82 protein-coding genes, 2 tRNA genes and 4 pseudogenes are annotated in these 84730 nt (G+C 38.5%); 45 read left to right on the forward strand and 43 right to left on the reverse strand.

From position 1 onward, the window contains the following. Positions 1-869, forward strand: an 869-nt coding sequence (locus EAL44_RS06160; protein ID WP_121075894.1) for an ATP synthase subunit B family protein, incomplete at its 5' end; no start/stop codon positions are given. Between the two features lie 211 nt (positions 870-1080). Here the strand turns inward: EAL44_RS06160 and EAL44_RS06165 are convergent. From EAL44_RS06165 to EAL44_RS06180, 3 genes are all read right to left on the reverse strand, one after another. Next, the gene (locus EAL44_RS06165; protein ID WP_000462008.1) at positions 1081-2217 is read right to left on the reverse strand and encodes a potassium channel family protein; all 1137 of its coding nucleotides are present in this window, start codon (positions 2215-2217) and stop codon (positions 1081-1083) included. Positions 2218-2403: 186 nt separating this feature from the next. Further along, positions 2404-2592: a 50S ribosomal protein L28 gene (rpmB, locus tag EAL44_RS06175; RefSeq protein WP_001118998.1), complete on the reverse strand. Its 189-nt coding sequence runs from the start codon at positions 2590-2592 to the stop codon at positions 2404-2406. 99 nt (positions 2593-2691) lie between these two features. Continuing rightward, entirely contained in the window at positions 2692-3540 is an 849-nt protein-coding gene (locus EAL44_RS06180; protein ID WP_121075900.1) for an HpaA family protein, read from the reverse strand. 124 nt (positions 3541-3664) lie between these two features. Between EAL44_RS06180 and mraY the strand changes: the two genes are divergently transcribed. Further along, positions 3665-4726 carry a phospho-N-acetylmuramoyl-pentapeptide-transferase gene (gene mraY, locus EAL44_RS06185; RefSeq protein ID WP_121075903.1) on the forward strand — a complete coding sequence of 354 codons (1062 nt, stop codon included), beginning with the start codon at positions 3665-3667 and terminating at the stop codon, positions 4724-4726. A 1-nt stretch (position 4727) separates the two neighbouring features. Then, positions 4728-5996, forward strand: coding sequence for a UDP-N-acetylmuramoyl-L-alanine--D-glutamate ligase (murD, locus tag EAL44_RS06190; protein ID WP_121075906.1), 1269 nt, complete (start codon positions 4728-4730; stop codon positions 5994-5996). Here murD and EAL44_RS06195 read toward each other — a convergent pair. Next, a complete protein-coding gene (locus EAL44_RS06195) occupies positions 5993-6253 on the reverse strand; it encodes an HP0495 family protein (RefSeq protein ID WP_121075908.1) in 261 nt (86 codons plus the stop codon). The genes murD and EAL44_RS06195 overlap by 4 nt on opposite strands. After that, complete coding sequence (gene ybgC, locus EAL44_RS06200) at positions 6243-6644, reverse strand: acyl-CoA thioesterase YbgC (protein WP_001203798.1); 402 nt, start codon at positions 6642-6644, stop codon at positions 6243-6245. Before ybgC ends, EAL44_RS06195 begins: the two co-directional genes overlap by 11 nt. A 230-nt stretch (positions 6645-6874) precedes the next feature. On the opposite strand from ybgC, the gene EAL44_RS06205 reads away from it, so the two are divergent. The 13 genes and pseudogenes from EAL44_RS06205 to EAL44_RS06265 all read left to right on the forward strand — a co-directional run bounded on the left by EAL44_RS06205 (position 6875) and on the right by EAL44_RS06265 (position 22005). Continuing rightward, the gene (locus EAL44_RS06205; RefSeq protein ID WP_121075911.1) at positions 6875-8203 is read left to right on the forward strand and encodes a sodium-dependent transporter; all 1329 of its coding nucleotides are present in this window, start codon (positions 6875-6877) and stop codon (positions 8201-8203) included. Between the two features lie 10 nt (positions 8204-8213). Then, a complete protein-coding gene (locus tag EAL44_RS06210) occupies positions 8214-9542 on the forward strand; it encodes a sodium-dependent transporter (RefSeq protein WP_121075914.1) in 1329 nt (442 codons plus the stop codon). Between the two features lie 14 nt (positions 9543-9556). Then, on the forward strand, positions 9557-10624 hold the full coding sequence (locus EAL44_RS06215; protein WP_121075917.1) for a phospholipase A: 1068 nt from the start codon (positions 9557-9559) through the stop codon (positions 10622-10624). A 55-nt stretch (positions 10625-10679) separates the two neighbouring features. Continuing rightward, positions 10680-11804 carry a DNA polymerase III subunit beta gene (gene dnaN / locus EAL44_RS06220; RefSeq protein ID WP_121075920.1) on the forward strand — a complete coding sequence of 375 codons (1125 nt, stop codon included), beginning with the start codon at positions 10680-10682 and terminating at the stop codon, positions 11802-11804. Between the two features lie 11 nt (positions 11805-11815). Beyond that, entirely contained in the window at positions 11816-14137 is a 2322-nt protein-coding gene (gene gyrB, locus EAL44_RS06225) for a DNA topoisomerase (ATP-hydrolyzing) subunit B (protein ID WP_121075923.1), read from the forward strand. Positions 14138-14182: 45 nt separating this feature from the next. After that, positions 14183-15175: an adenine methyltransferase gene (locus tag EAL44_RS06230; protein ID WP_121076076.1), complete on the forward strand. Its 993-nt coding sequence runs from the start codon at positions 14183-14185 to the stop codon at positions 15173-15175. After that, positions 15162-15795 (forward strand): annotated as a pseudogene (locus tag EAL44_RS06235) (R.Pab1 family restriction endonuclease). The gene EAL44_RS06230 and the pseudogene EAL44_RS06235 overlap by 14 nt, the downstream one beginning before the upstream one ends. 208 nt (positions 15796-16003) lie before the next feature. Continuing rightward, on the forward strand, positions 16004-17224 hold the full coding sequence (gene csd3 / locus EAL44_RS06240; RefSeq protein ID WP_121075929.1) for a peptidoglycan DD-metalloendopeptidase Csd3: 1221 nt from the start codon (positions 16004-16006) through the stop codon (positions 17222-17224). Then, entirely contained in the window at positions 17224-17862 is a 639-nt protein-coding gene (locus EAL44_RS06245) for an NUDIX hydrolase (RefSeq protein ID WP_121075932.1), read from the forward strand. The genes csd3 and EAL44_RS06245 overlap by 1 nt, the downstream gene beginning before the upstream one ends. Before the next feature lie 10 nt (positions 17863-17872). Beyond that, a complete protein-coding gene (gene pgbA / locus EAL44_RS06250) occupies positions 17873-19225 on the forward strand; it encodes a plasminogen-binding protein PgbA (protein ID WP_121075935.1) in 1353 nt (450 codons plus the stop codon). 4 nt (positions 19226-19229) lie between these two features. Next, positions 19230-20609 carry a glycolate oxidase subunit GlcD gene (gene glcD, locus EAL44_RS06255; protein ID WP_121075938.1) on the forward strand — a complete coding sequence of 460 codons (1380 nt, stop codon included), beginning with the start codon at positions 19230-19232 and terminating at the stop codon, positions 20607-20609. A 22-nt stretch (positions 20610-20631) separates the two neighbouring features. Further along, complete coding sequence (dapB, locus tag EAL44_RS06260; protein WP_121075942.1) at positions 20632-21396, forward strand: 4-hydroxy-tetrahydrodipicolinate reductase; 765 nt, start codon at positions 20632-20634, stop codon at positions 21394-21396. A 428-nt stretch (positions 21397-21824) separates the two neighbouring features. Next, a pseudogene (locus tag EAL44_RS06265) lies at positions 21825-22005 on the forward strand (urease-enhancing factor). A 241-nt stretch (positions 22006-22246) separates the two neighbouring features. Here EAL44_RS06265 and glnA read toward each other — a convergent pair. After that, on the reverse strand, positions 22247-23692 hold the full coding sequence (gene glnA / locus EAL44_RS06270; protein ID WP_079299647.1) for a type I glutamate--ammonia ligase: 1446 nt from the start codon (positions 23690-23692) through the stop codon (positions 22247-22249). Positions 23693-23828: 136 nt separating this feature from the next. Here glnA and EAL44_RS06275 point away from each other — a divergent pair. From EAL44_RS06275 to csd6, 6 genes and pseudogenes are all read left to right on the forward strand, one after another. After that, a pseudogene (locus tag EAL44_RS06275) lies at positions 23829-25921 on the forward strand (GmrSD restriction endonuclease domain-containing protein). A 62-nt stretch (positions 25922-25983) separates the two neighbouring features. After that, entirely contained in the window at positions 25984-26433 is a 450-nt protein-coding gene (rplI, locus tag EAL44_RS06280; protein ID WP_162970388.1) for a 50S ribosomal protein L9, read from the forward strand. 3 nt (positions 26434-26436) lie between these two features. Beyond that, complete coding sequence (gene hslV, locus EAL44_RS06285; protein WP_121075948.1) at positions 26437-26979, forward strand: ATP-dependent protease subunit HslV; 543 nt, start codon at positions 26437-26439, stop codon at positions 26977-26979. Then, complete coding sequence (gene hslU / locus EAL44_RS06290) at positions 26979-28310, forward strand: ATP-dependent protease ATPase subunit HslU (RefSeq protein WP_121075951.1); 1332 nt, start codon at positions 26979-26981, stop codon at positions 28308-28310. Before hslV ends, hslU begins: the two co-directional genes overlap by 1 nt. Continuing rightward, the gene (gene era / locus EAL44_RS06295) at positions 28310-29215 is read left to right on the forward strand and encodes a GTPase Era (RefSeq protein ID WP_162970389.1); all 906 of its coding nucleotides are present in this window, start codon (positions 28310-28312) and stop codon (positions 29213-29215) included. The genes hslU and era overlap by 1 nt, the downstream gene beginning before the upstream one ends. Next, entirely contained in the window at positions 29212-30204 is a 993-nt protein-coding gene (gene csd6, locus EAL44_RS06300; protein ID WP_121075957.1) for a cell shape-determining L,D-carboxypeptidase Csd6, read from the forward strand. The genes era and csd6 overlap by 4 nt, the downstream gene beginning before the upstream one ends. Positions 30205-30287: 83 nt before the next feature. On the opposite strand, the gene EAL44_RS06305 is transcribed toward csd6, so the two are convergent. The 3 genes from EAL44_RS06305 to rho are packed head-to-tail and all read right to left on the reverse strand — an operon-like array spanning position 30288 to position 33268. Beyond that, a complete protein-coding gene (locus EAL44_RS06305; RefSeq protein ID WP_121075960.1) occupies positions 30288-31139 on the reverse strand; it encodes an SEL1-like repeat protein in 852 nt (283 codons plus the stop codon). Between the two features lie 11 nt (positions 31140-31150). Next, entirely contained in the window at positions 31151-31918 is a 768-nt protein-coding gene (murI, locus tag EAL44_RS06310; RefSeq protein WP_121075963.1) for a glutamate racemase, read from the reverse strand. Between the two features lie 33 nt (positions 31919-31951). Beyond that, positions 31952-33268, reverse strand: a complete 1317-nt coding sequence (rho, locus tag EAL44_RS06315) for a transcription termination factor Rho (protein WP_121075966.1) — start codon at positions 33266-33268, stop codon at positions 31952-31954. 264 nt (positions 33269-33532) lie between these two features. On the opposite strand from rho, the gene rpmE reads away from it, so the two are divergent. The 5 genes from rpmE to EAL44_RS06340 are packed head-to-tail and all read left to right on the forward strand — an operon-like array spanning position 33533 to position 37116. After that, the gene (gene rpmE, locus EAL44_RS06320) at positions 33533-33736 is read left to right on the forward strand and encodes a 50S ribosomal protein L31 (protein WP_000715278.1); all 204 of its coding nucleotides are present in this window, start codon (positions 33533-33535) and stop codon (positions 33734-33736) included. A 24-nt stretch (positions 33737-33760) separates the two neighbouring features. After that, positions 33761-34612, forward strand: coding sequence for a 16S rRNA (cytidine(1402)-2'-O)-methyltransferase (rsmI, locus tag EAL44_RS06325; RefSeq protein ID WP_121075969.1), 852 nt, complete (start codon positions 33761-33763; stop codon positions 34610-34612). A 24-nt stretch (positions 34613-34636) separates the two neighbouring features. Then, positions 34637-35320 carry a 23S rRNA (guanosine(2251)-2'-O)-methyltransferase RlmB gene (rlmB, locus tag EAL44_RS06330; RefSeq protein ID WP_121075972.1) on the forward strand — a complete coding sequence of 228 codons (684 nt, stop codon included), beginning with the start codon at positions 34637-34639 and terminating at the stop codon, positions 35318-35320. Between the two features lie 12 nt (positions 35321-35332). Further along, positions 35333-36298, forward strand: coding sequence for a sialidase (locus EAL44_RS06335; RefSeq protein WP_121075975.1), 966 nt, complete (start codon positions 35333-35335; stop codon positions 36296-36298). After that, positions 36295-37116 carry a hypothetical protein gene (locus EAL44_RS06340; protein ID WP_121075977.1) on the forward strand — a complete coding sequence of 274 codons (822 nt, stop codon included), beginning with the start codon at positions 36295-36297 and terminating at the stop codon, positions 37114-37116. Before EAL44_RS06335 ends, EAL44_RS06340 begins: the two co-directional genes overlap by 4 nt. Before the next feature lie 70 nt (positions 37117-37186). Here EAL44_RS06340 and EAL44_RS06345 read toward each other — a convergent pair. The 7 genes and pseudogenes from EAL44_RS06345 to EAL44_RS06375 form a co-directional block, all read right to left on the reverse strand. Continuing rightward, positions 37187-37624 (reverse strand): annotated as a pseudogene (locus tag EAL44_RS06345) (hypothetical protein). 467 nt (positions 37625-38091) lie between these two features. Continuing rightward, positions 38092-39030 (reverse strand): acetyl-CoA carboxylase carboxyl transferase subunit alpha, encoded by a 939-nt coding sequence (accA, locus tag EAL44_RS06350; RefSeq protein WP_000312020.1) that lies wholly within the window; start codon positions 39028-39030, stop codon positions 38092-38094. Positions 39031-39052: 22 nt separating this feature from the next. Further along, on the reverse strand, positions 39053-40291 hold the full coding sequence (locus EAL44_RS06355; protein ID WP_033741754.1) for a beta-ketoacyl-ACP synthase II: 1239 nt from the start codon (positions 40289-40291) through the stop codon (positions 39053-39055). Between the two features lie 103 nt (positions 40292-40394). Next, positions 40395-40631: an acyl carrier protein gene (acpP, locus tag EAL44_RS06360; protein ID WP_001163091.1), complete on the reverse strand. Its 237-nt coding sequence runs from the start codon at positions 40629-40631 to the stop codon at positions 40395-40397. A 229-nt stretch (positions 40632-40860) separates the two neighbouring features. Further along, the gene (gene fabG, locus EAL44_RS06365; RefSeq protein ID WP_121075981.1) at positions 40861-41604 is read right to left on the reverse strand and encodes a 3-oxoacyl-ACP reductase FabG; all 744 of its coding nucleotides are present in this window, start codon (positions 41602-41604) and stop codon (positions 40861-40863) included. A 38-nt stretch (positions 41605-41642) separates the two neighbouring features. Continuing rightward, entirely contained in the window at positions 41643-41855 is a 213-nt protein-coding gene (gene rpsU, locus EAL44_RS06370) for a 30S ribosomal protein S21 (RefSeq protein ID WP_078278984.1), read from the reverse strand. A 100-nt stretch (positions 41856-41955) separates the two neighbouring features. Further along, positions 41956-43206: a hypothetical protein gene (locus EAL44_RS06375; RefSeq protein WP_121075984.1), complete on the reverse strand. Its 1251-nt coding sequence runs from the start codon at positions 43204-43206 to the stop codon at positions 41956-41958. A 171-nt stretch (positions 43207-43377) separates the two neighbouring features. Between EAL44_RS06375 and EAL44_RS06380 the strand changes: the two genes are divergently transcribed. Then, positions 43378-43620: a ribbon-helix-helix domain-containing protein gene (locus EAL44_RS06380; protein ID WP_079363652.1), complete on the forward strand. Its 243-nt coding sequence runs from the start codon at positions 43378-43380 to the stop codon at positions 43618-43620. 22 nt (positions 43621-43642) lie between these two features. Here the strand turns inward: EAL44_RS06380 and EAL44_RS06385 are convergent, their stop codons facing one another. Both EAL44_RS06385 and dapF read right to left on the reverse strand, forming a co-directional pair. Continuing rightward, positions 43643-44290 carry a YkgB family protein gene (locus EAL44_RS06385; protein WP_001148296.1) on the reverse strand — a complete coding sequence of 216 codons (648 nt, stop codon included), beginning with the start codon at positions 44288-44290 and terminating at the stop codon, positions 43643-43645. A gap of 112 nt (positions 44291-44402) precedes the next feature. Next, positions 44403-45224: a diaminopimelate epimerase gene (dapF, locus tag EAL44_RS06390; RefSeq protein WP_121075987.1), complete on the reverse strand. Its 822-nt coding sequence runs from the start codon at positions 45222-45224 to the stop codon at positions 44403-44405. Positions 45225-45339: 115 nt separating this feature from the next. Here dapF and EAL44_RS06395 point away from each other — a divergent pair, with 115 nt between their 5' ends. After that, positions 45340-46386, forward strand: coding sequence for an AI-2E family transporter (locus tag EAL44_RS06395; protein WP_121075990.1), 1047 nt, complete (start codon positions 45340-45342; stop codon positions 46384-46386). Between the two features lie 132 nt (positions 46387-46518). Here EAL44_RS06395 and EAL44_RS06400 read toward each other — a convergent pair whose 3' ends face one another. The 20 genes from EAL44_RS06400 to EAL44_RS06495 all read right to left on the reverse strand — a co-directional run bounded on the left by EAL44_RS06400 (position 46519) and on the right by EAL44_RS06495 (position 65447). Then, positions 46519-47391 (reverse strand): radical SAM/SPASM domain-containing protein, encoded by an 873-nt coding sequence (locus EAL44_RS06400; protein ID WP_162970390.1) that lies wholly within the window; start codon positions 47389-47391, stop codon positions 46519-46521. A 29-nt stretch (positions 47392-47420) separates the two neighbouring features. Further along, positions 47421-48521: a redox-regulated ATPase YchF gene (gene ychF / locus EAL44_RS06405; RefSeq protein WP_121075993.1), complete on the reverse strand. Its 1101-nt coding sequence runs from the start codon at positions 48519-48521 to the stop codon at positions 47421-47423. 1 nt (position 48522) lies between these two features. After that, positions 48523-50013 carry a leucyl aminopeptidase gene (locus tag EAL44_RS06410; RefSeq protein WP_121075996.1) on the reverse strand — a complete coding sequence of 497 codons (1491 nt, stop codon included), beginning with the start codon at positions 50011-50013 and terminating at the stop codon, positions 48523-48525. Positions 50014-50060: 47 nt separating this feature from the next. Further along, positions 50061-50639, reverse strand: coding sequence for a DedA family protein (locus tag EAL44_RS06415; RefSeq protein ID WP_121075999.1), 579 nt, complete (start codon positions 50637-50639; stop codon positions 50061-50063). A 14-nt stretch (positions 50640-50653) separates the two neighbouring features. Then, on the reverse strand, positions 50654-51193 hold the full coding sequence (apt, locus tag EAL44_RS06420; protein ID WP_121076001.1) for an adenine phosphoribosyltransferase: 540 nt from the start codon (positions 51191-51193) through the stop codon (positions 50654-50656). Between the two features lie 57 nt (positions 51194-51250). Beyond that, positions 51251-51583, reverse strand: a complete 333-nt coding sequence (locus EAL44_RS06425) for a hypothetical protein (RefSeq protein ID WP_000495089.1) — start codon at positions 51581-51583, stop codon at positions 51251-51253. 44 nt (positions 51584-51627) lie between these two features. Further along, complete coding sequence (gene rpiB, locus EAL44_RS06430) at positions 51628-52089, reverse strand: ribose 5-phosphate isomerase B (protein ID WP_121076004.1); 462 nt, start codon at positions 52087-52089, stop codon at positions 51628-51630. A 20-nt stretch (positions 52090-52109) separates the two neighbouring features. After that, positions 52110-52808 carry a site-2 protease family protein gene (locus tag EAL44_RS06435; RefSeq protein ID WP_121076007.1) on the reverse strand — a complete coding sequence of 233 codons (699 nt, stop codon included), beginning with the start codon at positions 52806-52808 and terminating at the stop codon, positions 52110-52112. Positions 52809-52816: 8 nt separating this feature from the next. Beyond that, the gene (lepB, locus tag EAL44_RS06440; protein WP_121076010.1) at positions 52817-53689 is read right to left on the reverse strand and encodes a signal peptidase I; all 873 of its coding nucleotides are present in this window, start codon (positions 53687-53689) and stop codon (positions 52817-52819) included. Beyond that, positions 53689-54561, reverse strand: coding sequence for a bifunctional methylenetetrahydrofolate dehydrogenase/methenyltetrahydrofolate cyclohydrolase FolD (gene folD / locus EAL44_RS06445; protein WP_205585221.1), 873 nt, complete (start codon positions 54559-54561; stop codon positions 53689-53691). The genes lepB and folD overlap by 1 nt, the downstream gene beginning before the upstream one ends. Positions 54562-54640: 79 nt before the next feature. Then, complete coding sequence (locus tag EAL44_RS06450) at positions 54641-56686, reverse strand: LTA synthase family protein (protein WP_121076016.1); 2046 nt, start codon at positions 56684-56686, stop codon at positions 54641-54643. Between the two features lie 5 nt (positions 56687-56691). Further along, positions 56692-57246 (reverse strand): 3-deoxy-d-manno-octulosonic acid hydrolase subunit 1, encoded by a 555-nt coding sequence (locus EAL44_RS06455; RefSeq protein WP_121076019.1) that lies wholly within the window; start codon positions 57244-57246, stop codon positions 56692-56694. A gap of 6 nt (positions 57247-57252) precedes the next feature. Beyond that, positions 57253-58371 carry a 3-deoxy-d-manno-octulosonic acid hydrolase subunit 2 gene (locus EAL44_RS06460; protein WP_121076022.1) on the reverse strand — a complete coding sequence of 373 codons (1119 nt, stop codon included), beginning with the start codon at positions 58369-58371 and terminating at the stop codon, positions 57253-57255. Continuing rightward, a complete protein-coding gene (pyrC, locus tag EAL44_RS06465) occupies positions 58347-59366 on the reverse strand; it encodes a dihydroorotase (RefSeq protein ID WP_121076025.1) in 1020 nt (339 codons plus the stop codon). Before pyrC ends, EAL44_RS06460 begins: the two co-directional genes overlap by 25 nt. Positions 59367-59369: 3 nt before the next feature. After that, entirely contained in the window at positions 59370-60314 is a 945-nt protein-coding gene (locus EAL44_RS06470) for an energy transducer TonB (RefSeq protein ID WP_120868987.1), read from the reverse strand. Then, entirely contained in the window at positions 60298-61179 is an 882-nt protein-coding gene (locus tag EAL44_RS06475; protein ID WP_121076028.1) for a hypothetical protein, read from the reverse strand. The genes EAL44_RS06470 and EAL44_RS06475 overlap by 17 nt, the downstream gene beginning before the upstream one ends. After that, positions 61176-61547, reverse strand: coding sequence for a flagellar motor switch protein FliN (gene fliN / locus EAL44_RS06480; protein WP_001115284.1), 372 nt, complete (start codon positions 61545-61547; stop codon positions 61176-61178). Before fliN ends, EAL44_RS06475 begins: the two co-directional genes overlap by 4 nt. Positions 61548-61628: 81 nt before the next feature. Then, a complete protein-coding gene (gene nth, locus EAL44_RS06485; RefSeq protein WP_162970392.1) occupies positions 61629-62279 on the reverse strand; it encodes an endonuclease III in 651 nt (216 codons plus the stop codon). Positions 62280-62281: 2 nt separating this feature from the next. Then, on the reverse strand, positions 62282-62512 hold the full coding sequence (locus tag EAL44_RS06490; RefSeq protein WP_121076033.1) for a FeoA family protein: 231 nt from the start codon (positions 62510-62512) through the stop codon (positions 62282-62284). A 1-nt stretch (position 62513) separates the two neighbouring features. Continuing rightward, a complete protein-coding gene (locus tag EAL44_RS06495) occupies positions 62514-65447 on the reverse strand; it encodes a DUF3971 domain-containing protein (protein WP_121076036.1) in 2934 nt (977 codons plus the stop codon). On the opposite strand from EAL44_RS06495, the gene mltG reads away from it, so the two are divergent. The 6 genes from mltG to EAL44_RS06525 all read left to right on the forward strand — a co-directional run bounded on the left by mltG (position 65365) and on the right by EAL44_RS06525 (position 71267). After that, positions 65365-66360 carry an endolytic transglycosylase MltG gene (mltG, locus tag EAL44_RS06500; protein WP_121076039.1) on the forward strand — a complete coding sequence of 332 codons (996 nt, stop codon included), beginning with the start codon at positions 65365-65367 and terminating at the stop codon, positions 66358-66360. The two genes, EAL44_RS06495 and mltG, sit on opposite strands and share 83 nt — an antisense overlap. Positions 66361-66536: 176 nt before the next feature. Further along, a complete protein-coding gene (locus EAL44_RS06505) occupies positions 66537-66878 on the forward strand; it encodes a 4Fe-4S dicluster domain-containing protein (protein ID WP_001096896.1) in 342 nt (113 codons plus the stop codon). Then, positions 66878-68005 (forward strand): 2-oxoglutarate synthase subunit alpha, encoded by a 1128-nt coding sequence (locus tag EAL44_RS06510; RefSeq protein ID WP_121076042.1) that lies wholly within the window; start codon positions 66878-66880, stop codon positions 68003-68005. The genes EAL44_RS06505 and EAL44_RS06510 overlap by 1 nt, the downstream gene beginning before the upstream one ends. Before the next feature lies 1 nt (position 68006). Continuing rightward, positions 68007-68828, forward strand: a complete 822-nt coding sequence (locus tag EAL44_RS06515) for a 2-oxoglutarate ferredoxin oxidoreductase subunit beta (protein WP_000885307.1) — start codon at positions 68007-68009, stop codon at positions 68826-68828. After that, the gene (locus EAL44_RS06520; protein ID WP_121076045.1) at positions 68828-69382 is read left to right on the forward strand and encodes a 2-oxoglutarate:acceptor oxidoreductase subunit OorC; all 555 of its coding nucleotides are present in this window, start codon (positions 68828-68830) and stop codon (positions 69380-69382) included. Before EAL44_RS06515 ends, EAL44_RS06520 begins: the two co-directional genes overlap by 1 nt. Before the next feature lie 109 nt (positions 69383-69491). Further along, positions 69492-71267, forward strand: coding sequence for an HAD-IA family hydrolase (locus tag EAL44_RS06525; RefSeq protein ID WP_121076048.1), 1776 nt, complete (start codon positions 69492-69494; stop codon positions 71265-71267). Here the strand turns inward: EAL44_RS06525 and EAL44_RS06530 are convergent. From EAL44_RS06530 to fliK, 4 genes are read right to left on the reverse strand one after another with little or no spacing between them, the layout of a single operon-like run. Next, positions 71233-71877: a restriction endonuclease gene (locus tag EAL44_RS06530; protein ID WP_240448902.1), complete on the reverse strand. Its 645-nt coding sequence runs from the start codon at positions 71875-71877 to the stop codon at positions 71233-71235. The two genes, EAL44_RS06525 and EAL44_RS06530, sit on opposite strands and share 35 nt — an antisense overlap. A gap of 51 nt (positions 71878-71928) precedes the next feature. Then, positions 71929-73746: a flagellar hook protein FlgE gene (locus EAL44_RS06535; protein ID WP_121076052.1), complete on the reverse strand. Its 1818-nt coding sequence runs from the start codon at positions 73744-73746 to the stop codon at positions 71929-71931. Continuing rightward, positions 73743-74726 carry a flagellar hook assembly protein FlgD gene (gene flgD, locus EAL44_RS06540; protein ID WP_121076055.1) on the reverse strand — a complete coding sequence of 328 codons (984 nt, stop codon included), beginning with the start codon at positions 74724-74726 and terminating at the stop codon, positions 73743-73745. The genes EAL44_RS06535 and flgD overlap by 4 nt, the downstream gene beginning before the upstream one ends. 50 nt (positions 74727-74776) lie before the next feature. Continuing rightward, on the reverse strand, positions 74777-76312 hold the full coding sequence (gene fliK / locus EAL44_RS06545) for a flagellar hook-length control protein FliK (RefSeq protein WP_121076058.1): 1536 nt from the start codon (positions 76310-76312) through the stop codon (positions 74777-74779). Positions 76313-76492: 180 nt separating this feature from the next. On the opposite strand from fliK, the gene pta reads away from it, so the two are divergent. The 7 genes from pta to hypD all read left to right on the forward strand — a co-directional run bounded on the left by pta (position 76493) and on the right by hypD (position 81920). Then, positions 76493-78052: a phosphate acetyltransferase gene (gene pta, locus EAL44_RS06550; RefSeq protein WP_121076061.1), complete on the forward strand. Its 1560-nt coding sequence runs from the start codon at positions 76493-76495 to the stop codon at positions 78050-78052. 11 nt (positions 78053-78063) lie between these two features. Further along, complete coding sequence (locus tag EAL44_RS06555; RefSeq protein ID WP_121076064.1) at positions 78064-79275, forward strand: acetate kinase; 1212 nt, start codon at positions 78064-78066, stop codon at positions 79273-79275. Next, on the forward strand, positions 79275-79574 hold the full coding sequence (locus EAL44_RS06560) for a cupin domain-containing protein (RefSeq protein WP_121076067.1): 300 nt from the start codon (positions 79275-79277) through the stop codon (positions 79572-79574). The genes EAL44_RS06555 and EAL44_RS06560 overlap by 1 nt, the downstream gene beginning before the upstream one ends. Before the next feature lie 10 nt (positions 79575-79584). Then, on the forward strand, positions 79585-79713 hold the full coding sequence (locus EAL44_RS08070) for a hypothetical protein (RefSeq protein ID WP_000973851.1): 129 nt from the start codon (positions 79585-79587) through the stop codon (positions 79711-79713). A gap of 112 nt (positions 79714-79825) precedes the next feature. Further along, positions 79826-80554, forward strand: a complete 729-nt coding sequence (hypB, locus tag EAL44_RS06570) for a hydrogenase nickel incorporation protein HypB (protein ID WP_020972526.1) — start codon at positions 79826-79828, stop codon at positions 80552-80554. Further along, positions 80554-80790, forward strand: a complete 237-nt coding sequence (locus tag EAL44_RS06575) for a HypC/HybG/HupF family hydrogenase formation chaperone (RefSeq protein WP_000335444.1) — start codon at positions 80554-80556, stop codon at positions 80788-80790. The genes hypB and EAL44_RS06575 overlap by 1 nt, the downstream gene beginning before the upstream one ends. 17 nt (positions 80791-80807) lie before the next feature. Next, on the forward strand, positions 80808-81920 hold the full coding sequence (gene hypD, locus EAL44_RS06580) for a hydrogenase formation protein HypD (RefSeq protein ID WP_121076070.1): 1113 nt from the start codon (positions 80808-80810) through the stop codon (positions 81918-81920). Between the two features lie 84 nt (positions 81921-82004). Here the strand turns inward: hypD and EAL44_RS07980 are convergent, their stop codons facing one another. Then, a complete protein-coding gene (locus EAL44_RS07980; protein ID WP_340137416.1) occupies positions 82005-82535 on the reverse strand; it encodes a hypothetical protein in 531 nt (176 codons plus the stop codon). Between the two features lie 78 nt (positions 82536-82613). Here EAL44_RS07980 and EAL44_RS06590 point away from each other — a divergent pair. The 3 genes from EAL44_RS06590 to EAL44_RS06600 all read left to right on the forward strand — a co-directional run. Next, positions 82614-82688 (forward strand) — tRNA-Gln (locus EAL44_RS06590). Positions 82689-82702: 14 nt separating this feature from the next. Next, positions 82703-82779 (forward strand) — tRNA-Met (locus EAL44_RS06595). Positions 82780-83202: 423 nt separating this feature from the next. Next, a partial coding sequence (locus tag EAL44_RS06600) for a SabA family sialic acid-binding adhesin (RefSeq protein WP_121076073.1) occupies positions 83203-84730 on the forward strand: 1528 nt, incomplete at its 3' end.

Consider the following 84730-nt stretch of genomic DNA (forward strand, 5'->3'; position numbering starts at 1 on the left):
GCCTTGAATTACAAACTAAAATACGAGAATATGAAAACTATTTCACTGATTTCAATGCGAGCATGCGATCTAACGAGCAAGAAGTAACCGCTATACTAAACGCTAACGCCGAAAACATCAAAAGCGAGATTAAAAAACTAGAAAATCAAATGATAGAAACCACGACAAGGCTTTTAACGAGCTATCAAATCTTTTTGAACCAAGCCAGAGATAACGCTAATCATCAAATCACAGAGAACAAAACCGCAAGCCTTGAAGCGCTAACGCAGGCTAAAACGAACGCCAACAACGAAATAAGCAACAATAAAACGCAAGCGATAACTAACATTAACGAAGCCAAAGAAAGCGCTACAACGCAAATCAACGCTAACAAACAAGAAGCTTTAAACAATATCACGCAAGAAAAACAACAAGCTACAAATGAGATCACCGAAGCGAAGAAGAGCGCATTTAACGAACTTTTAGAAACCTTGAAGCCGAAGTTTAGCGGTTTATTCATGGGAGCTTATTATATTAGGAATGTTATTTATATCCAAGGCGGATGGGAGAGTAAAATCAAAGACTTGAGCGATTATGCGCTAGACAAAAGCAAAAAATACGAAATAGAAGTGTTTTTTAATTATATTACTTCGAAAGCTTTAGGAGATAACGCGTTTTTTGGGCTGAAAGCGCAAGAAGGCTTTTTAAAAGAAAGCATTCAAAAACTCACGCATAAGTATGTATCACAAACTTACCACACAAAGCTATTAGTGGAGAATGTGAGCGGTGTTTTAGGTTTGTATCATGGGTATTTTTTTGGCAATATCAATTATTTTAATGAAGCGGTTGTAACGATTATATCAACAAAGAGGGCTTTAAAAGGGTTATGACATTAACCTCATTGAGCGTATGGGTGTGAGAAAAATAAGCCCAAAATCCGTTTAAGTCTTGGATCTGTTCTCATCAAACATGAATGGCTAATTTTTTGACTAACGCCAAGCTCTTTGCTATGGATTGTAAAAAATGTTTTTAGCATTTTAGATTTTATGATCCGTATTTGATGAGAGTCAAGCCTTTTTTATTTAAAAAGGGCTGTATCAATCACAAGGAAATGTAATCCACTTCTTTGGGTTTTTGATGGTTGGCAATGAGTTGCTTACAGGTCGCAACGCCTTCTGAAGTGCCAACCATTAATAGTTTGGATTCGCTTGCAATAATCGTTTCTCCATCGGGCATAGGGATGTATTTGCCATCTTTTTGAGTGATACCAATCACAAAGGCTTTAGCGATCTCTCTAAAATGGGCTTCTTTTAATTTCCTTAACACAAGCCAGCTGGTTTTAGGGACAATCACTTCTTCTAAGTCTAAAAGCGTGTCTTTTTTATTGATAAAACGCTCTAAGATATTTTCCATATCCGGGCGCACCGCCATCGCACTCACTCTCTGTGCCATGAGCTTTGTGGGGGAAACCACCATATCAGCCCCTAATTTTTTTAATTTTTCTAAGCCTTCATCACTATGCGCGCTTGCAATGATGTAATAAGGTTTGCGCTTTAATTCCTTTTCAAACAAGCGCACGCTCACCATTAACGCCACATTCACCGGTAAAATCTTAGACAAAGCCACAACGCCCCTAGCACTGCTTAAGTGGGTTTTTAGCATGGCTAAATTGGTGTGCGGATCGCCTATGATGTAGTAGGGGTATTTGTGCTTAATGGCTTCTTCTTCAAAACTAGGGTCATTATCCACGACCACAAAGGGGATTTGAGCGGAGCGGAACTGCTTGCTCAATTCAATGGTGTATTCGTTGTGGTAACAAATCACATAATGATCCTTAAGGCGCGCGATTTTATAAATCATACCTTTCTCCTTAATCAATCTGGTAAGCGTGCCTTTATTGACCACGCTAACTAAAATAGCCACGCTAAAGGCAATGATTCCTGCCCCAAAAAACATTAAAATGGAAGTTAAAAAAATACTTATAGGCCCAAACTGGCTTTCATTTAAAGCGCCAAACCCTGTAGCTGTCATGGTGTAAGTCGTTTGGAAGAAAGCTTGCATAAGGCTATAATTTTCTAGGGCGAAGTATCCCAGAGTGCCTAAAAGCACAAGCAATTGGATTAAAATAAGCGGGAGTCTAAAGACCTTGAATTGCTCATAGATTTCAGAATTTAAATTGACTTCTGGCTGATTTTCATCATCTTTTTTGATTTTAAAAAATTTCAACTTTTCAAACAAAACCAATTCCTAGATCAAAATAAATTCTTTTGAAAGCGTTTACTTCTAAGTTTGATCAAAACGCTAAACCTAATTTAGGCTGTGTTTTAATCTCAAAAAGAAGTTTAGATCTAAGGGGAGTTTTAAAAAGGTTATCAAAAACATCAAAACCACCCCTACAATCAAAATGGATAGAAATTCTAAAAACTAAGCCCCTTTACGCATGGTTCTTAAAGTGGAAGCAGCCACTTTAATGCGTTTAGTCGTGCCGTCGTCTAATTGGATCTTAATCGATCGCAAGTTAGGGAGTAAGCGACGCTTATTTTTGTTGTTCGCATGACTGACATGATTGCCTATCATAGGCCCTTTGAAAGTTAAAGCGCATCTTTTTGCCATTGTGTATCCTTAATTATTGAAATAAACTTTGCATTATACTTAAAATAGCCTTTAAAAAGACTGATTTTAAGGCTAATTTTTAAATGGTTCGTTTAAGAACTAATTCTTTTGAGGTGCAGAACTTTTAAAACCTTTCATTCTATCAATAGCATCTCTGTATTTGGCGATATTTTCTTCTGTAAGTTCTGTTACAGCTTTTTTCATGGTAACTGCATACATTCTGTTTAAAATCTTGTGTATCGCATCTTCTTTATTCTTTTCTAAATCTTCATGGATAATGCTGTTTGAAGAATTAAACCCCCCAGAATTACTGTGTTTGTAAGTATAGGTCATTGCTTGAAAAGTCCCTACTTCCACAGCAAAATCATGGACGACACGATTGCTTTCTGGCTCATAAAAATTAAACCATACAGAGCCTGAGCTTTGATCCACTAGCGTGTCTAAATTGGGATTATTGGAGTCTTTTAAATTCATTTTCAAATCTTCTAAGATTCCTACCCACCCTTTCAGATCCAAAACGGAAAAAATCTTTCTCTTATCTTGCAAAGTTAAAGCTTTTTCATCTTGAAAACGCAACACCTGATAGCCTCTTTTTTCAAAAATAGTTTGGATTTGATTGACTAAAGCGTCTTGAAACTTATCAATATAGGGCTTTAGATTATCGCTCACTTGAATGTGTGGCGCTAAAATACCTACAACATGATGGTTTTGTGGGGCTTGAACAATATGTATTGGATAATTAAAATCTAGCGGCGTAACATGTTCAGAGCTTGTTTGTATTCTTTCATGAGTTTGAGCTTGAGCTTGCTTTTGATTTTTGGCGTCATTTGGTGTTTTTGTCTCAGCGCTTGGATTCATCGCACAACCGATTAACACGCTTGAAAGCCCTAAAGCCACCAACATTTTAGAATAAACCCTAACTTTTTTAAAAATAAACGAACGCTCCATAAAAGACTCCTAAAAATTAAAATGAACTCTTATCATACCCTATTCATGCTATTTTTAAGTAAACCAATTTGCGCTACAATTTTCTTTTTTCTAAATTTCAAGCATGGCGATTTTAGGGGATTTTATGCTCTATTCTTTACTATATGGCTATTTTAATATCAATCTTTTCCAGTATTTGACTTTTAGAGCAGGGTTAGGGTTTTTCATAGCCTTTTTCCTCACGCTTTTTTTAATGCCTAAATTCATTCTATGGGCCAAGGCTAAAAAGGCTAACCAGCCCATTTCTAGCTTCGTACCAAGCCACCAGAATAAAAAGGATACCCCTACGATGGGGGGGATTGTGTTTGTTTTTGCAACCATTGTTGCGAGCGTGTTGTGCGCGTCTTTGGGTAATCTTTATGTGTTGTTAGGGATAATCGTGTTAGTGGGCTTTAGTTTTGTGGGTTTTAGAGACGATTACACTAAAATCAACCAACAAAGCAACGCCGGTATGAGCGCCAAAATGAAATTTGGCATGCTTTTTATCCTTTCGCTTGTAGTGTCTGTTTTGTTGAGCCTTAAGGGGTTAGACACTTTTTTATACGCGCCGTTTTTGAAAAACCCCTTGTTTGAAATGCCAACGGTGTTAGCGGTTGGTTTTTGGGTGTTGGTTTTTTTATCCACGAGCAATGCGGTGAATTTAACCGACGGCTTAGACGGCTTAGCGAGCGTGCCTAGCATTTTCACCCTCTTAAGCCTTTCTATCTTTGTGTATGTGGCAGGGAATGCGGAATTTTCTAAATACTTGCTCTATCCTAAAGTCATAGATGTGGGGGAATTGTTTGTGATTTCGCTAGCGTTAGTGGGATCGCTCTTTGGCTTTTTGTGGTATAACTGCAACCCAGCAAGCGTGTTTATGGGCGATAGCGGGAGTTTGGCTTTGGGGGGGTTTATCGCTTATAACGCTATCGTTTCGCACAATGAAATCTTACTCGTTTTAATGGGATCTATTTTTGTGGTAGAAACTTTGTCGGTGATCTTGCAAGTAGGGAGCTATAAAACCCGTAAAAAACGCCTTTTTTTAATGGCGCCCATCCACCATCATTTTGAGCAAAAGGGCTGGGCAGAAAATAAAGTGATCGTGCGTTTTTGGATCATTTCTATGCTGAGTAATTTAGTCGCTCTTTTAAGCTTGAAAGTGCGTTAAAATGAAAATCTCTTTATTGGGGCATGGCAAAACCACTTTAGCCTTAGGGCGTTTTTTTAAAAAAAACCATAACGAAGTCAAATTTTTTGATGACAAATTCCCTTCATTTCATAAAGATAGCGAGGGTTTTCTTTGCTATCCCAGTAAGGATTTTAACCCTAATGATTCTCAATTAGAGATAGTCAGCCCTGGCATTAGTTTCACGCACCCTTTAGCGATAAAAGCCAAGCATTTAATGAGCGAATACGATTATATTGATAGTTTGTTTGATCATTCTTTCACGCCCACTATAATAAGTGTTAGCGGCACTAATGGTAAAACCACCACGACAGAAATGCTCACCATGCTTTTAGAAGATTTTAAGGCTGTGAGTGGGGGGAATATCGGCACGCCCTTGATTGAATTGTTTGAAAAGCAATCGCCCTTGTGGGTGTTGGAAACAAGCTCCTTTTCTTTGCATTACACTAATAAGGCTTACCCTTTAATCTACTTGCTCATCAATGTAGAAGCTGATCATTTGACTTGGCATTGCAATTTTGAAAATTATTTGAACGCTAAACTCAAGGTTTTATCGTTGATGCCTAAAACTTCGCTCGCTATCCTCCCTTTAAAATTCAAAGAACACCCCATTATCCAAAACTCGCAAGCGCAAAAAATCTTTTTTGATCACAGTGAAGAGATTTTAGAGTGTTTAGAAATCCCTTCTAACGCCCTTTTTTTTAAGGGAGCGTTTTTATTAGACGCTGCCTTAGCCCTTTTAGTTTATGAGCAATTTTTAAAAATAAAGAATTTAAAATGGCAAGATTATAGAGAAAACGCCCTTAAAAGGTTGAACGCTTTTAAAATCGGATCGCATAAAATGGAAGAATTTAGGGATAAAGAAGGGCGTTTGTGGGTAGATGACAGCAAGGCTACGAACATTGATGCCACCTTACAAGCCCTAAAAACCTTTAAAAAACAAAAAATCCATTTGATTGTAGGGGGCGATATTAAAGGGGTCAATTTAACCCCCCTTTTTGAAGAGTTTAAAAACTATAAAATTAGCCTTTATGCCATAGGATCAAGCGCTTCTATCATCCAAGCCTTAGCGTTAGAATTTAATGTTTCTTGTCAAGTTTGTTTAAAGTTAGAAAAAGCGGTTCAAGAAATTAAAAGCGTTTTATTACAAAATGAAGTCGCTTTGCTTTCACCCAGCGCGGCCAGTTTGGATCAATTTTCTTCGTATAAAGAAAGGGGTGAAAAATTCAAAGCGTTTGTTTTAAAAGATTAAAGCGCATGCGCCACGACTTCTAATTGTGAAATTTTTTGAAAAATCTCGTTCCGTTCTGCTTCGCTTGAAACTTCCATAGAAACATTAAAACTATAAAATCTAGCGTTTTTAGAAGTGTTTTTAAATTCCAATTTAAAGGGGCGTTGGTAGGTTTCTAAAAGCCCTTTTAACACGCTTGTATCTTTGGTGGTCATAATCACCCTATAATCCCAAAGGCAAGGGTAAATAATGGTGGGTTTTTCTGAATCAGACGGCATTGAGCAGCTCCTTGAATAATTTAGGAATGGCAATAGGGCTGTATGTAGAGCGGTTGACAAAGCCAAACTTGATTTCTGAAGCAAAGACTTTAAAAGGCTTCATAGGCTCTAAAGAAGCGTTTTGGATACAATAAATTTCTTGAAAAAGCACCACAAAAACCTTTCTTAATTCTTTAATTTGCGTTCTTATTTCTAAGACCTGGCCAAGGCTTGCGGGGGTGAAAAAATCCGCTTTGATAGAGCGGATGACAAACACGCCTTCTTCATTTTCGGGCAAGACATTTTGTTTAAAAAAAAACTCGCTCCTAGCCCTTTCGCAATATTTCAAATAATTCGCATGATAGACCACGCCTTCAGAGTCGGTATCTTCGTAATATACCCTACAGCGCATTAATTCCCCTTACTTAAATAATGAAATTTTCTTAAAATTATACAATATGTAACTTAACTATAGTATAATCTAGGGGCGTTGCTTTATAATTTTTAGGTATTTTTGAAGCGGGTTTTTCCTTAAATTTTAGGGTTCTTAAAGCTTTCAAAAAAACTAATCATAGCAATCAAAACGATTAAGGACATAGCTCTTTAATTTTAATCATTGACAAGGAGTTTGGTAGTTAGGATATGGGTAATCATTTTTCTAAATTAGGATTTGTTTTAGCGGCTTTAGGGAGCGCGATAGGTTTAGGGCATATTTGGCGTTTTCCTTACATGACTGGGGTGAGCGGTGGGGGTGCTTTTGTTTTATTGTTTTTATTTTTATCCTTAAGCGTTGGTGCGGCAATGTTTATCGCTGAAATGCTGTTAGGACAAAGCACTCAAAAAAATGTAATAGAGGCTTTTAAAGAGCTTGACCTTAACCCCAAAAAACGCTGGAAATACGCAGGGCTTTTGCTTATTTCTGGGCCTTTAATACTGACTTTTTATGGCACTATTTTAGGTTGGGTGCTTTATTATTTAGTGAGTATTAGTTTCAATTTGCCTAACAGTATCCAAGAATCTGAACAAATCTTTAATGATACCTTACAATCCATTAGGTTACAATCCATAGGGCTTTTTAGCGTTTTATTCATAACCGGATGGATTGTTTCTAGGGGGATTAAAGAAGGCATTGAAAAACTCAATTTGGTTTTAATGCCCTTACTCTTTGCCACTTTTTTTGGTTTGCTTTTCTATGCGATGAGCATGGATTCTTTTTCTAAAGCTTTCCATTTCATGTTTGATTTCAAGCCAAAAGATTTGACTTCTCAAGTGTTCACTTATTCCTTGGGGCAGGTTTTCTTTTCTTTAAGCATCGGATTAGGGATCAATATCACTTATGCTGCGGTTACGGATAAAACGCAGAATTTGCTTAAAAGCACCATTTGGGTGGTTTTATCAGGGATTTTAATTTCTCTTGTGGCAGGGCTTATGATTTTCACTTTTGTGTTTGAATACGGGGCTAATGTCTCACAAGGCACAGGGTTAATATTCACTTCTTTACCGGTGGTTTTTGGCCAAATGGGAGCGATAGGCGTTCTTGTTTCAATTCTTTTCTTGCTCGCACTCGCTTTTGCTGGCATCACTTCTACGGTGGCTTTATTAGAGCCAAGTGTGATGTATCTTACCGAAAAGTATCAATACTCTCGTTTTAAGGTTACTTGGGGTCTTGTAGCGCTAATTTTTGTGGTAGGCGTGGTGTTGATTTTCTCGCTCCATAAGGATTATAAAGACTATCTCACTTTCTTTGAAAAAAGTCTTTTTGATTGGTTGGATTTTGCCTCAAGCACCATTATCATGCCTTTAGGCGGGATGGCAACCTTTATTTTTATGGGCTGGGTTTTGAAAAAAGAAAAATTGCGTCTCTTTAGTGCGCACTTTTTAGGCCCTAAATTGTTTGCAACTTGGTATTTCTTGCTTAAATACATCACCCCTTTAATTGTGTTTTCCATTTGGTTGAGCAAGATTTATTAAAATATTTGGCATGGGAAAATTTTCTAAATTAGGCTTTATTTTAGCCACTTTGGGTAGCTCTATCGGTTTAGGGCATATTTGGCGCTTTCCTTATATGGTAGGTCATAATGGGGGGAGTGCGTTTGTGCTTTTATATCTGGTGCTAACCTTGAGTTTAGGCATTGCTATGCTTTTAGTGGAAATGCTGATTGGGAATTTGGGTAAAAAAGATGTTGTTTCTAATTATCAAATCTTAGATCCTAAAAGGAAAAAATATTACCCTTTCACTTCTTTTTTTATTTTAGGCGGCCCTCTCATTTTATCCTTTTATGCGGTGGTGTTAGGCTGGGTGCTTTACTATCTTTTTGTAGTAACTTTTGATTTGCCTAAAAATTTAGAGCAAGCTAAAATGCAATTTAGCATGCTCCAAAATGGCAGTTTGATCTGGCCTGTTATTGGCTTTAGCGCATGCTTGTTGCCGACAATATGGTTTGTTTCTAGAGGGATTGAAGAAGGGATTGAAAAATTAAATGTCGTGCTTATGCCCTTATTGTTTGTGATTTTCATAGGGCTTTTAATCTATGCGATGACTTTAGAAAGCATGCCTAAAGCTTTGCGCTTTTTATTTAATTTTGAGATTCAAAAGATTGATTTTAAGGTTGTTATGGACGCTTTAGGGCAGATGTTCTTTTCTTTGAGTTTAGGGGTAGGCACGATCATTACCTATTCAGCTTTTACGCCCAAAAAAGAAAACCTACTCAAAAGCTCTCTGTTTATTGTTTTACCGGGTATTTTAATCTCTCTCATTGCTGGGGTGATGATTTTTACCTTTGTGTTTGAATACCATGCGGATGTGTCTCAAGGGCCGGGGCTTGTTTTTATTTCCTTACCTTTGACTTTCGCTAAAATGGGAATCAGTGGGCAGATTGTATCGCTTTTTTTCTTTATAGCACTTGTTTTTGCCGGGATCACTTCCACGGTTTCTTTGATAGAGCCTTTAGTGCTTTATTTAATCAATCGTTTTAATTTCTCACGCCTTAAGGCGTCGCTATGGATAGGGGTTGTTGTGTATGTTTTAGGCGTTTTAGTCATTCTTTCTATGAATGAACGATACGCTAAGTTTTTAAGCTTCGCTCATAAGAGCGTGTTTGGGTGGCTGGATTTCATCACTTCTTCGTTTTTAATGCCTTTGGGAGGCTTGTTTTCAGTCTTATTTGTGGGGTGGATTTTAAATAAAAAGCGTTCTTTTTTAGCCACGAAGCATTTCTTTAATATAAACGCTTTCAAAGCGTGGCATTTTAGCGTTCGTTTTATCGCGCCTGTAGTGATTTTAGCGATTTTCATCTTGCAATTCAAGTGAAATAAGGATGCTTGATGAAAAGCATTTTGCTCTTTATGATTTTTGTAGTTTGTCAGTTAGAAGGCAAAAATTTTTCACAAGATAATTTTAAGGTGGATTATAACTACTATTTGCGCAAACAGGATTTGCACATCATTAAAACGCAAAACGATTTGTCCAATGCCTGGTATCTCCCTCCACAAAAAGCCCCCAAAGAACATTCTTGGGTGGATTTTGCTAAAAAATATTTAAACATGATGGATTATCTAGGCACTTATTTTTTGCCTTTTTATCATAGTTTCACCCCCATTTTTCAATGGTACCACCCTAATATCAACCCCTATCAACGCAATGAGTTTAAGTTCCAAATCAGTTTTAGAGTGCCTGTATTTAGGCATATTCTTTGGACTAAAGGCACGCTTTATTTGGCTTATACCCAAACTAACTGGTTTCAAATTTACAATGACCCCCAATCCGCTCCCATGCGAATGATGAATTTCATGCCTGAACTCATTTATGTTTATCCTATTAATTTTAAACCTTTTGGGGGTAAAATAGGGAATTTTTCTGAAATTTGGATAGGTTGGCAACACATTTCTAATGGCGTGGGGGGCGCGCAATGTTACCAGCCTTTCAATAAAGAGGGTAATCCTGAAAACCAATTCCCAGGAGGGCCTGTGATCGTTAAAGATTATAACGGACAAAAAGACGTGCGCTGGGGGGGGTGCCGCTCTGTGAGCGCGGGGCAACGCCCTGTGTTTCGTTTGGTTTGGGAAAAGGGAGGCTTGAAAATCATGGTCGCTTATTGGCCCTATGTCCCTTATGATCAATCCAACCCTAATTTGATTGATTATATGGGGTATGGTAACGCTAAAGTTGATTACAGGAGAGGGCGCCACCATTTTGAATTGCAACTTTATGATATTTTCACGCAATACTGGCGTTATGATCGCTGGCATGGAGCTTTCCGCTTAGGCTATACCTATCGCATTAACCCTTTTGTGGGGATTTATGTGCAGTGGTTTAACGGCTATGGCGATGGCTTGTATGAATACGATGTTTTTTCCAATCGTATAGGGGTAGGAATACGCTTAAACCCTTAAAAAAGCGTTCTTTTATGCTATAATAAGACTAAAAATTCAAGGGGATTATTCAGCTATGAAAATCAGTGTTAGTAAAAACGATTTAGAAAATGCTTTGCGCTATTTGCAAGCTTTTTTGGATAAAAAGGACGCTTCTTCTATCGCTTCACACATCCATTTAGAAGTCATTAAAGAAAAGCTTTTTTTAAAGGCTAGCGATTCCGATATTGGGCTAAAAAGCTATATTTCTACGCAATCCACCGATAAAGAGGGTGTAGGCACGATCAACGGGAAAAAGTTTTTGGATATTATCTCATGTTTAAAAGACTCTAATATTATTTTAGAAACTAAAGATGATAGCTTGGTGATCAAACAAAATAAAAGCTCTTTCAAACTCCCCATGTTTGACGCTGATGAGTTCCCTGAATTCCCTTTTATTGATCCCAAAGTGAGTATAGAAGTCAATACCCCCTTTTTGGTAGATGCGTTTAAAAAGATCGCTCCTGTGATTGAGCAAACCAGCCATAAAAGGGAATTAGCCGGTATTTTAATGCAATTCAATCAAAAACATCAAACCCTTTCGGTGGTAGGCACGGATACCAAGCGGCTTTCTTACACGCAGTTAGAAAAAGTCTCTATCCATTCCACTGAAGAAGACATCTCTTGCATTTTACCTAAAAGGGCTTTATTAGAAATCCTTAAGCTTTTTTATGAAAATTTCAGTTTTAAAAGCGATGGCATGCTAGCGGTGGTTGAAAACGAAACGCACACTTTTTTCACCAAGCTCATTGATGGGAATTACCCCGATTATCAAAAAATCCTCCCCAAAGAATATATTTCTTCTTTCACTTTAGGCAAGGAAGAATTTAAAGAGAGCATTAAGTTATGCAGTTCTTTAAGCTCCACCATCAAACTCACTTTAGAAAAAAATAACGCTTTGTTCGAATCTTTGGATTCTGAGCATAGCGAAACGGCTAAAACCTCTGTTGAGATTGAAAAAGGTTTGGATATTGAAAAAGCCTTTCATTTGGGCGTGAACGCTAAATTTTTCCTTGAAGCCTTAAACGCTTTAGGGACAACGCAATTCGTTTTAAAATGCAATGAACCTTCTTCGCCTTTTTTGATCCAAGAGCCTCTTGATGAAAAGCAAAGCCACTTGAACGCTAAAATTTCCACTTTGATGATGCCAATCACACTATAAAGGCTGATTGAATGCAAAATTACCAGAGCCATAGTATTAAGGTTTTAAAAGGCTTAGAGGGGGTTAGGAAACGCCCTGGAATGTATATTGGCGATACCAATGTGGGTGGGTTGCACCACATGGTGTATGAAGTCGTGGATAACGCTGTAGATGAGAGCATGGCGGGCTTTTGCGATAGGATTAATATCACTTTGACTAGTGAGGGGTCATGCATTGTAGAAGATAACGGGCGAGGCATTCCTGTAGACATTCACCCCACAGAAAAAATCCCCGCTTGCACCGTGGTTTTAACGATTTTGCATGCGGGGGGCAAGTTTGATAATGATACTTATAAAGTTTCAGGCGGTTTGCATGGCGTGGGCGTTTCGGTTGTGAACGCTTTGAGCAAACGCTTGATTATGACCATTAAAAAAGAGGGTCAAATCTATCGCCAAGAGTTTGAAAAGGGTATCCCCATTAGCGAGCTTGAAATCATTGGTAAAACCAAAAGCGCTAAAGAAAGCGGCACGACTATTGAATTTTTCCCTGATGGAAGCGTGATGGAAGTCGTTGAATTTCAAGCGGGTATTTTGCAAAAGCGTTTCAAAGAAATGGCGTATCTTAATGACGGCTTAAAAATTTCTTTCAAAGAGGAAAAAACCCAACTGCAAGAGACTTATTTCTATGAAGACGGCTTGAAACAATTCGTTAAAGACAGCGCTAAAAAAGAATTGCTCACCCCCATTGTTGCGTTTAAAAGCATGGATGAAGAAACGCGCACTTCTATAGAGGTCGCTTTAGCGTATGCTGACGATTACAATGAAAACACTTTAAGCTTTGTGAATAATATTAAAACTTCTGAGGGCGGCACGCATGAGACGGGCTTTAAAATGGGCTTGTCTAAAGCGATTTTGCAATATATTGACAATAACATTAAAACCAAAGAGTCGCGCCCCATTTCTGAAGACATTAAAGAGGGTTTAGTGGCTATTGTGAGCTTGAAAATGAGTGAGCCGTTATTTGAAGGGCAGACTAAATCCAAACTCGGTAGCTCGTATGCGCGCGCGTTGGTTTCAAAATTAGTCTATGATAAAATCCATCAATTTTTAGAAGAAAACCCTAACGAAGCTAAAATCATCGCCAATAAAGCCCTACTAGCTGCAAAGGCTAGAGAAGCCAGTAAGAAAGCCAGAGAGCTTACAAGGAAAAAAGACAATTTGAGTGTCGGCACCTTGCCTGGAAAATTAGCCGATTGCCAGAGTAAAGACCCCTTAGAGAGTGAGATCTTTTTAGTGGAGGGCGATAGTGCGGGCGGGAGCGCTAAACAAGGGCGCGATAGGGTTTTTCAAGCGATTTTGCCCTTAAAGGGTAAGATTTTAAATGTGGAAAAAAGCCATTTGTCAAAGATCCTAAAATCAGAAGAAATTAAAAACATGATCACGGCTTTTGGGTGTGGCATTCAAGAGAGTTTTGATATAGAAAGATTGCGCTATCATAAAATCATTATCATGACCGATGCTGATGTGGATGGGAGCCATATCCAAACCTTGCTGATGACTTTTTTCTATCGTTATTTACGCCCGCTGATTGAACAAGGGCATGTTTATATCGCTCAAGCCCCTCTTTATAAATACAAGAAAGGCAAAACAGAAATTTATCTTAAAGACAGCGTCGCTTTGGATCATTTTTTAATTGAGCATGGCATCAATTCGGTGGATATTGAAGGGATTGGCAAGAACGATTTGATGAATTTGTTAAAAGTGGCGCGCCATTACCGCTATGTGCTTTTGGAATTAGAAAAACGCTACAACTTGCTAGAAATTTTACGCTTTCTCATTGAAACTAAGGACGCTTTAAGCCTTGATATGAAAGTTTTAGAAAAAAGTATTTTGGAAAAATTAGAGGGCTTGAATTATCAGATCTTACGCTCTTTTGCTACTGAAGAAAGTTTAAATTTGCATGCGCAAACCCCTAAAGGCTTGGTGGAATTTAATTTAGATGACAACCTCTTTAAAGAAGTGTTGTTTGAAGAAGCGCATTACACCTACCAAAAACTTATGGAATATAATTTAGATTTCTTGGAAAATAAGGATATTTTGGCGTTTTTAGAAGAAGTGGAAAACCACGCTAAAAAGGGAGCGAATATCCAACGCTATAAGGGGTTAGGCGAGATGAACCCTAATGACTTGTGGGAAACGACCATGCATAAAGAAAACCGCAGTCTCATCAAACTCAAAATTGAAGATTTAGAAAAAACCGATGCAGTCTTTTCGCTTTGCATGGGCGATGAAGTAGAGCCTAGAAGAGCTTTTATCCAAGCGCATGCTAAAGATGTGAAACAGCTAGATGTGTAAGGGATTTTGATTAGAACCTCTAAACATTTAACCAAGCAAGAGAGCGTGGATTTAGGGGCTTACTACACGCCCCCTTATTTAGTGGATTGTGCTTACAAGCTTTTAAAAAAGCATGTTGGTATTGAAAACTACACGCTTTTAGACACTGCATGTGGCAATAAAGAGTTTTTAAAACTCCACCACCCTAAAAAAATAGGAGCGGATATTGACCCTAAGTGTGGTGCTTTAATGATAAACGCTCTAGCCAATCCTAAAAGAGAAAATTATGGCATCAGCCAAGATGAGCTTTTAATCATCGTGGGCAATCCCCCCTATAACGATAGAACCTCCTTTATCAAACAAGATATTAAAAACAAAGATTTCATTTTTGAGATAGACAACGATTTGAAATCTAGGGATTTAGGGATAAGTTTTTTAAAATCTTTTGTGGCTTTAAAGCCGGCTTTTATTTGCGTGTTACACCCTTTATCTTACCTCATCAAAGAAGCTAATTTTAAGCAATTAAAGCTATTTAAGGATTATTATAGGCTTTTAGACGCTTTGGTTGTTTCTTCTAAATCTTTCACTAAAAGCAACGAATTTCCTATTGTGATAGCTTTATATGAGCGAGGGCGGATGGACTATGCAGATATTAGGCGTTTTATGTTTCCAACTGATTGTAATACGACGCTATGCTTAAACGATTTTGACTATATATCCAATTATGTGGATAAATACCCTAACGCCAAAAAGGTTAATGCATGCGTGGGCTATTTTTTCCCTATGCGAGACATCAACGCTCTTAAGCGCAACAAAACTTTTTTAAACGCACCAAGCGAAAATGCGGTGCGAATCAGTCAAGACAAATTGATTTATTACCAATATGTCCATTATTTTAAGGAAATCGCCCCTAAAATCCCTTATTATTTTGGTAATTTGGATATTATTATTGACAATTTTGCTTTTTTAAAAATTAAAGACGCTTTTTTAAAAGATAAACGAGCGCGCTTAGAATATTTTAAAAAATTGTTTCAAGGACACCCTTGTGAGTTTGATTAAAGTTAGTGATGATAAAAAAGCGATTGAGGTTTCTATTCCTTTAACTTCAATTTCAGGCAAAGTGCGTGTGAAAATCAGACATGCCTTTAGCGATTATGGCATTTTAACAGCGACCAGAAAAATCCCTTTCAGTTTAAAGCATTATGTAGAGTGGCAAATCGGTTATGATGTCCCCATTAAAGATAAAGAAAAATGTGAACTCACTACCCTAAAAGATGAAAAATACTATTTTTTAGGGTCTAATAATAAAATAAAAACTCTTTATGAGTTGAGCGAAATGATTTATTACGTTAAGCAATTAGGTTTAATCAATTTAGAAAATTTAGAAAATACTTTAAAATATTTAGAAAAACAAAAACAATTCATAGAAGATCATTTTATGATTACAAGAGAAAGATTTAGGCCTCATCAATTTGGTGGCATGGATTTTTGCTTTTCTATTTTGGAGTTAAAAACCGCTACCCCCTTATTAAATAGAACGGCTACACTCAAAGAACATGCCCTTTTGATTATCCATAAAACCAACGCTCTTGTGTTTTTAGAAACGCTTAAAATTTTTGGACTCTCAAGCGCACCATAATGATGTGTTAAAGATTTTAGAAAAAATACTTCAAAATTAACAACGATGCGGATTGATTAAAAGGGAATATCCAACGCTATAAGATCTAGGCGAGATAGACCCGTTTATGGGGAATAACCATGCATCAATAAAATGCGCTTCATAAAGCTATAAAAACAGGGCTAGGCTTTAAACTTGTATCGTTTTTCTTTAATGGCTTATGTTATACTAATAAAATACAGATTCAATTGAAGGCATTAAACGACTGCATGGTATTTTTTCATAAGAAAATGATTTTAAATTTTATCTATTCTTTAATGGTTGCTTTTTTATTCCATTTATTTTATGGGGTTCTTTTAAAAGCCGATGAAATGGCTAAAAAGCAAACTCTTTTAGTGGGTGAAAGGCTTGTGTGGGATAAGCTCACGCTGTTAGGGTTTTTAGAAAAAAACCATATCCCTCAAAAACTCTACTACAATTTGAGCTCTCAAGATAAAGAATTGAGCGCTGAAATCCAAAGCAATGTTACCTATTACACTTTAAGAGATGCTAACAACACGCTCATTCAAGCCCTTATCCCTATAAGCCAGGATTTGCAAATCCATATTTATAAAAAAGGGGAGGATTATTTTTTAGACTTTATCCCTATTATTTTCACTCGTAAAGAAAAAACCCTCCTTCTTTCCTTACAAACTTCGCCCTATCAAGATATTGTCAAAGCCACCAATGACCCCCTTTTAGCCAACCAATTGATGAACGCGTATAAAAAAAGCGTGCCTTTTAAACGCTTAGCAAGAAACGATAAAATCGCTATCGTTTATACAAGAGATTATCGTGTGGGGCAAGCGTTTGGCCAGCCAACCATTAAAATAGCCATGATTAGCTCTCGTTTGCACCAATACTATCTTTTTTCCCATTCAAACGGGCGTTATTACGATTCAAAAGCGCAAGAAGTGGCAGGGTTTTTACTAGAAACCCCGGTGAAATACACCCGCATTTCTTCGCATTTTTCTTATGGGAGGTTCCATCCTGTCTTAAAAGTCAGACGGCCTCATTACGGCGTGGATTATGCGGCTAAACATGGCAGTTTGATTTATTCTGCTTCAGATGGCCGTGTGGGTTTTATAGGGGTTAAGGCGGGGTATGGGAAGGTGGTTGAAATCCATTTGAATGAATTGCGCTTGGTGTATGCTCACATGAGCGCGTTCGCTAACGGGTTGAAAAAAGGCTCGTTCGTTAAAAAAGGGCAAATCATAGGAAGAGTGGGAAGCACGGGTTTAAGCACCGGGCCGCATTTGCATTTTGGCGTGTATAAAAACTCCCGCCCCATTAATCCTTTAAGCTATATCCGCACCGCTAAAAGCAAATTATACGGCAAACAAAGAGAGGTTTTTTTAGAAAAAGCTCAGCATTCTAAGCAAAAATTAGAAGAACTTTTTAAAACCCATTCTTTTGAAAAAAATTCATTTTATCTTTTAGAGGGTTTTTAATGTCTTATTTTAAGAATGCTTTCAATCAAAAATCTTTAATAGATAATTCTAGTGTGTATTTAGAGCCTTGTTCTAGCTCTAATTTCATAGAATTAAAACGCATGCATTATAATGAAGAGAATACTAAGAAAACATGGGATATGATTAAGTCTCTAGACAGCGTGGCGGTTTTAATTTATGAAAAAGAATCCGATTGCTTTGTGATTGTGAAACAATTCCGCCCAGCCATTTATGCGCGCCATTTTCATTTTAAGCGCGATCAAGATCAAAATATTGACGGATACACTTATGAATTGTGCGCGGGGCTTGTGGATAAAGCTAATAAGAGTTTAGAAGAAATCGCTTGCGAAGAAGCGCTAGAAGAATGCGGTTATCAAATTAGCCCTAAAAATTTAGAAACCATAGGCCAATTTTATAGCGCGACCGGATTGAGCGGGAGTTTGCAAACGCTCTATTACGCTGAAGTGCATAAGAATTTGAGGGTTTCAAAGGGTGGGGGGATTGATGCCGAAAAGATTGAAGTGCTGTTTTTGGAGCGATCAAAAGCTTTTGATTTCATAATGGATTTTCAATACGCTAAAACCACCGGATTGTCTTTAGCCATTTTATGGCATTTAAAAAAGTTTAAAAATGTTTAAAAGGAATTTTATGTTAAGGCTTTTGATAGGACTTCTTCTAATGAGTTTTATAAGCTTGCAATCAGCCTCTTGGCAAGAACCCTTAAGAGTGAGTATAGAATTTGTGGATTTGCCTAAAAAAATCATTCGTTTCCCGGCTCATGATTTGCAAGTGGGGGAGTTTGGTTTTGTCGTTACTAAACTTTCAGATTATGAAATCGTTAATTCTGAAGTGGTCATTATTGCCGTTGAAAATGGCGTCGCAACGGCTAAATTCAGAGCGTTTGAGTCTATGAAACAAAGCCATTTACCCACTCCAAGAATGGTCGCTAGAAAGGGGGATTTAGTCTATTTTAGGCAATTCAACAACCAAGCGTTTTTAATCGCTCCTAATGATGAACTCTATGAGCAAATCAGAGCGACTAACACTGATATTACTTTTATTAGTTCTGATTTGTTGGTTACTTTTTTGAATGGGTTTGACCCAAAAATCGCTAATTTAAGGAAAGCGTGCAATGTTTATAGTGTGGGGGTGATTTATATTGTAACCACGAACACGCTCAATATTTTAAGCTGTGAGAGTTTTGAAATTTTAGAAAAAAGAGAGTTGGATACAAGCGGCGTTACTAAAACTTCTACGCCGTTTTTTTCTAGGGTTGAGGGCATTGATGCAGGCACGCTAGGGAAACTTTTTTCAGGCAGTCAATCTAAAAATTACTTCGCTTACTATGACGCTTTAGTGAAAAAAGAAAAACGCAAAGAAGTGAGGATTGAAAAGAAAGAAGGAAAAATTGATGCTAGAGAAATTAAACGAGAAATCAAGCAAGAAGCCATTAAAGAGCCTAAAAAAGCCAATCAAGGTGCAGAAAACGCTCCCACTTTAGAAGAGAAAAACTACCAAAAAGCAGAGCGAAAACTTGACGCTAAAGAAGGAAGACGCTATTTAAGAGATGAAAGGAAAAAAGCCAAAGCCACCAAAAAGGCTATGAAATTTGAAGAAAGAGAAAAAGAGCATGATGAAAGAGATGATAGGGAGACTGAAGAAAGAAGAAAAGCTTTAGAAATGGATAAAGGCAATGAAAAAGTCAATGCCAAAGAAAATGAGCAAGAAATCAAGCAAGAAGCCATTAAAGAGTCAAGTCATGAAAATAACGCCACTCTAAAAGACACAGAAAATACTTCTGTCTTAAAAGAGAGTGCCATTAAAAAAGAAGCGTCAAAACCAAATTCTAAAGAAGAAAAACGCCGCTTGAAAGAAGAAAAGAAAAAAGCCAAAGCCGAACAAAGAGCGAGGGAATTTGAACAAAGAGCGAGAGAGCATCAAGAAAGAGATGAAAAAGAGCTTGAAGAGCGAAGAAAAGCTTTAGAAATGAATAAGAAGTAAGCTTATGTTAGAGAAGCAACACATCCAATACTTTAAAAACCTAGTAGGGGGAGAGGATTTTTTCACTGATTTAGCGCATTTGAACGCTTATTGCTATGACGCTACTAAAGAAAGGCATTTGCCTAGCGGCGTGATTTTCCCTAAAAACGAGCGAGAAATCAGCCAGATTTTAAAATATTGCAACGAGCATCGCATCATCGTTGTGCCTAGGGGGGCTGGGAGTGGTTTTACAGGGGGGGCGTTGAGCGTGAGCGGGGGGCTAGTTTTAAGCGTGGAAAAACATTTGGATAAGATTTTAGAGATTGACACTAAAAATTTAATCGCTAGAGTTGAGCCGGGCGTGATTAACAAGCATTTCCAAAACGAAGTGGAAAAATTGAATCTCTTCTACCCCCCAGATCCAGCGAGTGAAAATCAAAGCACTTTGGGGGGGAATGTCGCTGAAAATGCCGGCGGCATGCGCGCGGCTAAATACGGCATCACTAAAGATTATGTCATGGCTTTAAGGGTGGTTTTAGCGAATGGTGAAATCATAAGGGCAGGCAAAAAAACGATCAAAGATGTCGCCGGCTTTAATGTTGCAGGGCTGATGATCGCTAGTGAGGGGTGTTTGGGCGTGATTTCTGAAATCACTTTAAAGCTTTTAGCCAAACCGCCCCTAAAACAAAGCGCGATGGGGGTTTTTAATCGTATTGAAGACGCCATGAACGCTGTTTATAAGACAATGAGCAGTGGCGTTATGCCTGTAGCGATGGAATTTTTGGATAATTTGAGCATCAAAGCGGTTGAAGAACGATTTTCTAAAGGCTTGCCCAAAGATGCTGGAGCGATACTTATCACTCAAGTGGATGGCGTGGTTAAAGAGCAGATTGCATGGCAACTCAATGAGATAGAAAAACATTTCAAAGCCAATGGTTGCGTTGGTTTTAAGGTGGCTCAAAACGAACAAGAAGAGCAGGGTTTATGGTTTTCAAGGCGTAATGCTTCTCAAAGTATTAGTGTTTATGGTAAAAAGAAATTGAATGAAGATGTAACCGTTCCTAGGGCGAGTTTGCCGAGTTTGTTGCAAGAAGTCGCCAAAATCAGCCAAAAATACGGCTTTAAAATCCCTTGCTTTGGGCATACGGGTGATGGCAATGTGCATGTGAATATCATGCTAGAAGATCCTAAAAAAGATTTAGAAAAAGGGCATAAGGCTATGGAAGAGATTTTTCAGGCTGCTATTAGTTTGGAGGGGACTTTAAGCGGGGAGCATGGCATAGGCTTGTCTAAAGCCAAATTCATGCCTTTAGCGTTTAATCATAGTGAAATGGAGCTTTTTAGGAACATTAAAAAAGCCCTTGATCCTAATAATATTTTAAACCCTTTTAAAATGGGGTTGTAAGGTTTAAAAGCAAGGAAGTCGCATGAAAATCGGTGTTTATGGAGCGAGCGGTCGCATAGGGAAACTGCTCTTAGAAGAATTAAAAGGGGGGTATAAGGGATTAGCGCTATCTAGCGTGTTTGTTAGGCAAAAATGCGAAACGGATTTCAGCTCTTTTTCACACGCCCCTTTAGTAACCAATGATTTAAAAGCGTTTGTGAGGGCATGCGAATGCGTGATTGATTTTTCTTTACCTAAAGGCGTGGATCATTTGCTAGAGGCCCTTTTAGAATGCCCTAAAATTTTAGTTTCTGGCACGACCGGTTTAGAAAAAGAAACGCTAGAAAAAATGCAAGAATTGGCCTTAAAAGCGCCGCTTTTGCACGCGCACAACATGTCTCTAGGGATTATGATGCTCAACCAATTAGCCTTTTTAGCTTCTTTGAGATTAAAAGATGCGGATATTGAAATTATAGAAACTCACCACAATCTTAAAAAAGACGCTCCGAGCGGCACGGCGTTGAGTTTGTATGAAACTTGCGCTAAGGCTAGGGGGTATGATGAAAAAAACGCCCTAATCACCCACAGAGAAGGTTTGCGCTCTAAAGAAAGCATTGGCATAGCCGCTTTAAGGGGGGGCGATGTCGCCGGGAAGCACACGATAGGGTTTTATTTAGAGGGCGAATACATAGAGCTTAGCCATACGGCGACTAACCGATCTATTTTTGCTAAAGGGGCTTTAGAAGTGGCTCTGTGGCTTAAGGATAAAGCCGCTAAAAAATATGAAATTAGCGAAATGTTTGGTTGAATGTTTGAATCTTTTTTGTATAGATGCACGCTTCTATGATGAAATCACCGCCCTTTATTAGCCTTATTAGAGGGTTTTTACTGCTATAAGGGATATTGCTGACAATCAAGCTGTATTGGAAGGGTTTGTTTTTTTAAGGATTGATCTTGCCTCTTGCCTTGTGTGGCTAGGACACAAGTCTGGCAAAACTTACTATAATTCTAATTTAAGAAGCCTAACCAAAATAAAATGAGTAATTTTAGTTAGGGCTTTATTATAGCAAAAATTAGAAAAGATTACAAAGGGTAGCTTTTCTGGTTGGAATTTAGAGCATTATTTCAGTTATTTTGAGTTTCATTTACTTTTTGTTTAATAATAAATCTTAACTATCATAGACGCACGATTAAAGTATGTAAGTTATTAAAAATTTTAAAACAAAAGGATATAAAATGAAAACGATTAGAAACGGCGTGGTGGTTGGCATGTCTTTATTTGGCGGTTGCGCTAGCGTTGAGACTCGCTTTGCGTGTCGCTTGCATTGAAGACGCTGTTATAGAGAAAGAAGCACGCCACACACCCAAAGACTTTGATAGCCCTTATTTTAGCAATCAAACTGATATTGGGTTTTAGGTGGGTTTAGTTGGGGTTTTAGAGAGGTGTTATTTTAGATACTTCCTATCTATCCCCTTTAAAGGGATGAGTTTTACATAAAAATAAAGTTAAAAACCCCATTTTTAAAGATTAAAGAGCGTTAAGTAAGATTTATCCAACAAGCAAAGAAAATCAATTTTTCCAACCACTTTTTTTGAGAACAAGGTATTTTTGCCTTATTCTAAATTTTTAAAGTGGGATTATTGATTTGCTCATTGTTTTAGCATGAATAAGTGGTGATAAATTCAAAAGGATGGGGCTTGCTCTCCCATGGGAACACTTCAGCGTTGAATTTAAGAGACTGATAGGCTTGGATAAATTCTTCGCTAAAGACCTGACCTTCTTTTAAATACTGCTTATCGGCTAGCATTTCTTCTAACGATCGCCTTAAAGTGTGGGGCATTTGTTTGATGCCTTTTTCTCGGATTTCATCTAAAGTCAATTTGAAAAGGTTAATATCCATCGCTTCGCCGGGATCCATTTTATTTTTAACGCCATCCATGCCTGCCATTAAAATCGCCCCAAAAGCCAAGTAGGGGTTTGATGAGCTGTCAGGAAACCTGAATTCAAACCTAGCGCTATTTTTAGAAATCCCATAAGGGATGCGCACACTCGCACTCCTATTATTAGCCGAATAAGTCAAAATAGACGGGGCTTCATATCCCGGAATCAGGCGTTTGTAAGAATTAGTGGAAGCGTTAGTGAAAGCGGCTAACCCTCTAGCGTGGCGCAACACACCTCCTAAAAAATGCAACGCAAACTCACTCAAGCCCTTGTAAGTTTCGCCGCTAAAAAGGTTTTCGTTGTTTTTCCAAACGCTCACATGGGTGTGCATCCCGCTCCCGTTATCCCCATATAGGGGTTTTGGCATGAAAGTGGCGGTTTTCCCGTTTAAATGAGCGACCATTTTAACCACATACTTGAGTTTTTGGACATTGTCAGCGGCTTCCACTAAATCCCCAAATTTCACGCCCACTTCGCCTTGCGCTTGTGCGACTTCATGATGGACGACAAAAGTTTCTAGCCCCACTTGGTTTAAGACTTTCACGATTTCTGTGCGAATATCCATCATCGTATCCGTTGGAGGCACAGGCATATAGCCTCCTTGCTTGCCCGGTCTATGCCCAAAATTGACGCCATTTTCAAAGCTTTTATCCCTATTCCATTCGCCCTCTTCGCTATCCACTTCGTAGTATTGGGAATTGGAAGCGTCTTTAATCTTAATGGAATCAAAGATAAAAAATTCATTCTCCGCGCCAAAATAAGCCACATCGCCTAAGCCCAAATCTCTTAAATGTTTTAGGGCTTTTTTAGCGATACTTCTAGGGCATTTTTCATAAGGCTGGTTTTTATACACATCATACACATCGCAAAACACGACCGCGCTCACATCCGCGCTAAAAGGGTCAATGAAATAACGCACCAAATCGGGGGTTAAAATCATATCGGAATGTTCAATGCCTTGCCAGCCTTTAAAAGAGCTCGCATCAAAAGGGATCCCCTCTTTAAACATGCCATGCGTTAAAGCCCCAAAAGAATAAGCGATATGATTCCAAGTGCCTTTAATATCGCTGAATCTAAAATCCACAAATTCCACTTCATTTTCTTTGCAAAATTCAAAAAACTCTTTGATCTTGCTTTCACTATTTTGAGTTCTTACTATCATTAACCACCTTTAATTATTATGAATTGAGTTTGATTGATAGGGGTGATTATAGCATTTATGGGGTAAAAAAGTAGAATTTGTATCAAGTTTGATTAAGATGTATGCGATAAAATCCGCTAAATTAAGGAGTGTTATTATGGACGCAAAAGCCACCACACTATTAGGATTTTTTGAAGAAAATCAAAACAATCAATTTGTCATCCCCATCTATCAGAGGGTGTATAGTTGGAAAAAGGAACAATGCAAACAATTATGGGATGATATTATAAAAATTGGTGGGAATAATAAGATGAATGGGCATTTTATCGGCTCCATTTTGTATGTGCTAGATGGTAATACGCACTCTAGCCCATTACTCATCATTGACGGCCAACAAAGGCTCACCACTATCACGCTTTTATTCATCGCTTTAAGGAATCATCTAAGCGATGAAGTTAAAATTTTGAAAAAATTTTCGCGTAAAGAAACAGAGAGCTATCTTATTAACAGCAATAAAGACGGCGATAAGAAATTCAGACTCATCTTTCAGAGTCTGATAGAGACACTTTGCTGTCTTTGATTGATGAAAACAAGAGAAAGCCGAGCGAGCCTTCAGTAAAAATAGTGGAAAATTTTGAATTGTTTGAAAAATGGATCAGTGAAAACACCGACAAACTAGAAACGATTTGTAAAGGATTAGAAAAACTCATGATAGTTTGGATTGCTTTAGAAAAAGGGAAAGATGATCCTCAACTTATTTTTGAGAGCATGAACTCAAAAGGTATCGAACTCACGCAAACGGATTTGATCAGAAACTATATCGTCATGGAAACAGAGGTTGAAAAACAGGAAGATTTTTATAATCAATACTGGAGGGCTATGGAGAAGGATTTTAAACAAAATGAAACATTGTTTAAACAAAATAAAAAATCGTCTAAACAAAATAAAGATTTGTTTAATCGGTTTGTCCGGCATTACCTCACGATCAAAACAGGAAAAATTCCCAATGAGAAAGAAGTTTATAAAGCTTTCAAGGATTACCAGCAAAAAGAGAGGATAAACATAGAGGATTTATTAAAAGATTTGCAAAAATATTGCGGGTATTTTTGCCAGATCGCATTCAAAAAAGAAGACGATAAAGATTTAAACAAGGCTTTAAGTTTTTTGGTGGATTTAGAGATGGATGTGATGTATCCGCTATTACTAGAGCTTTATAGCGATTATAAGGATGGCGTTTTATCCAAGCAAGATTTTATCCCTATTATCGCTTTAACAGAGAGTTATCTTTGCAGAAGGATGGTGTGTGGGTTTGGATCAGATGGTCTCAATAAATTCTTTCCCCCTTTTACAAAAAAGATCGATAAAAAGCAATACCTTAAAAGCGTGGAGGAGCATTTTGGGTCGCTAACAGGGGGTCAAAGATTTCCAAACGATGATGAATTTAAAGAACTTTTTATCACGAGAGATTTTTATAATTTTAAAAAAAGGGAATACTTTCTTAAAAGGTTAGAAAATTTTGACACAAAAGAGCCGGTCAATACTAAGGAATGCACTACTGAGCACATCATGCCTCAAACACTCACAGAAAAATGGAAAAGGGATTTGGGTGAAAATTTTAAAGCGATACACGAGAAATACCTCCACACAATAGGGAATCTCACTCTAACCGGCTATAACTCTGAGTATAGCAACAATTCTTTCCAAGAAAAAAGAGATATGGAAAACGGCTTCAAACAAAGCCCATTGAGACTCAATCAAAGTTTGAAAGATTTGGAACCTTTTGGCGAAAAAGAGATTAAAGAAAGAGCTAATGATTTAGCGGATTGGGCTTTAAAGATTTGGACTTATCCAAAGCTAGACCCTGAAACATTAAAGGCTTATGATTTAAGCTCCTATAAGTTTAGCTCTGATTCAAGGGAATTGTTTGATATTTTAAGAAAAGAGATTAAAGCCCTTGATGAAAGGATAACTGAAAATTTTATGAAACATTACATAACCTATAAGCATGGCACCATTTTTGTGAGTATTGTTCCCTTAAAATATGGATTAAATCTGTATTTAAAGATAGATTTTTCTGAGTTACAAGATGAAATAGAGGAAAAACTAAAAATTAGAGATGTTTCCAAAACCGGTCATTGGGGTGTTGGAGATGTGGAAGTAAAGTTAGAAACAAAAGAGAATATCCCTTATTGTTTGGGATTGATCAAACAGGCTTTAGAAAAACAGATGGGTGGTAGGAATAGGCAATAAAAACCCAACTTATTAAAATAAAGAGTATAATTACAAATTACTTACAACTTAAAGGGGATATGATGAAAGTTCTATTATTAGAAGATGTGAAAAATTTAGGCAAAGCGGGTGAAGTGTGTGAGGTTAAAGATGGCTATGGGAATAACTTTTTAATCGCTAACCAAAAAGCCAAACTTGCCACTAACGAAGTGATCAACAAATACAAAGCCGAAGTTAAAAAGAAAGCGGAAAAAGAAGCCCTAGAAAAGGCGCAAAAATTGCAAATGGTAGAAACTTTACAGACCATCACGCTGACTATCCATAAAAAAGTCGGCGCGAACGGCTCTTTATTTGGAGCGATCACTAAGGAAGAAATCACGGAGCGTTTGAAAGAGCAGCATGCGAGTTTAGATTTAGATAAAAAAGATATTGAGCTCAAACACCCGATTAAAAGCACAGGAATTTATGAGATTGAAGTCAAGCTTGGATTAGGAATTGCGGGCGTGTTTAAAATTGATGTGGTGGCTGAGTAGAAAATGTTTGAAGCGACAACGATTTTGGGCTATAGAGGGGAATTTGATAATAAGAAGTTCGCGCTCATTGGAGGCGATGGGCAGGTAACTTTGGGTAATTGCGTAGTCAAAGCCAATGCGACAAAAATCAGAAGCTTGTATCACAACCAGGTTTTAAGCGGGTTTGCCGGGAGCACGGCGGACGCTTTTAGTTTGTTTGACATGTTTGAACGCATTTTAGAGAGCAAAAAAGGGGATTTGTTTAAAAGCGTGGTGGATTTCAGCAAAGAATGGCGCAAGGATAAGTATTTACGCCGACTGGAAGCGATGATGATCGTTTTAAACTTCGATCACATTTTTATTTTGAGCGGCACGGGCGATGTTTTAGAAGCTGAAGACAATAAGATCGCTGCTATTGGGAGTGGGGGGAATTTTGCTTTGAGCGCGGCTAGGGCTTTGGATTATTTCGCTCATTTAGAGCCAAGAAAACTTGTAGAAGAGTCCTTAAAAATCGCAGGGGATCTTTGCATTTACACCAACACGAATATTAAAATTTTGGAGCTTTAATGTCTAAATTGAATATGACCCCAAGAGAAATTGTCGCTTATTTGGATGAATACATCATTGGGCAAAAGGAAGCTAAAAAGTCTATCGCTATCGCTTTTAGGAATCGTTACAGGCGTTTGCAACTGGAAAAATCCTTACAAGAAGAAATCACGCCTAAAAACATTTTAATGATTGGCTCTACTGGCGTGGGTAAAACTGAAATCGCAAGAAGAATAGCAAAAATCATGGAACTCCCCTTTGTGAAAGTGGAGGCGAGCAAATACACAGAAGTGGGTTTTGTGGGGCGTGATGTGGAGTCTATGGTAAGGGATTTAGTCAATACCAGCGTGCTTTTAGTGGAAAATGAGCATAAAGAAAGATTAAAAGACAAGATTGAAGAGGCGGTTATAGAAAAAATCGCTAAAAAACTCCTACCCCCCTTGCCTAATGGCGTGAGCGAAGAAAAAAAACAAGAATACGCTAACAGCCTTTTAAAAATGCAACAAAGGATCGCGCAAGGCGAGTTGGATAGTAGAGAAATTGAAATTGAAGTGCGTAAAAAAAGCATAGAGATTGATTCTAATGTGCCGCCTGAAATTTTAAGGGTTCAAGAAAACTTGATTAAGGTTTTCCATAAAGAACAGGATAAAGTCAAAAAAACTTTAAGCGTTAAAGAGGCTAAAGAAGCCCTAAAAGCAGAAATTAGCGACACGCTTTTAGATGGCGAAGCCATTAAAATGGAGGGTTTGAAGCGCGCGGAAAGTTCAGGGGTGATTTTTATTGATGAAATTGATAAGATTGCTGTCAGCTCTAAAGAAGGAAGCCGTCAAGATCCCAGTAAAGAGGGGGTTCAAAGGGATTTGTTGCCGATTGTAGAGGGGAGTGTGGTGAATACGAAGTATGGTTCTATTAAAACAGAGCATATTTTATTCATTGCAGCAGGGGCTTTTCATCTTTCTAAACCAAGCGATTTGATCCCTGAATTGCAGGGGCGTTTCCCCTTAAGGGTGGAGTTAGAGAATTTAACCGAAGAAATCATGTATATGATTTTAACCCAAACTAAAACCTCTATCATCAAGCAATACCAAGCCCTTTTAAAAGTGGAAGGCGTAGAAATTGCGTTTGAAGACGATGCGATCAAAGAGTTAGCCAAACTTTCTTATAACGCCAATCAAAAAAGCGAAGACATAGGCGCTAGAAGGTTGCACACCACCATTGAAAAAGTGCTAGAAGACATTAGTTTTGAAGCGGAGGATTATTCGGGGCAAAAGGTTACTATCACTAAAGAATTGGTTCAATCCAAGCTAGAGGATTTAGTGGCTGATGAAAATTTGGTGAAGTATATTTTATAATGAAAACTAAGGCGGGCTTTGTAGCTCTTATAGGCAAACCAAACGCTGGAAAAAGCACTCTTTTAAACACTTTATTAAACGCTCATTTAGCCCTTGTTTCGCATAAAGCTAATGCGACCAGAAAATTGATGAAATGCATCGTGCCTTTTAAAGATAAAGAAGGGTATGAGAGCCAGATCATTTTTTTAGACACACCAGGGCTCCATCATCAAGAAAAATTACTCAACCAGTGCATGCTCTCACAGGCTTTAAAGGCGATGGGCGATGCTGAATTGTGCGTTTTTTTAGCTTCTGTGCATGATGATTTAAAAGGCTATGAAGAGTTTTTGAGTTTGTGCCAAAAACCCCATATCTTGGCTTTGAGTAAGATTGATATGGCCACGCATAAGCAAGTTTTGCAAAAATTACAAGAGTATCAACAATACGATTCGCAATTTTTAGCCCTAGTGCCTTTGAGCGCGAAAAAATCTCAAAATTTAAACACGCTTTTAGAATGCATCAGCAAGCATTTAAGCCCTAGCGTATGGCTTTTTGAAAAGGATTTGATGAGCGATGAAAAAATGCGCGATATTTATAAGGAAATCATTAGGGAGAGTTTGTTTGATTTTTTGAGCGATGAAATCCCTTATGAAAGCGATGTGATGATTGATAAATTTATAGAAGAAGAACGCATAGACAAGGTGTATGCGCGCATTATCGTAGAAAAAGAAAGCCAAAAAAAAATCGTGATAGGCAAAAACGGGGTGAATATCAAACGCATCGGGACTAGCGCTAGATTAAAAATGCAAGAAGTGGGCGAAAAAAAGGTTTTTTTAAACTTGCAAGTGATCGCTCAAAAATCATGGAGTAAGGAAGAAAAGAGCTTGCAAAAACTGGGCTATATCCATAAAAGGGGTATGGATTGAAAAAAATATTACCGGTGCTGTTAATGGGGTTTGTGGGATTGAATGCTAGTGATCGTTTGTTAGAAATCATGCGCCTTTATCAAAAACAAGGCTTGGAAGTGGTGGGTCAAAAGCTAGATTCTTATTTAGCGGATAAATCTTTTTGGGCAGAAGAGCTTCAAAATAAGGATACGGATTTTGGCTATTATCAAAACAGGCAGTTTTTATTTGTAGCGGATAAATCCAAGCCCAGTTTGGAGTTTTATGAAATAGACAATAACATGCTTAAAAAAATCAACAGCTCTAAAGCCCTTGTAGGCTCTAAAAAAGGCGATAAAACTTTAGAGGGCGATTTGGCTACGCCTATTGGAGTGTATCGTATCACGCAGAAATTAGAGCGTTTGGATCAATATTATGGCGTTTTGGCTTTTGTAACGAATTACCCTAATTTGTATGACACCTTGAAAAAACGCACCGGGCATGGCATTTGGGTGCATGGAATGCCTTTAAATGGTGATAGGAATGAATTGAACACCAAGGGCTGTATTGCGATTGAAAATCCGCTTTTAAGCTCTTATGATAAGGTGTTAAAAGGCGAAAAAGCGTTCCTTATCACCTATGAAGACAAGTTTTCTCCTAGCACCAAAGAAGAATTGAGCATGATTTTAAGCTCCCTTTTCCAATGGAAAGAAGCCTGGGCTAGGGGCGATTTTGAACGCTACATGCGTTTTTATAACCCCAATTTCACTCGCTATGACGGCATGAAATTCAACGCTTTTAAAGAGTATAAAAAAAGGGTGTTTGCAAAAAATGAAAAAAAGAATATCGCTTTTTCCTCTATCAATGTGATCCCTTACCCCAACTCTCAAAACAAACGCTTGTTTTATGTGGTGTTTGACCAAGATTATAAAGCCTACCAACACAACAAGCTCTCTTATAGCTCCAATTCTCAAAAAGAACTCTATATAGAGATTGAAAACAATCAAGTGTCTATTATAATGGAAAAATAAGAAAAATAAGGCTCTGTTTTAATGAGGGTAATCTAAGCGGATTTTTCTAATCCTTAAAGCTTTGATACAAGTTTGATTAAAAACTATAGAGCTTCCATGGCTTTTTCATAGCCAAATTCTGCGGATTTTTGCAGGAATTTTTTAGCCCTGTCCTTTTTCTTTCTAGTGCCAAGCCCTTCTTTATAAGCGATCCCAATTCTATAAAGGATCTCCCCCATTTGTTGTCTGAGTAAAATAATATTGCTTGAAATTTCAGCAATATCTTCCCAAAGAAGTGTCTTATCTTTGATTTGAGTGGATTTCATAACAAGTATTCCAAACTTTTTTCCAAATTTTATAGGATTCGCGCTCAAACCTGAAAGATCAATGAATCGCGATCCAATAAGCATACTAGTAAATTCCGCAAGGTTTGATCCAAATTTGTTAACAAAATTTGTGCTTTTATTAGAAAACATGCGAACCACATGCCTGTAAGTCTTAAGCGCTTGTTTCAAATCCTTTTTCATCCCTAAGCCTTTTGCTTGCATGTATCCTAAAATTAAAGCGCCCCCTAATAACCCACTCCCATACCCTTTGATAGCGTTTTCTGCATAGAATTGCGCTTTTTTGTAATCCACTTTCACGCCCTTTCCCTCCAAATACATTTTGGCTAAATAAACACTGCCAAGCCCAATGCTGTATTCTTGCGCCAATTTAAAATCTTTAAAGGCTTGTTTGTATTGGCCTTGATTAAAATGGTCTAAACCATTTTCAAAATAATATGTCTTATGATTTCGTGCAATTTCATCCCACTGATTTCGCGCCCTTTCATCCCAATCATCACTTATGCTAATATATTCATCAGCCATACAAAGCGAAAATGACAACAATAAACCCAATAAAAGCAATAAAGGCTTTAAAAAAGAGAGGGTGGTGCGATAAAAATCTTTAAACATGTCAAGTCCTTTTACAATTTGAGCCATTCCTTAGCCTGTTTTTCTAGCCAGATCACATCACCGCTCGCATAAAATTCCACTTTAGGGAATGCGTGTGCATTTTTCTTAAGAGCGTATTTTTGCTGCAAATATTCCACAATAGCATCGCCCGAATGGATGAGTAGGGGGGGCGTTGAAAGGGCAAAATGCTCCATAAAATAGCCCTCAATTTTTTGAGCGATTAAAGGAAAATGCGTGCAACCTAAAATAATCACTTCAGGTAAGATCTTTAAGGGAGTGAAATAATAACGCATGCAAGTCTCTAACAATTCACCCTCTAAAATACTTTCTTCAATCAAAGGCACAAAAAGAGAAGTGGCCAAATGCGAAACATTCAAATAGTCTTGTTGTTTCAGGGCGTTATCATAAGCGTTGGATTGAATCGTCGCTTTTGTCCCTAGCACTAAAATAGGGGCGTTTTTATTTGCCACTTGTTGTTTGATCGCTAAAATGCTTGGCTCAATCACGCCCACAATAGGGATTTTGGAATGCTTTTGCATCTCTTCTAAAGCCAGAGCGCTCGCTGTGTTGCATGCCACAATCAATAATTCAATCTGGTGCGGTTTGAAAAAATCCAAAGCTTCTAAGCCAAATTGCTTGATCGTGGTGGGGTCTTTAGTGCCATAAGGCACTCTAGCGCTATCGCCATAATAGATGATTCCATCAAATAATTGCGCTTTTAAAAGGCTTTTTAAAACGCTAAACCCTCCCACACCGCTATCAAAAACGCCTATTTTCATGACACTATTTTTAATGGGATTTAATGAGGGATTTTATTTTTCATTCATTAAATTTAAAAATTCTTCATTGTCCTTAGTTTGTTGCATTTTAGAATACACAAAGCTTAAGGCTTCTATGTCGTCCATTTGTTGCATCACATTCCTTAAAACCCACACTTTAGTCAAGCGGTCTTTGCCAAGCAAGATATTGTCTTTTCGTGTGCCGGATTTTAAAATATCAAAGGCCGGGTAAATGCGCCTGTCTGCGATATTCCTCGCTAAAACGATTTCGCTATTCCCAGTGCCTTTAAATTCTTCAAAAATCACCTCATCCATTCTAGATCCCGTTTCAATCAACGCCGTAGCGATAATCGTCAAGCTCCCGCCTTCTTCAATATTCCTTGCGGCTCCAAAAAAGCGCTTGGGTCTGTGCAAGGCGTTCGCATCCACGCCCCCACTTAAAACCTTACCGCTTGAGGGCGTTACAGCGTTATACGCCCTTGCTAAACGGGTGATAGAATCTAATAAAACCACCACATCTTTACCCATTTCCACTCGCCTTTTAGCCCTTTCTAAGACTAATTCAGCGATTCTTATGTGGTTGTTGGCGGGCAAATCAAAAGTGGAGCTAAAAACTTGACCCTTAACGCTTCGTTGCATATCCGTAACTTCTTCAGGGCGCTCATCCACTAAAAGGATAATCAATTCCACTTCAGGGTGGTTAGAAGTGATGCCTTGGGCGAGCTCTTTCATCAGCTCCGTTTTCCCGGTCCTTGGCGGCGCAACGATCAAAGCCCTTTGACCTTTCCCCACAGGGCTGAATAAATCCAGCATTCTGCCGGTAACTTTAGTGGGTTCGTATTCTAATTTGATTTGTTCATCAGGGAATAGGGGGGTCAGATTGTCAAACAAAGGGCGGTTTTTAATCTCATCTGAAGGCAAGTAATTAATGGCTTCTATTTTTAAAAGGGCGTAATATTTTTCCTGGTCTTTGGGGGATCGCACTTGACCGGTAACAATATCGCCATTCCTTAAAGCAAAACGCCTGATTTGAGAAGGGCTGACATAAGTATCGTTATGCCCGTCTGAAAAACTCCCATCAAACCCTCTTAAAAAGCCATAGCTATCAGGCATGATTTCTAAAATCCCGGTAAAAAGAATGTATCCGCCTTGCGTGACTTGAGTTTTTAAAATTTCAAACATCAAGTCTTGTCGTTTAAATTCTTGGGGGTTTTCCACTTTGAGCTTGTTAGCGATTTCTAAAAGCTTTTCAGTAGGGTAAGTGCGTAAATCTTCAATGTGATAACCGCTCACTGGCGTGTGCGTTTTGACTTTGTGCGAACTTTTGTGCGTAGGTGCGTTTTCGTTCATTAAATTTCCTTTTAACAAAAAGAGATTTCTAGTTTGTTGCAATTAAGATAAAAATACAAAAAGCTAAAGCATTCTTAAAAAATTAGTGTAACCAAAAGATGCTAATAAGTGGCCCATGCCACAAGTGTTGAATTTCGTAATGCTTCGCTATGCTATCATAATTTTTTTAACAAAGTCAAATTTTATTTTAACTTTAGAGTGGTTTTAATTTGTTGTTACTTGCGCTATAATTTTAAGTTTAAATTTAAAAATAAAGGATACTTGATGAAAAAAGGCATTCACCCCGAATATATCCCATGCAAAGTTACTTGCGTAACGAGCGGGAAAGAAATTGAAGTTTTAAGCACCAAACCTGAAATGCGTATTGATATTTCTAGCTTTTGCCACCCTTTCTATACCGGTAGCGATAAGATCGCTGACACTGCAGGGAGAGTAGAGAAATTCAAGCAACGCTACAACTTGAAGTAATTCTTTTAAAAAGCGTGGCTTTTTGTGCTGTATTTTTTGCCCACTCCTATAGGTAATCTCGCTGACATTACGCTACGCGCCTTAGAAGTTTTAGAGCGTTGCGAGGTTTTTTTGTGCGAGGATACAAGGGTGAGTAAGAGGTTGTTGCACTTGCTCGCACAAAACCCTATTATTGGCCATTCTTTCCCTAATATCGCTGCTAAAAAAAGGGAGTTTATCGCTTTCCATTCTCACAATGACCAGGAATTTTTAAACCAAATAGAGCCTTCTTTTTTTGACAAAGAAATCGCTGTGATGAGTGATGCGGGCATGCCAAGTTTGAGCGATCCAGGCATGAGTTTAGCCGCTTACGCTTTAAAACACAACATCCAATACGATGTTTTGCCTGGGGCTAATGCGCTCACTACAGCGTTTTGTGCGAGCGGGTTTTTAGAAGGGCGGTTTTTTTATGCTGGCTTTTTACCCCATAAGAGTAAGGAAAGGCGTTTAAAAATCGCTAAAATTTTAAACGCTTTGGCGTATTTGGAAGAAAAAACCCCGGTGGTTTTTTACGAAAGCCCGCACCGATTGTTAGAGACTTTAAAGGATTTAAACGATTTGGCTCAAGGCATGCATTTGTTTGTGGCTAAGGAGCTTACCAAACTCCACCAGCAGTATTATTTAGGAGAGGTTTCTCAAATCACAGAGCGGTTGCAAAAAAGCAATATCCAAGGGGAGTGGGTTTTAGTGCTTTTGAACGAGAAAAAAATAGAGCCTTGCATGGGGCTATCGGCGTTATTGGAGTTGGATTTGCCTCCTAAAATTAAGGCTAAAATTGAAGCCGCTATGACGCAAAAAAACGCTAAAGAGCTTTATAGCCAGCGTTTGTTAGAATAAAAAGATCAATAAAAGGGGTTTAGCATGCAAGCAGTAATTTATGGCAAGCAGGTGATTATGCATATTCTAAACTCTCATCAAGAAAAATTGCAAGAAATCTATCTTTCCAAAGAAATAGACAAAAAGCTTTTTTTCGCGCTCAAAAAAGCATGCCCTAATACCATCAAAGTGGATAATAAAAAAGCGCAAAGCTTGGCTAGGGGGGGCAATCATCAAGGGGTTTTAGCTAAGGTGGAATTGCCATTAGCTACTTCTTTAAAAGAAATTAAAAAAGCTCAAAAACTTTTGGTGCTTTGCGGCATTACGGATGTGGGGAATATTGGGGGGATTTTTAGGAGCGCGTATTGCTTAGGAATGGATGGCGTTATTTTGGATTTTGCTAAAGAATTGGCTTATGAGGGGATTGTGCGATCCAGCTTGGGGCTTATGTATGATTTGCCTTTTAGCGTTATGCCTAACACGCTGGATTTAATCAATGAATTGAAAACGAGCGGGTTTTTATGTTTGGGCGCGAGCATGCAAGGCTCTAGCCAAGTAGAAAATCTGTCCTTAAAAAAATGCGCTCTTTTTTTGGGGAGCGAGCATGAGGGGTTGTCTAAAAAAATCCTTGCTAAAATGGACACTATATTGAGTGTAAAGATGCGAAGAGATTTTGATTCGCTCAATGTGAGCGTAGCAGCAGGGATCTTAATGGATAAAATCAACTAGGTGGTCAATTGAATGGAACAGAATAAAAAAAGTTTAGAAAATTTAGATCTTTCTGATGTTCAAAACATTTCTAAAGATATTTCTGGTGCGGCTTTAGAAGAATTATCGCTTAAAAATTTAGATAAAAATTTGCAGATTTTAAGAGAGATTGGCATACAAGAAATTTACAAAGCGACTAAAATCGCTTCTAAAAATATCAACTATATACTGGAAAAGCGTTATGAGTCTTTATCAAGGGTGCATGCTAGGGGTTTTATACAGATTTTAGAGCGTGAGTATGAAATTGATTTGAGTGCATGGATGAAAGAATTTGATAAGGCGTGTGCTTTTAAAGAGGGTGTGAGCGAAGAGCAAAATCAAGAAACAGACCCTGAAGAAAAAACAAAAAACCCTTTGAAAGTTGAGATAGATTATAGCATCAATCAGGCCAATACTTCATTATCCAAAAAATCTTCCAAATGGAAACCCTTTGTTTTGGTTTTAGGGGTGGTTGTCATTATTTTGGCAGTCGTTATCATTCAAAACAGCTCTTCTTTAAAAGAAGAAAGAGGGCAAGAAAGCGCTATTAAATCCGGCACTAAAAAGAGTTTTTTCAATAAAGCTAATCCTACAGAAGAAAACAAGCCAGAGCCAACACCTAAACTAGAAGAAAAACCAAAAGAACAAGACAAGCAAGAAAAAGAAGCGATCAAAGAAGATCCTAATACCATTTATATTATCCCTAAAAAAGATATTTGGGTAGAAGTGATTGATTTAGATGAGAAAAAAAACTCCTTTCAAAAGGTTTTTAAAAAAAATTATTCTTTAGAAACCAAAAACCACCGCTTGTTGTTGCGTTTTGGGCATGGGCATCTTAGCCTTAAAAACAACCATCAAGAACAAGAATATAACGATGGCAAAACCAAACGATTTTTATACGAGCCAAATAAAGGCTTAACGCTCATCAACGAGGCCCAATACAAAGAATTCCAGCAATGAAAAACCTTTTTTTAGCTTTTATTGTTGGAGGAACGCTATTAAACGCTGACGCTTTAAACGATAAGGTTGAGAATTTAATGGGGGAGCGAGCTTATCATACGAACAAGCTTTTTTTAGAGCGTTTGTTTAAAAATCGTAAGGCTTTCTATGTAATGGGGCGTTTGGATTCCTTGAAACTGCTTAACACTCTCAAAGAAAACGGGCTTTTGTCTTTTAATTTTGACAAGCCAAGCATGTTGAAAATCACTTTCAAGGCTTCAAGCAATCCCCTAGCGTTTGCCAAAAGCATCAATAATTCTTTGAGCATGATGGGGTATTCGTATGTTTTGCCTATTAAAATGCAAAGCTCTTCAGGAGAGAATGTTTTTTCATACGAGCTTAAAACGGAATATGTTTTAGACCCTAACATTTTGATAGAGACGATGAAAAGGCATGGTTTTGATTTTGTGGATATTAGGCGCATATCCTTGAAAGAGTGGGAATACGATTTTTCTTTACAAGAAGTCAAGCTCCCTAATGCGAGAGTCTTAGTTTTGAGTAGCGATCCTGTGGAGTTTAAGGAAGCGAGCGGGAAATACTGGCTGAGCGTGAATCAAAACGCGTATTTAAAAATAAGCTCTAATAACCCTTTGTGGCAACCCAAAATCATTTTTTATGATGAAAACTTAAAGATCATTCAAATCATTGCTAAAGAAAACAAACAACAAGAAATCGCTCTTAATTTGCTTGATGGCGTTCGTTTTATCCATATCACTGATGTGAAAAACCCTATCATTTTAAAAAATGGGATTAGCGTGGTTTTTGATGCGACGCCTTAAGTAGGGGGTACCCTTATCCAATTGATTGGAATATAAGAAAATCCGCTTTTAGACTTAAAAAAAGAGAGCCTTAATAATAGCGATCCACCCAATATTTACCAAAAAAAATCTTTTGTATCACACAGCCCACTAATAACGCCACCCCCCCCTTCTATGAAAAGGACAGCCCACCAATCAATAAAACCAAACCATACAAAAAATAAATGCGCTGGTAAAGTGCCAAGCAGTAGTGAAACGCCGCTCACAATAGAAATCCCGAAGTGGGTTTTAAAGATTTTACTTTTTTTGCCAAACGCCATGTCTGCTACAAATTCCCCACTAAAAGAAATCAAAAACCACCAAATCAAATGCTCAGGCATCAATAACCAAGCAACTGCGCTACTTCTATTAACCGCTGTAATGACAAGAAGTGAGAAAAAATACACGCTTGCAGATGCAAAATGCCTGCCCCTATTCCTTAAAGACCAATTCCTAGAAAAGCGGCTTTTGATTTTTCATATATAACCATGGGATTTCTTTCTTTTTTAAAATACCATTAGACCTAACTTCTGTATTGTAAAATAAGAATGCTTTCATCCAATACTCTGATCATGATGATTGTCTTTTTATATTCAAACAAAAGGAGAGAATAGCAGATTGGTAACACAATGATGTTTTTTATATTATTTTACAAACTATGTAAAATATTCACTTTTTTCTAAAATGATAGAAAGTGGTGAAAAATTTGGCTTTGTTCTCATTGATCGTTGGTTATAAAAAAATATTGTATTTTTTAAGATTGAATAGTAGAGAGCTTGATTTTATTCAAGCGGTATTTTTTAAAGCGTTTTTTAGGGGGGATTTTAGTTGGGGAATTATTTCAAAATACCCCTTATTTCTGTAAGAGAATGGGTTTAAAATAAAGTTTAAAAACACAATTTTAAAAGTTAAAGAACCAGTTATCAAGTTTTCATTAACGCAAAGTTTTTTACAGATCTAATTCATGCCCTCCACAAACGAGCCAAGCGACATCAATTTTTGATAACGGTTGTCAAGGAAATGAGGGTCTTGTTGGATAGTTCTTAGAGCGTCTAAAAAATATTCTTTGATCGTGTTGGCGGCTGAAAATTTGTCTCTATGAGCCCCTTTGCTAGGCTCTAAAATAATATCATCAATAAGCCCCGCCTCCTTTAAGTCTCTAGGCGTGATTTTCATCGCTTTAATAGCCACTTCAGTCTTGCTAGGGTCATCCCAAAGAATCGCCGCACAACCTTCTGGGGATATAACGCTAAAAATGGAATATTCCATCATAGCCAACTTGTCAGCTACCGCAATCGCTAACGCGCCACCACTGCCCCCTTCACCGATAATTACAGAAATAGTAGGGACTTTTAAAGAAGCGAACTCTTGGAGATTTTTAGCGATCGCTTCACTCTGGCCTCTTTCCTCTGCGCCAATCCCCGGATACGCCCCGGCTGTATCCACAAGCATTAAAATAGGCAAATTAAATTTTTCAGCAAACTTTGCCATTTTCAAAGCTTTACGATAGCCACAAGGGTTAGGCATGCCAAAATTTCTTAAGAGCTTGTTTTTAGTCCCTCTGCCTTTTTCTTCTCCGATCACCACAACCGGAACATTATCAATTTTCCCTATAAAACACACGATCGCTTTATCATCGTTATAGTGCCTATCCCCAAAGACTTCATACTTATCCTTTAAGATGAGATCAATGTAATCCATAGCGTAGGGTCTGTCAGGGTGTCTTGCTAATTGGAGTTTTTGAAAATCAGTGAGATTGGAGTAAATGCTTTTAACTTCCTTATCCAATCTTTTTTCTAAGATTTCTTTAGCGTCCTCATCGCCTCTAATAAGGGCTAATTCAATTTCATTTTGAATCTCTTTAATATGATTTTCAAAATCTAAATAAACGGCCATTCAAAATCCTAACTTTGTAAAACTAGGCTTTTTTGAAAATCACAACACCATTAGTGCCACCAAAACCAAATGAATTACTCATCACCGCATCCACTTGTTTTTCTCTGGCCGTATTAGGGATATAATCCAAATCGCATTCTGGATCAGGCGTTTCTTGATTGATGGTAGGAGGTAAGATCCCTTGATTCATGGCCATGATAGAAATAACGGCTTCTAACGCGCCCGCAGCGCCCAAGCAATGCCCAATCTGCCCTTTAGTGGAGCTAACGGGAGGGACTTTTTCTTTAGAGCCAAACACATTTTTTAGAGCGATGCTTTCATACCAATCGTTATAATGCGTGCTTGTCCCATGAGCGTTCACATAGCCTACTTCCACTTTCGCCATTTCCAAAGCCATTTTCATGGCTCTAAAAGCCCCTTCGCCCTCAGGGGCTGGGGCTGTGATGTGGTTAGCATCGCCGCTCTCGCCATACCCAGCAAATTCTGCATAAATTTTTGCTCCTCTTTTTTTCGCACTCTCGTATTCTTCAAGCACCAAAGCCCCAGCGCCTTCGCCCATCACAAAACCATTGCGATCCTTATCAAAAGGTCTTGAAGCTTTTTTAGGCTCATCATTCCTTGTAGAAAGGGCTTTAATGCTCGCAAACCCTCCAATCCCTACAGGACAAATGGTGGATTCCGCTCCCACGACTAGCATTCTGTCAGCCCCATTAAGCAAAATGGTTTTAACGGCTTCAATAATGGCATGAGTGCCGGCTGCACAAGCCGTTACGCTAGAGAGGTTAGGCCCTTTAATACCAAACTCAATGGAAGTGAAACCACCAATCATGTTCACTAACGCAGAAGTGATAAAAAAGGGATTGACTTTTCTAGGGCCTTTTTCAAAACAAAAAATGGAATTCGCTTCAATATTGCCTAATCCGCCAATCCCAGAGCCAGAGCTTACGCCCATGCGGTTTGCCAATTCTTCAGGGCATCTATTGTGAGCGTCTAAAATCCCACTATCTTTCATCGCCTCTCTTGTGGCTTTCAAGGCTAATTGAATGAAACGACCCGCCTTTTTAACATCTTTGGGATTCATCACCTCTGTAGGGTCAAAGTCAGTGATTTCTCCAGCAATACGCACAGGAAACGCACTCGCATCAAAACTTTCTATGTTTTTGATACCGCATTCCCCTTTAGCGATCGCCAAAAAAGAATCTTCTTTATTTAAACCTAGCGAATTGATCATTCCCATTCCAGTTACTACAATCCGACGCACCAATAGCTCCTCATTTCAAAAACTTTCATTCAATAAAACTAGATTTTAGCTAAAGCTAAATTTTTGACTAAAACCTGGAGACAAACGCTCCAAGTTAAAAAGATTAAGCTAGTTTATTATCCTCAATATACTTCACCACATCGCCCACATTGACGATTTTTTCCGCTTGCTCATCAGGAATCTCAATGCCAAACTTTTCTTCTAACGCCATGATTAATTCCACGACATCTAAAGAGTCCGCACCCAAATCCTTCACAAATTCCGCCTCTGGCGTAACTTGTGCCGCATCCACATTCAACTGCTCAGCAATAACTGCCTGAATATCTTCAAATAAAGCCATAATTAAAACTCCCTTGTTTTGTAAAAATTAAATCAACCATCATTGGAGCGTTTATTTTTGCTCCAAAACATCTAAAATCCTATACAACAAATAAATTACAATGAGAAACAATATTAAGTAAATAATCCCCATTTGATAATAACCTCTTTGTTTTAGAATAACCTCATAATGTTAGCATGATTTTTGCTACTTACAAACTTTTATCGCTAAAAGAATCCTTTGTTTAGGACTACATATAAAGCCCGCCATTGACTTTGAGAGTCTCCCCAGTGATGTAACTAGAGTGATCACTCAAAAGAAACGCTACCGCTTCTGCTACTTCCTTAGCAGATCCTAGCCTGTTTAAGGGAATGTTTTTAACATAATCCGCTTTGAGTTCGTCTTTCAAATTAGCGTTCATGTCGGTTTCTATAAAGCCTGGCGTTACACAGTTGAAACGGATATTCCTTAAAGCTCCCTCATAGGCAAAGGACTTGCTCATCGCAATCATCCCCCCCTTACTCGCTGAGTAGTTTGTCTGCCCCATATTGCCTCTTTCACCAATGATAGAAGCGACATTAACCACGCTCCCAAAACGGCTTTTGCTCATAATTTTTAGGGCTTCTCTGCAACCTATAAAAGCTGAAGTAAGGTTATTTTCTATGACATGGTGAAAATCTTCTGTTTTCATTTTGATCGCTAATTTATCGCGTACCACACCGGCGTTATTCACCAAGTAAGACAAACCCCCATCGCTTTGGACAATGGTTTGTATCGCTTCAACAAAATCGCTTTCAGAAGTCGCATCAAATTTAATGACAGCCGCTTTATAGCCTTTTTCTTCAAGCTCATTTTTCAAAGCGTCAGCCACTTCAGCATTACTGCGGTAATTGATCCAAACTTTCAGCCCCATAGAAGCGAGAGTTTTGGCGATTTCAGCCCCAATGCCTTTAGAAGCCCCAGTAATGAGAACATTTTTCCCTGTGAATTGCATTATTCAATAATCCTTAAATTTTAAATTCGTTCAAGTTCTTATAGTCTTGATTCATAACGCCTTAACATATAAAGACGCTTCAAAACTTTCTTTTTAGCACTGATTTTTTGTTTTTTGCGTTTTTCAGTCTTAGACTCAAAGAACCTTCTAGCGCGGCATTCTGTTACCACCAAATTGCGATCGGTCTGCTTTTTGAATTTCCTATAAGCTTCATCAAACGCATCGCCTTCTCTAACCTTAATCCCTGGCATACTGCTATCACCTCTTTTCCATAGCTTAAAATCATTGCTTAACAATGGCTACAAATGAAACAGCATTATATAAGACGAATTAACTGGTTGTCAAGAATTTTCACTTTTTTCTAGCAATTTTGTTAATAAGGTTATAAGGATCAAAGGCGACCGTCATATACACTTGGTAAGATTCTGACCAAGGTAAGCTCCTATCAAATCCCCCACGCATCGCATTAAGCACGAAATTGATGCGGACCGATGCGAAGTCGTTTTTCCAATTATAATAAAAATCAAAACGATTGTATAAATTAGCTTGAAAGAATGGCACGCCACGATAAATAGGCGTGGGGCAGTAAGAAGGCGTGCAATACATTTCAACATATTGGTATTGGTTATAAAAAGGCATTTCTGGGGTCTTGGCGAAGAAAAATAAATTGTGGATGCCAAAGCCTTTGTATTGGATCTCCACATCCAATTGCCCGCCCACGCTGTTCATAAAAGGCACATTTTTGTGAATTTGCCTTAATCGGCTTAATTCAGTAACCATGCCAAAACTGGCGTTGAGCTTTTCCATAAAGGGGGCGATGTCTAAGAGGCTTGTCCCTATGTAAGCGTTAAAATAAAGGCGATCCATAAGATAAATATTATTGCTGTCAATGGCTTTTTTTTCATTAAACTGCATGCCATCAGCCCCATTCAAAAGGTATTTGTCTTCGTTATGGAACAAGACAAAATACCCTCCAATACCCAATAAATCCTTAAAGAAATTATAAGCGACAGAGCCGTTCATTTGAAACCTGTCCATTGCGTTCCCATAAGGGTTTCTCCCAAACTTACAAGTGTTGTAACAATTGCCTCCAAACCAATCTAGCATGAACTCCGCATGCCCATAATAGGGTTTTGAAGGCGAATAATGGTTTTGAAACTGCAATAAAAACCCTCTAGCGTTGGGATCTATAAACCAATAATAGGGGGCAAAAATATTCAAACCATATCTCCCTAAGAGGTTTTTTCTAGGAAAGATGCCGCCATAAAAAGTAAAATGCTTTCCCCTAGCCTTATAATACATAGTAGGCCCCCAACGGTAGGGGAAATTGGTGCTGTAGTTATGGAAGTTTTGAAAGAAATACGCCCCTACAGTCAAGCTTTGCTCCACACCTTTTGTATAAAATTGGATCCCAAAATTTGGAGTTAGACGGGTTTTAAGATTGGTGTTAGTATTGACCCAATAAGGCGTTGAGCCTTCATGGTCCATGATGAACATATTGAAACCCAGATTGTATTTAAAAATATTCCAATCAAAAGCGTAAGAATTAACCGCTAACAAACAGACCAAAAAAGAATGTTTTAAAAAGGTGTTTATTGCCACTTGTTACCCCTATGTCATCATTTTTTTGATAAAAAAGCTTATCTTGTAACAAATGGGTATTCTAGCACATCTAAAAATATTTTTCTTTAGATTTAATATAAAATGGCGTTTATTTCATGTTAGAATAGCCGTCATGATATTACTACACACTAACTAAAAAAGGAAATTTTAATGGAATTAGGAAATAAAAATATAAAACCCGGTCGTAAGCGTGTCGCTGTAGATGAGTTGAAACGCAATTTTTCAGTTACTTTTTATCTCTCTAAAGAAGAGCATGATGTTTTAAGACGACTAGCGGATGAAGAAGTAGAAAGCGTCAATTCCTTTGTCAAACGCCACATTTTAAAAACAATCATTTATAAAAAAGGTGCTAACCAAGATCTTTCTATTAATGATTCTTCTAGTAGGCTTTAAGCCTACTTTAAGGTATCAGCTCTTAAGAGCAACACCCACTAGAGCATTTAGTTTTAATCCCTACCGATGAGCGATCCATCAAGCAAAACCCTTTACCCTCCAAATAGCGTTTCGCATCAAATCCGGCCACAAACAAGCCTCCAGCAAATAACGCCAAATCTTTAACCACTAACCTTCCAGCCCCAGAAAGCCATGGGAAATGCTGATTGACAAACACTTCTGGCGTTGTGAATAAAAAGGATAGAGTCGTGATCGTCATTCCAGCGACAAGCAAGCCCCCAATCACGCCCATTAAAGGCATCCAAAGCCCTAAAAGCACCAAAATACCTAGGATCATAATCGTGATCCCTAAACCTTCAGCCACTAAATAAGTGCGGTTTTCTTTATGCCATTCTTTGTTTTCAACGATTTTAGGGTCATCTTGCATTTCTTCTTGCATAGACTGGGATTCAGACATTTTGTGTTGTTTGTATGCGGGCTTTTCAAATTTATACATGAAAGAAAAGAAAGGGGAATTAGCCACAAAAGGAGCGATCCCCTCAGCTTCATACGGCACAAACTTAAGCCCTCCAATCCAAATAAAAATGATGAAAATAGCTATATGCATCAAATAGCCGCCTAGATTCTGGAGTTTTGTAATCACTTCAAGCAATGATTTTAACGCTTGCATGGTTTTATTCCTTTAGGATATTTTTTATATTGCTAAAAACAACTCGCAAATGATAGCGCATTATGTTTAATTACAATAAAATCATTTTGATTACTACTATAAGAAATAATGATCAAAAACACCCATTTTCAAAACACTCATGCCCAAAAACACTCATGCCAATATAGCGCACCGCGCCTTTATAAAAAATTCCATCATTTTTTAAAGAAAGCTCTAAAGATTCGTTGCTTTTAGGGATGAGAGTGGCTTTTTTAGGCGTGTTATAAAAAATGCGTGAGGCGATAAAAACCGCTGCCATGCCTGTCCCACAAGCTAGCGTGAAATCTTCAACCCCCCTTTCATAAGTTTGTAAAAAAATCGTTTCTTTATTTTCTATAAAAGCGATGTTAATATTAGCGTTAAACGCATGCCTTAAAGCCCTTAATTCCAACATGTTAAGGGAATTTAACCACTCTTTATTTTTTACAAATCCCACCAAATGCGGCACTCCTGTATCTATGAGGTAGAACATAGGGATATTTTCTAAAACGCTGTCGTTGGTAAAAAATTTTTTGCATCTTAAATTGGGTATAGTGTCTAGGATTTTGTAGTTACCGAGATTGCTCTCTATGATATTGGGTTCTTCTATGCAAATAGAAATCTCTCTTTTTCCGGCTAAAAAAACATGCTCTTTAGGGGCTATACCATGTTGGTAGGCAAATAACCCCACGCAACGGCTCGCATTCCCGCACATGCCAGCTTTAGAGCCGTCTGAATTGTAAAAATCCCATTCGTAGTCATAATCTTTACTTGGTAAGACGACTACAAGCCCATCAGCCCCAAAACCCTCATGCCTATGGCACACCTGTTGGGCTAAATTGGAAAAATCTTTTTTTTTGAAGCTTTGCGTGATTAAAAAATCATTCCCGCTCCCTGAATATTTGTAAAACACCATTGATTGCAAGCCTTTTTGATTTTAATTATAAGTTAAAAGAGGTTTTTTATCCTTAAAAGAGTGTTTTTTAGCTAACATTTGATAATTTTTGGTTCAGTTTAATGGGGATAATTTCATGAAAGCTCAGTATTTCTTTTGGATTCTTTTTTTGATTGGTTTTTATTGGATGATCTATTTATATCAAGATTTTTTAATGGATGCATTGATCGCTGGGCTTTTGTGTGTGGGGCTTTTTCAAGTGAAAGTTTTTTTGAATAAGCGCTTTTCTAATGTTATCAGCTCGTTTTTATGCGTTTTAGTTTTAGCGAGCGTTTTGATCGTGCCGTTGTATTTTATTGTTTATAAAAGTTCTAATATCATTTTTGAAATCAATTTTGAAAAACTTTCAGCCCTAATCAAGTGGCTTAAAGGGACAATCGCCGAAAATTTATTGCATTTTCCTGCCATTCATGATGGAGTGAGCAAGTTTTTAGAAAATTTTAGCGCCGCTTCCATCACGGGATATTTGTTGAAAATAAGTAGCTATGTGGGAAGATACAGCTTGAAACTCATTACAGACGCTTTGTTTATCTTGGGGTTGTTGTTTTTCTTTTTTTATTACGGGGAGAGATTTTATCGTTATTTTTTAGGGGTTTTGCCTCTTGGAATCAATCAAAGCAAAAAGATTTTTGAAGAAGTGGCTGGGATTTTACGCATCGTGCTTTTAACTTCTCTCATCACGGTTATTTTAGAGGGCGTGGCGTTTGGGGTGATGATTGTATGGTTTGGGCATGACGGCTGGTCTTTAGGGATTTTATACGGCCTGGCGTCTTTGGTGCCGGCTGTTGGGGGGGCTTTGATTTGGATCCCTATAGCGATTTATGAGCTTTATCATGGGCATGTGAATGAGACGATATTTATCGTTTTGTATTCTCTTTTGTTGATTGGCGGGTTGATTGATAGCGTGATTAAGCCGTTTTTAATTGTCTTTATTAAAAAGAGAATCTTTAAAACCACCCTTAAAATCAATGAAATGTTGATTTTCTTTTCCATGATTGCTGGGATTTCACAATTTGGTTTTTGGGGGATTATTGTAGGGCCTACTATCACGGCGTTTTTTATTGCACTGCTGCGGTTGTATGAAAATTACTTTATCCAAAACGATCAAAAAGCATGCGAATGATATAAGGGCTCACAACGAAATTTTTAAAAATGATATATAAGAGTGAGAAATAACCATTCTTATGAAGCATTTTCAAACACCTCATTCAATGCGAACGCAAATTTAAACCCATATCTTAATAGATGCAAAATTTTATTTTTTGTAGCGGATCAAAGGGTAGGAGCAGTTTTTGCATAAAAGTTCTAATGCTTCGCCCTTTAAAAAATGGGTTTTGATGGCCATAGCTTTTTGACTCTTTAAAACATCTTTTAAGGGCATATGGTTTAAATCGCCAAGGCTGATATTAGCTTGCGTGTCCATGCAGCACGGCACGACAACGCCATTAGATAAAATAGCAATTTGCTTGATTAGGCCGTAACAATAGGGGATCTTTGATTCTTGGTTTAAAGGATTTGGAGCGTTCAAACTCGGCCATTTAAAGGTTTTTTGGATATTCAAAAAACTTTTTTTAAACAAACGAGCACGGCCTTGCGATTTTAAACCCTCTAAAGAAACGCATTCAAAGCTTTCTAAAAAAGGCTTGATCAAATTCTGGTGTTTGTCAAGGGTTCCATCTTGAATGCGTAAATTCAAAAACACTTCGCTATTTTTTTCAAATTTATAGCGGCAAAATTCTAAAATTTTTTGGATGTAGCGGTGCTGGTTGATTTTGTTATGATTGTCTAGCCCCGCGTCTAAAGAAATAGAGATTTGATAGATTGCATCTTGTAGGAGTGTTTCAAAATCGTGCAAATACACCCCGCTAGTAACCAAATCCACTTTCAAAGAAAAGCGTTTAGCGGTGCTTAAATAGCGGTTTAAATTTTTGAGCTTGCAAGGATCGCCTAAGACATGCAAGGTGATAATTGGGGTTAAGGGGGCCACTTCTTTGCAAACTTTTTCAAACAATTCTAAAGGCATCACGCCTCTGATATTTTTAGGGTTAGGGCAAAAACTGCATTGCAACCCACAAATATCGCTTAATTCTATATAGATTTTTTTAAAAAGTTTCTTGTTGGGTGTCAATTCTTATGAGAAATTAGTAATAAGACATGCTAAACATTGAAGCGAAAATGCAACACATCGCCATCTTGAACGATATAATCCTTACCTTCAATGCGTAACGCTCCCTTTTCTTTCGCTCCGGCTTCGCCCTTATAAGCGATAAAGTCATCATAACTGATGGTTTCAGCTCTAATGAAGCCTTTTTCAAAATCCTTATGGATCACCCCAGCAGCCACAGGCGCTCTAGAGCCTTTTTTAATCGTCCATGATCGCACTTCCTTGACTCCAGCGGTAAAATAATTGATCAAGCCTAATTCCTTAAAACTCAAACGAATGGTCTTTTCTAGCCCGCTTTCTTCTACGCCCAAACTTTGCAAAAATTCTTTGACTTCATCTCCACTCATAGAAACCATTTCTTCTTCTAATTTAGCGCACAAGGCGACAAACTCGCAATTTTGGACTTTCGCATGGTTTTTGACTTTTTTGGCATGCTCATTGAGCGCGTTTAAATCTTCTTCGCCCACATTAGCAACATAGATCATTTTTTTATGAGATAAAAAACGCAATTCCTTGTCCAATTCTAAAAAAGCCTCGCTTGCATTCAAGGGAAAAGTTTTCGCCGGCTTTAATTCTTCTAAATGCGCTTTTAAACTCAAAGCGCATTCTAAAAGATTTTTAGCGTCTTTTGAGCTTTTTAGGGCTTTTTGCAAGCGATCGATCCTTTTGTCTAAAGTGGCAATATCCGCTAAAATCAACTCCAATTCAATGGTCTCTATATCATTTAGGGGATCAATTTTGTCGTTCACATGCGTGATATTGTCATCTTCAAAACAACGCACCACTTGCAAGATCACTTCGCACTCCTTGATATTGGCTAAAAATTGATTGCCTAAACCCTCCCCCTTGCTCGCTCCCTTAATCAATCCGGCAATATCCACAAATTCCACCACAGAATGCAAAATGCGTTCAGGCTTTACGATTTGAGCCAACGCTTCAAGCCGCCTATCAGGCACATTCACAATGGCTTTATTGGGTTCAATGGTGCAAAAAGGGTAATTCGCGCTTTGAGCGTTCTGGGTTTTAGTGAGCGCGTTAAAGGTGCTGGATTTGCCCACATTAGGCAAACCCACAATGCCTACAGACAAGCCCATTTCAAGCCTTTTTCAAAAACTCTTCCACAAAAGCTGTGCAAGCCCTCACGCCAGCCCCACTCGCTCCAAAGCTATTCACATCCCATTCTTTTTCCACATAAGCAGGGCCTGCAATGTCAATGTGTAGCCACTTATCCTTAAACTCATCTCTAATAAATTCATTTAAAAACAAGCCCGCTGTGATCGCACCGCCATAGCGTGAAGAAGAAATATTGCACACATCAGCGATTTTAGATTCAATCAATTTCTTTAAATGGCGGTTAAAGGGGAGTTTGGCTAACAATTCACCGGATTCTAACCCTGAAGTTTCAAAGAGATTTTTTAACTCTTCATTATGCCCCATGATCGCTGAAGTGAATTCGCCCAAGCCTACAACGCATGCCCCAGTAAGGGTCGCAAAATCCACGATCACATCAGGGCTTAAATCTTGAGCGTAGCTCAAACAATCCGCTAAAACCAAACGCCCTTCAGCGTCAGTATTACGCACTTCAATGCTTTTGCCTTCTTTAGAGATTAAAATATCATCTGGTTTATAAGCAGCCGGGCCTATCATGTTTTCTGTAGCCCCAATAATGCCATGCACTTCAGCCTCCACGCCTAGTTTGGCTAACGCGTTTAAAAGCCCAATCACCGCAGAGCCACCGCCTTTATCCGCTTTCATGGTAACCATGTAATCGGCCGGTTTCAAGCTCAAACCCCCACAATCATAAGTCAAACCCTTGCCCACTAAAGCGATTTTTTTCTTCACTTTTTTGGGCTTATAGACTAAATGGATCAAGCGAGGAGGATTGATAGCAAGAGAGGCTTTATTAACCGCTAAAAAGGCGTTCATTTTCTTTTCTTCTAAAAATTTTTCATCATGGACATGGATTTCTAAATGGTTTTCTTTAGCCACTTTTTGCGCCACTTCAGCCATATAAACTGGGGTGCCAATCATAGGGGGGGTATTGACTAAATCTTTAACGATATTCAAGCTTTCTGTCATGATTTCAGCGTATTTTAAAGCTTCTTTCGCGCTCTTCTCTAAAGAATTCGTGCAAGTTTTTTCGCAAGGTTTGTGCAATTCTAAAGCGACAATGGCTTCTTTTAAAACGCTTTCTTTTTTGTTGGATTTAAAAGTGTCGTATTCATACAAACCTAATTTTAAGCCCAAAAACAACGCTTTCAAGTTTTCTAAAAGTGCATTATCTTTAGAATGCGTGCTACAAGTATAAACGCCCACTTTAACGCTTTTAAAAGCGAGTTTTTTAAGGGTGCGAACGGCCAAACACGCACTCTCTCTCAATAAATGCACATCATCTTCTTTAACGCCCACATACAGGATTTTATTTTCTTGGTCTAAAAATACGCCTTCGCCTTCGTATTTAAAGGTTTCTAGCAATTCTTTATTTTTGACCCAAGCATGATCAAAATCCTTATTGATAATAAAAACTAAACTGCATTCAGCTTTTGCGTTTTCAAAAGTGGTTTTTTCTAATTTGATTTTTAACATAAAGTCTCCTTTTTTAATTTCATATCTTTCAAGAATTGTATTGCACTCTAGCGGTTTTTCTTACTATAGTATTGGAAATACCACAGCACTAACGCCAAGAAAGATACTAATAGTAATATTAGCGCATAAGGGTGTTTTTTAAGCCACTCTAACGCGTGCAATAACTCTTCTCCCAAACACCACGCTAAAATAATGGTAATGCTCGCCCACACCATCGCGCTAATGAGGTTGATGATAGCGAATTTTAAAGCGCTATAACGCGTGAGGCCTATGCTAATGGGAATGATGGTGCGCATGCCATACATGTAGCGTTGGATAAAAATGATAAACCAGCCGTGTTTTTGCAACAATAAATGGGCTAGGGCTAGTTTTCGGCGTTGTTTTTCTAGCTTTTTTTGGATGTAGGTTTTATTGGTGCGGCCGATATAAAAATAGATCTGATCCCCCACAAAGCCCCCAATCCCTGCGACTAAAATGGCTAACCCTAAATGCATATGACCGGTATAGCTGGCAATCCCTGCTAAAATTAACCCAATTTCGCCTTCTAAAATGCTCCACCCAAATAAAATGAGATACCCCCAAGTCGCTGCATGCTGATTCCACAAATCAATGATGTATTCTTCCAAAATTCACCCTTATCCTAGCATTCTAACAAACAAAAGGTTTTCACGCGTTCTTCTAAAAGTTGGATACCCGGTAATTCTTTTAACCCTATCAAAAAGCATGCTTCTATGCATTCAGCTTGTAGGGCTTTGATAAGTTCAAGGCTCGCTAAAGCCGTGCCTCCAGTGGCTAACAAATCATCAATCAACACCACCCTTACCCCCTTAATTCCCCTAAAAGCGTCAGAGTGGATTTCTATGCTATCGCTCCCGTATTCTAAACTATAGCTTTGAGACAAGGTGTGCGCAGGGAGCTTGCCCTTTTTTCTCACAGGCACAAAACCCACCCCAAGCGCATAAGCTAAAGCAGAGCCTAAAATAAAACCTCTCGCTTCAATGCCCACGATAAAGTCTATGTTGAGAGCGAGATAGCGTTTTTTAAGCATGTCAATGAGTTTGTTAAAGAGTTTGGGGTAGTTGAGTAGCGTGGTAATATCTTTGAATAAAATCCCTTTTTTAGGGTAATCTTTCATTTCTCTGATGCTTTGTAAAAGTTCTTCTTTGAGCGTTTCATTCATTTTGATTTCCTTTAATATAACGGATTGGTTGTAGAATTTTGATTTATTATAGCGTTTTTAAAGGAGAGCTTCTATTTTTTGCTCCAATTCTTTAATACGATTTTTATATTTATCCGATTCGCCTTTGTATTCAGAATTGCGCTGTTTAAGGGCTTTTAATTCCGTTTTTAACGAGCTCATTTCTTGGGTAAGAATATCAATATTACCCAAAGCTCTTTGGAGTTGCAGCTGGTGTTTTTGGATCAAAATTTCAGCTTCTTGTAAGGTGAGCTTCATGGATGCGTTGGTGCGTTCTTGCCGTTTAGCCACGGTTTTAAAAAAGAAAGTACGCACACCCATATAAAGGATAAAAACAATAGCGATAGTGATGATAAACCATTGGGTAAACATTCTATTAAAATATCCTTTTAGCGAAACGATGTAATTATACTATATTAGGTTGATGATTTCAGCGATTCATCTAGCTTTTGGATGCGCAACACATGGCGGCCTTGTTCAAATTCTGTAGAGAAAAACGCTTCTAAAATGCTTTCTGTTACGCCAATACCGCTGATCTTTTCACCCAAGCACAAGACATTAGCGTTATTGTGCAAGCGAGTCATTTTAGCCATGTAAGCATCAAGGCACAAAGCGGCTCTAATACCCTTAAAGCGATTAGCACCCATGCTCATGCCTATCCCTGTGGCGCACACTAAAATGCCATAGCTTTGCGGATTTTCTAAGACCTTTTGGCACACTAATTTGGCGTAATCGGGGTAATCCACCCTCATAGTGGGTAAAAAAGCTTGGACTTTAAAACGCTTGTCTTCTAAAAAATGTTTAACAAATTCTGCAAGATGCAACCCTGCATGATCGCTGCCTATAAAAACTTGATCGGTATTTAAGGGCTTATTCATCAGCTCTCCTTGATAAAAGATTAAGAAAGGAGTAAGGAAAATAAAAATCTTGTGGGCGCATGGATAAAAAACTCCGATAAAGGGGGGATAAATAAGAATACTAACACAATCAACAAGCCGTAGCGTTCCATTTTAGAAAACCATTCCAATAAAAACGCGCTTTTAAAATGCAACGCTAAAAAGCCTAACGCTTTTGATCCGTCTAAGGGCGGGATAGGGAGACTATTGAAAACGCCCAAGACAAGATTATAGAGAATGCCTTGAATGAGAAAGGTTACTAAAGCGAGCTGATAAAGATTCAATTCATCAATGCTTAAAGCGTTGATTCCTAGTTTTTGGAAGCTCCAATGCGTGATGGAAGCGAGCAGAACGGCCAAAGTGAAATTATAAGCCACCCCGGCTAAACTCACCACTACGCATGCCAAAGAGCCTTTTTGAGAGACAATGTAGCGCATATCCACAGGCACGGGTTTAGCCCACCCAAACAAAAAAGGGGCTTGAAAAATGAGTAATAAAGCCGGTAAAAGCACCGAACCCATCATGTCTAAATGCCTGATAGGGTTTAAACTCAAACGCTTGGCGTCTTTAGCGCTCCTGTCCCCAAATAAAAACGCGCTCAAGCCATGCATGATCTCATGCCCTATGATAGCGATTAAAAGGGCTAGGATCTTCATTAAGGTGGTAATAACACTTTCTAAAGAGAAATCAAAAAATTGCACAAAAAACCTTAATGCGTTGCGTTTTCTTTTTTAATGATTTTTTCTAAGCCTTCAACGCTTTTAAACATGCGTTCCCAACGGACCAGGTAGCGTTTTTTAGGGTTATTTTCCGCATCCATTTCCAGGCTATTTTTTAAACTCAAACTGAAATAAACAAACCAAGGCGAACCCACGATATTTTTATAAGCCACACTCCCCCAAAAGCGCGAGTCGCTAGAATTGTCTCTGTTATCGCCGATCATGAAAAATTCATCGTCATTGATTTTTTTATAAAACACCTTTTCGCCCTCCATTTGAATGAGTTGCATGCTGATATTAGCCTCTGCACCTTGAGTGGCTAACTGCTCCATTAAATGGAAGGTTTCATTGTCTTTTTGGTAATTAATACCCGGATGCTTACTTTTATAAGGGTTTAAAACAAAAATTTTACCCATAAATTCTTTAGTCATAGCATCTGGGTAATGTTTAGCAATGTAATCTTTATCGTTGCTACTCTCAAAAGGGTGCAAATAAAACCCCTCACTAGTGAATAGCACCTCATCGCCCCCAATGGCAAAATTCCTTTTGACATAGTAAGATTTTTTTTCATGGGGAGGGATAAACACCACCACTTCGCCACGCTTGGGGCGATCCCCCTCTATTAAATGCCCGTTATTTTTAAAATCAGGCATAACAGGGAGCTCAATCCATGGGATTTTAGGAATGGGTATGCCGTAAGAAAACTTTTTGACAAAGAGCATGTCGCCCTCATAGAGCGTGCCTACCATAGAGCGAGAGGGAATGATAAAGGCTTGCGCAACAAAAAAGATAACCAACAGCACAATAATGATTGTTCCTACCCAACTGGAGCAAAATGCATAAACAGAGCGTAAAAATTTCATTAAAACCCCTTCCTTTGTTGTTTTTCAAAAGCGATTAGAGTGTTTTCTAAAAGCGAGACAATCGTCATAGGCCCCACGCCTTTAGGCACAGGGGTGATAAAACCGGCAACTTTTTGCGCATTGGTAAAATCCACATCGCCCACGATACGCCCATTGTTCAAATGATTGATCCCAATATCCACCACTACAGCCCCTTTTTTTAACATGCTCGCTTTAATCAAATCAGGCTTACCCACGCCCACGCAGACAATATCAGCGTTTTGGGTGTAAAAACTAATGTCTTTAGTCAAAATATGGCACACGCTCACGCTAGCCCCAGCGTTTAACATGAGCATGCTTAAAGGTTTGCCAATGATATTGCTCGCCCCAATAATCGCCACATCCTTGCCCTTGATTCCAATGTGATAATGCTCTAAAAGACGCATCACGCCCATAGGGGTGGCTGGCAGAAACGATTCTTTTTGGGTGCAGAGTTTGCCGATATTAAGGGGGTGGAAACCATCCACATCTTTGTTTGGGTCAATGGCTTCTAAAATCATTTTAGTGTCAATGTGTCTGGGCAAAGGGAGCTGGACTAAAACGCCTGAAATGTTTTGATCGGTATTGTAATCTTTAATCAAGGACAGCAATTTGGCTTCAGTAATATTTTCTTGGAGGGTTTTTAAATCAAAATCCATGCCCACCCTTTCGCACGCTTTGATCTTCATATTGACATAAGTGATACTAGCAGGATCTTTCCCCACTAAAATCACGGCTAGTTTGGGGCGTTTATGCGTTTGCACGGTTATTGTTTGGATTTTATGTTTCAAATCTTTTTCTATATCATAAGCTAACGCTTGCCCGTCTAATAAAACAACGCCCCTATTTGGCATGCCCATTTATCCTTTATAAATTAAAATCCTATTATTGTAGCAAAAATCATGCGTTTAAGGGAATTAAAAACTCAGTTTGTCAATCTTTAAGATTAGCCCCATGATAGAGCAAGTAGAAACTAAGGGCTTTCAAAGATTCTAATTGCTGGTAAAATTTAGAAGCTTCTATTTTATCATTTTGTGTCTTGTCGTTTTGTTTATTCTCTCGCTCTTTAGGGTTTTCGTTCAAATACCTTAACCCTGAACTTGGGTTATAAAAATAATCTTTGGTAGCGATCGCTTCATAGCCTAGCGCGTAATTGGGGTGGCTTGGGGGGTTTGTTGTGTTGTTAGAAAATAAGGGTTTTCCAAAACTCACAAATTGAAAACCTTTAGGAGCGATTAATTCAATAATTGTAGGAGCGATGTCTAAATGCGATCCGACCTGACTGATTTTTTTAGGCTTTAAAGTAGGGGCATATAAAATAAGCGGCACGGATTTAATGATATATAAATCGTTTTTAGCGTATTCATAGCTCCTGTCAAAGTGATCTCCTGTGATGATAAAAAGCGAGTTAGGGAATTTTTGGCTGGCTTTTTTGATGAAATTGACTATCACTTTGTCATACCAGTAAATATGCCCTAACGAATTAGCGTCCGGTAGATTTTCTGATTTGGGGGTTTTTTCCACAAATTGTTGGATTTTTTCTAAAGGCACGCCAAAAGCTTTGAGATTCACGTTTTTGATTGCGTGGTTGCTTAAAGTCATGACCATGCTGAAAGTTTTTTCATTAGGGTTGGTGTTTTCTAAAATATAGTCAAATAAAATATTATCATGCACTCCCCAGTTGCTCTCTATGGGTTTGGGGTAGGGCTTGTTTTTAACAAATTCTAAGAGGTGATTGTTAAAATAAAGGGCGTGAAAACCTTGTTTTTTGGTGAAACTAGTGAGTTTGTTCCAAATTCCGCTACCCCCATAATAAAAGTTGTTTTTATAACCTAGAGTTTTTGTGATATTGCCAATCGCCATAGGAAAGCTAGGGAGGATCACCCCTGAATTGACTAAATTATTATCATTGATATAGGGTAAGCCTGTGATCTGAACATCTAGGCTCTTAACGGTCCGTGGGGCGCTTTCAATAAAAGCAGAAAGCATGTGAGCATGTTCTTTTTTAACCAAGTCTTGTAAAGCGCTCGTTAGCCCTATGGAATCAAATTTTTTATCAAAATGCCATGAGCTTAAGGACTCTGAAACGATATAGAAAACATGTTGAATGGTTTGATTAGAATCGTTGTGGCTTGTTTGAGAAAGTAAATCATAGAGGTTGTTTGAAGGGGTTTCTTTAAGATGGAAATAATTTTTCGCCACTTCTAAAGGCGTTTCTTTAGCAAAATCGCTGAATTTAAGGTTATGGCTTTGTCTGTAATTGCGCGCTAAAAGATAAAGGTTGCGAAACGCTCCGGGGGTAATTTTCATTAAAAAAGGATCTTTGGCTGGCTCTATGCTGAGATCTAAAGACGCGCCCACAAAACTCAATTGCGCGTTAATGTAAAACATTTGCGTGAGCGAAAAAAGCGCAAATAAAATGAAAGTTTTAAGGGGTTTGGTGGTTTGATAAACATTTTTGGGCTTAAAAAGGGCGTTTTGGAGTTTGAAATAGATAAAAGAAATTAAAACGCTAAGGATTACAAAGAGTGAAAAACTAGAAAAAATAGGGTATTCCCCACTCATTTTTAAAATCGTGAGCGTGTCTTCATGTAAAAATTCCAATAAATTTTCATCAAACACATTCCCATAAATGCCATAATAAACGATGTTAGCGATATTTAAAAACAGAATAATAGTAATAGAAAAATACGCCACGATATTAAGCATTTTTACTTGGTGTTTAGGGGCCAATAACCCTAATAACCCAATGAGAATAAAAAGAATCGCTAAGCTTGAGACCACACGATTATCGTATCTGGATCCATTGAATAGGGTTTTGATGATTTCATCAAAAATAGGGTTTTTTAAAGCATGCTTATAATAGCCAGTATAAAGGATAAAGCCGATACGATTAAACACAAACAACAAACTCATAAAAAAGGTGAAATAAAAACCTTTTAAAAAGAGCGAAAAAAGGGCATTAGATAGGGATTTCATAAGCGTTAATACAACCTTTTTTTAACAAGAGATAAAGTCTTAAAAAAGACAAAAAGAAGCAAGGGGAAATCCAATAAAGAATCTAAGATTTGAAAATTAGAACGCATCAAAAGCGAACTGGATAACGCTACTAAAGCGATCACGCCTAATAAGGGGCTACTCAAAAACAAACTGCCGCAAAAAAGCGCGCTAAAAATAAGAGAAGCCATGAAATGATGGTAGATTGAAAAAGGCAAAAACCCTAAAATATCTGTCAAAAGCAACAGATTGAAAAACAGCATGACGCTATAAGATTGCAAGGTTTCTAAAGGGGGTTTTTTGAGTATATGGCAAGAAAAGAGCGCATAAGCAAGGATCAAAAGACAGCTAAAGGGGCTTAAGGGGGCCATAAAACTGCTTAAAAATTCATTGAGCGATAGGGAGTTTTTCAAAGCAATATTGCTTAAAATCACGCTTAAAAAAGAGAGCGAAAACCTCAAACCCAATGGCTTATTTTTGAAAAAAAAGAAAATTAAAAAAAGCCATGCAAAACTCAGCGTGTAAGAAGAATATATGAGCATGACTGATTACTTGAGAAGGGAATTTAAATAAGCCATATTAAAACGGATGTGTTTGATATGAGAGCGGTTATAGGTATAGACAATATCTATAAAATGAGAATTAAGGCTATAGCTTGGGTAACTCACTTCATTGGCTTTGTCTAAAACTTTTAAGGTTTTAAACGAGTTGGAGTTTTCTAATTTAGAAAGCAAGAGTTCTTTACGCCGCAAAGATAAATCGCTAGGGTTGTGGATCAAATACAATTCTTCGTTTAAATTGATCAAATTCAAAGCGTCATTCAAGTTTTTCAAATTCGTAAGCATGGGTTTTTGCCAAGCGGTGGGTGTTTTACAGGTTTCTAGCATGAGGCTATCTTTAAAAGAATGGTTTCTAAACGCCATGATGGCGCAATCTTTAAAGGGGGTTAGGCTTGGCTGGAGCTGGTGGTTTAGGGCATTAGGCCTTAAAAGCTCTCTTGGGTTATTTTGTTGGTCAAATTTCAACAACAAAGGGTATTGGGTGGCTAATTCGTGATAGAGCGGTAGCACAAACCCGCCATCAGTGGTGTTTAAAGGCTTATTTTTTATCAAATGGCTTAAGTTTAAAAAAGGGCTTAAAGAGAGTTTTCGTGCAAATTTAAAACGAATCGGCTCTAAAGCGCTTTCAAGTTGATAGATTTTAGAAGTGGCCCACCCGCCCATGCTCACCCCTACGACAAACAACAAAATTTTATCGTCATGCAAAAAAAGCAAGGGGTTACCTAGTTTTTTGATGTATTCATGCGAATAATGAGAAAGCTCTTCTTTGGTTAAAAGAATGAAGGCTTCGCTCCAGCGATTAATCTTGCTGTCAAAAAGATTTGCGCTGATTTTCACATCCCTTGCCCCTTCTTTAGTGCCGCTAAAATAAGCGCTCAAAAGATTATCATTAGGCAAATTGATTAAAGAGCTCGCATGCACGCTTAAAGCGTCATCTGGTTTAGGGATAGTGAGTTGCGTGAAATAGGGGGGGTTTTGAGTAACAAGGGTTTGATTATGCATGAAAGCATAGGGGGGGGTTTGGCGCTTCATTATAGTTAAAAATAAAACGATAAAAAGCCCCACAAAAAAGGCGGCATGTTTTAGGCGATTTCTTGAAGGTTCCAAGATAGCGTTTCGCCCCCTCTTAAGATAGCAATTTTTTCATTCAAACAAAGCGTGTGTGTAGGGACTATAAAAGGTTTTTTAGACAAACGCGCTTTTTTATTAGGCAAATTGTCTAGCGCGTAGATTTTTTTAGCGTTATCGCTGATAAAGGCTTGCAAGTTTTCTAAAGCGTTGTGTTTTTCAAAAAGTTCGCACAACGCAGGCAACAAAATAGGGGCAGAAAAGATGCCTGCCGGGATGTTAGCGCTATGCTTTTTAGAGATAAAATGCGGGGCGCTATCAGATCCAAAAGAGATTTTAGGGTGGGCTTTTAAAGCAAGGGATAAAAGCCTTTCTTGGTCTTTTTTGGTTTTGATTAAAGGCTTGCAAAAACAATGCGGATTCAAACTCCCCCCTAATAAATCATCTAAAGTCATGCTGATATGGTGTAAAGTCAAAGTCGCATAGAGGTTGTCATGCTTTTCAATCAAAGCGATACTGCGCCAATCGCTCAAATGCTCTATAATGATTTTGAGTTTAGGGAATGAAAGGGCGAAAGTTTCTAAAACGCTATGGCATAAAAATTCTTTATCCAAACAAAACCCAGCTTGTTCTGCATGGATGCATAAAATAAAGCCTAATTTTTGGGCGTTTTCTAAAACCTCTAAAGTCTTTTCACCCAACAAATCCGAAGTGCCGTTTTGTGCATTTGTGGTCATGCCTTTGGGGTAGAGCTTTAAAAACCTGATGCCTTTTTCTTGAGCGCATTGCAATTCTTCTAAAGTCAAGCCATCATTGAAATACAAACTCATTAAAGGCTTGAAGTTTGAAGAATGGTTTAAAATTTCTTCTTCGTATTCAAGGGTGGTTGGAGTGTCAATCAAGGGCTTACTGAGATTAGGCATGATCACCGCCGCGCTAAAAGGCTCGCTAGAGTATCTTAATACCGCTTTTAAAAGCGCGTTTTCTCGCACATGCAAGTGGGCGTCTATGGGGTCAAAAAGCGTGATTTCCATTTTTTAATTGCCTCCTAAGTAATAACGCACTCTGATGCGAATGAGGGTTTTAGTTTTAGGGCGTGGGTAATCTTTATAAGCGATCTGAATGGTTTTTAAGGTGTTGTCATCAAGCATTTTGTATTCAGAGCCAATGATGATTTTAAGATCGGTAATATCGCCGTTAGGGTGCAAGTAAAACTCTACGGCATTCGTCCCGTCCTGCCCTAAATAAGCCGCTACTTGAGGGTATTCTAAGTATTTTTGCGTGATGCGCCCAATATCCCTTAAATTATTCCTGATGAAATCTTTTTCGGCTGTGCCTAAATCCCCAAATTCTTCGCCATACAATTCATCAATATCCCTTCTGGTTTGGTTATCCAAGCCTTTATTGTTTTCTTGTCTGGGTGGCGCAACTTCTTTAGGCAAGAAAGAAAGCTGGTTAGGGTCAAATTCTTTTTTGACAGGTTTTTTCTCTTCTATTTTTTTCTGCTCTACTTTTTGTTCTACTATTTTTTTCTCTTCTTTTTTCTCCTCCACTACTTTTTTCTCTTCCACTTTTTCCACTTTTTTAAGAGCCTTATGTTTGTGGTTGGGCTTTTTGGGTTCTGGTTTGGGCTTTGGCTTAGGCTCAGGCTTTGGCTTTTCTATAGGTTTTGGCGGGGTTGGCGGAGTGGGGGGTGTTGGGGGTTTTTGAGGGCCAGCCAGCGTGGGTTTAGGAGCGCCCGGGTTGTTTTTACTGGGATCTTGCGAATGGCCTCTTTTTAAAACCAATAAATTTTCAGGATTTAATTTAACGAGCTTGGGTTTTGAAGGAAAAAAATCTTCTCTGTGTTCAAATAAAAAATAAATCAACCAGTGTAACAATACAGACAGAATGAGAGAAAAGAAAAAATTCCTGTTAGAATGATCTACAGGGTCAAAATTTTTCCCTAACTTAGCAGGTTGTAGTTTAGAATTTTCCGGCATATAAATTTCCTAATTTTGAATTCTTTATATTATTTTCAGCTTCTTTAATCAGTTCTTCCTTAGATGTTTTTGGGCTTATTTTGTCTAAAAGCAGGCCGTATTTGTCGCTCAGTAAGACCAAGTAACGCTCCTTATTGGTTTCTATTGAGATGATTTTATGGTTCGCATCAACACGACCCAAAACACTAACTTCTAACTTAAAATCTTTTGTAGAAAAAGACCCTTGTGTGGGAACAATTTTTTTTTTGATTATATACAATATTAAGAGTAAGGTAGCAATAACCGCTAGCGCCTTGTAAGCATGGCTTAAATCCAGTGGGGGTTTTAACTCTAAAGTGTTTAAGGGGCTTTGGGGTTGCTCTTTCTCATCTTGGCTTGCGAGATTGGCATGCTGAGATTTTTCTTTCAAGCTAGGCGGTAGGGCTAAATGAAAACCTTTGGGTAAAAAAAGAAAGCGGAGTTGCTTTTTATCCTTGCTGTTTGAAGCTTGGATTTCTAATTCCACTTTAGCTTTTTTAGACAAGAGGTAGATGTCATTTTGGTAGGAAAACATTTCTAAGGCATTCAAAGAGGCTTCTTTAAAATCCATCATTTTTTTAGAATCTAGTTGAGCGTTTTTTAAAACGATCACTTTTTGGCCTTCAACTTCCATGATTTTAGGCGTTTTATTAAAAGGCGTTTCAAAAGTGAGCGTGGTTTGCACGGCTTTTATGGGTGGTGTTGCTGAAGCGTTTGAATTGGGTTGGACTTCTTTTAAAATATTTTGCCAATGAATGAGTTTAATGGGGGCGTCATCATTTAAAGGTATTTTTTCTTCAGCCAGTAACATCAAAGTAGCGCTCAGTAACAAGAACAACAATCTCATGAATTTTTAGCGAGATAATACACAATGGCGTTAGAATCAAGGATTTCATTCAAACGAATGGCTAAATTCCTTTCAAAAACCATCACCTCACCCTTACCAATAACCCGCCCGTTCACAAAAGTATCCACGCTTTCTCCGGCGGGTTTTTGCAAATCAATCACAGAGCCTTTTTCAAAACGCAAAATTTGCAATAAAGGGATTTGCGTAGAGCCAAGTTCCGCGCTAAAAACAATCTCCATGTCCAAAAGGTTTTTATAATCGCAAATGAGTTCTTCTAAATAAGTGGAAAGCTCTAGTTCTCTTTCTTTATTCGCTTTCTCTTTTTCTTTTTCGGCTATTTTTAACTTATTAGCTTCTGTTTCTGGCATAAAACTCTACTCTTTCAAGAATGATTTGACTTTGATTATAAAATCTCAATTTTACTATAAATTTTATAACAAATAAAGCCACTACGCCTTAAAGCGAGCTTTAGAAATGCAAAATTCTTTTAAAAAACACGCACCGCATAAGGGGTTTTTAGCCTTGCAGGTGTAGCGGCCAAACAAGATTAAGGCATGGTGGAGTTTGGATAGGTTGTCTTTAAACAGATCGCTGAGTTCTTCTTCGGTTTTAATGGGCGTTTTAGCATTGCTTAAACCTAATCGGTGTGTTGCGCGGAACACATGGGTATCTACGGCGAGATAATTTGCATCAAAGCACACTGAAAGCACCACATTAGCGGTTTTTTGCCCTACGCCATCTAGGCTCATCAATTCTTTTTGCGTAGAGGGGATAACGCCCTTAAAATCCCTAACCACTTTTTGCGCCATACTGATTAAATGCCTGCTTTTGTTGTTGGAATACGAAACGGATTTAATAATCTCTTTAACCTCTTCTAAAGAAGCGAGGGCTAAATCGTTCACGCTTGGGTATTTTTCAAATAACTTGGGCGTTATTTGATTCACTCTAGCGTCCGTACATTGAGCGCTTAAAATGGTAGCCACTAGCAATTCATAGGGGTTTTTATGGTGCAATTCGGTGGTTTGGTTGGGGTAATGTTTTAAGAGCAACTCTTTGATTTGTTGGGCTTTTTGGTAAGTTTTAGTGCGTTTTAAGCCCATTTTCACACGCTTTCTTTGATGACAAGGTATTGCGCTTCATGGGATCTTAAAGCCACTTGAATGCGGTTGATTTTAACCGAAAGCGTGGCTTTTTTCATGGAATAATGCAAAAGAATGCATCGCACCCCTTCATGGATACCAAAAGAGAGGAAGCGTTTTTTAAGGGTTTCATCGCAGTTGGTGATTTCTACGATTTCATAAACTTTGTCTTGAATGGCTTCATTGAGCGTCATTTTACTTCCTTTTTGAATCAATGTTTTTTTTGACTTCATCTACGATGATGTCAATGGGCGTGAAAATACGGCGTAAGATTTTGAAAGGCGCTTGGATAATATCTGACGCTAAAGTTACTTGAGTTTTAGGTTTATCCAGCGTGCCTTTGACATTCACATTAGTGGTGATTTTACCTCCTTTTCCTAAAACAAGATAGCCCACAATAGGGATTTTATTTAAGACATTACTCAAAGCCTTGATAGTGGAAACTTCTAAATTCAAATCTAATTTATTTTTATCTAATTCAATGATCCCATTGCCAGCAATATCAAGCGTTTTGCCGATAAGATCGATTTTTTCTAACCCTAAATATTCTTTAGTGATCCCAAAAACAACAGACCCTTTTTTGATTTGATAGCCATTAGCCCCTAAATGAGGGTTTCTAAAGACAATGAGAGAGGGAATGGTGTTGATGAGATTGATCATGTTTTGCATGAGGGCGAAATTCTTTAGGCTTGTGTTTTGGAATTTCAATTCGCCATTAAAAACCTGATCTTCAAGAGCTCCAATAAGCGTGAATAAGCCCCCTTCTACGAAATCTTTTTGAAGAATGGTGTTGATATAATCCCCGGTAAAATTATGAGCCTTAAGATACAAAGCCCCATGCACTAAATCCGCCATGATCATGGCGTTTTTATAATTGCCATCAATTTTCACTCTGTCATCTTGAGCGACAATATCAAGATTTTCTAAAGGAAAAGGCATTTTTTTATAGATTAACACGACATCTTTAGCATGGATGCGTGTAGAGATAGGGATAATTTTGTGGGCTTTTTCATAGCGTTGTTTGGCACTAATGAAAATATCTTCATCTTGGACTTCTTTAGAGCTAGGCTTTTCTTTTCGTTCTTTGGAGAATAATCCCGCAATCGCTGGCATCTTACTATCTAAAAAATCATCAATACTCAAATCAATGTTATTAAGAGTAATATCCTTTTGATCCCCCTTAACTTTTATAGATATGCTTTTGCTTGGAGTATAGACAGAAATTTCATCTTTATTGATAGAGCCAAATAGAGAGAGGGAATTAAATTGCGTGCCGTTGCTATGATAGATGGGTAAAGTGATTTTTAAATCCTTAGCAAAAAAATCAATATTAACAAAATCGCTCGTAGAAACTTCTAAAGAGCCATCTTCTAAGGCGAAATATTTCATAATAGGGGAATAGGGCTTGATTTTTTTCAAATCTTTGATTCTAAAAACATAGGCGTTATCTTTAAATTCACCCTCTAATAAAAGTTGTGGCACGCTCCATTGCATGTGGTTGGGGTTAGAAAAATCAAAATTCAAAGAAAGGTTTTTAAGGGTGTCTCCTGTAGCATAGAAAACATCTTTGGTGAATTTATCTTCACTTTGGGCTTTAATGGTGTCTATGATTTTTCGTCTAAAAACTTCTGAGTTTTCACCCTCTTGAATAATGGAATGCAAGCTTTTTAAATCTAAAGAAAATTTAGTGGGTTGTGGGTTATCTTGGGTATTATTCAAGCCATAAGAACGCATGTTGATATTGTTGTTAGTGTTGAATCGTATTTTATGGACTAAAGAATCCAAAGAGAGGGTTTTTTTATTCAAATCTAAAGCGATTTTAGCGTCTAAATCCAGCATGTTTTCATAGCGGGTGTGGGTAGTTTCTATGTAGATGTATTGGTATTCTTGGGTAATATCTAAGCTTATATTAGCGTTTTGCGTATAAAGGGGGATATTATAGAGCGAGAGAGTGCCTTCTTGCAAATTAACGCTGCCTTGAACGCTAAATAAGGGGGCGGTATTTTTCAAGAATTGTAAGGTGAGTTTCAAATCCGCACTAGATGGCATGCTGATTTTATCCAAAGGTAAAACGACTTTATAAGCGCTCAATAAATCCTTAATGCTATCGCCATAATAATTAGGGGTCGTTTTTAAAAAAATCTCCAACTTGGGGGCTTCTAACAAATTGGAAAAAGTGGCGTAAGAGCCGGTTAATTCCATGGTTTCATAAGTGATTTTTTGGGGCTGTATGAGGAGTTGTTTGTTTTTGAAAATCAATTCGGTTTTATCCATTTTAATGGGCGATAAGCCATCATTAAAAACGACTGAAGGCTTCATCAAAGTGGCTTTAACTACAGAATTTTCCAAAAGCGATGGGATAAACTCGCTAGGAGTGAAATTAGCTTTGATTAAAGCGTTATCAATCTTAAAGCTAGCAAATTGGATCTTGTCAAAAATCCATGTTTTTAAATTTTTTTGCGATTGGCGTTGGAAAAGAGGCTTTAAAAACGCCAAGCTTTTCATTGGAGAAGTGTTAATTTTTAATTCTATGGTTTTTAAATCGGTTAGCCCTTGCAAATAAATTGCAGCGCTGGGTTCAATTAAAGGCTTGACAATCAAATTGAACGCCATTTTCCTGGCTTTAGGTGAATAGTGGGCGTTGCCATCTACTTGGACTTTAATGTCTTTAAAAAGCAAATTGATGATTTTAAGCTTGATGTTTTTATCGTCTTCTAGGGAAAATTCCCCTTTGACTCTTGGAAATTCCAACTCGTATTTATTCCCATCAAAAAAGATATTGGCTTTATTTTTATCGTCTAAAATAATTTCTTTGACTTTAAGTTTTTCAAAATAAGACACCGCCCAAATGCCATAACGGATATTTTTAATCAAATCAGAAACTTCTAAATGCTTTTTAGTGGGTTTTTGATGGAAGAAAGAAGAGAGATCAATGCGTTCAACTTCTAAAGAAAGCTTGTTGTTAAGTTTTAAGTATAATTCAGAAATGCCAAGCTTCCCGATTTTTAAATTTTGTATGTGAATGCCGTTTGAAAGGGTTTTGTGAATGACAACTAAAAGAGTGAATACTGCCACAAACAAGATAATGACATTAAATACTTTCTTGGATACATGTTTTCTTTTATTCATTAGTATTCTTTTTTACTTAAGTATACCAATTTATCCTAACAAAGTGGTGGTTGTCCCGCAAGGTTCGCTCAAAAAAGTGTTTTTTTCTTTAAAAGAGCAAGGCGTGGATATTAACGCTTTGGATTTGCTTTTTTTACGCTTAATGGGCATGCCTAAAAAAGGCTATATTGACATGGGCGATGGAGCTTTAAGGAAGGGGGATTTTTTAGTCCGTTTGATTAAAGCGAAAGCGGCGTATAAAAGCGCGACTTTAATCCCTGGAGAAACCCGCTATTTTTTCACGCAAATTTTGAGCGAGACTTACCAACTAGAAACAAGCGAACTCAATCAGGCTTATGAAAGCATCGCTCCACGATTGAATGGTGCTGTGATAGAAGATGGGGTGATATTACCAGACACTTATCATTTGCCTTTAGGGGAGGACGCTTTTAAAATCATGCAAACTTTGATCAGTCAATCTCTCAAAAAACACGAAGCTTTAAGCAAACAATGGCTTGGATACTACCATAAAGAAGAGTGGTTTGAAAAAATCATTCTCGCTTCCATTGTGCAAAAAGAAGCCGCTAACACTGAAGAAATGCCCTTGATTGCGAGCGTGATTTTTAACCGCTTGAAAAAAGGCATGCCTTTACAAATGGATGGGGCTTTGAATTATCAGGAATTTTCACACGCTAAAGTGACCAAAGAGCGCATTAAAACCGATAACACCCCCTATAATACTTATAAATTTAAGGGCTTGCCTAAAAATCCTGTGGGGAGCGTGAGCCTAGAAGCGATTAGGGCGGTGGTATTCCCTAAAAAAACTAACTTTTTGTATTTTGTGAAAATGCCGGATAAAAAACATGCTTTCAGCGCAACTTATAAAGAGCATTTAAAAAACATTAATCTTTCTAATAATCATTTTTATGATTAGGGTTAATGGGGTGTTTTTTCTTTTAAATTGGTTAAAAAGTGTTTAGTATTTTCTCATTTTAATTTTAAGTTCTTACTATTAAAGCATTTTAGATTTTATTAAAAAAGGCTTGCTACAATTTTAGGCAAATTTTGATTGCTAGGGCTTAAAACAGCTTTTAGCACAAAGGAGAATGAATGGCTAAAATGAGCGCTCCAGATGGGGTTGCCGTTTGGGTGAATGAAGACAGGTGTAAGGGTTGTGATATTTGCGTATCGGTATGCCCTGCTGGGGTTCTTGGCATGGGGATTGAAAAAGAAAGGGTGCTTGGAAAAGTGGCCAAAGTAGCCTATCCAGAGAGTTGTATCGGTTGCGTGCAATGCGAGTTGCACTGCCCAGATTTTGCGATTTATGTGGCTGACAGGAAGGATTTCAAATTCGCTAAAGTTTCTAAAGAAGCCCAAGAAAGAAGCGAAAGGGTTAAGGCCAATAAATACATGCTCTTAGAAGAGACTATTTTAGAAGGGAGAGGCAAATAATGCGTGAGATTATTTCTGATGGGAATGAATTAGTCGCTAAAGCGGCGATTGAAGTGGGGTGTCGGTTTTTTGGGGGCTATCCTATCACGCCAAGCTCGGATATTATGCATGCGATGAGCGTGGCTTTACCCAAATGCGGCGGCCATTTTATCCAAATGGAAGATGAAATCAGCGGGATTAGCGTGTCTTTAGGAGCGAGCATGAGCGGGACGAAGTCTATGACAGCAAGCTCTGGTCCTGGTATTTCATTGAAAGTGGAGCAAATCGGTTATTCTTTCATGGCAGAAATCCCTTTAGTGATCGCTGATGTGATGCGTTCAGGCCCATCAACTGGAATGCCCACTCGTGTGGCTCAAGGCGATGTGAATTTTTTAAGACACCCCATACATGGGGATTTTAAAGCCGTTGCGCTCGCTCCTGCGAATTTAGAAGAAGCTTACACCGAAACCGTTCGCGCGTTTAACTTGGCTGAAATGCTCATGACTCCTGTATTCTTGCTCATGGATGAAACCGTGGGGCATATGTATGGCAAGGTGCAAATCCCGGACTTAGAAGAAGTGCAAAAGATGACTATTAATCGTAAGGAATTTTTGGGCGATAAAAAAGACTACAAACCTTATGGGGTCGCACAAGACGAGCCGGCTGTCTTAAACCCTTTCTTTAAAGGCTATCGTTACCATGTTTCAGGCTTGCACCATGGGCCTATTGGCTTTCCTACTGAAGACGCTAAAGTCGGTGGGGATTTGATTGACAGATTATTCCATAAGATTGAATCCAAGCAAGACATTATCAATGAAAATGAGGAAATGGATTTAGAGGGCGCTGAGATCGTTATCATCGCTTATGGTTCGGTTTCTCTAGCGGTTAAAGAAGTCTTGAAAGATTACAACAAAGAAAGCAAGCAAAAAGTCGGCTTTTTCAGGCCTAAAACCTTATGGCCAAGCCCGGCTAAACGCTTGAAAGAAATAGGGGATAAATACGAAAAAATCCTTGTGATTGAATTGAATAAGGGGCAGTATTTAGAAGAAATTGAAAGGGCTATGCAAAGAAAGGTGCATTTCTTTGGGCAAGCCAATGGGCGCACGATTTCGCCCAGACAAATCATCGCAAAGTTGAAGGAGCTTTAAAATGGCGTTTAATTATGATGAATATTTGCGTGTGGATAAAATACCCACTTTGTGGTGTTGGGGCTGTGGCGATGGCGTGATTTTAAAATCCATTATCCGCACGATTGACGCTTTAGGTTGGAAAATGGATGATGTGTGTTTGGTGAGTGGGATTGGTTGCAGCGGGCGCATGAGCTCGTATGTGAATTGCAACACCGTTCATACCACGCATGGCAGGGCTGTAGCGTATGCGACAGGGATTAAATTGGCTAACCCCAGTAAGCATGTGATCGTGGTTTCTGGCGATGGCGATGGCTTTGCTATTGGAGGCAATCACACCATGCATGCATGCAGAAGAAACATTGATTTGAATTTTATTTTAGTGAATAACTTCATTTATGGTTTGACCAATTCTCAAACTTCGCCCACCACGCCTAATGGCATGTGGACGGTTACGGCTCAATGGGGGAATATTGACAACCAATTTGACCCATGCGCTTTAACCACCGCTGCCGGGGCGAGTTTTGTGGCCAGAGAGAGCGTTTTAGACCCTCAAAAATTAGAAAAAGTGCTTAAAGAAGGCTTTACGCACAAGGGCTTTAGCTTCTTTGATGTCCATAGCAATTGCCACATTAATTTAGGGCGCAAGAATAAAATGGGCGAGGCGTCTCAAATGCTAAAATGGATGGAAAGCCGATTAGTGAGCAAACGCCAATTTGAAGCCATGAGCCCTGAAGAAAGGGTGGATAAATTCCCTACAGGCGTTTTAAAGCATGACACGGACAGGAAAGAATATTGCGAAGCGTATCAAGAAATCATTGAAAAAGCACAAGGAAAACAATAATGGAAGCGCAATTACGATTTACGGGCGTTGGAGGGCAAGGCGTGCTGTTAGCGGGAGAGATTTTAGCTGAGGCTAAGATTGTGAGTGGGGGCTATGGCACTAAGACTTCCACCTACACTTCGCAAGTGCGTGGAGGGCCCACTAAAGTGGATATTTTGCTAGATAAAGATGAAATCATTTTCCCTTATGCTAAAGAGGGCGAGATTGATTTCATGCTTTCAGTCGCTCAAATCAGCTACAACCAGTTTAAAAGCGATATTAAAAAAGGCGGTATCGTTGTCATTGATCCCAATCTAGTAACCCCCACTAGAGAAGATGAAGAAAAATATCAGCTTTATAAAATCCCCATTATCAGTATCGCTAAAGATGAAGTGGGTAACATTATCACGCAATCTGTGGTGGCGCTAGCCATTACCGTGGAGCTGACTAAATGCGTAGAAGAAAATATCGTGCTAGACACCATGCTTAAAAAAGTCCCTGCAAAAGTCGCTGAAACGAACAAAAAAGCCTTTGAAATTGGCAAAAAACATGCTTTAGAAGCTTTGAAAAAATAAGGGGGTAACTCCTTATCTTATTTTTCTTTAGCTATAGCTTTTTCCCCTTTTTTTGTATTTTTGAAAAAAAAAAATGATATAATGCTCAAATTTTACAAAGGATTCTTGTATGCGCAAATTTTTGGATGGGGCAAAAAGTGAGATTTTAAAATATGATGTGATTTCTTTTGATATTTTTGATACCCTTCTTCTAAGACCTTTCATTAAACCCACAGATTTATTTTGGTATATTGAGACTAAATATAATATTAAAGGTTTTCATCAAGCAAGAATCCTGGCAGAAATGCAATCTAGAGAAATCAGTAAAAAACAAGACATTACTCTAGATGAAATTTATCATCAAATTCCAAAAGAGTTTCATTCATATAAGGGAGTAGAAATTGCCACTGAAAAAGAGGTGCTTATTCCAAACTTAGAGATGTTAGAACTCTATCGTTTCGCTAAAGAGAACAATAAAAGAGTGATTATTGTATCAGATATGTATTTACCTTTAGAAGTCCTTGAAGATATTTTAATTTCTAAGGGTTTTGATGGTTATACAAATTTCTATCTTAGTAACCATATAATGCTCACTAAACATTCAAAGGATTTGTTTAAGCATGTTTTAAAACAAGAAAATATTATTAATACGCAGATGTTGCATATCGGTGATAATTCTTGGGCAGATGATGCTATACCTAAAAGTTTAGGCATAGCAACGCTATTTAGAAAAAGCGTGTTGAAACAATTAGAAGAAGTTTTTCCTAAATACAAAACATTTAATCCAACCAGTGTTGCACAAAGTTTTATTTTAGGGTCTTTATGCGTTTTTTATAAAAATTATATTCAAAAACATGAAAAATTTGATTATTGGTTTCTTTTGGGAGCGATGCAGGCAGGAATTGTAGCCGTTGCTTATTGCCAGTTTATCTATAAGGAAATTCATAAAAGAAATATTAATACTTTAGTGTTTGTTGCACGAGATGGTTATTTATTGCAAAAAATTTTTAATATTTTATATCCAAATTCATATAAAACTACTTATGTCTATGCTCCTAGAATTTTAAAAAAAGCGGTATTTTTAGAAGTCGTAGAGGGCGAGAGTTTGGAAATTTTGCGTATTTTAGAAGGCGAAGAAGAAATTAAAAAGAAACAAATCACCACTAACCAACAAGTCTATATATACATAGTAAGTAACTTTGAACATTGCCGCCATTTAGCGTTAAAATGTTTAGATAATTACAGAGAATACTTGTTTTCACAAAACTTAGAAGGCAATATTGCTACTGTGGATACGATCACTATGGGCTATTCTTCGCAAGGGTTAATCCAAAAAGCTTTAAACAAAGAAGTTTTTGGGTGCTATGTGGATCTCCTAAGAATTTTAAATTATGATTGCGCGAGTTTCTTACCTTTTTCACACCCTAAATCCGTTTATTTTCATAATTGGGATTTTATGGAGTTTTTGCTAACAAGCCCTGAATACCCTATTTTAAATGTAGAAAATGGCGTTCCAATTTATCAAAAAGATGTTTCATCTTGTGAAAAACACCGCTCTAAAGCTTATGAAAAAATAGTAGAAGGGGCTGTTGGATATGCTTCATATTTTAAAGAAAGTCAAATTTCTTTAGACATTCATGATGTGATAGAATGGGTAAATTTCTTCATTGACCATCCTAGTATTCAAGATCAAGAGCAATTTAAACAAATTTATTTTCTTCCAGACGCAACGCATAAAAACGCTCTGCCCTTGTTTTGCAACGATGTTTCTTTGTTGTCTTGTATTTTAAAACCTTCACAAAGTTATGGCGTATTAAAAAGAAGCCTTAGGACAAACAAGCAAGAGAGATTGTTTAAAATATTATCTCTAACTAAAAAAATCTATGGGAAGTTAAAAAAGAAATGATAAAATTGGCTCTGTTTTCAATCAAATTTTGATAAATATTAGCCCTTAGAGTTACACTTTTGGCTAGAGCGCTTAAGATGAAGTTTTTACTTTCTGTAAAGTTTCTTTGAATGATTTCTCTGTTGTTGTCCCACTTGCATTGGAAGGGCAAGTTATTTGACTGAAGAGTTTGAATGCCTTTTAAGGAATTGATAAAAATATCTTTAGGATCGTTTTTGTTGATAATCAAAAAATAATAGTCTCTATTGGTGTTTTTGCCTAAGTCTTTATGCAGTTTTTGAAAGTATTTTTCCCATGCGATTTCGTCATTGAACTCCGGCACTAAGCCGCACAATGCATAATAAATCCCTAATTTACCATTAAGATTGTCAGCGGTTTTGGTGGTAGTGATTTTAATGTTAACCGGATAAAAAATATCGTTTTTTTTAAAACTAAAATCCCACCACTCTCTGGCTTTTGGCAGTTGGATAGGAAAAAAATGCTTGATGGTGTTTAAAATTTCTTCTTCATTGACAGATGAATTTAAGCGCCCATCTTGTAAGGGTTGAGACAAATTATAAGGGTTTGTTTTTAAAAATTCTGCAATTTCATTAAGCTGTGTGGGTATCATTAAACATCCTTATTAAAAAGGATATTTTACCACACTCCTTATTTTAGCCCCTTATTTTTTCAAGCTAATGGCTTCTTTAATCATGTCATCGCCCGCACCAAAGGCTCTAGCGTTCATAGAATAGCCTCTTTGCATTAAAATAAGATTGGTTAGGGCGTTCCCGGCATTCACGTTGCTCGTTTCTAAATATTTATGCCTGATTTTCCCAAACTTGAGTTTACCCTCTTCGTCCCACCCTAAAATGGGGTTACCGCTTAGGGGTCTGTTTTCGCCATTAATGGTGCCTTCTTGCATTTCATAGAGGTTGCCGCCGATTTTCCTTAGGCCTTGATCGTTAGTGAAAGCTAAAATACCGATGCGAGCGACCGGCTCTACCACCCCGTTACTAAAGGCCAGAGAAATCACGCCGTTTTCTTCAATGCGCATGTCTCTAAAAATACCCCTAGGCTTGCCGTCTTGACTCGCTTCTAAAAGTTTAGAGTCTTGGTAAGACAAATCGCTAGAATCATGGTTTTCGCTCTTATCTAAAGAATAGGTGAGCTTATTACCCTTAAAATCCAAAGTCATGGGGGCGGATTTCATTTTGTGCGTGGCTGAATCAAAGCCGACAATTTCCCAAGTAGGGTCATTGATAGGGGTTTTGTTTTTGGGATCTACGATGTAGCTTTTCACTTCCCAAGTTTGGTTTTTCCTTTTACTCGTGGGGCTTGATGTGGGATCGTTGGAATTGGTCATGTAATATTCGCTTTGGAGCAAGTATTTATCCCCAGCTTTATCATAAATATCCACTTCTGTGCTGTAATAAGGGATTTTAATCGCTACTGAATCCCTGCTGATGCCCTTTTTCAATTCCATTCCGTTCGCGTTCAAGCCCAATTTATCCGCAATGCCCCCACTCAAGCTGAATGTGATGGGCGTTTCGCTAGGATTAGCGATCTCTAATAAAAGGGGGGGGCTTTTGGCGTCTTTTTCGCTTTTGATGAGGTTTAGGTCTAGCCCGGTTTTTTCTTTAAGGAGTTTTTGCAAATCGCCTAAGGTTTTGAATTGGTTTTCGCCTTTTTCAGCGTCCCCATAAGTGAAAACAAAATCTTCTTTTTTGCCATTTTCTTTTTGGATACTGATGTTTAATTTACGATTAGTGATCGCGTCTATGGGCTCGTTATCGTCATTCGCTAAAGCGTTAATATCCTGGTTTAAAAAACGCTCTTTAATGATCTCGCCCTTATCGTTTAAGAAAAAATCTTGCACGCCTTTTAAATGGTCTTTAGGGTTTAAATTCACGCTAATATTCACTTTCGTGCTAAGCACCGGCTGGTAAGTCAAATCCTGGGGGATTTGTAAGGGCGAAAGAGTGTTGCCATGCAATTTTTCAATGTCTTCATCTCTAGCGGTGGAATTGAGCGTGCCGTCTTTGATTTTTTTCAAATCAATGCCATAAACATAATAGCCCTCAGGGGTTACCAAATAGCCATCAGCGTCTCGTGCGAAATTGCCGGCACGCGTGAGAAAATTATCCTGTTTTTTGCTAAAGCCGTCTTTATTAATGGTCATTTCCCCATTTTTATTGGGCCCTATCACAAACCAGCCCTTGCCTTGATACGCCATGTGGAATTCCCCCTCACTTGGCATGTATTCCCCATCTTTATTAGAAAGGGTGTTACCTGATCCTGTAACGCCGTAATTTCGGTCGTTAGCCACAACGGATTTGGCGTTCAAAGCGTCTAAGTGCGAAGAAAACAGGGTCTTAAACTCCGGATCATTGGAGCGATAGCCTAAAGTATTGACATTGGCGATATTATTGGAAAGGCTGTCAATACCAAACTGGTGGGTCTTAATCCCGCTATAAGCGTTTAATAAGGTGTCGTTCATGCTGTCTCTTTAGGGGGGGTTTGGGGTTTCTGTTCAAGCGGTTTTTGCTCAGAGAGTTCTTGCGGTTTTTGATCTAGCGGTTTCTGTTCAGAGATTTTCTGTTCAAGCGGTTTTTGATCAGAGAGTTTTTGAGACTTCTGATCCGAGAGTTTTTGATCAAGCGGTTTTTGATCCGGTTTGTAAAACTCTATCGCGCTGTCTATGGGTAAAATCATTTCGCCCATTCTCAGCATGGGCTTGCCTTTATCAAAAATCACGCTCTCCACTTCGCCCCTACCAATGCGCGTTTGCAAATACTGCTTGCTTTGAGAGTCTAAATTGTATTCAGCCTTGATTTTGTAATTGCCTTTAGGGACTTTTTCGCCCTTTTCATTTGTGCCGTCCCATTCAAAATTGATATACCCCTTTTGCCCGTTATAATCTTTTAAAGGAATCGTTTTGACTAATTCATTGTTTTCATTTAAGATTTGAATCGCTGGCACTCCTTTAGAAGCGTCAATCTTTTCATCAAAAAAGAGCGAGAAAGAAAGCTTGTTGTTGCCATCAAAATTCGCCCCGCTCACATCGGTTTCAGCGATTTTGCCTATCATGCTCACAGAATTAAGCGCTGTTACTTCCCTTAAAGCGTTATTAGCCTTTAGGCTATCGTCCATGCCTTTATTCAGGTTTTCCATGGTGTCTTTTAAAGCGCCTTGAAAGTCTTTTAAAGATTCGTTAGTTTCTTTATTGGATTTCATGGCACTAGCGACTTCTTGCATGGTCTTTTTGTTTTCTTCTTGCATTTCCACTTGCGTGAGTTGCGCGGTTTGGGTGATGATTTTATCCGTTTCCATAGGAGCGGTGGGGTCTTGATTTTTCAATTGCTCTAAAAAGAGTTTCATGAAAGCGTTTTTATCCAACCCGTTAGCGATGGTGGGCTGCTCTTTTTTCCTTTCTTGCGCGGCTTTAGCACCTGTAACTTCTGCTAAATCAATGGCCATGATCTTTTCCTTATTAAAGATGTTTTATTATAGAGCAAACTTGCTTAAAATCACGCATAAAGAGTGATTTGCATGCTCGTTTCTTGGTTTTCATGGTCTGTATTCTCTTGGTAGCTTTTTAGGGCGTTTTCTTTTAGGGGGGTTGATTCCTGTTCTTTGAATAGCTCTCTTAATGGCTCTTTGGGTTGCTCTTTAGAAGAATCTTGCGAAAAGCTCAAATCCACCCCTTCAAAACCTAAAGCGTTCAGGCTGTTTTTAAGATCTTGTTGGTTGTCTAAAAAGGTTTGCAAGCTGTTATTATGAGAGATCACGCTCACTTTAAGGTTTTTACCCACTTTTTGAATAATCACTTCAACCTTGCCCAATTCCTTAGGGAATAAATCCATAGAGATCCTACTCATGGGGGGTTTGTATTCTTGGATTTCTTGCTTTAATTGTTGGGTGAAATGCTTGATCGTCTCTTTAGGGGTAACGCTTTTATTGTCGCTTGTCTTATCGCTAGCTTGGGTGTTTTGTGTGCTTTGAGTGCTGCTATTGGTTTCTTTAGCTTTTTCTTTATTATCGCTTGCTTCTTTAGTTGTTTCTTCTTTTTCTAGGGGCGTTGGAGCGTTATTATTAGGGGGAGGGTTAGCTCCTACTAAAGGCATTAAAGGGGGCGTTTTAAGAGGGATTTTAGGGGCATTCTCTGGTGCTATACTTGGGGCTGTAGTTTGGGTTTTAGTAGGGGTTTTTTCTGGCTTTTTTTTAGAAAGCGTTTTATCCCTTTTAATGGCGTTCATCTGTAAAGCTTCCTTTAAAGGGGGCGTTTTTTTTTCATTATTTTGGGGGTTTGCGTGTTCTTTATTGGGCGCTTCTTTTTTTTCTAAAGATTGCAAAACGCTAGAAAGGTTAGCGGTGTTTTTAGCGTCGTTCTTTGCAAGGGTATTATTAGTGGGCGTTTGCGTTGTTTTCAAAGCGAGATGATCGCTCGCATTTAAGGGGGTTTTATTTTCTGGGGTCGTGGCCGCTTGAATGTTGCTGGCGTTTAAGTCATGTTTTTGGCTGAGCGTTTGGATGTCTTTAAGGGTTTTTGACTCTTTTTTAGTGTCAGTAGGGGCTGTGGGGTTTTTGATAGCGTTATTAGCGCGATTAGTGGGGGTTATAGGGTTTTTACTAGGCAAGTTTGTTTGATGAGCGTTAGAAGTAACTTCGTTAGGCTTTTTTTCATTCTTGTTTAAAGTTTCGTTAGGGGTTTTGGGGTTAGTTTCATTAGCCTCATGGGTTTCATGTTGAGCCTCATGTGGGGCTGTTGTTTTTTTGTGGTTGAGCCAATCTTTTAGGGTAGGGGCTTGTTGGTCTTTAGCAAGGTTTTGAGCGTGTTGGTAGGGTAGGGTTTTTTCAAGCGTTTTAGCGTCTTTAGGCGTAACTTTTGAAGCATTAGGATCTTCTTTAGAGGCGGTTTTGTCTTTAGAGATCTTTTGGTTTAAGATCTTACTGAAATCCTTTGATGCGCTTTTAGGGGCGTTTTTGGTGTCTTTAACTTCGTTTTTCGCCCCGCTGTTTAAAGCGTTTGTGTTGGTGTGAATGGGATTAATAGGAGATGGCATGACTATCCTTTAAAACAACTCTTTTATTTTACATGGTGAAAGTCAAGCAAAAAGAGTTCCTTAAGATAAATGATCAAATCTAAAAAATATTAAAAGCCTTTTTACAAAATCATGGTTTCGTTTAGGTTTAATTAAATTTTGCTACAATTAAATAAAAACGATAATTTTAGGGAGATTGGCATGCAAAGTTTATGGATTTACCCAGAGGATACAGAAGTTTTAGGGGTTGCTTGCAAGAGCCTTTTAAAGGCGCTAAAGCCCCACTATCAAAAAATCGCCTTGTTTTCGCCCATTAATGGGGAGTGCGAGGGCTTGTGGGAGTGCGAGGGCTTGAACTCTTTAGAGTTTCATAGTGCCATAGACAAACAAAAGGCTTTAGAGCTTGTAAGCACCGCTCAAGAAGAGTTACTATTTGAAACGATTCTCAAACGCTATGACGAATTGCAATCTAGTCATGATTTTGTGATTGGTTTGGGGTATGCGCCGAAGTTTTTCTTAAACGCTCTTTTAGATTTAAACACCACTCTAGCCAAGCATCTAAACGCTCCCATTGTGGCTGTCGCGCAAACGAGTTTGGAATATTTGAAAGCCATGCATTCTCATATTCTCAAAAAAGAAGCCCCTTTCGCTGTAGGGTTATTTGCGGGCGAAATGCCTGAAAAACCACATTTTTTAAGCGCGTCTCTTTGCAAGCAACAATGCGCATTAGAAGCGAGCGTGATAGAAAGCGTGTTGCAAACAAAAAGCGAGATTATTACCCCTTTAGCCTTTCAAAGGAGCTTGGAAAAAAAGGCTAAAAAACAGATTAAAAAAGTGGTTTTACCAGAGAGCGAAGATGAAAGGATTTTAAAAGCCGCGCATCGTTTGAACTTAATGGGCGCGGTGGGGTTGATTTTATTGGGCGATAAAGAGGTTATTAATTCCCAAGCGAAAAATTTGAACTTGAATTTAGAAAATGTAGAAATCATCGATCCCAACACTTCTCATTATAGAGAAGAATTCGCTAAAAGCTTGTATGAATTGCGAAAATCAAAGGGTTTGAGTGAGCAAGAAGCCGAGCAATTAGCGCTGGATAAGACTTATTTTGCGACCATGCTCGTGCATTTAGGATACGCGCATGCCATGGTTTCTGGGGTCAATCACACCACCGCTGAGACCATTAGACCCGCTTTACAAATTATTAAGACTAAGCCTGGCGTGAGCCTGGTTTCAAGCGTGTTTTTCATGTGTTTGGACACTCAAGTGCTAGTCTTTGGGGATTGCGCGATTATCCCTAACCCTAGCCCTAAAGAATTAGCTGAGATCGCTACCACTTCCGCACAAACCGCCAAGCAATTCAATATCGTGCCTAAAGTGGCGATGCTTTCTTATGCGACAGGAAATTCCGCTCAAGGCGAAATGATAGACAAAATCAACGAAGCCCTAACAATCGCACAAAAATTAGATCCCCAATTAGAAATTGATGGCCCTTTACAATTTGACGCTTCCATAGATAAAAGCGTAGCCAAGAAAAAAATGCCTAACAGCCAAGTGGCCGGGCAAGCTAGCGTTTTTATTTTCCCGGATTTAAACGCCGGAAACATCGCTTATAAAGCGGTGCAACGGAGTGCTAAAGCCGTGGCGATAGGGCCTATCTTACAAGGCTTGAACAAGCCCGTTAACGATTTGAGTAGGGGTGCTTTAGTGGAAGATATTATCAACACCGTTTTGATTAGCGCCATTCAAGCGCAAGATTATTGATAGGAGAAATGATGGAAATTTTAGTTTTGAATCTGGGCAGTTCGTCTATTAAGTTTAAATTGTTTGACATGAAAGAAAACAAGCCCTTAGCGAGCGGTTTAGCCGAAAAAATTGGCGAAGAAATAGGGCAGTTGAAAATCAAATCGCATTTGCACCATAACGATCAAGAATTAAAAGAAAAGCTTGTGATTAAAGATCATGCGAGCGGGCTTTTAATGATTCGTGAGAATTTAACGAAAATGGGCATCATCAAAGATTTTAACCAAATTGACGCTATAGGGCATCGTGTGGTTCAAGGGGGGGATAAATTCCATGCCCCGGTGTTAGTCAATGAAAAAGTCATGCAAGAAATCGGCAATCTTTCTATTTTAGCCCCCTTACACAACCCGGCGAATTTGGCCGGTATTGAATTTGTCCAAAAAGCGCACCCCCATATCCCTCAAATCGCTGTTTTTGACACCGCATTCCATGCCAGCATGCCCAGTTACGCTTACATGTATGCGTTACCTTATGAATTGTATGAAAAGTATCAGATCCGGCGCTATGGTTTCCATGGGACTTCGCACCATTATGTGGCTAAAGAAGCGGCGAAGTTTTTGAATATCCCTTATGAGGAATTTAACGCAATCAGTTTGCATTTAGGGAACGGCTCAAGCGCAGCCGCCATTCAAAATGGCAAGAGCGTGGACACTTCTATGGGGCTAACCCCACTAGAAGGCTTGATTATGGGCACAAGGTGTGGGGATATTGACCCCACTGTGGTGGAATACATCGCGCAATGCGCGGATAAAAGCTTAGAAGAAGTGATGAAAATTTTAAATCATGAAAGCGGTTTGAAAGGCATTTGTGGGGATAATGACGCCAGAAACATAGAAGCCAGAAAGGAAAAAGGCGATAAACAAGCCAAGCTCGCTTTTGAAATGTGCGCTTATCGCATTAAAAAGTATATCGGGGCTTACATGGTAGTCTTAAAAAAAGTAGATGCGATCATCTTTACAGGGGGATTAGGGGAAAACTACTCGGCTTTAAGAGAGAGCGTGTGCGAAGGCTTAGAAAATTTAGGGATCGCTTTACACAAGCCCACGAACGACAATCCGGGCAGTGGGTTGGTGAATTTAAGCCAACCTAATACTAAAGTCCAGGTTTTAAGAATCCCCACTGATGAAGAGCTAGAAATCGCTTTACAAGCCAAAGAAATGGTAGAAAAAATAAAGGTTGTTTAATGAGAGTAATTAATTTTTTAGAGGGCGTTCATTTTGAAAAACTCCACATTGAAGCACTGAATGAAAATTCTTCCAATAAAGAAATCCGCATTTGCATGCCTAAAGGAGCGATCATGGACAAACACAAGGCCCCGGGAGCTATCAGCGTGCAGGTTTTAGAGGGCAAAATCGTTTTTGAAGTGGGAGATGAAAAAATAGAAATGCCAAAAGGGGCGTTAATCAGTCTAGAAGCCCAAGTTTCGCATCGTTTGGACGCTTTAGAAAATAGCGTTATAAGATTGTCTTTGAGTAAAAAATAAGGAAAATCAAATGATGAAAGCCGTTTTTATCAATGTTTGGTATTTGCTTTTAACCATCATTTTATTAATCATCATATGGAGGATCATTAAATTAGTGTTAAAAGATAAAAACGACAGCGGCGATAAGAGGTTAGGGTAAAAGTGCGTTTTCGATCTAAAAAAATGAGCCAAAAAGATAAAAGAAGTCGTTTAATGATAGTCGTTTAATTAAGCACGCTACAATACGAAAATTTTAAAAGAAAGGAACAAGCATGAGCGAACAACGAAAAGAATCTTTACAAAATAACCCTAATTTGAGTAAAAAAGATGTCAAAATCGTGGAAAAGATTTTGAGCAAGAACGACATTAAAGCCGCTGAAATGAAAGAGCGCTACCTCAAAGAAGGGCTGTATGTGTTGAATTTCATGAGCTCTCCTGGTAGCGGTAAAACCACGATGCTAGAAAACCTAGCGGATTTTAAAGACTTCAAGTTTTGCGTGGTAGAGGGCGATTTGCAAACCAACAGAGATGCGGACAGATTGCGTAAAAAAGGCGTGAGCGCGCATCAGATCACCACCGGCGAAGCGTGCCATTTGGAAGCGAGCATGATTGAAGGGGCGTTTGATTTACTCAAAAACGAGGGAGCGTTAGAAAAAAGCGATTTTTTAATCATTGAAAATGTGGGGAATCTGGTTTGCCCCTCAAGCTATAATCTAGGAGCGGCGATGAATATCGTTTTACTCTCCGTTCCAGAGGGCGATGATAAGGTGCTAAAATACCCTACGATGTTTATGTGTGCGGATGCGGTCATTATCAGTAAAGCGGATATGATTGAAGTGTTTAATTTCAGGGTTTCTCAAGTCAAAGAAGACATGCAAAAATTAAAGCCTGAAGCGCCCATTTTTTTAATGAGCTCCAAAGACCCTAAAAGCTTGGAAGATTTTAAAAACTTCCTTTTAGAAAAAAAGCGTGAAAATTACCAATCCACGCATTCGTTTTAATGTGTTTAGCGATCCCCTCTAAAGTCATAGCCATTAACGATAATGTGGCTATTTTGGAGACTTTGGGCGTTCAAAGAGAAGCGAGCTTGGATTTAATGGGCGAGTCCGTTAAAGTGGGCGATTATGTATTACTACACATCGGCTATGTGATGAGTAAGATTGATGAAAAAGAAGCCCTAGAGTCCATTGAGCTTTACCAAGAAATGATCGCCAAAATGAACGAAACGCATGAATAAATGCATGAATAAAAACAATGAGCGTTGATCACCTCATTTCGCCCTTTAGAGACAAGCAAACCCTTTTAGCGCTCTCTAGCGAAATCAAAAAACTCGCTTCTAAACTTGTAAAAAAATTAGTCGTCATGGAAGTGTGCGGAGGGCATACGCATTCTATCATGAAATACGGGCTTTTAGATTTGATGCCTAAAAATTTAGAGTTTGCGCATGGGCCAGGGTGTCCGGTGTGCGTGATGCCAAGAGCGCGCCTTGATGAAGCTTACGAACTCGCTAGCATGAAAGACAGCATTGTTTTGAGTTTGGGGGATATGATGAGAGTCCCCGGGAGCTATGGGAGTTTGATACAAGCCAGAGAAAAGGGGCTGGATGCGCGCTTTTTGTATTCGCCCATGCAAGCTTTAGAGATCGCTAAAGAAAACCCGCATAAAAAAGTCATCTACATTGCGATCGGTTTTGAAACCACCACGCCCATGACGGCTAGCGTTTTAAAGAACGCCCAAAAAGAAAAATTAAAAAATCTTTTTTTCCACATCAACCACATTCTAGTGCCTCCAAGCGTGAGCGCGATTTTAAAAGATCCAGCATGCCAGATTAACGCCCTTTTAGCCCCTAGCCATGTGAGCGTGATCAGCGGCGCTCAAATCTACGCTCCTTTAGTGGATCGCTTTAAACTCCCCATTATTGTGAGCGGTTTTGAGCCGGTGGATATATTAGAAAGCGTGCTGATGCTCACTAAACAAGCCTTAAAACAAGAAGCCAAGCTAGAAATCCAATACAAAAGAGCGGTGAGCTATGGGGGGAATACAAAAGCGCAAGAGCTAGTGCGTGAATGCATGGAAGTTAGGGAAAATTTTGAATGGAGAGGTTTGGGGAATATCAAACGTTCCGCTCTCAAGCTCAAAGAAGCGTTCGCCTCCTATGACGCTGAAAAAGTCTTTAAAGCATGCTTAAGCCACAAAACCTCCAAAGAAAACAAAGCATGCAAGTGCGGGGAAATTTTAAAAGGCATCGCTAAGCCCCTAGACTGCTCACTATTCGCCACAACTTGCACCCCGCAAAACCCGATCGGCAGTTGCATGGTCAGCTCTGAGGGGGCGTGTGCGGCGTATTATCGTTACAAGCGCGTTTGAGTTTTAGAAATTGCTCTAAGCCCCTAGACTGCTCACTATTCGCTACAACTTGCACCCCACAAAATCCGATCGGCAGTTGCATGGTCAGCTCTGAGGGGGCGTGTGCGGCGTATTATCGTTACAAGCGCGTTTGAGCTTTAAAAATTGCTTTTTAGTGAAATCGCTCAAACCTTCGCAATTGACATTGATGCTAACCGGTTTTTTAGGAGGCTTTTCTTTTTTGACAACCGGTTTTTGATACGCCCTTTTTTTCACGCTCGCTTGGATTGCCTTAAAATCAAAGGGGTAATTTAGGGCTTTTAGGATCTTTTGCGTTTCTAAAAAATGGGCTTGTAAATTCTTGGTGTAATAATCTTCCTCTATTTTAAAAGCTTTCAAGAAACTCGGGTGCGTGAAATAGATTTTTAGGATTTGGTGTTCTATTTTAGCGTATCTAAACCCTTTCTTTAAATCCCCTAAAATTCCAGCCACATAATGATTAATCACCTCTCTTCGCTTGAGCTGGAGCTTTAGATTTTTAAACGCAGACATTTGGCCGATTTTTTTAAACAGCAAAAAGGTTTCTTTCTTTTTCAAATAGCGTTTATAAATGAGAGGGTCAAAATTGTTTTCCATGATGAAATGATAGCATTTTAGCTTGACTTTTTTAAAAAGCTTTTGTATAATGCTTCTTTTATTTTAATCGTTTTGTGTTGGGGTGTCGCCAAGCGGTAAGGCACCAGGTTTTGGTCCTGGCATTCCGAGGTTCGAATCCTTGCACCCCAGCCATTTTTTTAGCGTGTCGCGGAGTAGAGCAGTCCGGTAGCTCGTTGGGCTCATAACCCAAAGGTCAGTGGTTCAAATCCATTCTCCGCAACCAATCTTAATACCCCCCTATCCCCTTAAGAAAATGGGTTTCCCTTAAAAAAATGATTTTCATTAAAGAAATTGATTTTCATTAAAGAAATTGATTTTCATTAAAGAAATTGATTTTCATTAAAGAAATTGAGTTCCCCTTAAAAAAATGAATTTCAAATTAAGAAAATGAGTTTCCCTTAAGACACCAACTTAAGAAAAAGCCTAACGAAAAAACCTAACCATAGATTTCACACCACCAAACGAAACAAAAAGCATCAAAAGTAAAAAAATCACAAAATTTTTCCAAAATGACAAAAAAAAAAAAAACGCTTTATGCTATAATACTCCAAATACATTCCAATGCAAATGCGTTCTAATGCAAATGCGTTTCAATGTATGAAATCCCTAATACTAAATCCAATTCAATCTAAAAAGGAGAAAAAACATGAAAAAACACATCCTTTCATTAACTTTAGGCTCGCTTTTAGTTTCCACTTTGAGCGCTGAAGACGACGGCTTTTACATGAGCGCGGGCTATCAGATCGGTGAAGCCGCTCAAATGGTGAAAAACACCAAAGGCATTCAAGAGCTTTCAGATCGTTATGAAAGTTTGAACAACCTCTTGACCCGATACAGCACCCTAAACACCTTGATCAAATTATCCGCTGATCCGAGCGCGATCAATGGAGTCCGTAACGATTTGAAAGCGAGCGCGAAGAATTTGATCGGCGATACCAAAAATTCCCCAGCGTATCAAGCGGTGCTTTTAGCGATCAACGCGGCGGTGGGGTTTTGGAATGTCTTAGGCTATGCTACGCAATGCGGCGGTAACGCTAATGGCATGAAAAGCACCTCTTCAACGACCATCTTTAACAACGAGCCAGGGTATCGATCCACTTCCATCACTTGTTCTTTGAACAGGTATCAGCCTGGAGTCCAAGGGCCTATGAGTATTGAGAATTTTAAAAAGCTTAACGAAGCCTACCAGATTCTCCAAACAGCGTTAAAAAAAGGCTTGCCAGCGCTCAATAACAACAATGGGACGGTGAAAGTAGAATATACTTACACATGCTCAGGGGAAGGGAATAATAACTGCGATGTGCTAAAAGACAACCGAAACGGCGGAACCAAAACCGAAACCCAAACCATAGACGGCAAAAGCGTAACCACCACGATCAGTTCAAAAGTTGTTGATAGCACAGCAAGTGGTAATACAACAGGTGTGTCCTACACCGAAATCACTAACAAATTAGACGGTGTGCCTGATAGCGCTCAAGCGCTCTTAGCGCAAGCGAGCACGCTCATTAACACCATCAACACGGCATGCCCATGGTTTCATGTAACTAATGAAAGTGGTGGCCCACAGATGAACCCGACTTCAGGGGGTTTGTGCACTTTTAAAGAAGAAATCAGTGCGATCCAAAAGATGATCACGGACGCGCAAGAGCTGGTCAACCAAACGAGCGTCATTAACAGCAATGAGCAATCAGCACCAGTGGGTGGTAATAAGCCTTTCAACCCTTTCACGGACGCAAGTTTTGCTCAAGGCATGCTCGCTAACGCGCAAGCGCAAGCCAAGATGCTCAATTTAGCCGAACAAGTGGGGCAAGCCATCAACCCTGAGAGGCTTACCGGGACTTTTAAAAATTTTGTTACAGGCTTTTTAGCCACATGCAACAACCCTTCAACGGCTGGTACTAGCGGCACACAAGGTTCATCTCCTGGCACAGTGACCACTCAAACTTTCGCTTCCGGTTGTGCGTATGTGCAAGAGACAATAACGAACTTAAACAACAGCATCGCACATTTTGGCACTCAAGAGCAGCAAATAGATCAAGCGGTCAATATCGCTGACACTTTGGTGAATTTCAAATCCCGATACAACGAGTTAGGCAACACTTACAACAGCATCACCACCGCGCTCTCTAATATCCCTAACGCGCAATCTTTGCAAAATGCGGTGAGCAAAAAGA

Origin of the sequence: Helicobacter pylori (assembly GCF_003637685.1) — a bacterium.
Lineage (GTDB): Bacteria > Campylobacterota > Campylobacteria > Campylobacterales > Helicobacteraceae > Helicobacter > Helicobacter pylori_CJ.

Excerpts from the sequence above, each read along its gene's own strand:
- rpmB (WP_001118998.1), bottom strand. The coding sequence starts at position 2,592 with ATGGCAAAAAGATGCGCTTTAACTTTCAAAGGGCCTATGATAGGCAAT.
- EAL44_RS06180 (WP_121075900.1), bottom strand. The coding sequence starts at position 3,540 with ATGGAGCGTTCGTTTATTTTTAAAAAAGTTAGGGTTTATTCTAAAATG.
- mraY (WP_121075903.1), top strand. The coding sequence starts at position 3,665 with ATGCTCTATTCTTTACTATATGGCTATTTTAATATCAATCTTTTCCAG.
- murD (WP_121075906.1), top strand. The coding sequence starts at position 4,728 with ATGAAAATCTCTTTATTGGGGCATGGCAAAACCACTTTAGCCTTAGGG.
- EAL44_RS06195 (WP_121075908.1), bottom strand. The coding sequence starts at position 6,253 with ATGCCGTCTGATTCAGAAAAACCCACCATTATTTACCCTTGCCTTTGG.
- ybgC (WP_001203798.1), bottom strand. The coding sequence starts at position 6,644 with ATGCGCTGTAGGGTATATTACGAAGATACCGACTCTGAAGGCGTGGTC.
- EAL44_RS06205 (WP_121075911.1), top strand. The coding sequence starts at position 6,875 with ATGGGTAATCATTTTTCTAAATTAGGATTTGTTTTAGCGGCTTTAGGG.
- EAL44_RS06210 (WP_121075914.1), top strand. The coding sequence starts at position 8,214 with ATGGGAAAATTTTCTAAATTAGGCTTTATTTTAGCCACTTTGGGTAGC.
- EAL44_RS06215 (WP_121075917.1), top strand. The coding sequence starts at position 9,557 with ATGAAAAGCATTTTGCTCTTTATGATTTTTGTAGTTTGTCAGTTAGAA.
- dnaN (WP_121075920.1), top strand. The coding sequence starts at position 10,680 with ATGAAAATCAGTGTTAGTAAAAACGATTTAGAAAATGCTTTGCGCTAT.
- gyrB (WP_121075923.1), top strand. The coding sequence starts at position 11,816 with ATGCAAAATTACCAGAGCCATAGTATTAAGGTTTTAAAAGGCTTAGAG.
- csd3 (WP_121075929.1), top strand. The coding sequence starts at position 16,004 with ATGGTATTTTTTCATAAGAAAATGATTTTAAATTTTATCTATTCTTTA.
- EAL44_RS06245 (WP_121075932.1), top strand. The coding sequence starts at position 17,224 with ATGTCTTATTTTAAGAATGCTTTCAATCAAAAATCTTTAATAGATAAT.
- pgbA (WP_121075935.1), top strand. The coding sequence starts at position 17,873 with ATGTTAAGGCTTTTGATAGGACTTCTTCTAATGAGTTTTATAAGCTTG.
- glcD (WP_121075938.1), top strand. The coding sequence starts at position 19,230 with ATGTTAGAGAAGCAACACATCCAATACTTTAAAAACCTAGTAGGGGGA.
- dapB (WP_121075942.1), top strand. The coding sequence starts at position 20,632 with ATGAAAATCGGTGTTTATGGAGCGAGCGGTCGCATAGGGAAACTGCTC.
- glnA (WP_079299647.1), bottom strand. The coding sequence starts at position 23,692 with ATGATAGTAAGAACTCAAAATAGTGAAAGCAAGATCAAAGAGTTTTTT.
- rplI (WP_162970388.1), top strand. The coding sequence starts at position 25,984 with ATGAAAGTTCTATTATTAGAAGATGTGAAAAATTTAGGCAAAGCGGGT.
- hslV (WP_121075948.1), top strand. The coding sequence starts at position 26,437 with ATGTTTGAAGCGACAACGATTTTGGGCTATAGAGGGGAATTTGATAAT.
- hslU (WP_121075951.1), top strand. The coding sequence starts at position 26,979 with ATGTCTAAATTGAATATGACCCCAAGAGAAATTGTCGCTTATTTGGAT.
- era (WP_162970389.1), top strand. The coding sequence starts at position 28,310 with ATGAAAACTAAGGCGGGCTTTGTAGCTCTTATAGGCAAACCAAACGCT.
- EAL44_RS06305 (WP_121075960.1), bottom strand. The coding sequence starts at position 31,139 with ATGTTTAAAGATTTTTATCGCACCACCCTCTCTTTTTTAAAGCCTTTA.
- murI (WP_121075963.1), bottom strand. The coding sequence starts at position 31,918 with ATGAAAATAGGCGTTTTTGATAGCGGTGTGGGAGGGTTTAGCGTTTTA.
- rho (WP_121075966.1), bottom strand. The coding sequence starts at position 33,268 with ATGAACGAAAACGCACCTACGCACAAAAGTTCGCACAAAGTCAAAACG.
- rpmE (WP_000715278.1), top strand. The coding sequence starts at position 33,533 with ATGAAAAAAGGCATTCACCCCGAATATATCCCATGCAAAGTTACTTGC.
- rlmB (WP_121075972.1), top strand. The coding sequence starts at position 34,637 with ATGCAAGCAGTAATTTATGGCAAGCAGGTGATTATGCATATTCTAAAC.
- EAL44_RS06335 (WP_121075975.1), top strand. The coding sequence starts at position 35,333 with ATGGAACAGAATAAAAAAAGTTTAGAAAATTTAGATCTTTCTGATGTT.
- EAL44_RS06340 (WP_121075977.1), top strand. The coding sequence starts at position 36,295 with ATGAAAAACCTTTTTTTAGCTTTTATTGTTGGAGGAACGCTATTAAAC.
- accA (WP_000312020.1), bottom strand. The coding sequence starts at position 39,030 with ATGGCCGTTTATTTAGATTTTGAAAATCATATTAAAGAGATTCAAAAT.
- acpP (WP_001163091.1), bottom strand. The coding sequence starts at position 40,631 with ATGGCTTTATTTGAAGATATTCAGGCAGTTATTGCTGAGCAGTTGAAT.
- fabG (WP_121075981.1), bottom strand. The coding sequence starts at position 41,604 with ATGCAATTCACAGGGAAAAATGTTCTCATTACTGGGGCTTCTAAAGGC.
- rpsU (WP_078278984.1), bottom strand. The coding sequence starts at position 41,855 with ATGCCAGGGATTAAGGTTAGAGAAGGCGATGCGTTTGATGAAGCTTAT.
- EAL44_RS06380 (WP_079363652.1), top strand. The coding sequence starts at position 43,378 with ATGGAATTAGGAAATAAAAATATAAAACCCGGTCGTAAGCGTGTCGCT.
- EAL44_RS06385 (WP_001148296.1), bottom strand. The coding sequence starts at position 44,290 with ATGCAAGCGTTAAAATCATTGCTTGAAGTGATTACAAAACTCCAGAAT.
- dapF (WP_121075987.1), bottom strand. The coding sequence starts at position 45,224 with ATGGTGTTTTACAAATATTCAGGGAGCGGGAATGATTTTTTAATCACG.
- EAL44_RS06395 (WP_121075990.1), top strand. The coding sequence starts at position 45,340 with ATGAAAGCTCAGTATTTCTTTTGGATTCTTTTTTTGATTGGTTTTTAT.
- ychF (WP_121075993.1), bottom strand. The coding sequence starts at position 48,521 with ATGGGCTTGTCTGTAGGCATTGTGGGTTTGCCTAATGTGGGCAAATCC.
- EAL44_RS06410 (WP_121075996.1), bottom strand. The coding sequence starts at position 50,013 with ATGTTAAAAATCAAATTAGAAAAAACCACTTTTGAAAACGCAAAAGCT.
- apt (WP_121076001.1), bottom strand. The coding sequence starts at position 51,193 with ATGAATGAAACGCTCAAAGAAGAACTTTTACAAAGCATCAGAGAAATG.
- EAL44_RS06425 (WP_000495089.1), bottom strand. The coding sequence starts at position 51,583 with ATGTTTACCCAATGGTTTATCATCACTATCGCTATTGTTTTTATCCTT.
- rpiB (WP_121076004.1), bottom strand. The coding sequence starts at position 52,089 with ATGAATAAGCCCTTAAATACCGATCAAGTTTTTATAGGCAGCGATCAT.
- lepB (WP_121076010.1), bottom strand. The coding sequence starts at position 53,689 with ATGAAATTTTTACGCTCTGTTTATGCATTTTGCTCCAGTTGGGTAGGA.
- folD (WP_205585221.1), bottom strand. The coding sequence starts at position 54,561 with ATGCCAAATAGGGGCGTTGTTTTATTAGACGGGCAAGCGTTAGCTTAT.
- EAL44_RS06450 (WP_121076016.1), bottom strand. The coding sequence starts at position 56,686 with ATGAAATCCCTATCTAATGCCCTTTTTTCGCTCTTTTTAAAAGGTTTT.
- EAL44_RS06455 (WP_121076019.1), bottom strand. The coding sequence starts at position 57,246 with ATGCTCATATATTCTTCTTACACGCTGAGTTTTGCATGGCTTTTTTTA.
- pyrC (WP_121076025.1), bottom strand. The coding sequence starts at position 59,366 with ATGGAAATCACGCTTTTTGACCCCATAGACGCCCACTTGCATGTGCGA.
- EAL44_RS06470 (WP_120868987.1), bottom strand. The coding sequence starts at position 60,314 with ATGCCGGAAAATTCTAAACTACAACCTGCTAAGTTAGGGAAAAATTTT.
- EAL44_RS06475 (WP_121076028.1), bottom strand. The coding sequence starts at position 61,179 with ATGAGATTGTTGTTCTTGTTACTGAGCGCTACTTTGATGTTACTGGCT.
- fliN (WP_001115284.1), bottom strand. The coding sequence starts at position 61,547 with ATGCCAGAAACAGAAGCTAATAAGTTAAAAATAGCCGAAAAAGAAAAA.
- nth (WP_162970392.1), bottom strand. The coding sequence starts at position 62,279 with ATGGGCTTAAAACGCACTAAAACTTACCAAAAAGCCCAACAAATCAAA.
- EAL44_RS06490 (WP_121076033.1), bottom strand. The coding sequence starts at position 62,512 with ATGACGCTCAATGAAGCCATTCAAGACAAAGTTTATGAAATCGTAGAA.
- mltG (WP_121076039.1), top strand. The coding sequence starts at position 65,365 with ATGACAACTAAAAGAGTGAATACTGCCACAAACAAGATAATGACATTA.
- EAL44_RS06495 (WP_121076036.1), bottom strand. The coding sequence starts at position 65,447 with ATGAATAAAAGAAAACATGTATCCAAGAAAGTATTTAATGTCATTATC.
- EAL44_RS06505 (WP_001096896.1), top strand. The coding sequence starts at position 66,537 with ATGGCTAAAATGAGCGCTCCAGATGGGGTTGCCGTTTGGGTGAATGAA.
- EAL44_RS06510 (WP_121076042.1), top strand. The coding sequence starts at position 66,878 with ATGCGTGAGATTATTTCTGATGGGAATGAATTAGTCGCTAAAGCGGCG.
- EAL44_RS06515 (WP_000885307.1), top strand. The coding sequence starts at position 68,007 with ATGGCGTTTAATTATGATGAATATTTGCGTGTGGATAAAATACCCACT.
- EAL44_RS06520 (WP_121076045.1), top strand. The coding sequence starts at position 68,828 with ATGGAAGCGCAATTACGATTTACGGGCGTTGGAGGGCAAGGCGTGCTG.
- EAL44_RS06525 (WP_121076048.1), top strand. The coding sequence starts at position 69,492 with ATGCGCAAATTTTTGGATGGGGCAAAAAGTGAGATTTTAAAATATGAT.
- EAL44_RS06530 (WP_240448902.1), bottom strand. The coding sequence starts at position 71,877 with ATGATACCCACACAGCTTAATGAAATTGCAGAATTTTTAAAAACAAAC.
- EAL44_RS06535 (WP_121076052.1), bottom strand. The coding sequence starts at position 73,746 with ATGAACGACACCTTATTAAACGCTTATAGCGGGATTAAGACCCACCAG.
- flgD (WP_121076055.1), bottom strand. The coding sequence starts at position 74,726 with ATGGCCATTGATTTAGCAGAAGTTACAGGTGCTAAAGCCGCGCAAGAA.
- fliK (WP_121076058.1), bottom strand. The coding sequence starts at position 76,312 with ATGCCATCTCCTATTAATCCCATTCACACCAACACAAACGCTTTAAAC.
- pta (WP_121076061.1), top strand. The coding sequence starts at position 76,493 with ATGCAAAGTTTATGGATTTACCCAGAGGATACAGAAGTTTTAGGGGTT.
- EAL44_RS06555 (WP_121076064.1), top strand. The coding sequence starts at position 78,064 with ATGGAAATTTTAGTTTTGAATCTGGGCAGTTCGTCTATTAAGTTTAAA.
- EAL44_RS06560 (WP_121076067.1), top strand. The coding sequence starts at position 79,275 with ATGAGAGTAATTAATTTTTTAGAGGGCGTTCATTTTGAAAAACTCCAC.
- EAL44_RS08070 (WP_000973851.1), top strand. The coding sequence starts at position 79,585 with ATGATGAAAGCCGTTTTTATCAATGTTTGGTATTTGCTTTTAACCATC.
- hypB (WP_020972526.1), top strand. The coding sequence starts at position 79,826 with ATGAGCGAACAACGAAAAGAATCTTTACAAAATAACCCTAATTTGAGT.
- EAL44_RS06575 (WP_000335444.1), top strand. The coding sequence starts at position 80,554 with ATGTGTTTAGCGATCCCCTCTAAAGTCATAGCCATTAACGATAATGTG.
- hypD (WP_121076070.1), top strand. The coding sequence starts at position 80,808 with ATGAGCGTTGATCACCTCATTTCGCCCTTTAGAGACAAGCAAACCCTT.
- EAL44_RS07980 (WP_340137416.1), bottom strand. The coding sequence starts at position 82,535 with ATGGAAAACAATTTTGACCCTCTCATTTATAAACGCTATTTGAAAAAG.